Annotated in this window: 92 protein-coding genes and 1 tRNA gene (2 of these 93 cut by a window edge); 42 read left to right on the top strand and 51 right to left on the bottom strand. The window is 70.8% G+C overall.

Features of this window, described 5'->3' with window-relative positions; translation table 11 throughout:
* The 3 genes in view from sdhA to sdhC are tightly spaced (at most 16 nt apart) and all read right to left on the bottom strand, a layout consistent with a single transcriptional unit that may run on beyond the window.
* A protein-coding gene (sdhA, locus tag AB0H54_RS29270) for a succinate dehydrogenase flavoprotein subunit (RefSeq protein ID WP_355271618.1) crosses the window boundary here: on the bottom strand, window positions 1-1,269 show its 5' portion. 501 nt of this gene lie to the left of the window's left edge; the window shows 1,269 of its 1,770 coding nt (coding positions 1-1,269); it begins with the start codon at window positions 1,267-1,269; its stop codon lies off the left edge, out of view.
* Between the two features lie 16 nt (window positions 1,270-1,285).
* Window positions 1,286-1,720: a succinate dehydrogenase hydrophobic membrane anchor subunit gene (locus AB0H54_RS29265; RefSeq protein WP_355271620.1), complete on the bottom strand. Its 435-nt coding sequence runs from the start codon at window positions 1,718-1,720 to the stop codon at window positions 1,286-1,288.
* 1 nt (window position 1,721) lies between these two features.
* Window positions 1,722-2,126 carry a succinate dehydrogenase, cytochrome b556 subunit gene (gene sdhC / locus AB0H54_RS29260; protein ID WP_355271621.1) on the bottom strand — a complete coding sequence of 135 codons (405 nt, stop codon included), beginning with the start codon at window positions 2,124-2,126 and terminating at the stop codon, window positions 1,722-1,724.
* 290 nt (window positions 2,127-2,416) lie between these two features.
* Here sdhC and AB0H54_RS29255 point away from each other — a divergent pair, with 290 nt between their 5' ends.
* From AB0H54_RS29255 to AB0H54_RS29245, 3 genes are all read left to right on the top strand, one after another.
* Window positions 2,417-2,818: a cytidine deaminase gene (locus AB0H54_RS29255; protein WP_355271622.1), complete on the top strand. Its 402-nt coding sequence runs from the start codon at window positions 2,417-2,419 to the stop codon at window positions 2,816-2,818.
* Between the two features lie 45 nt (window positions 2,819-2,863).
* Entirely contained in the window at window positions 2,864-4,150 is a 1,287-nt protein-coding gene (locus AB0H54_RS29250; RefSeq protein WP_357349663.1) for a thymidine phosphorylase, read from the top strand.
* 192 nt (window positions 4,151-4,342) lie between these two features.
* Window positions 4,343-5,440, top strand: coding sequence for an adenosine deaminase (locus AB0H54_RS29245; protein ID WP_355271626.1), 1,098 nt, complete (start codon window positions 4,343-4,345; stop codon window positions 5,438-5,440).
* 51 nt (window positions 5,441-5,491) lie between these two features.
* Here AB0H54_RS29245 and AB0H54_RS29240 read toward each other — a convergent pair whose 3' ends face one another.
* Genes AB0H54_RS29240 through AB0H54_RS29220 form a run of 5 tightly spaced genes read right to left on the bottom strand, consistent with a single transcriptional unit; the run spans window position 5,492 to window position 8,913 of the window.
* Complete coding sequence (locus AB0H54_RS29240) at window positions 5,492-6,739, bottom strand: primosomal protein (RefSeq protein WP_357349661.1); 1,248 nt, start codon at window positions 6,737-6,739, stop codon at window positions 5,492-5,494.
* Between the two features lie 20 nt (window positions 6,740-6,759).
* Complete coding sequence (locus AB0H54_RS29235) at window positions 6,760-7,113, bottom strand: YbaB/EbfC family nucleoid-associated protein (protein WP_357349659.1); 354 nt, start codon at window positions 7,111-7,113, stop codon at window positions 6,760-6,762.
* On the bottom strand, window positions 7,110-7,463 hold the full coding sequence (locus tag AB0H54_RS29230; protein WP_218717692.1) for a hypothetical protein: 354 nt from the start codon (window positions 7,461-7,463) through the stop codon (window positions 7,110-7,112). The genes AB0H54_RS29235 and AB0H54_RS29230 overlap by 4 nt, the downstream gene beginning before the upstream one ends.
* Window positions 7,460-8,590 (bottom strand): C40 family peptidase, encoded by a 1,131-nt coding sequence (locus tag AB0H54_RS29225; RefSeq protein ID WP_355271631.1) that lies wholly within the window; start codon window positions 8,588-8,590, stop codon window positions 7,460-7,462. Before AB0H54_RS29225 ends, AB0H54_RS29230 begins: the two co-directional genes overlap by 4 nt.
* A complete protein-coding gene (locus AB0H54_RS29220; protein WP_357349656.1) occupies window positions 8,587-8,913 on the bottom strand; it encodes a type VII secretion target in 327 nt (108 codons plus the stop codon). The genes AB0H54_RS29225 and AB0H54_RS29220 overlap by 4 nt, the downstream gene beginning before the upstream one ends.
* A gap of 142 nt (window positions 8,914-9,055) precedes the next feature.
* Between AB0H54_RS29220 and upp the strand changes: the two genes are divergently transcribed.
* Window positions 9,056-9,679, top strand: a complete 624-nt coding sequence (upp, locus tag AB0H54_RS29215) for a uracil phosphoribosyltransferase (RefSeq protein WP_355271635.1) — start codon at window positions 9,056-9,058, stop codon at window positions 9,677-9,679.
* A 41-nt stretch (window positions 9,680-9,720) separates the two neighbouring features.
* Entirely contained in the window at window positions 9,721-10,119 is a 399-nt protein-coding gene (locus AB0H54_RS29210) for a DUF4913 domain-containing protein (protein ID WP_357349654.1), read from the top strand.
* Between the two features lie 9 nt (window positions 10,120-10,128).
* On the opposite strand, the gene AB0H54_RS29205 is transcribed toward AB0H54_RS29210, so the two are convergent.
* Window positions 10,129-11,637, bottom strand: coding sequence for a phospho-sugar mutase (locus AB0H54_RS29205; protein WP_357349652.1), 1,509 nt, complete (start codon window positions 11,635-11,637; stop codon window positions 10,129-10,131).
* On the bottom strand, window positions 11,638-12,417 hold the full coding sequence (locus AB0H54_RS29200) for a purine-nucleoside phosphorylase (RefSeq protein ID WP_357349650.1): 780 nt from the start codon (window positions 12,415-12,417) through the stop codon (window positions 11,638-11,640).
* Between the two features lie 104 nt (window positions 12,418-12,521).
* Here AB0H54_RS29200 and AB0H54_RS29195 point away from each other — a divergent pair, with 104 nt between their 5' ends.
* From AB0H54_RS29195 to AB0H54_RS29185, 3 genes are all read left to right on the top strand, one after another.
* Window positions 12,522-13,223: an enoyl-CoA hydratase-related protein gene (locus AB0H54_RS29195; protein WP_357349648.1), complete on the top strand. Its 702-nt coding sequence runs from the start codon at window positions 12,522-12,524 to the stop codon at window positions 13,221-13,223.
* A 48-nt stretch (window positions 13,224-13,271) separates the two neighbouring features.
* On the top strand, window positions 13,272-14,474 hold the full coding sequence (locus tag AB0H54_RS29190) for a M20 family metallopeptidase (protein ID WP_355271644.1): 1,203 nt from the start codon (window positions 13,272-13,274) through the stop codon (window positions 14,472-14,474).
* 125 nt (window positions 14,475-14,599) lie between these two features.
* Window positions 14,600-15,763 carry a M20 family metallopeptidase gene (locus tag AB0H54_RS29185; RefSeq protein ID WP_357349740.1) on the top strand — a complete coding sequence of 388 codons (1,164 nt, stop codon included), beginning with the start codon at window positions 14,600-14,602 and terminating at the stop codon, window positions 15,761-15,763.
* A 112-nt stretch (window positions 15,764-15,875) separates the two neighbouring features.
* Here the strand turns inward: AB0H54_RS29185 and AB0H54_RS29180 are convergent, their stop codons facing one another.
* The gene (locus tag AB0H54_RS29180; protein WP_218717701.1) at window positions 15,876-16,337 is read right to left on the bottom strand and encodes a gamma-glutamylcyclotransferase; all 462 of its coding nucleotides are present in this window, start codon (window positions 16,335-16,337) and stop codon (window positions 15,876-15,878) included.
* A 208-nt stretch (window positions 16,338-16,545) separates the two neighbouring features.
* Between AB0H54_RS29180 and AB0H54_RS29175 the strand changes: the two genes are divergently transcribed.
* The 4 genes from AB0H54_RS29175 (at window position 16,546) to AB0H54_RS29160 (ending at window position 21,927) form a co-directional block, all read left to right on the top strand.
* Window positions 16,546-17,946 (top strand): NAD(P)H-quinone dehydrogenase, encoded by a 1,401-nt coding sequence (locus tag AB0H54_RS29175; protein ID WP_355271646.1) that lies wholly within the window; start codon window positions 16,546-16,548, stop codon window positions 17,944-17,946.
* 289 nt (window positions 17,947-18,235) lie between these two features.
* Window positions 18,236-19,306, top strand: a complete 1,071-nt coding sequence (locus AB0H54_RS29170; protein WP_357349645.1) for a hypothetical protein — start codon at window positions 18,236-18,238, stop codon at window positions 19,304-19,306.
* A 71-nt stretch (window positions 19,307-19,377) separates the two neighbouring features.
* Window positions 19,378-20,661: a hypothetical protein gene (locus tag AB0H54_RS29165; RefSeq protein ID WP_357349643.1), complete on the top strand. Its 1,284-nt coding sequence runs from the start codon at window positions 19,378-19,380 to the stop codon at window positions 20,659-20,661.
* Window positions 20,662-20,754: 93 nt separating this feature from the next.
* The gene (locus tag AB0H54_RS29160) at window positions 20,755-21,927 is read left to right on the top strand and encodes a PLP-dependent aminotransferase family protein (protein ID WP_357349642.1); all 1,173 of its coding nucleotides are present in this window, start codon (window positions 20,755-20,757) and stop codon (window positions 21,925-21,927) included.
* A 4-nt stretch (window positions 21,928-21,931) separates the two neighbouring features.
* Here the strand turns inward: AB0H54_RS29160 and glpK are convergent, their stop codons facing one another.
* The gene (glpK, locus tag AB0H54_RS29155; RefSeq protein ID WP_357349640.1) at window positions 21,932-23,428 is read right to left on the bottom strand and encodes a glycerol kinase GlpK; all 1,497 of its coding nucleotides are present in this window, start codon (window positions 23,426-23,428) and stop codon (window positions 21,932-21,934) included.
* A gap of 235 nt (window positions 23,429-23,663) precedes the next feature.
* On the opposite strand from glpK, the gene glpD reads away from it, so the two are divergent.
* Complete coding sequence (gene glpD, locus AB0H54_RS29150) at window positions 23,664-25,448, top strand: glycerol-3-phosphate dehydrogenase (protein WP_357349638.1); 1,785 nt, start codon at window positions 23,664-23,666, stop codon at window positions 25,446-25,448.
* Window positions 25,449-25,455: 7 nt separating this feature from the next.
* Here glpD and AB0H54_RS29145 read toward each other — a convergent pair whose 3' ends face one another.
* Genes AB0H54_RS29145 through AB0H54_RS29130 form a run of 4 tightly spaced genes read right to left on the bottom strand, consistent with a single transcriptional unit; the run spans window position 25,456 to window position 32,783 of the window.
* On the bottom strand, window positions 25,456-26,289 hold the full coding sequence (locus AB0H54_RS29145; protein WP_357349637.1) for an MBL fold metallo-hydrolase: 834 nt from the start codon (window positions 26,287-26,289) through the stop codon (window positions 25,456-25,458).
* A complete protein-coding gene (locus tag AB0H54_RS29140) occupies window positions 26,289-26,852 on the bottom strand; it encodes a TetR/AcrR family transcriptional regulator (RefSeq protein WP_357349635.1) in 564 nt (187 codons plus the stop codon). Before AB0H54_RS29140 ends, AB0H54_RS29145 begins: the two co-directional genes overlap by 1 nt.
* Window positions 26,853-26,884: 32 nt before the next feature.
* Window positions 26,885-27,664 (bottom strand): DNA-formamidopyrimidine glycosylase family protein, encoded by a 780-nt coding sequence (locus AB0H54_RS29135; RefSeq protein ID WP_357349633.1) that lies wholly within the window; start codon window positions 27,662-27,664, stop codon window positions 26,885-26,887.
* A gap of 4 nt (window positions 27,665-27,668) precedes the next feature.
* Window positions 27,669-32,783, bottom strand: a complete 5,115-nt coding sequence (locus AB0H54_RS29130; RefSeq protein WP_357349631.1) for a DEAD/DEAH box helicase — start codon at window positions 32,781-32,783, stop codon at window positions 27,669-27,671.
* Between the two features lie 123 nt (window positions 32,784-32,906).
* Between AB0H54_RS29130 and AB0H54_RS29125 the strand changes: the two genes are divergently transcribed.
* Entirely contained in the window at window positions 32,907-33,455 is a 549-nt protein-coding gene (locus tag AB0H54_RS29125) for a histidine phosphatase family protein (protein WP_357349629.1), read from the top strand.
* A gap of 45 nt (window positions 33,456-33,500) precedes the next feature.
* Here the strand turns inward: AB0H54_RS29125 and AB0H54_RS29120 are convergent.
* Window positions 33,501-33,574 (bottom strand) — tRNA-Met (locus AB0H54_RS29120).
* 52 nt (window positions 33,575-33,626) lie between these two features.
* On the bottom strand, window positions 33,627-35,150 hold the full coding sequence (locus AB0H54_RS29115; protein WP_357349627.1) for an aldehyde dehydrogenase family protein: 1,524 nt from the start codon (window positions 35,148-35,150) through the stop codon (window positions 33,627-33,629).
* A gap of 114 nt (window positions 35,151-35,264) precedes the next feature.
* Between AB0H54_RS29115 and AB0H54_RS29110 the strand changes: the two genes are divergently transcribed.
* The 3 genes from AB0H54_RS29110 (at window position 35,265) to AB0H54_RS29100 (ending at window position 38,488) form a co-directional block, all read left to right on the top strand.
* The gene (locus tag AB0H54_RS29110; protein ID WP_071926582.1) at window positions 35,265-35,717 is read left to right on the top strand and encodes an Lrp/AsnC family transcriptional regulator; all 453 of its coding nucleotides are present in this window, start codon (window positions 35,265-35,267) and stop codon (window positions 35,715-35,717) included.
* A 65-nt stretch (window positions 35,718-35,782) separates the two neighbouring features.
* Window positions 35,783-37,123, top strand: coding sequence for an L-lysine 6-transaminase (gene lat / locus AB0H54_RS29105; protein WP_357349625.1), 1,341 nt, complete (start codon window positions 35,783-35,785; stop codon window positions 37,121-37,123).
* 162 nt (window positions 37,124-37,285) lie between these two features.
* Entirely contained in the window at window positions 37,286-38,488 is a 1,203-nt protein-coding gene (locus tag AB0H54_RS29100) for a YncE family protein (RefSeq protein ID WP_357349623.1), read from the top strand.
* A gap of 6 nt (window positions 38,489-38,494) precedes the next feature.
* Here the strand turns inward: AB0H54_RS29100 and AB0H54_RS29095 are convergent, their stop codons facing one another.
* The 5 genes from AB0H54_RS29095 to AB0H54_RS29075 all read right to left on the bottom strand — a co-directional run bounded on the left by AB0H54_RS29095 (window position 38,495) and on the right by AB0H54_RS29075 (window position 44,329).
* Window positions 38,495-38,839, bottom strand: a complete 345-nt coding sequence (locus AB0H54_RS29095; RefSeq protein ID WP_357349621.1) for a hypothetical protein — start codon at window positions 38,837-38,839, stop codon at window positions 38,495-38,497.
* A gap of 21 nt (window positions 38,840-38,860) precedes the next feature.
* Window positions 38,861-40,219 (bottom strand): hypothetical protein, encoded by a 1,359-nt coding sequence (locus AB0H54_RS29090; RefSeq protein WP_357349619.1) that lies wholly within the window; start codon window positions 40,217-40,219, stop codon window positions 38,861-38,863.
* Between the two features lie 101 nt (window positions 40,220-40,320).
* Entirely contained in the window at window positions 40,321-41,289 is a 969-nt protein-coding gene (locus tag AB0H54_RS29085) for a patatin family protein (RefSeq protein WP_355271675.1), read from the bottom strand.
* Between the two features lie 155 nt (window positions 41,290-41,444).
* The gene (locus tag AB0H54_RS29080) at window positions 41,445-43,250 is read right to left on the bottom strand and encodes an acetyl/propionyl/methylcrotonyl-CoA carboxylase subunit alpha (protein ID WP_357349617.1); all 1,806 of its coding nucleotides are present in this window, start codon (window positions 43,248-43,250) and stop codon (window positions 41,445-41,447) included.
* 188 nt (window positions 43,251-43,438) lie between these two features.
* Window positions 43,439-44,329, bottom strand: coding sequence for a sulfurtransferase (locus AB0H54_RS29075; RefSeq protein WP_357349615.1), 891 nt, complete (start codon window positions 44,327-44,329; stop codon window positions 43,439-43,441).
* 153 nt (window positions 44,330-44,482) lie between these two features.
* Here AB0H54_RS29075 and AB0H54_RS29070 point away from each other — a divergent pair, with 153 nt between their 5' ends.
* On the top strand, window positions 44,483-45,262 hold the full coding sequence (locus tag AB0H54_RS29070) for a transcriptional regulator (protein WP_357349613.1): 780 nt from the start codon (window positions 44,483-44,485) through the stop codon (window positions 45,260-45,262).
* Here AB0H54_RS29070 and AB0H54_RS29065 read toward each other — a convergent pair.
* From AB0H54_RS29065 to AB0H54_RS29055, 3 genes are all read right to left on the bottom strand, one after another.
* Complete coding sequence (locus AB0H54_RS29065) at window positions 45,188-45,823, bottom strand: nucleoside triphosphate pyrophosphatase (RefSeq protein WP_357349612.1); 636 nt, start codon at window positions 45,821-45,823, stop codon at window positions 45,188-45,190. The genes AB0H54_RS29070 and AB0H54_RS29065 overlap by 75 nt on opposite strands.
* Window positions 45,824-45,830: 7 nt before the next feature.
* Window positions 45,831-46,160 (bottom strand): acyl-CoA carboxylase epsilon subunit, encoded by a 330-nt coding sequence (locus AB0H54_RS29060; RefSeq protein ID WP_355271681.1) that lies wholly within the window; start codon window positions 46,158-46,160, stop codon window positions 45,831-45,833.
* Between the two features lie 167 nt (window positions 46,161-46,327).
* Window positions 46,328-47,968, bottom strand: coding sequence for an acyl-CoA carboxylase subunit beta (locus AB0H54_RS29055; RefSeq protein ID WP_355271683.1), 1,641 nt, complete (start codon window positions 47,966-47,968; stop codon window positions 46,328-46,330).
* 124 nt (window positions 47,969-48,092) lie between these two features.
* On the opposite strand from AB0H54_RS29055, the gene AB0H54_RS29050 reads away from it, so the two are divergent.
* The gene (locus tag AB0H54_RS29050) at window positions 48,093-48,890 is read left to right on the top strand and encodes a biotin--[acetyl-CoA-carboxylase] ligase (RefSeq protein WP_355271685.1); all 798 of its coding nucleotides are present in this window, start codon (window positions 48,093-48,095) and stop codon (window positions 48,888-48,890) included.
* A gap of 39 nt (window positions 48,891-48,929) precedes the next feature.
* On the opposite strand, the gene AB0H54_RS29045 is transcribed toward AB0H54_RS29050, so the two are convergent.
* Window positions 48,930-49,895: an acyl-ACP desaturase gene (locus AB0H54_RS29045; protein ID WP_355271687.1), complete on the bottom strand. Its 966-nt coding sequence runs from the start codon at window positions 49,893-49,895 to the stop codon at window positions 48,930-48,932.
* Window positions 49,896-50,023: 128 nt separating this feature from the next.
* Here AB0H54_RS29045 and AB0H54_RS29040 point away from each other — a divergent pair, with 128 nt between their 5' ends.
* From AB0H54_RS29040 to AB0H54_RS29030, 3 genes are read left to right on the top strand one after another with little or no spacing between them, the layout of a single operon-like run.
* A complete protein-coding gene (locus AB0H54_RS29040) occupies window positions 50,024-50,554 on the top strand; it encodes a PH domain-containing protein (protein ID WP_355271689.1) in 531 nt (176 codons plus the stop codon).
* Window positions 50,555-50,594: 40 nt separating this feature from the next.
* Window positions 50,595-51,296 (top strand): response regulator transcription factor, encoded by a 702-nt coding sequence (locus tag AB0H54_RS29035; protein WP_019045310.1) that lies wholly within the window; start codon window positions 50,595-50,597, stop codon window positions 51,294-51,296.
* Window positions 51,297-51,304: 8 nt separating this feature from the next.
* Complete coding sequence (locus AB0H54_RS29030; protein WP_357349608.1) at window positions 51,305-52,612, top strand: HAMP domain-containing sensor histidine kinase; 1,308 nt, start codon at window positions 51,305-51,307, stop codon at window positions 52,610-52,612.
* Between the two features lies 1 nt (window position 52,613).
* On the opposite strand, the gene AB0H54_RS29025 is transcribed toward AB0H54_RS29030, so the two are convergent.
* Window positions 52,614-53,162, bottom strand: coding sequence for a GtrA family protein (locus AB0H54_RS29025; RefSeq protein WP_357349606.1), 549 nt, complete (start codon window positions 53,160-53,162; stop codon window positions 52,614-52,616).
* 39 nt (window positions 53,163-53,201) lie between these two features.
* Here AB0H54_RS29025 and AB0H54_RS29020 point away from each other — a divergent pair, with 39 nt between their 5' ends.
* Together AB0H54_RS29020 and purE are read left to right on the top strand one after the other, a co-directional pair.
* Entirely contained in the window at window positions 53,202-54,425 is a 1,224-nt protein-coding gene (locus AB0H54_RS29020) for a 5-(carboxyamino)imidazole ribonucleotide synthase (protein ID WP_355271695.1), read from the top strand.
* A 163-nt stretch (window positions 54,426-54,588) separates the two neighbouring features.
* Complete coding sequence (purE, locus tag AB0H54_RS29015) at window positions 54,589-55,095, top strand: 5-(carboxyamino)imidazole ribonucleotide mutase (protein ID WP_357349603.1); 507 nt, start codon at window positions 54,589-54,591, stop codon at window positions 55,093-55,095.
* On the opposite strand, the gene AB0H54_RS29010 is transcribed toward purE, so the two are convergent.
* A complete protein-coding gene (locus AB0H54_RS29010) occupies window positions 55,092-56,723 on the bottom strand; it encodes an acyl-CoA synthetase (RefSeq protein WP_357349601.1) in 1,632 nt (543 codons plus the stop codon). The two genes, purE and AB0H54_RS29010, sit on opposite strands and share 4 nt — an antisense overlap.
* 213 nt (window positions 56,724-56,936) lie before the next feature.
* On the opposite strand from AB0H54_RS29010, the gene AB0H54_RS29005 reads away from it, so the two are divergent.
* The 4 genes from AB0H54_RS29005 to AB0H54_RS28990 all read left to right on the top strand — a co-directional run bounded on the left by AB0H54_RS29005 (window position 56,937) and on the right by AB0H54_RS28990 (window position 73,748).
* On the top strand, window positions 56,937-57,596 hold the full coding sequence (locus AB0H54_RS29005) for a TetR family transcriptional regulator (protein ID WP_355271700.1): 660 nt from the start codon (window positions 56,937-56,939) through the stop codon (window positions 57,594-57,596).
* Between the two features lie 165 nt (window positions 57,597-57,761).
* Window positions 57,762-58,919 (top strand): acyl-CoA dehydrogenase, encoded by a 1,158-nt coding sequence (locus AB0H54_RS29000; protein ID WP_357349599.1) that lies wholly within the window; start codon window positions 57,762-57,764, stop codon window positions 58,917-58,919.
* Between the two features lie 517 nt (window positions 58,920-59,436).
* Entirely contained in the window at window positions 59,437-60,117 is a 681-nt protein-coding gene (locus tag AB0H54_RS28995; protein WP_357349597.1) for a DUF6875 domain-containing protein, read from the top strand.
* Window positions 60,114-73,748, top strand: a complete 13,635-nt coding sequence (locus AB0H54_RS28990; RefSeq protein ID WP_357349595.1) for an amino acid adenylation domain-containing protein — start codon at window positions 60,114-60,116, stop codon at window positions 73,746-73,748. Before AB0H54_RS28995 ends, AB0H54_RS28990 begins: the two co-directional genes overlap by 4 nt.
* Here the strand turns inward: AB0H54_RS28990 and AB0H54_RS28985 are convergent.
* Entirely contained in the window at window positions 73,745-74,029 is a 285-nt protein-coding gene (locus AB0H54_RS28985; RefSeq protein ID WP_355283356.1) for a GNAT family N-acetyltransferase, read from the bottom strand. The genes AB0H54_RS28990 and AB0H54_RS28985 overlap by 4 nt on opposite strands.
* A 37-nt stretch (window positions 74,030-74,066) precedes the next feature.
* Complete coding sequence (locus AB0H54_RS28980; protein ID WP_357349593.1) at window positions 74,067-75,440, bottom strand: FAD-linked oxidase C-terminal domain-containing protein; 1,374 nt, start codon at window positions 75,438-75,440, stop codon at window positions 74,067-74,069.
* 325 nt (window positions 75,441-75,765) lie between these two features.
* Here AB0H54_RS28980 and AB0H54_RS28975 point away from each other — a divergent pair, with 325 nt between their 5' ends.
* Both AB0H54_RS28975 and AB0H54_RS28970 read left to right on the top strand, forming a co-directional pair.
* The gene (locus AB0H54_RS28975) at window positions 75,766-76,098 is read left to right on the top strand and encodes a hypothetical protein (protein ID WP_357349591.1); all 333 of its coding nucleotides are present in this window, start codon (window positions 75,766-75,768) and stop codon (window positions 76,096-76,098) included.
* Window positions 76,099-76,183: 85 nt separating this feature from the next.
* Complete coding sequence (locus AB0H54_RS28970; protein WP_357349738.1) at window positions 76,184-76,657, top strand: GtrA family protein; 474 nt, start codon at window positions 76,184-76,186, stop codon at window positions 76,655-76,657.
* Here the strand turns inward: AB0H54_RS28970 and AB0H54_RS28965 are convergent.
* The 3 genes from AB0H54_RS28965 to AB0H54_RS28955 are packed head-to-tail and all read right to left on the bottom strand — an operon-like array spanning window position 76,628 to window position 78,584.
* A complete protein-coding gene (locus AB0H54_RS28965) occupies window positions 76,628-77,302 on the bottom strand; it encodes a Type 1 glutamine amidotransferase-like domain-containing protein (RefSeq protein ID WP_357349589.1) in 675 nt (224 codons plus the stop codon). The genes AB0H54_RS28970 and AB0H54_RS28965 overlap by 30 nt on opposite strands.
* The gene (locus AB0H54_RS28960) at window positions 77,302-78,144 is read right to left on the bottom strand and encodes a maleylpyruvate isomerase family mycothiol-dependent enzyme (RefSeq protein ID WP_357349587.1); all 843 of its coding nucleotides are present in this window, start codon (window positions 78,142-78,144) and stop codon (window positions 77,302-77,304) included. Before AB0H54_RS28960 ends, AB0H54_RS28965 begins: the two co-directional genes overlap by 1 nt.
* On the bottom strand, window positions 78,141-78,584 hold the full coding sequence (locus AB0H54_RS28955) for an HIT family protein (protein WP_355283371.1): 444 nt from the start codon (window positions 78,582-78,584) through the stop codon (window positions 78,141-78,143). Before AB0H54_RS28955 ends, AB0H54_RS28960 begins: the two co-directional genes overlap by 4 nt.
* A gap of 408 nt (window positions 78,585-78,992) precedes the next feature.
* Here AB0H54_RS28955 and AB0H54_RS28950 point away from each other — a divergent pair, with 408 nt between their 5' ends.
* The 5 genes from AB0H54_RS28950 to AB0H54_RS28930 all read left to right on the top strand — a co-directional run bounded on the left by AB0H54_RS28950 (window position 78,993) and on the right by AB0H54_RS28930 (window position 84,468).
* Window positions 78,993-80,111 (top strand): Re/Si-specific NAD(P)(+) transhydrogenase subunit alpha, encoded by a 1,119-nt coding sequence (locus AB0H54_RS28950; protein WP_357349585.1) that lies wholly within the window; start codon window positions 78,993-78,995, stop codon window positions 80,109-80,111.
* Window positions 80,111-80,413, top strand: coding sequence for an NAD(P) transhydrogenase subunit alpha (locus AB0H54_RS28945; protein WP_019045334.1), 303 nt, complete (start codon window positions 80,111-80,113; stop codon window positions 80,411-80,413). The genes AB0H54_RS28950 and AB0H54_RS28945 overlap by 1 nt, the downstream gene beginning before the upstream one ends.
* Before the next feature lie 17 nt (window positions 80,414-80,430).
* Window positions 80,431-81,849: an NAD(P)(+) transhydrogenase (Re/Si-specific) subunit beta gene (locus AB0H54_RS28940; RefSeq protein WP_355283516.1), complete on the top strand. Its 1,419-nt coding sequence runs from the start codon at window positions 80,431-80,433 to the stop codon at window positions 81,847-81,849.
* 175 nt (window positions 81,850-82,024) lie between these two features.
* Entirely contained in the window at window positions 82,025-83,038 is a 1,014-nt protein-coding gene (locus AB0H54_RS28935) for an alpha/beta hydrolase (RefSeq protein ID WP_357349583.1), read from the top strand.
* 35 nt (window positions 83,039-83,073) lie between these two features.
* Window positions 83,074-84,468, top strand: coding sequence for a serine hydrolase (locus tag AB0H54_RS28930; RefSeq protein WP_357349581.1), 1,395 nt, complete (start codon window positions 83,074-83,076; stop codon window positions 84,466-84,468).
* Between the two features lie 9 nt (window positions 84,469-84,477).
* Here AB0H54_RS28930 and AB0H54_RS28925 read toward each other — a convergent pair whose 3' ends face one another.
* The 4 genes from AB0H54_RS28925 to AB0H54_RS28910 form a co-directional block, all read right to left on the bottom strand.
* Window positions 84,478-85,221: a hypothetical protein gene (locus AB0H54_RS28925; RefSeq protein ID WP_357349579.1), complete on the bottom strand. Its 744-nt coding sequence runs from the start codon at window positions 85,219-85,221 to the stop codon at window positions 84,478-84,480.
* A gap of 69 nt (window positions 85,222-85,290) precedes the next feature.
* Complete coding sequence (locus tag AB0H54_RS28920) at window positions 85,291-85,962, bottom strand: isochorismatase family protein (protein ID WP_357349577.1); 672 nt, start codon at window positions 85,960-85,962, stop codon at window positions 85,291-85,293.
* Window positions 85,963-85,986: 24 nt separating this feature from the next.
* A complete protein-coding gene (locus AB0H54_RS28915) occupies window positions 85,987-87,123 on the bottom strand; it encodes a chorismate-binding protein (protein WP_357349575.1) in 1,137 nt (378 codons plus the stop codon).
* A 10-nt stretch (window positions 87,124-87,133) separates the two neighbouring features.
* A complete protein-coding gene (locus AB0H54_RS28910) occupies window positions 87,134-87,967 on the bottom strand; it encodes an SDR family oxidoreductase (RefSeq protein WP_357349573.1) in 834 nt (277 codons plus the stop codon).
* 87 nt (window positions 87,968-88,054) lie between these two features.
* Here AB0H54_RS28910 and AB0H54_RS28905 point away from each other — a divergent pair, with 87 nt between their 5' ends.
* On the top strand, window positions 88,055-89,713 hold the full coding sequence (locus AB0H54_RS28905) for an AMP-binding protein (RefSeq protein ID WP_357349571.1): 1,659 nt from the start codon (window positions 88,055-88,057) through the stop codon (window positions 89,711-89,713).
* Window positions 89,714-89,756: 43 nt separating this feature from the next.
* Here the strand turns inward: AB0H54_RS28905 and AB0H54_RS28900 are convergent, their stop codons facing one another.
* From AB0H54_RS28900 to AB0H54_RS28860, 9 genes are all read right to left on the bottom strand, one after another.
* Complete coding sequence (locus tag AB0H54_RS28900) at window positions 89,757-89,972, bottom strand: phosphopantetheine-binding protein (protein ID WP_357349569.1); 216 nt, start codon at window positions 89,970-89,972, stop codon at window positions 89,757-89,759.
* Window positions 89,973-89,974: 2 nt separating this feature from the next.
* Window positions 89,975-90,814, bottom strand: a complete 840-nt coding sequence (locus tag AB0H54_RS28895; protein WP_357349567.1) for a siderophore-interacting protein — start codon at window positions 90,812-90,814, stop codon at window positions 89,975-89,977.
* A complete protein-coding gene (gene entS / locus AB0H54_RS28890; RefSeq protein ID WP_357349565.1) occupies window positions 90,811-92,037 on the bottom strand; it encodes an enterobactin transporter EntS in 1,227 nt (408 codons plus the stop codon). The genes AB0H54_RS28895 and entS overlap by 4 nt, the downstream gene beginning before the upstream one ends.
* Window positions 92,034-93,032 carry an ABC transporter substrate-binding protein gene (locus AB0H54_RS28885; protein WP_357349563.1) on the bottom strand — a complete coding sequence of 333 codons (999 nt, stop codon included), beginning with the start codon at window positions 93,030-93,032 and terminating at the stop codon, window positions 92,034-92,036. The genes entS and AB0H54_RS28885 overlap by 4 nt, the downstream gene beginning before the upstream one ends.
* 8 nt (window positions 93,033-93,040) lie before the next feature.
* Window positions 93,041-94,036, bottom strand: coding sequence for an ABC transporter substrate-binding protein (locus AB0H54_RS28880; RefSeq protein WP_357349561.1), 996 nt, complete (start codon window positions 94,034-94,036; stop codon window positions 93,041-93,043).
* Between the two features lie 53 nt (window positions 94,037-94,089).
* On the bottom strand, window positions 94,090-101,853 hold the full coding sequence (locus tag AB0H54_RS28875) for an amino acid adenylation domain-containing protein (RefSeq protein ID WP_357349559.1): 7,764 nt from the start codon (window positions 101,851-101,853) through the stop codon (window positions 94,090-94,092).
* 166 nt (window positions 101,854-102,019) lie between these two features.
* Entirely contained in the window at window positions 102,020-102,832 is an 813-nt protein-coding gene (locus tag AB0H54_RS28870; RefSeq protein WP_357349557.1) for an ABC transporter ATP-binding protein, read from the bottom strand.
* 10 nt (window positions 102,833-102,842) lie between these two features.
* The gene (locus AB0H54_RS28865) at window positions 102,843-103,898 is read right to left on the bottom strand and encodes an iron chelate uptake ABC transporter family permease subunit (RefSeq protein WP_355283418.1); all 1,056 of its coding nucleotides are present in this window, start codon (window positions 103,896-103,898) and stop codon (window positions 102,843-102,845) included.
* The gene (locus AB0H54_RS28860) at window positions 103,895-104,893 is read right to left on the bottom strand and encodes an iron chelate uptake ABC transporter family permease subunit (protein WP_357349555.1); all 999 of its coding nucleotides are present in this window, start codon (window positions 104,891-104,893) and stop codon (window positions 103,895-103,897) included. The genes AB0H54_RS28865 and AB0H54_RS28860 overlap by 4 nt, the downstream gene beginning before the upstream one ends.
* Before the next feature lie 156 nt (window positions 104,894-105,049).
* On the opposite strand from AB0H54_RS28860, the gene AB0H54_RS28855 reads away from it, so the two are divergent.
* Window positions 105,050-105,766, top strand: a complete 717-nt coding sequence (locus AB0H54_RS28855) for a hypothetical protein (protein WP_355283424.1) — start codon at window positions 105,050-105,052, stop codon at window positions 105,764-105,766.
* Between the two features lie 141 nt (window positions 105,767-105,907).
* On the top strand, window positions 105,908-106,435 hold the full coding sequence (locus AB0H54_RS28850; protein WP_357349553.1) for a hypothetical protein: 528 nt from the start codon (window positions 105,908-105,910) through the stop codon (window positions 106,433-106,435).
* A gap of 212 nt (window positions 106,436-106,647) precedes the next feature.
* Here AB0H54_RS28850 and AB0H54_RS28845 read toward each other — a convergent pair whose 3' ends face one another.
* The gene (locus tag AB0H54_RS28845) at window positions 106,648-108,225 is read right to left on the bottom strand and encodes an MFS transporter (RefSeq protein ID WP_357349551.1); all 1,578 of its coding nucleotides are present in this window, start codon (window positions 108,223-108,225) and stop codon (window positions 106,648-106,650) included.
* A gap of 109 nt (window positions 108,226-108,334) precedes the next feature.
* Between AB0H54_RS28845 and AB0H54_RS28840 the strand changes: the two genes are divergently transcribed.
* Entirely contained in the window at window positions 108,335-109,489 is a 1,155-nt protein-coding gene (locus AB0H54_RS28840; RefSeq protein WP_357349549.1) for a DUF5925 domain-containing protein, read from the top strand.
* A gap of 3 nt (window positions 109,490-109,492) precedes the next feature.
* On the opposite strand, the gene AB0H54_RS28835 is transcribed toward AB0H54_RS28840, so the two are convergent.
* Window positions 109,493-110,056, bottom strand: coding sequence for a TetR/AcrR family transcriptional regulator (locus AB0H54_RS28835; RefSeq protein WP_357349547.1), 564 nt, complete (start codon window positions 110,054-110,056; stop codon window positions 109,493-109,495).
* A 106-nt stretch (window positions 110,057-110,162) separates the two neighbouring features.
* Between AB0H54_RS28835 and AB0H54_RS28830 the strand changes: the two genes are divergently transcribed.
* Window positions 110,163-111,863 (top strand): nitroreductase family deazaflavin-dependent oxidoreductase, encoded by a 1,701-nt coding sequence (locus AB0H54_RS28830; protein WP_357349545.1) that lies wholly within the window; start codon window positions 110,163-110,165, stop codon window positions 111,861-111,863.
* Here the strand turns inward: AB0H54_RS28830 and AB0H54_RS28825 are convergent.
* Window positions 111,853-113,328 carry an MFS transporter gene (locus tag AB0H54_RS28825; RefSeq protein WP_357349736.1) on the bottom strand — a complete coding sequence of 492 codons (1,476 nt, stop codon included), beginning with the start codon at window positions 113,326-113,328 and terminating at the stop codon, window positions 111,853-111,855. The two genes, AB0H54_RS28830 and AB0H54_RS28825, sit on opposite strands and share 11 nt — an antisense overlap.
* Window positions 113,270-114,115 carry an NAD(P)H-binding protein gene (locus AB0H54_RS28820; protein WP_357349543.1) on the bottom strand — a complete coding sequence of 282 codons (846 nt, stop codon included), beginning with the start codon at window positions 114,113-114,115 and terminating at the stop codon, window positions 113,270-113,272. The genes AB0H54_RS28825 and AB0H54_RS28820 overlap by 59 nt, the downstream gene beginning before the upstream one ends.
* Before the next feature lie 81 nt (window positions 114,116-114,196).
* On the opposite strand from AB0H54_RS28820, the gene AB0H54_RS28815 reads away from it, so the two are divergent.
* Window positions 114,197-115,147, top strand: coding sequence for an AraC family transcriptional regulator (locus AB0H54_RS28815; protein WP_355283446.1), 951 nt, complete (start codon window positions 114,197-114,199; stop codon window positions 115,145-115,147).
* Window positions 115,148-115,197: 50 nt separating this feature from the next.
* Window positions 115,198-115,343, top strand: partial view of a thioesterase family protein gene (locus AB0H54_RS28810; protein WP_355283519.1) — the 5' portion only. It continues 247 nt past the right edge of the window; the window shows 146 of its 393 coding nt (coding positions 1-146); its start codon is at window positions 115,198-115,200; its stop codon lies off the right edge, out of view.

The following is a 115,343-nucleotide window of genomic DNA, read 5'->3' as shown; positions in this document are numbered from 1 at the left end:
GTACTCGGCGGCGGCGATACCGGCGCGCCTGCCGAACACGTTGATGTCGAGCAGCGAGTTGGTGCCCAGGCGGTTCGCGCCGTGCACGGACACGCAGGCGCACTCACCGGCGGCGTACAGGCCGGGGACCACGTCGGTGTTGTTGCGCAGCACCTCGCCACGGATGCGGGTGGGGATACCGCCCATCACGTAGTGGCAGGTCGGCATGACCGGCACGAGCTCCTTGACCGGGTCGACGCCCAGGTAGGTGCGCGCGAACTCGGTGATGTCGGGGAGCTTCTCCTCGAGCACGTCCTCGCCGAGGTGGGTCACGTCGATGTAGACGTAGTCCTTGTTCGGGCCGGCGCCGCGGCCCTCGGCCACCTCGAGCACCATCGAGCGGGCGACGATGTCGCGCGGCGCGAGGTCCTTGATGGTGGGGGCGTAGCGCTCCATGAAGCGCTCACCGGAGGCGTTGCGCAGGATGCCACCCTCACCACGAACAGCCTCGGAGATGAGGATGCCCAGGCCCGCGAGGCCTGTCGGGTGGAACTGGTGGAACTCCATGTCCTCGAGCGGCAGGCCCTTGCGGAACACGATCGCCATGCCGTCACCGGTCAGCGTGTGCGCGTTCGAGGTGGTCTTGTACATGCGGCCCGAGCCGCCGGTGGCGAACACGATCGACTTCGCGTGGAAGACGTGGATCTCGCCGGTGGCCAGCTCGTAGGCGACGACGCCGGTGGCGACGGGGCCACGCTCGGTGTCGGTCATCACCAGGTCGAGCACGTAGAACTCGTTGTAGAACTCGACGTCGTGCTTGACGCAGTTCTGGTACAGCGTCTGCAGGATCATGTGACCGGTGCGGTCGGCGGCATAACACGCGCGACGCACGGGCGCCTTGCCGTGGTCACGGGTGTGGCCACCGAAACGACGCTGGTCGATCTTGCCCTCGGGCGTGCGGTTGAACGGCAGGCCCATCTTCTCCAGGTCCATCACCGCGTCGATGGCCTCCTTGGCCATGATCTCCGCGGCGTCCTGGTCGACCAGGTAGTCACCACCCTTGACAGTGTCGAAGGTGTGCCATTCCCAGTTGTCTTCTTCGACGTTGGCCAGCGCGGCGCACATGCCGCCCTGGGCCGCGCCGGTGTGGCTGCGCGTCGGGTACAGCTTGGTCAGGACCGCGGTGCGAGCCCGGGGACCGGCCTCGATCGCCGCGCGCATACCCGCGCCACCGGCGCCGACGATGACGACGTCGTAGCGATGCTCCTGAATCGGACGGGATTCACTCATGCGAGGTGGCCTGTTCCTAACCGGTGATGTTGGGGTCGAAGGTGAAGATGACGTACGTGCCGACGCTCATCACCAGGATCATCGAGACCGCGAGAATGGTCTTGAGCCAGAACCGGGTGGAGTCCTTGCGGGAGTAGTCATCGATGACGGTCCGCAGACCGTTGCCGCCGTGCAGCTGGGCCAGCCAGAGCATGGTCAGGTCCCAGAACTGCCAGAACGGGCTGGACCAGCGACCGGCCACGAAGGCGAAGTTCAGCCGGTTCACGCCACCGTCGATCATCAGCATGATGAACATGTGGCCGAGCACCAGCACGATGAGCAGCAGGCCGGAGAAGCGCATGAACAGCCACGCGTACTTCTCGAAGTTGCCGTTCGCCTTGGCCCGGGGGGAGCGGGGAGCGTCGAGGCTGGCCGGGCGGTCGTAGGACTTGCCGAGGACAGGTGCAGACATATCAGTGCTCCGTCAGCAGGTAGAAGAACTGGCGGCCGACGCCGGCGGCGGAGACCAGAACCCAGATGGTCAGCACGATCCACAGCATCTGCTTCTGGAAGCGCGGGCCCTGCGACCAGAAGTCGACCAGGATGACGCGGACGCCGTTGAGAGCGTGGAACAGCACGCAGACGACGAGACCCATCTCCATGAGCGCGACGAGCGGGTTCTTGTACAGCTCGATCGCTTCGTCGTAGGTGACCGGGTTGACCCGGACCAGTGCCGTGTCCAGCACGTGCACGAAGAGGAAGAAGAAGATCGTGACACCGGTGATCCGGTGCAGCGCCCACGACCACATGCCAGGGTCGCCGCGGTACAGCGTCTTCCGCTTCGGCTGGGCCGGAGCCGGAGCTTCTATCGTGGTCATAGAGTGCGGTGCCTCCAACGTCGTTGATGGACCCGGTCACAGATCCGACGCCGGCGTGCGTGGAGAGGCAAATGCCCAGGTGGCTGCGCTGTGTTCGCGAGCGCTGGCCCGCCGCCGGGAACCTGAACCGATCTTCGGCTGACTCTAATCCTCTCTGTTTCGCGGAACTAATTCGGCGTGCCGTGCGTTGCGTGCGAATCGGCCGAGTTAGGTTTACCTTTCTCCTTGCCGGATACTGGTGCGAAGGCCCGTTTGTCGACGCGTTCGGCGGGATCGGCTGGAGGTTCGCGATGCCCGAAATCGACTGGAATACCTTGCATGACATGGCAATTCGCGCTATGGGGTCGGCGTATGCCCCGTACTCGGGTTTCCCGGTCGGTGCGGCGGCTCTCACGGCGGACGGCCGAATTGTGAGCGGTTGCAATGTGGAAAATGTCTCATATGGGCTAACGCTGTGTGCCGAATGTGTACTCGTCGGTAACTTATTCGCCTCGGGTGGCGGCCGTCTTGTGGCCGTCTCGGTGACCGATTCCCGGGGCGAAATCCTGATGCCGTGCGGGCGCTGCCGTCAGCTGTTGTTCGAGCACGGCGGCGCGGAGTTGCTCGTCGACCATGCCGCGGGGCCGAAGCCGCTGAGCGAGCTGCTGCCGTACGCGTTCGGGCCGGACGATCTGGCGGCCGGGCGCCGGTAGCCCTCCCGAGCTGCCCCTGTCCCGCCGCGGTGCCAGACTTGGCGCATGACGGCACTGGATGCGGTATCGGTCATCACTGGTAAGCGCGATGGAGCGGAGCTCTCCGACGCGCAGATCGACTGGGTGGTGGATGGCTTCACCCGGGGGATCGTCGCCGACGAGCAGATGTCGGCGCTGGCCATGGCGATCGTGTGGCGGGGGATGACCCGGCGCGAGACCGCCCGCTGGACGGCGGCGATGATCGGCTCGGGCAGCCGGATGGACTTCACCGACCTGCCCCGGCCCACCGTGGACAAGCATTCGACCGGCGGGGTCGGCGACAAGATCACGCTGCCGCTGGCCCCGCTGGTGGCGGCCTGCGGTGCCGCGGTGCCGCAGCTGTCGGGCCGTGGGCTCGGGCACACGGGCGGCACCCTCGACAAACTCGAGTCGATCCCGGGCTGGCGCGCCGATGTCACGGTGCCGCGGATGCGCGAGATCCTGGCCGACCCCGCGATCGGCGCGGTGGTGTGCGCGGCGGGTGCCGATCTGGCGCCCGCCGACAAACGGCTCTACGCGCTGCGCGATGTCACCGGCACGGTCGAGTCGATCCCGCTGATCGCGAGTTCGATCATGAGCAAGAAGATCGCCGAGGGGACGGCGGCGCTGGTCCTGGACGTGAAGGTCGGCTCCGGCGCCTTCCTCAAGACCGTCGACGGTGCCAGGGAACTGGCGACGGCGATGGTCGAGCTCGGCCGGGACGCGGGCGTGCGGACGGTCGCCCTGCTCACCGCGATGGACACCCCGCTCGGGCGGACCGCGGGCAACGCGCTCGAGGTCGCCGAGTCGGTGGAGGTGCTCGCCGGCGGCGGCCCGGCCGACGTGATCGAGCTGACGCTCACGCTGGCCCGCGAGATGGTCGCCCAGGCCGGACTGCACGTCGACCCGGCCGACGTCCTCGCCGACGGCCGGGCCATGGACCACTGGCGCGCGATGATCCAGGCGCAGGGCGGCGACCCCGACGCGCCGCTGCCGGTCGCCCGGCACACCGAGGTCGTCCGGGCCGAGTCCACCGGCGTCCTCACCCGGCTCGACGCGATGGGCGTCGGCCTCGCCGCCTGGCGCCTCGGCGCCGGTCGCGCCCGGCAGGGCGAGCGGGTCCAGGCGGGCGCCGGGATCGAGATGCACGCCAAACCCGGCGACGCCGTGATCGCAGGCCAGCCACTACTCACCCTGCACACCGACACCCCGGAAGCCTTCGACGGCGCGCTGGCCGCCCTCGTCGACGCGGTGGCCGTCGCGCCGACCGCCGAGACGAAGCCGGGAGACCTGGTCATCGACCGGATCGGCTGAGAACGCCGGGCGCGGGGGGCCGGATTCGGGCGAAGGAGCCGACCGGTCGAGCCGTCGTGTCGTGCCGGAACTGCCCGGCCGATGCCCGCGCGGGTGACCCGCGATAGACCGTCGCAGGGCGGATAATCAACGAGACGGTTGCCACGGGGCGAGTTCGCTGCCGGAAGTCGCGCGCCCCGCTACCGTCGATACATGACTGGACCGGCGCCCCTAGACCTTGCTTCGATCCGACGCGCACCGAAGGCTTTGCTGCACGATCACCTCGATGGTGGTCTGCGGCCCGAGACGGTGCTAGAGCTCGCCGCCGACTGCGGCTATGACGAATTACCCGCCCATGACGCCGAGAGTCTCGGGGCGTGGTTCCGCGATGCCGCCGACAGCGGATCGCTGGAGCGCTACCTGGAGACCTTCGCCCACACCGTCGCCGTGATGCAGACCCCCGAGGGCCTGCGGCGGGTCGCCCGTGAGTGCGCGATCGACCTCGCCGCCGACGGCGTGGTCTACGCCGAGGTGCGGTTCGCGCCCGAACAGCACCTGGAGAAGGGCCTGACCCTCGACGAGGTCGTCGAGCACACCATCGCCGGCTTCCGCGAGGGCGAGGCGATCGCGGCCGAGCGGGGCGACCTCATCCGGGTGACCTGCCTGCTCACCGCGATGCGGCACGCGGCCAGGTCCCGGGAGATCGCCGAGCTCACGGTCCGCTTCCGGGATCGCGGCGTCGGCGGCTTCGACATCGCGGGCGCCGAGGCGGGCTTCCCGCCCACCCGCCACCTCGACGCCTTCGAATACCTGCGAGCCAATCACGCGCACTTCACGATTCACGCGGGTGAGGCGTTCGGGTTGCCGTCGATCCACGAGGCGCTGGCGTTCTGCGGCTGCGATCGACTCGGCCACGGCGTGCGGATCACCGACGACATCACCGTGCCCGGCAATATCGAGGACGCCCAGCTCGGCCTGGTCGCCAACTACGTGCGCGACATGCGCGTCCCGCTGGAGCTGTGTCCGTCGTCGAACGTGCAGACCGGCGCGGTGCCCTCGCTGGACAAGCATCCCTTCGACCTGCTCGCGCGGCTGCGCTTCCGGGTCACCGTCAACACCGACAACCGGCTGATGAGCGACACCACCATGAGCGCGGAGATGCTCAAGCTGGTGGACACCTTCGGCTACGGCTGGAGTGACCTGGAACGCTTCACCATCAATGCGATGAAGTCGGCGTTCATCCCGTTCCCGGACCGGCTCAAGATCATCGACGAGGTGATCAAGCCGGGCTACGCCGTGCTCATCGGCTGAAACGCGAACAGGGCGGTGCCGCCTCGGCACCGCCCTGTTCCGTCGAGCTCGTTACTCCTGCGTGAGCCGCGCTTCGAACGCGCGCTGCAGGTCGCGGAACTGCTGGGCCTCCGCGGCGAACGGCGGGTTCGGCGCCATCCGGTTAGGGTCCGGGTTCAGCAGGTAGGAGACGTACCAGCCGAGCGGATTCGACTGCGCCAGCGCCTGTTCCACGCTGTCGTCGTCGGCGTAGTCGGCGGCGTCGCTGAACAGTTCGACGGCCAGGTCGAGCTGCTCGATGTCGACGGCCTCCGGGCCCTCGGCCAGATCGTCGACCAGACCGGTGAGCACGTAGACGTTCTCGTCGGTCACCTCGACCTCGAGCGAACCGTCCACCGCCGCGGTCTGCACCTCGGCGAAGGTGGAGACCCGGGCCAGCTCGTGCTCGTGATCGTCGGCCAGGTAGCGGGCCAGCGCGCGCTCGGAACCGAACACCGTGATGGTGCGGCCGTCGCCGAGGAAGATCGGCTCGTCGTCGAGGTAGCAGCGCAGGGTGAAGTGCTCGCCGTCGGAGGTGACGATCTTGACCGGGTCGATGCCGACCTCGTGCCAGAAGGAGTCGTCCTCGTCCTCTTCGTCGTCGTCCTCGGCGTCGAGGTCGACGTTCTCGAACTCCTCGTCCTCCTCGGCGGCGTCGTCGGCGTCGACCTCGTTCTCCTCGGCCGCCAGCAGTTCGGCCTCGGCGACGGCGACCGCGGCCGCGTCGACCTCGGGCGTGCTGACGACACTGTCGATCGCGTCGAGCACGTCGTCCCAGCCCTTGACGATGGCCGCGCCGACCTGGTCCCACAGCTCCTCGCCGTCGCGGCCGACGAAGGTGTTCGCCCCGCTGGCCAGCGCGCCGAGCACCGGGTTGGACCCGAAGAACTTGGTCACCACGTCGAGCTCGCACACCTCGCCGATGTTGCGCACCATCGCCAGGGTGTCCTCGAGCTCGCCGACGACATCGACGTCCGGATCGCCCGCGGCCAGCTCGGGCACGGCGACCAGATCGAAGCTGAAGTTCTCCTCCGGCTCCAGCTCGGCGGCCGAGAGACCGGCGATGATCGCCCAGGACGGGTGGTCGACGAGGTCGTTGTCGGAGTTGGTGCGGATGAACGCCGCCAGCTCCGCCACGGACTCGAATCCGTAGAGGTCGTCCTCGTGACCGAGGAACGCCTCCCACTCGTCGTCACCGTCGCGCCAGCGCGGTGCCCACAGGGTGACGAGATCGCCATCGGTCAGACCGAGCTCGATCGGGACGATGTCTCCAGAAGCCATGACGCGAAGCCTATCGACCTTCAGCGCCGGGCACTATCCGGCCCGGGTGCTAATTGCTCCGACCCCTGCGGGGCGGACCCGGTGAGCGATTCGTTCAGTGTCGCAATGATGTTGGAACGTGCCGCACCGGCGGTCTCGGTCGCCTGTTTGCAGGCCGTCAGGATGAGCTGCGCGGCCTCGGTGGGGGCCAGGGCGGTGATCCCCTCGTCCAGGGACAGCGCGACCAGGGCGCCGTCGCTGTTGACCTCGGCGGTGACGAGTCCGTCTTCGGTCGTGAATCGCCCGTTGACCTGCTTCAACCCGTACAGCGCCGCCTCCAGCGCCTCCAGCTTTCCGGTCACCCCGGCGACCAGGGCATCCATTTCCGCGCTCACAGTGGCCTCATCCAACTCGTCTGACCGGTGTCGGCGTCGTCGATGCGATCGAGCTCGTCGACCGCCTGGCGCCGGGTGGGCAGGTTCATCCGGTCCAGCAGGTGGTCCGGGATCTCGGCCTGCTCGCTGTAGATCTCGCGCAGGCGGGCCGCGGCGGCGATGGTCGAACGCCTGGTCAGGCGGAGGATCTCATCGGCGAGCGCCTGGGCACCGTACTGGTACTCGCTGCGTTCGAACTTGATCGCGATCGGCAGGCCCATGCTGGTCGCGCGGACCGAGATGGTGCCGGACCGGTTGGTGCTGACCGCGGACTCCACATTGGGAACCTCGGGGATCGGCGTGCCGGTCATGCGGTAGGCCTGTAGAAGCCGTAGAACTCCATGCCACTGTTCTCCGTTCGGATGGAACTGATCGAGACGGGATCGCCTGCCTCGACGAGCTGCCCGTTGCCGACGACCATGGCGACATGGCCGTCCCACACGGCCAGATCGCCCGGCATCAGGTCACCGGGGGACACCTGAGGATGTCCGATGTGCTGTTCCTGGGCGAGCCGGGGCAGGTCGACCCCCGCCTCGCCGTAGGCGTACTGGGTCAGGCCGCTGCAGTCGATGCCGGAGCCCGGGCTGTTGCCGCCCCACACGTACGGGGTGCCGACGGCGCTGATCGCCGAGCGCACCGCCGTCGCGGCCTCCTCGTTGGGCGCCTCGACGGTGCTGCCGTCGGGCAGGGTGATCTTGACGCCGGTGCCGGTCGACCCGGTCGACGATCCCGACGAGGACCCGGTCGAGGTCTTGCTGCCGTTGTTCGTCGTGCCGGTGGTGGTCGACTTCGAGCTGCTCGAGGTGCTGCTCAGCGCGCTCGACAGACCCGAGGTGACGGCGCTCAGCACCGAGCCGCCGGTGCCCGACAGCAGGCTGGAGGCCGAGGACGCCAGGCTGGAGATGCCCGAGGACGTGCTCGCCAGCGAGGTGCTCGACGGCGCCGGGGTGAGTTCCTGGATCGCCGCGGTCTGGGTGCCCAGCTCCTCCTCGACCCGGCTGACGACGCCGAGCCCCTGACCGATGTGGTCGATCGCCGAGCTGACCACCGCGGCCAGGCCGACGGGCGTGGCCAGGGTGGGGCTCAGCGCCGACACGTCGGCGAGGAAGGAGTTGACGATGGTGTCGAGATCCTTCTGCCCGGTCTCCACGTAGGCCGCGGCCTGGTCGACGACCGTCGCCATCTCGTTGCCGGTGTCGGACAGGGTGGCCGAGGAGGTCTGCACGCGCAGCGCCTTGGAGGTGGCCGCGTCGACCGCCATGCCGTCCCAGGCGGTGTTCACATTGTTGATGCTGTTGCGGCCGAGCTCGTAGATCTGGTCGAGATTGGTCGAGGTGGAGCGCAGGCCGTCGGACGTGCCGTCGGTGCCGAGCACGCCGGTGCCGAAGCTGGACAGCAGATCGAGCAGGGGCTGGGCCAGTCCGCTGAGGTCGATCATGCGTCGGTGCCGATCTCGCTCGCCGAGCCGAGCCCGCCCGCGAAGTCGGCGTCGGTGTCGACCAGAGTGGTGGCCGCGCTCGCGGTGGCCGCGCTCATGCTCGCCATGACCGCGGAGAGCTGGCCGATCGCGGCTACGTGACCGGCGTGCGCCGCCGAGTACGCGGCGACGAAATCGCCGCCGATCAGACCCATGATCGGGCCGAGCAAGCCGGGCGCGGAGGCTACCGATCCGGCGACCGCCGTCGCCAGGTCGGTGGACATGACCCCAGCGGTCGCGCTGTAGGCGACGATGCCCTCCGCATCGGCCGACATCTTCGTCATCGAACTTCCCCCATCCTCGAGTTCCCGGGCAGAGTACGTCACTCCATTGCTTGGACGCACCGAGGCCGCATTCGGTTCCCTCGACCGCGAAAATTTCCCCAGCAGCCGTACCCGGAGCGCCTGGTGACCCTATCGTTTTTTCATGCGCACCGACACCGTCGACCACCCGCTGGCCGCGACCCTGCTGAGCACCATGCGGGACGCCCGTACCGACAACGCCGCCTTCCGCACGGCATTGCGCGACCTCACCGGCATTCTGATGTACGAGGCGCTGCGCGACGCGCCCGTCGTGCGTGCGCCGATCGACACGCCGGTGGCGGTCACCGAGGGTGTCCGGCTGGCCGCGCCGCCGCTGCTGGTTCCGGTGCTGCGCGCCGGCCTCGGCATGGTCTACGCCGCCGCCGATCTCGTGCCGCAGGCCCGGGTCGGTTTCGTCGGCATCGCCCGCGACGAGGAGACCCACCAGCCGGTGCCCTATCTGGAATCGCTGCCCGCCGACCTGACCGGCCTGCCCGTCTTCGTCCTCGACCCGATGCTCGCCACCGGCGGCTCGATGCGCCACACCCTCGAGCTGCTCGTCGCCCGCGGCGCCACCGACATCACCGCCGTCTGCGTCGTCTCCGCTCCCGAAGGCATTGCGGCCCTGGCCGACTCCGGTCTGCCGGTCCGGCTGGTCACCGCCGCCGTCGACGAGAAGCTCAACGAGAACGCCTACATCGTCCCCGGCCTCGGCGACGCGGGTGACCGCCAGTTCGGCCCCCGCTGAAATCCCGTCGCCGACCGGGCGATCTGTGTCATCCTGCCTGTATGGGGAGTGTGGACGAACCGGTCGATCCGGTGTACGCCGACGTGATGGAGTGGGTGTCGGGGTATTTCGTCGCGCTGGCCGGTGACAGCGTGGGATACCGGCCGGGTGAGCAGGTGCACTGGTGCCCCGAATGGTGGCGACATGCCGGTGCCGTGGTCCGGCTCGACGCGCTGTGGAAGGCGTGGGAGGACCTGCGGCGGGGCGGCGGGTTCGGCATCAGCGTGTGGCTCCTCGATCACATGGATCCCCATGTCCGCGTGCTGCTCTCGTCGTCGGGGCCGTTCCGGCACTGCTCGATCGAGCGGGGCCACCGCGCGACCGAGCCGTTGCCGGTGGCCGAGCCGCCCGAGGCAGCGCTGGGATTCTTCGACGGTCCGGCGGTGCGCGGCACCCGGTGACGGGGGTGGCTACCCGGTCGCCGGACCGAGGGACCGGCAGTACGCGGCCAGCTCGGCGAGGCGGTCGGCGGCGGAGGCCCGCGCCCGCGGAAGGGCGGCGGCGTCCCCGACCGGGGCGAAGACCTCCAGGTAGCACTTGAGTTTGGGTTCGGTGCCCGACGGCCGGACGACGATGCGGAAGTCGTCGGCGTCGAAGATCAGGGCATCGGTGCGCATCCGGCCGCGGACCTGGGCCTGGTCGGTGAATTTCACCGGTGTTCCGGCGATCTCGCTGGGCGGGTCCGCGCGCAGGGCGGCGGCGAGCGCGCCCGCCGCGGCCTGATCCGGCAGGCGCAGGGAGACCTGGTCGCCCGCGTGCAGGCCGAATTCGACGGCGTAGGAGTCGAGTTCGTCCTGAAGGGTGCGGTGCCGGGCCTTCAGCAGGGCGACCAGGTCGGCGGCCGAGACGGCGGCGGAGATGCCGTCCTTGTCGCGGACGGTGGCCGGATCGACGCAGTGGCCGATCGCCTCCTCGTAGGCGTAGACGAGTCCCTCGCCCGCTCTGGCCAGCCATTTGAAGCCGGTGAGGGTCTCGGCGTAGCGGGCCGAACGGGCCGGGGCCAGCTTCGACAGCAGGCGCGAGGAGACGATGGTGGTCGCGACGAGGGGGTCGGCGGTGGCGGTGCGCAGCACGTAATCGGCCAGCAGGACACCGGTCTCGTCGCCGCGCAGCATGTGCCAGCCCCGCGCGCCGCGCACGCCGAGGGCGCAGCGATCGGCATCGGGGTCCAGCGCGATCGCCAGGTCGGCGTCGACCCGCTCGGCCAGGGCCAGCAGCAGGTCGGCCGCGCCGGGCTCCTCCGGGTTCGGGAAGGCGACGGTGGGGAAGTCGGGGTCCGGGGCGAACTGCTCGTCGACGACGTGCACATCGGTGAACCCTGCGGCCGCCAGCGCCCGCACCGCGAGCTCGCCGCCGACACCGTGCAGCGCGGTCAGCGCGATCCGCACCGGAGCCCGCTCACCCGCACCGCCGAGCACGCCGGGCAACTCGGCGACCCGTGCGAGGTAGCGGTCGACCAGTTCGGCCCCGGACGGGGAAACGGACTCCCGCGCAACAGGTTCCACGACGTAGTCGATGCACCGTTCGATCTCGGTGTCAGCGGGCGCGATCAGCTGGGACCCGCCGTCGAGGTACACCTTGTAGCCGTTGTCGGCCGGCGGATTGTGCGACGCGGTGATCTGCACCCCGGCCACCGCGCCGAGCTGCCGGACCGCGAACGCCACCACCGGCGTCGGTACCGGTTCGGGCAGCAGTGTCACCGGAAAGCCCGCCGCGGTGAAGATCTCGGCGGTGGCGGTGGCGAACTCGGCCGAGCCGTGCCTGGCATCGCGCCCGACGACGACCGCGCCACCACCGAGGCACCGCTCACGCAGCCAGGCCGCGACACCAGCGCTCGCCCGCGACACCGTGGTCACGTTCATGCCGTCCGGGCCGTCGCGCAGCGGTCCACGCAGGCCCGCGGTCCCGAAGCGCAGCATCTACACGCGCTCCAGGATCCCGCGCAGCAGCTTGCCGAGCCGGGGCGCGGCCGCCTGCCCCTCGGCGAGCACCTCCGCGTGCGACAGATGCTGGCCGGTGACCCCGGCCGCCAGGTTGGTGACCAGCGAGATGCCGAGCACCCGCGCGCCGCGCGAGCGCGCCTCGATCGCCTCGAGCACCGTCGACATACCGACCAGGTCGGCGCCGATCGTGGCCAGCATGCGGATCTCGGCGGGCGTCTCGTACTGCGGTCCGGTGAGCCCGGCGTAGACGCCCTCGGTCAGGCTCGGGTCGATCTCCCTGGCCAGTGCGCGCAGTTCGGGGTCCCAGGCGTCGACCAGATCGACGAAGCGGGCGCCTTCCAGCGGCGTGCGCGCGGTGAGGTTGAGGTGGTCGGCGATGAGCACCGGCTCGCCGACCTGCAGGCCGGGCCTGATGCCACCCGCGGCATTGGTGAGCAGCACGATCTCGGCGCCCGCCGCGATCGCCGCCGTCACCGGGTGGACCACCTGCTGCGGTGTGTAGCCCTCGTACAGGTGCTGACGGCCCATCAGCAGCAGCACGTCGTTGTCGTCGACGGTGACCGAATGCACCATGCCGCCGTGGCCCTGCGCGCTGGGTTTCCCGAAGCCGGGTAACTCGGGCATGGGGATCGAGGCCTGCGGCGCGCCGATCTCGGCGGCGGCCTCCTGCCACCCCGATCCCAGCACCACGGCCACGCGATGACGCGGCACTCCCGTACGTTCGGCGATCGCCTGAGCGGCCTGTTCGGCAAGCATGAGGTGAGTCTATGCGGCGCGGGCGCCGGGTGTTCGCGGCACCGGAGGGCCACGGGGCTACCCGCAAGTAGGTAGCTGCCGAGCTGCGGTTTATCCTTCCCGTCATGCCGTATTTGGAGCGCTCCGGTGATGTGTTCGTCCTGTACCTCGGAAACGAGGGGGAGACCGACAACGAGAACCGTTTCTCGCCGGGCTGGATCGATGCCTTCCACGCCGCCCTCGACGAGGTCGAGGCGTCCGAGGGCGCTGCCGCGCTGGTCACGGTCGCGACCGGCAAGTACTACAGCAACGGTCTCGACACCGACTGGGTGTTCGGCAACCTGGACAAGATCCACGGCTACCTCGACCGCGTGCACACCCTGTACACCCGGCTGCTGACCTTCCCGATGCCCACCGTCGCCGCGATCAACGGCCACGCGTTCGGCGCGGGCGCGATGCTGGCTTCCTCGCACGACTTCCGGGTGATGCGCGGCGACCGCGGCTTCTGGTCGCTGCCCGAGGTGCACCTGGGCATGCCGTTCACCATCGGCATGAACGGCCTGCTCAAGGGCCGGTTGAGCAACCAGGTGTGCGTGCAGGCGATGACGACCGGTCACCGGTTCGCCGCCGACGAGGCGATCGCCGCCGGCATCGTCGACGCGAAGGCCGACGCCGAGCAGGTGCTGCCCGCCGCGCTAGAGCGCGCCGCCGCGCTGACCAGCCTGCGCAAGCCGATCACCCCCGTCATCAAGACCGCGCTGCACGCCGAGACCCTCGCCGCGCTGGCCACCCCGGTCACCGCCGAGAACCTCCCGTTCGGGAACTGAGCCGCTCGCCGGTGCGCCACTGACACCCCCTGATGCGAGACTGGGGGTATGGCACCCTCGCGCACCGGCGAACTCTCGGCCACCGCATCCGATGCCGCGATCACCGCGGCGGCGGATGAACTGATCGGGCTCTCGCACGCGATCCACGCCGAACCCGAGCTCGCCTTCGCCGAGACGCGCAGCGTCGCCAAGATCCTCGCGTCGCTGGCCGAGCGCGGTTTTCTCGTCACCACCGGCGTGGCGGGCCTGCCGACCGCGTTTCGCGCCGTCTACGGCAGCGGCCCGCTCACAGTCGGTATCTGCGCCGAATACGACGCCCTGCCCGAGATCGGGCACGCGTGCGGGCACAACATCATCGCCGCGTCGGCGGTCGGCGCCGCGATCGGGCTGGCCGAGGTCGCCGACGAGCTCGGCCTGACCGTCGTCGTGCTCGGCACGCCCGCCGAGGAGAGCGGCGGCGGCAAGGTGCTCATGCTGGAGGCGGGCGCCTTCGACGACATCGCGATGGCGATGATGGTCCACCCCGGCCCCGCCGACATCGTCGGCGCCCGCTCGCTGGCCCTGGCCGACCTGTCGATCGTCTTCCACGGCCGCGAGGCGCACGCGAGCGCCGCGCCGGAACTCGGCCGCAACGCCGGCGACGCGGTGACCCTGACCCAGGTTGCCGTCGGCTTGCTGCGCCAGCATCTACGCCCTGGCCAGCAACTGCACGGTATAGTCGCTGACGGTGGCGTAGCCCCCAACATCGTGCCCGGACGGGCGGAGTTGCTGTACTACCTCCGCGCGGCCGATTCCGCGTCACTCGACGACCTGATGCGACGAGCGAAGGCGTGTTTCGAGGCGGGCGCCCTGGCAACCGGCTGCACTCACGACATACGGACGCTCGCGCCCACCTATACCGAGCTCACCCCCGATCCGGTTCTTTCGGCTGTCTACCGCGCGCAGATCACCGGATTGGGCAGGGTGCCGATCGCGCCCGAGCTCGAGGTGCTGCGTCCGCTCGGGAGCACCGACATGGGCAACGTCACCAACGTGATCCCCGGTATCCACCCGGTGATCGGCATCGACGCCGGTGGCGCGGTGACCCATCAGCCGGACTTCGCCGCCGCCGCGGTGAACGCCTCGGCCGATCGTGCGGTACTCGACGGTGCCCGCGCACTGGCGCGTACCGCTGTCGCGATAGCGCGCGATGAAGTACACAGGGACAGGTTGTTGCAACGGCTGGTCGAACGACAGGAGGACATTCGGTGAGCATTTCCGGCTATTCGGGCACCGCGCGCGCAGGCGCCGACGCGCTATCGATGGGCGTGGGAGCCCACTCGATGATGCGTGAGAACGCGGTCTGTCCGACCATGCCGGACACCGAACGAACCGATATGCCAGGAGCGGAGATCGTCGACGCGTGGCTGGCCGAGCACACCGCCGACCTCGTGCAATGGCGGCGGCACATCCACGCCAACCCCGAATTGTCGCGCGCGGAGTTCGCCACCACCGAGTTCGTCTCGGGGTGGCTGACCAAGGCCGGGCTGAGCTGGGAAGTGCTGCCCGGCGGCACCGGCCTGACCTGTGATCTCGGGCCGACCGACACCCAGCGGATCGCCCTGCGCGCCGACATGGACGCGCTGCCGATGCAGGAGTTCACCGGCCTGAGCTTCGCCTCGACCGTGCCCGGCGTGTCGCACGCCTGCGGGCACGACGCGCACACCACGGTGCTGCTCGGCACCGCGCTCGCGCTGGCCGAGGCCGAGCACACGCTGCCGGTCGGGGTGCGGCTGGTGTTCCAGCCCGCCGAGGAAGTGATGCCGGGCGGTGCGCTCGACGCCGTCGCCGCGGGGGCGATGCGGGGTGTCGACCGGATCTTCGCGCTGCACTGCGATCCCCGCCTGGAGGTCGGCAAGGTCGGGCTGCGGACCGGGGCGATCACCTCGGCCGCCGACACCGTCGAGCTGGTGCTCGACTCACCCGGCGGGCACACCTCGCGCCCGCACCTGACCAGCGACCTGGTCTACGCGATCGGCACGGTCATCACCGGCCTGCCCGGTCTGCTGAGCCGCCGGGTCGATCCGCGGACCAGCACCGTGATGGTGTGGGGCGCGGTCAGCGCGGGCAAGGCGCCGAACGCGATCCCGCAGACCGGCATGCTCACCGGCACCGTCCGCACCGGCGACCACGCCACCTGGCTGCTGCTGGAGCCGCTGGTCCGCGAGATCGTCGACGGCCTGCTCGCCCCGACCGGGGTGCGCTACCAGCTCAACTACAACTGCGGCGTCCCGCCGGTGGTCAACGACGCGACCTCGGCACTGATGTTCGAGAACGCGGTCCTGGCCATGGGCCCCGACGCCCTGGCCGACACCCCGCAGTCCGGCGGCGGCGAGGACTTCTCCTGGTACCTGGAGGAGGTCCCCGGCGCGATGGCCCGCCTGGGCGTCTGGTCCGGCACCGGCGACCAGCTCGACCTGCACCAGCCCACGTTCGACATCGACGAACGCGCCCTGGCCGTAGGCGTCCGCACCTTGACGAACATCATCCTGCAGGCATAGCGAGAACATGGGTAACTCACCGGGTACGGGCTGACCCGACCCACCCCTGACCGCCGGCCGCCGACGCAACGTCAGCGGCCGGCGAGTCCGGCCAAAATACGCGGAGAGGCGGTCAAGCGCCGGGGCCGACGTTCTTGCTGTTGCGGGTGCGCAGGGCATGGACGTAATCCTCGGGGGCGCCTGCCTTTTCGGCCGCGTCGGCGATGACGCCGATGTACCGCGCCGAAGGCAACCCGCCCTCGTAGGCGTCGAGGACGTAGAGCCACGCCAGCCGCGACTCGCCCTGGGTGCCGGTGACCCGGATCCTGATCTTCTTGTGGATACCGAAGTCCGAGCCTTCCCAGCGGTCGAGGCGTTCCTCGTCCTCGGGGGAGACGTCGTAGAGGACGACGAACACCCGGGAGCCCGGATCTTCGACGACGGTGGCCAACGGCCCTTCCCAGCCGATGTCGTCACCGGCGAAGGTCAGGCGCCAACCTTCCAGCCACCCGGTTCCCGACATGGGCGAATGCGGGCAGCGTTCCAGCATCTGCGTCGAGTCCATGTTGGACCCGTAAGCGGCATAGATCGGCACCTGACGAACTGTAGCCAATAACAGCAGCGGAATTCCTGTCTCCCACCCAGATCGGCTGACGGTCACAGTTGTGGCGGGTCCCGACACGCCGAACATGTTCACCGATCCGACCCCGGACCGTCACAACGCACCTGAAATGATGGAGCGACAGTACGGACGGGTCCCCACAAGGGACGCGGCCGATCAGGCGAATACAGGGAGCGTGGCTGTGGCACGGATTGCGATCATCGGTGGCGGACCGGCGGGATATGAGGCAGCCCTGGTGGCCGCCCAGCACGGGGCCTCGGTGACCCTGGTCGACGCCGACGGCATCGGCGGCGCGTGCGTGCTCTGGGACTGCGTTCCGTCCAAGACCTTCATCGCCTCGACCGGTCTGCGCACCGATCTGCGCCGCGCCCGCGATCTGGGCATCACCCTCGACGCCAGCCAGGCCCAGGTGCACCTGCCCGAGGTGAACGGCCGCGTCAAGGCGCTCGCGCTGGCCCAGTCCGCCGACATCCGCGCCAAGTTGCAGGCCGCCGGGGTGCAGTTGCTGGCGGGCCGGGGCGAATTGGTCGGTCCCGCGACCGGTTTGGCGCATCGGGTCAAGGCGACGCTGGCCGACGGCAGCACCGAGGAGTTCGAGGCCGAGGTCGTGCTCATCGCCACCGGCGCCAGCCCGCGCGTGCTGCCCGGCGCCGAGCCGGACGGCGAGCGCATCCTGAACTGGCGCCAGCTCTACGACCTGCAGGAACTGCCCGAGACTCTGGTGGTGGTCGGGTCCGGTGTCACCGGCGCCGAGTTCGTCTCCGCGTACACCGAGATGGGTGTGCGGGTGAAGCTGGTCTCCAGCCGCGACCGCGTGCTGCCCGGCGAGGACGCCGACGCGGCGCTGGTGCTCGAGGAAGCGCTGGCCGAGCGAGGCGTCGAGCTGGTCAAGCACGCCCGCGCCGACGCGGTGGAGCGCACCGCCGACGGCATCGTGGTGAAGCTGTCCGACGGCCGTACCGTGACGGGTTCGCACGCGCTGATGACCGTCGGCTCGACGCCGAACACCGACAGCCTCGGCCTGGACCGGGTCGGCATCGAACTCGATCGCGGCGGATACCTTCGCGTCGACCGGGTTTCGCGTACCTCGGTGCCCGGCGTCTACGCCGCGGGCGACTGCACCGGCCTGCTCCCGCTGGCCTCGGTGGCCGCCATGCAGGGCCGCATCGCGATGTATCACGCGCTGGGCGAGGGCGTGAGCCCGATCCGCCTGAAGACGGTGGCCTCGGCGGTGTTCACCCGGCCGGAGATCGCGACCGTCGGGGTCAGCCAGACCGCGATCGACAACGGCGAGGTGCCCGCGCGCACGGTGATGCTGCCGCTGAACACCAATCCGCGCGCGAAGATGTCGGGACTGCGGCGCGGTTTCGTCAAGATCTTCTGCCGTCCGGCGACCGGCGTGGTGATCGGCGGCGTTGTCGTCGCGCCGATCGCCTCGGAGCTGATCCTGCCGATCGCGCTGGCGGTGCAGAACAACCTCACCGTCACCGATCTCGCGCAGACGTTCTCGGTGTATCCGTCGCTGACCGGTTCGGTCACCGAAGCCGGGCGTTTGCTGATGCGCCACGACGACCTGGACTGAGCGCCGCGCCGAAAAATGTGAGTCGGATCACTGATCGGCGAGGTTTCGAATTGTCTTGTTCGACAACGGTGGTCGTCGATTCCCGATGGTGGTCCCGGACCGTGTTTCCGCAGGCGGAGCGGCGGCGGTGCGAAACTTACTGCTGCGTTGCCTGTCCCGCGCTCATGTGGTTGACTCACGGCCGAGGCGCGATCAGTTGTGGTCGCGTGGTGGAGCAGTGGGGGATTCCCTCCGGGAAAGGGATAAGCGAAAAGTGAAGCATCGTAAGCCGAGTCGGGCGCAGCGAGCGATGGCCAGCACGTCGTTGCCCCTGGCCGCTGCGGCCGCCGTGGCAACCATTCTCGCGGCTCCGGCCGGCGCGGTCCCCAGCGACCAGCCGACCACTCCCGCGACCCCGGCGCCTGCGCAGCCGGGCACCCAGCAGCCCTCGGAGGAGGCGCCGGAGACCGGCGGCCCCGAGCAGACGCAGCCGGAGACGCCGGAGAACGTGAAGCCGGGCGAGAACAAGCCCGGACAGACCAAGCCGACGCCGGCCCAGCCGGGCGTCACCAGCCCCGCGCCGGGTCAGCCGGGTCAGGCCACGCCTGCCACCCCGACCCCGAGCCAGCCGGGTGTCACCAGCCCGCGTGTCGCGCCGCTGCCGGTGCCGGGTCAGACCGGCCAGGGCAGCCAGGCGCAGCCGGCCGTCCAGCCGGAGCGCGCTGGCACCACCCCGGAGCAGGAGACCACTCCCGGCCAGCAGGGCACCACCCCGGGTCAGCCTGGCACCACGCCCGGTCAGCAGTCGCAGGGTCAGCCCGCGCAGCCGTCGCAGACCCAGCCGAGCGTGCCGTCCGATCAGGGCACGGGCACCGAGGGCGAGGGCTCCGACCAGCTCGTGCAGACGCCCACCTGGACGGCGCCGCACTTCACCGACGCTCCGGCCGCGCCGGTCGTCGAGATGGAGGGCCCGCACCAGGAGGTAGGTGTCTCCATCGACGGCGGCGGCGTGCTGCCCGGTGTGGTCAACACCCACCACTACAACAACGCCTCCGGCTACGTCGGCACCGTCGGCTACCGCACGCCGACCGGTTTCGGTGACGCGGGCGTCTCGGTCGAGTACGTCGGCGAGAACTCGGTGAAGGTCACCACCTACAACGGTGGCGACGGCCGGGCCGACAACACCACCGTGACCGTCCTCGACACCACCCAGGCCAACCTGGCCAAGGCGGCGGTCGAGAACTGGATCAAGGCGCAGCCGGGTGGCGCCGCCGCGATGGAAGCGGCCGCGAAGGCTACACTTCCGGTGCCGGGGGAGCTGCTTCAGACGGTGAACGTCGCAGGTGTCACCACCCAGTGGGGTGGCTCGCTCCAGTACTGACACGCAGTACGTCGTGTGGGGCGGTCGGATGGCGACCGCCCCACACGTGTGTCCTGGGGAAAGGATTGGATTTGGGCACCGACGGTGACGACAACGAGCGCGGCGACAAGCAACCCGCCGCCGGATTCGGTCCTCCCGTAGGCGATTTCGGGCCGCCTGTGGACGACGCGACCACCGGTTTCGGTGGCCCGCTCGCCGCGGCGCCGCCGCCCGCGCCGCCCGGGGGTCACCCGGAAATGGGCTGGCGCCCGGCCGCCGCGCCGTCGTCCGCGCCCGGCCCGTTCGGCGCGCCGATCGCCGGGCAGCCGCCGGTCCCGCCGCCGCCCGGTCCGCCGACCATGCCCCCGCGCCCGCCGGTCCAGCCCGCCGCGCCAACCTCCGTCTTCGGTGACGCCGTGGCCACCCCGCCGCAGTCCTCCTCGCCGTTCGGCGCCCCCGATCCGCGCATGAGCGCGCCGTCGGAGGACCAGACGGTCCGCTTTACCGGCGAGCTGCCGCGCCGGGAGGGTTCGCCGTTCGGCGACTCGGTCCCGGTCAACTCGGGCCGGGAGCACACCGAGGTGATCCGGCGCGAGCGGCCGACACCCCGCGCCCAGGCGCCCGCCGACACCCCCGCGCCCGAGACCGTGCGGGTGCCGGCGCCGGAGACGGTGCGCGCGCCGATCGCCGAGGAGCCCAGGTCCGACGACAAGGCCTGGTGGAACAGCCCTGACGAGGGCGGTGCCGTCCCGAAGCCGCCGTCGGAGCCCGGACTGTCCTGGGCCGACGACCCGATCGCCCGTCGCCTCGCGCCGAAGACCCCGGTGACGCCGGTCAGCGAGAAGCAGGACACCGACAAGCGCCGCCTGCGCTGGATCATCGGCGGCGCGGCGGCCGCGGTGCTGCTCGTCGTCGCCCTGATCCTGACGATCGCCCTGGTCAAGCGCGGTGGCGGCAGCGATCCCGGCGTGACCGCCGCCCCGATCCCGTCGATCGCCTCGCCCACCGAGTGCAAGGCGGTTTCCGAGGCGGCCGTCACCGTCGGCAACGGCCCCGGCGACACCTCGTCGGGCGCGAAGGCCATCCTGGGCTTCCAGTACGCCTTCTACGTCGACCGGTCCGGCGCGAAGGTGCGCGACTACGTGGCGCCCGACGCGGAGAACATCTCCACGGCGGAGACCATCCAGAAGGCGATCGACGAGCTCATCCCCGCCGGTTCCAAGCACTGCGTGAAGATGCGTGAGACCGCCACCGGCCGCTACGACGTGGAACTGCGCGAGTGGCATCCCGACGGTTCGGCGATCGTCTACAAACAGGAGATCGTCACCACCAACACCGACGGGAAATGGCAGGTCAAGTCGATCACGGCCCGATAGAGTCTCACTATCTGAGACCCTTATTTCACATTCTGGCGAACGGTATGTAATCGTGGGATGATTGCGGTTCCGTGGCGTTCCCGGGAGGTTTCCATGTTGTCGACAACTCCAGCATTGGCGAGCAAGCTCGCGAGCCTGCAGAGCTCGGCGATCAGGGACCTGCTCAAGCTCACCGCGCGCGCCGACATCATCAGCCTCGCGGGCGGGCTGCCCGACGCGGCGCTGATGCCCCGCGAGCGGATCGCCGTCGCCGCGCAGCATGCCCTGGCGGACGCGGCGGTGCTGCAGTACACCGAGTCGCCCGGCTGGCCCGCGCTGCGTGCGGTGATTGCGGCGCGGGAGTCCGCGCGGATCGGGCGTGCGGTGCCGCTGGAGGACGTGTTCATCACCCACGGGTCGCAGCAGGCGCTGTCGCTGCTCGCCGAGGTGCTGCTCGATCCCGGCGCGCTGGTGATCGTCGAGGACCCCGCGTATGTCGGTGCGCTGCAGGTGTTCCGGGCCGCGGGCGCGCGGATCGTCGCGGTGCCGCTGGACGGCGACGGCATGCGCGTCGACGCGCTGGAGGAGCTGCTCGCCGCGGGGGAGCGTCCCGCCGTCGTGCACACCGTCTCCAACTTCCACAACCCGGGCGGGGTCACCCTGGCGCCCGAACGCCGTCGCCGCCTCGCCGAACTCGCCGAGGCGCACGGCTTCTGGGTGATCGAGGACGACCCGTACGGCGAGCTCTGGTTCGACCGGCCCGCGCCCGACCCGGTCGCGAGCTACTCGCCCCAGGTGATCCGGCTCTCCAGCACGTCCAAGATCCTGGCGCCCGCCCTGCGGGTCGGCTGGATGGTCGCCCCCGACCACGTCTGTCGCGCCGTCGAACTGCTCAAGCAGGGCGCCGATCTCTGCGGCTCCGCGCTCACCCAGCAGATCGCCACCGAGCTGCTGACCGACACCGATTGGCTTGCCGCCCACGTCGATTCGGTCCGGGCCGCCTACGGCAGCCGGGCCCGCGCGCTGGTCTCGGCGGTCCGTGACACCTTCGGCGAGCGGGTGCGCAGCACCGACGCGACGGGCGGCATGTTCGTCTGGGTCGACTTCACCGACGGCACCGACACCACGGATCTGCTCCCCGCGGCCCTCGAGGCAGGCGCGGCCTACGTCCCCGGCGCGGCCTTCGCGGTCGCCGACGCCTACCGCTCGTCGATGCGGCTGTGCTTCACCACCTCGGACGAGGCGACCCTGGCCGAGGCCGTGGCCCGGCTGGGTCGCGCGCTCTGAGTCGTCAGACCCAGCCGTAGGTGCGTTCGACCGCCTTGTTCCACTCGGTGTAGCGCAGGATGCGCTCGTCGTCGGACATGGTGGGTGTCCAGGTGTGGTCGGCGGTCCAGTTGGCGCGCAGGTCGTCGAGGCCGGACCAGTAGCCGACGGCCAGCCCCGCCGCGTAGGCGGCGCCGAGGGCGGTGGTCTCGCGGACCACCGGGCGGACCACGGGGACGTCGAGGATGTCGGCCTGGAACTGCATGAGCAGGTCGTTGCCGGTCATGCCGCCGTCGACCTTGAGGGTGGTCAGTTCCAGATCGAGCTGCTGGGCGGCGGCGTCGGCGCGCATGGCGTCGACGACCTCGCGGGTCTGGAACGCGGTGGATTCCAGTGCGGCCCTGGCCAGATGGGCCTTGGTGACGAACCGGGTCAGGCCCGCGATGACGCCGCGGGCGTCGGGCCGCCAGCGCGGCGCGAACAGTCCGGAGAACGCCGGGACGAAATAGGCGCCGCCGTTGTCCTCCACGCTGCGGGCCAGCGGCTCCACCTCCTCGGCCGAGGCGATGATGCCGAGGTTGTCGCGCAACCACTGCACCAGCGAACCGGTGACGGCGATGGACCCCTCCAGCGCGTAGACGGCGGGCTGGTCGCCGAGCTGATAGCACGCGGTGGTGAGCAGCCCGTGCTTGCTGATCACCGGCGTGGTCCCGGTGTTGAGGAGCATGAAATTGCCGGTGCCGTAGGTGTTCTTGGCCTCGCCCGGCGACAGGCACGCCTGGCCGAAGGTCGCGGCCTGCTGATCGCCGAGAATGCCCGCCACCGGCGCGCCCGCGAACGGTCCGCGGGTGATCTCGGCGTAGACCTCCGAGGAACTGCGGATCGTCGGGAGCAGCGACATCGGGATGTCGAACTCGGCGCAGATCCGCGGATCCCATTGCAGCGTGCGCAGATCCATCAGCATGGTGCGCGAGGCGTTGGTGACGTCGGTGCGGTGCTCGCCAGTCAGGTTCCACAGCACCCAGCTGTCCATGGTGCCGAAACAGAGGTCACCGGCCTCGGCGCGGGCGCGCACGCCGGGGACGTTGTCGAGGATCCAGCGCAGCTTCGGGCCCGCGAAATAGGTCGACAGCGGCAGCCCGGTGCGCTCGGCGTAGCGCTGCGGGCCCTGATCGCCCGCGAGTTCGGCGCAGAGCTGATCGGTGCGGGTGTCCTGCCAGACGATGGCGTTGTACACCGGTTCGCCGGTGGCGCGATCCCAGACGACGGTGGTCTCGCGCTGATTGGTGATGCCGATGGCGGCCAGGTCGCCCGCCGAGCAGCCGGCGTGGCCCAACGCCGCGCCGAGGGCCCACTCGGTGTTGCGCCACACCTCCGCCGGCGCGTGCTCGACCCAGCCCGGTTTCGGGAAGATCTGGCGATGCTCCCGCTGCGCGGTCCCGACGATCCGGCCCTGCCGGTCGAAGACGATGCAGCGACTCGAGGTCGTGCCCTGATCGATGGCGGCCACATAGCGACGCATTGCTGCAGGCTACCGAACCCCGGACCGGCGCTGCGCCGGCTTCGTCGGATGACACCACCGCGCCGACGCTCGCTGGTTTTCCGCACCGAATTCGCTGCCACGCCCCGCCACGGTCGGCCCGCGCGCCGCGCAGGCACTACGTTGAGTTTGTACGCAGCGGCGCCGGGACCGTGGACGGCGTCGACCCACTGTCGGCTGATTCCGACCGAGCGCGGTCGGCGGCGAGGAGTCGAGCATGTCGCAGACACCGGAGTTTCCGTTCCTGCACCCGGGGGAGCTGGTCGCGGGCGGCCAACGGCTCGGGCCCGGTCAGCTCGGCCCCGACCAGCGGCGCGCCGCCTGGGAGCGGCTCGGCAAGGACCAGTTCGACGTGCTGGTCGTCGGCGGTGGCGTGGTCGGCGCCGGGATCGCGCTGGACGCGGCCACCCGTGGCCTGTCGGTCGCGCTGGTCGAGGCCCGCGACCTGGCCTCGGGGACCTCGAGCCGGTCGTCGAAGATGTTCCACGGTGGCCTGCGCTACCTCGAGCAGCTCGAGTTCGGGCTGGTCCGGGAGGCGCTGAAGGAACGCGAACTGGCGCTGTCGACGCTGGCGCCGCACCTGGTGAAGCCGCTGCGATTCCTGTACCCGCTGACCCACCGGGTGTGGGAGCGTCCGTACGTGGCCGCCGGTCTCACCCTCTACGACACCATGGGTGGCGCGAAATCTGTTCCGGGACAGCATCATCTGACCCGGCACGGCGCGATGCGGCTGGCGCCGGGATTACGCAGGGACGCGCTGATCGGCGGCGTCACCTACTACGACACCGTCGTCGACGACGCCCGCCACACCATGACCGTGGCCCGCACCGCCGCGCACTACGGCGCGGTCATCCGCACCTCCACCCAGGTCGTCGGCTTCCTGCGGGAGGCCGACCGGGTCGTCGGGGTGAAGCTGCGCGACACCGAGGACGGGCGCACCGGGGAGGCGCGCGCGAATGTGGTGATCAACGCGACCGGGGTGTGGACCGACGAGGTGCAGAGCCTGTCGCGGCAGCGTGGCCGGTTCCATGTGCGCGCGTCCAAGGGCGTGCACATCGTGGTGCCGCGCGACCGGATCGTCAGCGATGCCGCGATCATCCTGCGCACCACCAGCTCGGTGCTGTTCATCATCCCGTGGGGCGCGCACTGGATCATCGGCACGACCGACACCGACTGGAACCTCGACCTCGCCCACCCCGCCGCCACCAAGGCCGACATCGACTACCTGCTCGACCGGGTGAACGAGGTGCTGGTCACCCCGCTCACCCCCGCCGACATCGACGGCGTCTACGCGGGCCTGCGGCCGCTGCTGGCCGGGGAGAGCGACGAGACCTCCAAGCTCTCGCGCGAACACGCGGTGGCCCGCGTCGCGCCCGGCCTGGTGAGCATCGCCGGCGGCAAGTACACCACCTACCGGGTGATGGCCGCCGACGCGATGGACGAAGCGGCACAGGACATTCCGGCCCGGGTCTCGCCGTCGATCACCGAGAAGGTCGCGCTGATCGGCGCCGACGGCTACTTCGCCCTGGTGAACCAGACCGTGCAGCTGGCCGAGCACTACGGCGTGCACCCCTACCGGATGACCCACCTGCTCGACCGCTACGGCTCGGTGGTCGACGAGGTGCTGTCGCTGGCGGCGGGCAGACCCGAACTGCTGCAACCGATCACCGACGCCCCCGCCTACCTCCAGGTCGAGGCGGTGTACGCGGCCGCCGCCGAGGGCGCGCTACACCTCGACGACATCCTGGCCCGGCGCACCCGCATCTCGATCGAATACGCCGATCGCGGCGCGCACTGCGCCGAACAGGTCGCGCACCTGGTCGCGCCCGTGCTGGGCTGGGACGCCGACGAGATCGACCGCGAGGTGACCACGTACCAGGCGCGGGTGCGCGCCGAGATCGAATCGCAGACCCAGCCCGACGACATCTCCGCCGACGCGCTGCGGGCGGCGGCGCCGGAGCCACGGCCCCAGCTGCTGGAGCCGGTACCGCAGGACCAGTGAGCGGCCGCTAGACGGTCGCCCGCTGCAACGCGGCCAGTTCGACGGCGTTGTGCGCGCAGAACACCTCGACCTCGTCGCCGTGGCCGCGCAGCAGTTCGCGCAGCCGCTCCTGATTGTCGATCCGGGCAGGCCCGACGGTCTGCATCAGGCGTTCGAACAGCGCGGCGGCGGGTGGCTGGTGCGGGTGCTCGAGATCGAGCTGACCGGGGTGGAAGTAGGCGTCGCCGACGGCGAACTTCCAGCCCGCTCCGGTGTCGATCGCGACGCCGGCGTGGCCCCGGGTGTGCCCGGCCAGCGGGATGATCAGCAGTTCGGCTGGTAGGCCGCGCAATTGGCGCACCGCGCCGAAGCCGAACCACGGCTCGCCGAGCTCGTCGTAGCTCTGCCAGCGGGGCTGATGCGCGAATTGCGCCGCGCGATAACGGAACTTCTCGCGCGGTCCGTAGTGCCCTTCCAGCGCGCGCAGTTCCTCGTGGTAGACGTGCACGGTGGCCTGGGGGAATTCGGCGAGCCCGCCCGCGTGGTCGAGATCGAGGTGGGTGAGCACGATGTCGGTGACGTCCTCGCGGCGGTAACCGAGCGCCTCGATCCGGCGCGCGATGGTGCCCTCGAGCTCGAGCACGGGGCGGGTCATCCGGATGAAGCGGCGGCCCAGCCATTCGTCGGGACGCCGGACCGCGCCCTCGCCGATGCCGGTCTCGATCAGGACCAGCCGGTCGTCGAGTTCGACGAGGACGCAGTGGCAGACCATTTCGGCGCGGCGGGTGAGGCCGCCGACGCCGTCGAGCAGACGGCCGCCGAAGGGACGCATGGTGCCGCCGTCGAGGTGGTGCAGACGCATCAGGAGAGCTCCTGTTCGAGAGTGGCGCGCAGGTGGTCGGCCACCGCGCGCAGGGGGGTGAGGTCACGTCGGGTGCGGGCGAGCAGCAGCCCGCCCTCGAGCATGGCCAGCGCCACGGTGGACAGCTCGTCGGCGCGTTCGTCGGGAATTCCCTTGGCGCGCAGGAATTCGTCGATGGCGGTGCGCCAGGTGTCGAAACCGGTGACGCAGGCTTCGCGGATCGGTTCGCTGTCGCCGCCCGCGTCGAGGGCGATGGTGGCGATCGGGCAGCCGCGCTGGAAGTCCGAGTCGGTGAGCATCGCGCCGAGAGCGGCGAAGACGCCGTCGATATCGCCGGCCTCGAGCGCGGCGGTGAGCAGCGCGCGCAGGCTGTCGGCCGACTGGACGATGGCCTCGGCGGCGAGTTGTTCCTTGCCGCCGGGGAAGTGGAAGTAGAACGAGCCCTTGGGCGCGCCGCCCGCGCTGACCAGCTGGTTGACGCCGGTGGCGTGGTAGCCCTGGGTATGGAACAGGTCGGCGGCGGCGTCGAGGAAACGCTGCCGGGAGTCCGTGCGTGGGGTCACCGGCTCAGCGTAGCTCGAGTATGACGACCGGTCTAGTTAGTTGGTTCGGGTTGGCAGCGGGGACAGAAGTAGATGCCGCGTTCGCGCTGGGTGATGCGATCGGCGGGGTCGTCCTCGCCGAGCAGGCGCGAGACGATCGCGGTCCCGCAGCGTGGGCAGGGGCGGCGGGTGCGGCCGTAGGCCATCGGCCGCCACGGGGGCTGGTGCGCGGCCTTGCCGAGCACCCGATGTGCCTCGTCGACGAGGGCGGGCAGGTCGGCGATGTCACCGACCGGCGTCGCGGGGTGGACGCGGCGCAGGAAGCAGATCTCGCTGCGGTAGATGTTGCCGATGCCCGCCAGATTGCGCTGATCGAGCAGGGCCAGGCCGATGGGGCGGCGCGGGTACTCGTCGAGCCTGCGCAGGGCCTCGACGGCGTCCCAGTTCGGGCCGAGCAGGTCGGGACCGAGGTGATCGATCACCGTGTGTTCCTCGGCGCGGGGCAGCACCTGGACCTTGCCGAGGGCGAAGCCGACCGCCTCGACCTCGTCGTTGGCCAGCACAACGCGCGCGGTGACCCGCGGCTTCGTCCAGCGCTGGCCGCAGTGGAACACCCGCCACTCGCCCTCCATCTTCAGGTGGGTGTGGATGCTCACCCGATCGGTCCGGATGAACAGGTGCTTGCCGTAGCTGCCGACCTCGGTCACCAGATCGCCGACCAGGTCCACCGTCGCGTACCGGGGGACGCGGAAGTCGCTGCGGGTGAGGGTCTTCCCGGCCAGGGCGGTGCGCAGGCGCTCGGCCGTGCGGAAGACGGTGTCGCCCTCGGGCATTCGGCTACACCTGCCTGCGCAGCCGCAGACCGCGCGGGGTCATCGAGAAGCCGGACTCCACCAGGACGTCGGCGAAGGTGTTGCCGTGCACGGTCTCCCCGTTGATCTTGTCGATCACCAGGCCGTCGACCCGGCGGTCGTGCACCAGCCCGGCCAGCGCGGTCGCGGCCAGCCGGCGCAGCCCGGGGTCCTCGGTGAAGCTGAGCAGCGTCTTGCCGCCGCGCTCCACGTACAGCACCAGCTCGCCGCCGACCAGGACCACCAGGGCGCCCGCCTTGCGGCCGGGCCGGTGGCCGCCCTCGGCGTCGCCCTTCGGCCAGGGCAGCGCGGCGCCGTACGGGTTGGCCGGATCGCAGGCGGCCAGGGCCAGTGCGACGCCGGGCTGGGCGGCGGTGCGGTCGGTGTCGAAGGACCGCAGCCGGTCGACGGTGTCGGTGGTGGAGAACTGGGCGCCGCCGAGAGTGTCGACGAAATAGCCACGGCGGCACCGGCCCCGGTCCTCGAACTCGGTCAGGACCCGGTACATCAGCGCGAAACCGCCTGGCACGCCTTCGTTCTGGACCGAGCCGCGGGTCAGCACGCCGTAGCGCTCGATGAGCTGGTCGGCGGTGGCGTGGGCGCGCAGGGTGTTGTCCCGCACCCGTTCCGGCAGGATCGACCAGCGCCCGGCCAGGGTCGGCGGGCCGGAGCGGGTCGGCATCGACGGGCGCGGCAGGTAGGCGCGGCCGCGCGGGGCTCGGCGCGGGGTGCGGTGGGCGGTGGTGCTGCGGGCGGTGCCGGAGAGCAGGGCGCGCACGGGGGCGAAGGTGTCGCCGGAGACGTACCCGGCCCACACCAGTTGCCAGAGCGCGTCGCCGACGGCCTTGTCGTCGAGCAGGCCGGTGGCGTCGGCGAGCTGGCGGAAGAAGTACGCGCCGCCGCCGTGCAGGGTGGGCGGCAGGCGGGGGTTGTCCTGGCCCGCGGTCGCGGCGGCGGCCGAATCGTGGGCGGTGCTGCCGTTTCCGCGGGCCTTGCGGGCGGTGTCACCGTTGGTGGTGAGGGGAGCGGTGGCGCCGTTGGTCGGCGCGGCCTCGGATTCGGCAGGCCCGGACGCCGCCGGCGCGTCGAGGTCGACCGTGGGCGGTTGCGGGGTGCGCGGTGGCCATGGCTCCAGCTGTGCGCCGAGCGCGGCCAGGAGGCCGAGCTGGATGTCGGTGGGGTCGATATCGTCGGGCGGCGGCAGAGTGAAGGGGGCCTGGTCGGCCAGGTGCAGGGCGATCCAGCCGTCGCGGGCGGTGATCGCGCCGTGCCCGGACCAGATCACCTCACCGCTCGCCATCAGCTCGTCGAGCATGGCGGGGGAGTAGTCACGCACCCGCATCGGCAGGATCAGTGATTCCCACGCCGACGCCGGGATCGGCACGCCCGCCAGCTGTTCCACCACGGTGGCGACGCCGTCGATGCCGCGCAGCTCGCCGGAACCGACGTGCTGCCACGCGGGCAGGAAGCGGCCGAGCGCCGCGGTCGACACCGGCTCCACCTCGTGCCGGGCGGCGGCCAGCGACCGGCGGCGCAAGCGGCGCAGGACCTGGGCGTCGCACCATTCGGTGCCCGCCGTCGCGGGCGTGAATTCGCCTTCCACCACGCGCTTCTCGGCCAGCAGCCGATGCAGCGCGGTGGCGGCGACGGCCGCGCCGAGGCCGAACCGGGCAGCGACATCGGCGGTGCCGAACGGCGCGTGGGTGCGCGCGTAGCGGCCGACGAGGTCGCCGAGCGGGTCGGGGACCGGCTCGATGAACGCGGCGGGCACACCGATCGGCAGCGGCACACCCAGGGCGTCGCGCAGGCGCGCGGCATCCTCGATCGCCACCCACCAGGTGCGGCCCGCGAACGAAACCTCCAGTGCGCGATGGGCATCGCGCAGGTCGGTGAACCAGGCGGGCGCGTCGGAGTTGGCGAGCACGTCGGAGTCGGCGGGCGCGTCGGAGTCGGCGAGCACGTCGGACGGGTGCTCGGCGGTGTCGTCGTGGCCGCGCGCGTCCGCGATCGGCGATCGACGATCGGCCGTGTCGCTCTCGGCCGCGGCGGTGCCTGTGCCAGGGGAAGGACCGTCGGCTGCCGGATCGTGCGGGCCGCCGAGCGCGGCGTCGCGGTCCCGAGCTTCGGCGTCGGGCGCGGCGCCATCGCGTCGCACGCAGCGGGCGGCGGCTTCGGCGGGGGTGACGGGGCCGAGCAGGCGCAGCAGGTCGGCCAGGCCCTCGGCGTCGCGAGCCCAGCGTTCGGGGGTGAGGCGCTGGAGTTCGCGTTCGGTGAGGGCGATGACGGCGGGGTCGAGGAGTTCGCGCAGTTCCACGCGGCCGAGGAGTTCGGCGAGCAGGCTCGAGTCCAATGCCAGGGCGGCGGCGCGGCGTTCGGCCAGCGGGCTGTCACCGTCGTAGAGGAACTGGCCGATGTAGGAGAACAGCAGGGCGTTGGCGAACGGGGACGGGCTGGCCGTCTCGACATCGATCAGCCGCACCTCGCGGCGGGCGACCTTGGTGAGCAGATCGCGCAGGGACGGCAGGTCGTAGACGTCGCGCAGGCATTCGCGCACGGTTTCCAGCAGGATCGGGAAGTCCGGGAACTTGCGTGCCACATCCAGCAATTGGGCCGAGCGCTGACGCTGCTGCCACAGCGGTGCGCGCTTGCCCGGATCGCGGCGCGGCAGCAGCAGGGCCCTGGCCGCGCACTCGCGGAACCGGGAGGCGAACAGCGCCGAACCGCCGACCTGCTCGGTGACGATGTCGTCGATCTCGTCGGGTTCGAAGGCGAACAGCTCGGCGCCGGGCGGGTCGTCGGTGGTGTCGGGCAGGCGCACCACGATGCCGTCGTCGGACGCTGTCGGGGCCGCGTCGATGCCGAAGCGTTCCTGGAGCCGCGCGCCGACGGCCAGGGCCCACGGCGCGTGCACCGGGGTGCCGTAGGGGGAGTGCAGGACCAGGCGCCAGTCGCCGAGCTCGTCGCGGAAGCGCTCGACGACCAGGGTGCGGTCGGTGGGCAGCCGGCCGGTGGCGGCGCGCTGTTCCTCGAGCAGCCCGACCATGTTCGCGGTCGCGTTCTGGTCCAGGCCCGCGGTGCGGACCAGCTGTTCCAGCCGGGCCGCGGCGGTGTCCGGGAGCTCGGCGCCTTTCGCCCCACTGGACTTCTTCGCGCTCCCGTTCGGTGCTGGTACGCCGAGCGTCGTCGAATTGTCCTGTGACGCAATCGATCCGGGGCGAACGCCCATGTCCGCGACGATCCGGGACAGCTCGTCGGCCGACACCTGACCCGCCGTCCGCACGAATTCCCCCAGAGCGGTGCCCAATTCGGCCGGGCGGCCCAGGCTGTCGCCGTGCCAGAACGGCAGCCGGCCGGGGAGTCCGAAGGCGGGCGAGACCAGCACCCGGTCGAAGGTGATCTCCTCGATCCGCCAGCTGGTGGCGCCGAGCGCGAACACGTCGCCCACCCGCGACTCGTAGACCATCTCCTCGTCGAGTTCGCCCACCCGGGAAGCCTTCTCGCCCACCATGAACACCGCGAACATGCCGCGATCGGGGATGGCGCCGCCGGAGGTGACGGCGAGGCGTTGCGCGCCGGGGCGGCCGGTGAGGGTGCCCGCGTCGCGGTCCCAGACCACCCGGGGACGCAGTTCGGCGAACTCGTCGGACGGGTAGCGGCCGGCGAGCAGGTCGAGCACGGATTCGTAGGCCGAGCGGGGCAGGTTCGCGTAACTGCCGGTGCCGCGGACGATGTCGAACCAGCCGTCGACATCGATCGGTTCGAGCGCGCACGCCGCCACCGTCTGCTGGGCCAGGATGTCGAGGGGATGCGCGGGGATCTGCAGCAGTTCGATCTCGCCCGCGAGCATGCGCTGGGCGGCGACGGTGCAGTGGATGACATCGGTGCGGTGCTTCGGGAACAGCACGCCGCGCGAGACCTCACCGACCTGGTGCCCGGCCCGGCCCACCCGCTGCAACCCGCTGGCCACCGAGGGCGGCGCCTCCACCTGCACCACCAGGTCGACCGCGCCCATATCGATGCCCAGTTCGAGGCTGCTGGTGGCGACCACACAGCGCAGGCGCCCGCTCTTGAGGTCGTCCTCGATGATCGCGCGCTGTTCCTTGCTGACCGAGCCGTGGTGGGCCCTGGCCAGCAGCTGCTCGGCACCATGTATGACCTCGGTGGACGGGCCCAGCTGGGCGGGCGGCGCGTGCTCGGTGTCCACCGGCTCGCCCAGCCGCGCCGCGTAGGCCTCGTTGAGCCGCGCGGTCAGCCGTTCGGCGAGCCTGCGCGAGTTCGCGAACACGATCGAGGACCGATGTTCGAGCACCAGGTCGACGATGGCCTCGTCGACATGCGGCCAGATCGACCCCGGCTGCTCGGAATCGCCGGGATCGGTCATATCGGCCACCGGGACCCGCACCGAGAGGTCGAAGGTCTTCGGCGCGGGCGGGCGCACGATGGTGATCGGCGCCGCGCCCACCAGGAACCGGCCGACCTCCTCGGGCGGGCGCACCGTCGCCGACAGGCCGATCCGCTGCGCGGGCCGGTCGGTGAGCTGATCCAGCCGGGCCAGCGACAACGCCAGGTGCGCGCCGCGCTTGGTGCCCGCGATGGCGTGCACCTCGTCGACGATCACCGTGCCGACCTGGGCCAGGCTCTCCCTGGCCGCCGAGGTGAGCAGCAGGAACAGCGACTCCGGCGTGGTGATGAGGATGTCCGGCGGCGTCCGCTGCATCGCGCGCCGCTGCGCGGGGGTGGTGTCGCCGGAGCGCACCCCCACCGAGATCGCCGGCGGGTCCAGTCCCAGCCGCTTCGCCGTCTGCGTGACCCCCACCAGCGGCGCCCTGAGGTTGCGCTCGACGTCCACCGCCAGCGCCTTGAGCGGCGAGACATAGAGCACCGACGTCCCGCGCTGCGTCCCCGGCTCCGGCGCGGGCCGGGTGGCCAGCTGATCGATGGCCCACAGGAACGCCGAGAGCGTCTTGCCCGACCCGGTGGGCGCGACGACCAGCGTGTGCTCCCCGTCCGCGATCGCCTGCCACGCCCCGAGCTGGGCCGACGTCGGCCCGGCGAAGGCCCCGTCGAACCACTGCGCGGTAGCGGGCGAGAACCGATCCATAGCGTTCAGTGTGCACCGGCCCACCGACAACCCCCGTCGACGCGCGGCCCGCGCCCCCACCACACCGAGCCCGGTGGCGGGCTGGTGGCAGCGTGAATGTGACGAACGCTACTCTGGGCTCTCGTGCAAACGGTGCTCAGAGTCGACCTCGTCGGCCACAGCCTGACCGAGGCGGTACGTAAGGCGCGATTCCCTGTCGACGAACCACTGGACGAGTCGGGGCGAGACGCGCTGCGCGCGTATTCGGTGCCCGACGGCGCGCAGGTGCGGACCGGGCCGGAACGCCGGGCCCGGGAGACCGCCGAGGCGCTGGGCGTGGTCGGCGAGCTGGATCCGCGATTACGGGATCTCGACGCGGGGTCGTGGCGCGGGACCGAGATGAGCGGGCTGGCACAGGATCAGCTGTTCGCCTGGCTCACCGACCCCGAATTCCGGGGACACGGTGGCGAATCGGTGACCGATCTGGTGGAGCGGGCACGGTTCTGGCTGGCCGAGATCGCCTCGGCGGGCCGTGACACGGTGGCGGTGACCCATCCGGCGGTGGTCAGGGCGGTGCTGCTGGTGGTGCTCGACGCGCCGCCGAAGTCGTTCTGGCGCATGGATGTTCCGCCCGCCAGCGTCACCCGGCTGCACTATCGCGGCAACTGGACCCTGCGCCTGGGCGGTTCGTAGAAACGGCGAAAGCCCCGGAGCCGAAACTCCGGGGCTTTCGTCTAGTAGCGGGAACAGGATTTGAACCTGCGACCTCTGGGTTATGAGCCCAGCGAGCTACCGAGCTGCTCCATCCCGCGTCGTAAACACCACCTTACACGGCGCGGCGTGGATGACGAAATCGGTTTCTGATCAGCCGAAATGTATCCCCTGGGCCAGTGGCAGCTCGGCCGAGTAGTTGATGGTGTTGGTGGCCCTGCGCATGTAGGCCTTCCACGAGTCGGAGCCGGATTCGCGGCCGCCACCGGTCTGCTTCTCGCCGCCGAACGCGCCACCGATCTCCGCGCCCGAGGTGCCGATGTTGACATTGGCTATGCCGCAGTCCGACCCGGCAAGGAAGCGCTCGGCCTCGCGCTGGTCGAGGGTGAAGATCGACGAGGAAAGGCCCTGCGGCACACCGTTGTTGAGGGCGATCGCGTCGTCGATGTCGTCGTAGACGAGGACGTAGAGAATCGGCGCGAAGGTCTCCTCGCGCACCAGCTCGGTCTGCGCGGGCATGCGCACGATCGCGGGGCGCACGTAGTAGGCGTCCGGCCCGACCAGCTCGACCCGCGCACCGCCGCAGACGATCTCGCCACCGGTGTCCTCGGCCTGCAACAGCGCCTTCTGCATCGAGATGAACGCGCGCTCGTTGATCAGCGGGCCGACCAGCACGCCGTCGTCGAGCGGATTGCCGACGCGCAGCTGGGCGTACGCTGCGGTGAGCCGGTCGACCAGCTGATCGACGATGGACCGGTGCGCGATCACCCGGCGCAGGGTGGTGCACCGCTGACCCGCAGTGCCCGCCGCCGAGAAGACGATTCCGCGCACCGCCAGTTCCAGATCCGCGCTCGGCGCGACGATCGCGGCATTGTTGCCGCCCAGTTCCAGCAGGCAGCGGCCGAATCTGGCGGCCACGCGCGGGGCGACGGTGGCGCCCATCCGCACCGAGCCGGTGGCGCTGAGCAGCGCGACCCGCGGGTCGTCGACCAGGGCCTCGCCGACCGCCGCGTCGCCCTGGATCAGCTGGTGCACTTCGGGATCGGCGCCGACGTCGACGGCGGCGCGGCGCAGCAGGGTGTGGCAGGCCAGCGCCGTGAGCGGGGTGGTCTCCGAGGGCTTCCACACCACGGTGTCGCCGCAGACCAGCGCGATCGCGGTGTTCCACGCCCACACCGCGACCGGGAAGTTGAACGCCGAGATCACACCGACGACACCGAGCGGGTGCCAGGTCTCCATCAGCCGGTGGCCCGGCCGCTCCGAGGGCATGGTGGCGCCGTAGAGCTGGCGGGAGAGCCCGATCGCGAACTCGCAGACGTCGATCATCTCCTGCACTTCGCCCAGCGCCTCCGGCCCGATCTTGCCCGCCTCCAGGGTGACCAGTTCGGCCAGCTCGCCCTGGTGGGCGACCAGCAGCTGGGCCAGCCTGCGCACCAGCGCCGCCCGCGCCGGCGCGGGCACCGTGCGCCAGTTCAGGAACGCGGTGGCCGCCCGTTCGATCGCGGCGTCGACGCCGTCGGTGGTGTCGGCGGTGAGCTGCGGCAGGGCGCCGCCGGAGATGGGGGTGCGGGCGCGCAGGTCACCGGACTCGGGTAAGTCGGCGCCGAGTCCGTGCAGCAGCGCCCTGGCCCGCAGTGCCAGCTGCTCGGAGAAGTGCTCGGTCACGGTGTCGGTCATCGCTGCTCACCTTCTGCTGTTTGGTAGGGCTCACGGAAAAGTTCGGTGGAATTCGGTGGGGGAACAGAAAGAAGTTTTCCGCGCGCAACCCCCGTGCTGCGTTAGCCTTCGCTGATGGCGGATACACCGGCTAGACCCCAGCTCGACGACATCGACCGACTATTGATCAAAGAACTGATGAGCGATGGTCGCGCCACGTTGTCGAACCTGGCGGAGAAGGCCAGCCTCTCGGTCTCGGCAGTGCAGTCTCGGGTGCGCAGGCTCGAAGCGCGCGGAGTGATCCGCGGGTACGCGGCGCACGTCGATCCCGAAGCGCTCGGGCACCTGCTGTCGGCGTTCGTCGCGATCACTCCTCTCGACCCGTCCCAGCCCGATGACGCGCCCGCATTGTTGCAGCACATCCCCGGCATCGAGGCGTGCCACTCGGTGGCGGGCGAGGAGAGCTACGTCCTGCTGGTCCGGGTGGCCTCCCCGCGGCACCTGGAACAGCTGCTGCAGGAGATCAGGGCCACCGCGAATGTGCGGACGCGCAGCACCATCATCCTGCAGACATTCTACGACAGGTAACGATTCCTCGTAATTGTTCCGCGATTCCGTAGAGGTTCCGTAAATATTTGCGTACCCTCGGTTTTGTGACCATCGAACTGGAGCGCCCCGGCGCGGCGGTCACCCCCGCCAACCGGGTCCACGAAATCCTGTCCTCGCACATCCTCGCGGACGGCTTCGACCTTGTGCTCGACCTGCACAAGTCGCACGGCCGGACACTGATCGACGAACGAGACGGCACCGCCTACCTCGACATGTTCGGCTTCTTCGCCTCCAACGCGCTCGGGATGAACCATCCCGCGCTCGCGGCGGACGAACGCTTCCGTGTCGAGCTGGCCACCGCCGCGCTGAACAAACCGAGCAACTCCGACATGTACACCGTGGAGATGGCCCGCTTCGTCGAGGCCTTCGTCCGCGTCGTCGGTGACCCCCGCCTGCCGCATCTGTTCTTCGTCGACGGTGGCGCGCTGGCGGTGGAGAACGCGCTCAAGGTCGCGTTCGACTGGAAGAGCAGGCACAACGAGTCGCACGGCCGGTCACCGGAACTCGGCACCAAGGTGCTGCACCTGACCGGCGCCTTCCACGGCCGCAGCGGCTACACGATGTCGCTGACCAACACCGACCCGGTCAAGACCGCGCGGTTCCCGAAGTTCGACTGGCCACGCATCGACACACCGCACACCTTCGCCGGCCCGGACATCGCCGCGCTGGAGGCCACCGCCATCGCGCAGGCCGCCCAGGCCTTCGCCGACCATCCGCACGACATCGCCTGCTTCATCGCCGAGCCCATCCAGGGCGAGGGTGGCGACCGGCACCTGCGGCCGCAGTTCCTCGGCGCCATGCAGCGCCTGTGCCACGACAACGACGCGCTGTTCGTCCTCGACGAGGTGCAGACCGGGGTCGGGATGACCGGAACCACCTGGGCCTACCAGCAATTGGGGGTCGAGCCCGATGTCGTCGCCTTCGGCAAGAAGACCCAGGTGTGCGGCATCATGGCGGGCGGTCGCGTCGACGAGGTGCCCGACAACGTCTTCCGGGTGAGCTCGCGGCTGAACTCCACCTGGGGCGGCAACCTCACCGACATGGTGCGCACCCGGCGCATTCTCGAAGTGCTGGAACGGGATCGGCTGATCGCGAAGTCGGTGCCGCTGGGCGCCTATCTGCTCGACCAGCTCGGTCAGCTCGCCGCCGCGCACCCGGACAAGGTGAGCGAACCGCGCGGGCGCGGCCTGATGTGCGCGATCACGCTGGCCACCCCGGACCTGCGGGACCGGGTGGTGACGGCGCTGCGCGAACGTCAGCACGTGCTGCTGCTCGGCACCGGGACCAGCGGCATCCGGTTCCGGCCGCCGCTGACGGTCACCGAGGAAGAACTGGAGCGGGCCGTCGACGCGCTGGACGCGGTGCTGACGCGAGAGCGGCTGTAGCGCAACGGGTGCCGCCCATGGCCGGTTCACCGCGTGTCGATCGACGACGCACCGAGGCTGTGGGCGGCACGCTGTCCGAATTGCTAGATTTTCGCTGGGCTTGCTTCTAGGCTTCCCTTCCATGTCATTCGGGCTTCATCCCGGCGTGGAACGGTGCAGCGCGTGAACCGCCGAACCGAGCGAATCGGACAAATTGCTGCCGCCTTGCTGCTCGCCGTGACCGCGGGCTGTTCCAACAGCGAGGCCGTGACGGTCGAGACGCCCGTCGCGCCGCCCACCTCGACCACCACGCCGACCGCGATGCCGCCGCACATGACCGACCTGCTGCCCGGCATGCCGCCGCCGCTGTCCCCGGTCGACATCTACGCCGCCAACCGGGAACTGAGCCCGGCGGTCGCCGATCATCGGCCGCTGGTCTACGTGCCCAACAGCAAGTCCAACACCGTGACGGTGATCGACCAGAACACCTTCCAGGTGCTCGACACGTTCTCCTCCGGCGGCGCCGAGCCGCAGCACGTGGTGCCGTCGTACGACATGCAGACGCTCTACGCCACCAACGATCTGCCGATCGGCGGCGGCAGCCTGCTGCCGATCGACCCGCGCACCGGAGCGCCCGCGGGTCCGGCGTTCCCGGTTCGCGATCCCTACAACATGTATTACACGCCCGACGGGCAGTTCGCCCTCGTCGTCGCGGAGGCGGACAAGTCGCTGGACTTCTACGACCCGGTGACCTGGCAGAAGCTGCACGCGCTCGCGGTGCCCGAGTGCGCGGGCGTCGACCACATGGACTTCACCGCCGACGGCCGCTTCGCCGTGGCCAGCTGCGAATTCATCGGGCGGATGGCGGTCTTCGACGTCGCGCAACGCACCCTGATCAAGATGATCGACCTGCCCGGCGGACGCGGCGGCATGCCGCAGGACGTGAAGCTCTCGCCCGACGGGCACGTCTTCTTCGTGGCCGACATGATGGCCGACGGCATCTACACGATCGACGCGCACACCTTCGAGAACACCGGCTTCATCCCCACCGGCAAAGGGACACACGGGCTCTACATCACCCGCGACTCCCGGCAGATGCTGATCACCAACCGGCACGAGGGCAGCATCTCGGTGTGGGACTTCGCCGCCAACGGGCTGGTGCACAAGTGGTTCATCCCCGGCGGCGGCAGCCCCGACATGGGCAACATCTCCGCCGACGGGCGGGTGTTCTGGGTGTCGGGGCGGCACAACAACGAGGTGTACGCGGTCGACATCGCGAACTGGACGCTGTTGGCGCGCATCCCCGTCGACCACGGGCCGCACGGGTTGACGGTGTGGCCGCAGCCGGGGCGCTACTCCACCGGGCACACGGGGGTGATGCGGTAGCGCGCGTCAGGCGGGGACGGCGGTCAGGCCAAGCGCGCCCGCGACGAACCGGTGGACCGAGGCCAGGCCCGCCGCCAGCGCCTCGTCCTCGCCGGGGCGGGCCCAGCCGGTGACGGTGGCGGTGTCGCCGGGACCGGGCGTCACGCCGATCTCGGCGACCAGCTCGGCGGTCGTCGGGACGCAGACGGCCCAGGAGAAGTGGGTTTCGTCGGCCCACTGCGCGGAACGGGTGGCCACGTAGCCGGGATCGGTGATGCCACCGACGGCCAGGGCGGGGCGGTCGTCGATGCGCTCGTCGGCCCGCAGGGCGCGCAGGTACCAGGCGCCCGCGTTGATCTCGATCGGTTCCACTCCGGCAGCGTACTGCGACGGCTACCGGTAGTAGGGCGTGGCCTGCACCCAGTGGAATCCGCGTGCGACGGCCGGGAACCGGTCCAGGTCGACCTGGTCCAGCCGCATCCGGACCGGACGACCGCCGAGCGTGCCCTCCAGGATCAGCCGACCGGGTTCTGTGTGCACGTAACCGAACGTCGCGAGCTTCCACTGGTGCGCGGTGTCGCGCGACAGCGTGATGGTCTGCTGATCGGTGTCGATCCGGGCGGGAAAGGAGACGATCGAATCGTCGAGCCGCTGCGCGGTCATGCCCTGCGGGATATCGAAGATGATGCGGCGGAAGCGTTCGGTGGCGCCGGGTGGCTTGCCCTCGGTGGGTGCGCGGAAGTCGACGAGCGCCGGGACCTGCTCGCCCGCTATCGAGTACTCGGTGACGTCCCAGATGCCGTAGAGCGGGGACTTCGGGCGGGCACTGCCGTAGGTGTGCCAGCCGTCGTAGGCCTCGACGGTCGTGGCGACCAGCAGCCACAACCCCAGCAGCACCTGGGCTCCCACCAGGATCCGGTTGCCGCGCGGTGTGGTCCGCGCGGGGACGTCGTGTCCGAGCAGAGCCCGCACGATCCGGACGATCTCGGGGGCGGCCAGCACCAGCGCGTACAGCAGGATCTGCAGGGCGAACAGCTTCACCGGCACGTCGAAGGTGAGGTTCACCAGCACCACCTGCAGGGCGACGAGCACCGCGAGCACGGACCCGAGGCCCGCGGTCAGCGGCACGATCAGCAGCAGACCGGCGGTGACCTCGGCGGCGCCGAGCGCGATTTCGTAGGGTTCGGACAGCGCGGACTGCGCCCACAGCACCGCCATCGGGCTCATGTGCCCGTACGGTTCGACCAGCCGCTCCAGATTGAACGACATCTGGGTCGGCAGAATCTTGATCATCCCGTACAGCAGCAGCGCGCTGACCAGGGCGAAGCGCAGCAGGAGCCGGAACAGGACGACCAGGCGCACGTAGTGCGTGCGGCGGCGGTCGAGCACCGACCAGACGCCGGTGACCGGCACCGCGACCAGGATCACGGTGAACGCGGCCAGCCATTTGGCGGCGGTGTCGCCGCTACCGGTGACGGTGTAGTCGACCCGGATGTCGAACAGGGTCGTGCCGAGCCACTCGGTGAGCGGGTACAGCGTCGTCCACTTGTCGATCGCGGTCACGGTCCCCAGTGACAGGCCCAGCGTGCGCAGCAGGGCGTGCAGCAGCCACGTCCCCGCCATCCCGAGGCCGACGGACACGAATCCGAACCGGAACAGGATGCGGGTGGCCGGGTGCCATCGCGTCGTTTCCGGCGCGGGGCCGGGACCGGCGACCTCGGACTCCGGTCGAGTCAACACCTCTGTACGCACCCATCACTCCTCCGTCGGCCGTCGTGCCGGTGAAACGCTAGGGGAGCGTGGGGAACTGGGGAATCCGGAAATGTTGGTGCCCCGACAACTCGGGGGCGGGGTCAGGCCAGCCGGGGTTGGGCGCCGAGCAGGGAGTGGACGGCGGTGCGGCCGATGTCGAGGGCGCGGGTGAGCAGGTCGGTGTCGCGGGCCGCGCTGTCGATGGCGGGGGAGTCGGCGGGCGGGTGCACCTGGAGGACCCGGTCGCCGAGGCCGGCGAGGAAGTCGTCCTCGACGGCCTGCTGGCCGGGACGCTGGGACCACGCGCGGAAGGCTCCGGGGGCGATGGCGCGCATGTAGCCGCCGCCGACGATGCGGTGCAGCAGCGGCGCGGGCGGGCGGACCTCGTCGGTACGGCGGGTGCGCAGCACCAGCGCGTGCGTGGTGCCGGCGGCGACGGCGCTGCGGATCGGGACGGTCTCGGACAGGCCGCCGTCGAAGTAGCTGCGGCCGCCGAGGTCGACGGGGGGACCCGCCAGCAGGGGCAGGCCCGCGGAGGCCCGTAGCGCGGTCATCAGGGTGGTTTTGTCGACGATGTGGGGTCCGAGGTCCACCGACTGCCCGGTATGGACGTCGGTGGCGATCGGGTGGAACGTGGTGGGGTTGGCCAGGATGGCCGGGAAGTCCATCGGCTCGATGCCGTCGTAGACCTGGTGCACCAGGTAGCGCAGGTCGAACACCGGGCGGCCGCGGAAGATCCGCACCGGGTCGACCACGCGGCGCATGATCGTCGAATCGGTCCAGGACCGCATGCCCGTCGCCGCGCGCCCGCACAGCAGCCACGCGCCGTTGATCGCGCCCGCCGAGGTGCCGTACACGGCGTCGAACACCGCGGACAGGCCGAGCTCCTCGAGTGCCTGCACCATGCCGCTGGAGTAGACCCCGCGGCTGCCGCCGCCCTCGATCACCAGCGCGAGGCGATGGCCGTCGTCCCTGGTCCCGGCGTGCCTGCGGGACTGGATCACCTCGGCGACCGTGGCCGGACCCGGTGCCGCCGAGGGGTCCTGATCGATACGCGCAGTGCTGGTCACCCGATCCACGATACGACAGGTGCCCGGGGTCCGGCCTGGTCCGATGCTCGATCTTCGCCGCCCGTTCACCCGGATCGCGGTGCTCGTTCCCGCGGTGTCGGAAACGACGACGGGCGCCGGTCGTGATCGACCGGCGCCCGTCTCCGACTACCCGCTTACTTGATCTCCGCCAGGACGGTGCCCTGGGTGATCGCGGCGCCCGCCTCCACGGCGAGGCCGGTGACCACGCCCGCCTTGTGCGCGTTGACCGGGTTCTCCATCTTCATGGCCTCGAGCACCACGATCAGGTCGCCCGCCTCGACGGTCTGGCCCTCTTCGACCGCGACCTTGACGACGGTGCCCTGCATGGGCGCGGTGACCGCGTCACCGGAGGCCGCGCCGGCACCCGCGCCGCCACGCTTGCGCGCCTTCGGCTTCTTGCGGATGACACCGGCACCGTTACCGGCCGAACCGGCGGCGCCACCACCGAGGGTGAACTGACCGGGCAGCGACACCTCGACGCGACGGCCACCGACCTCGACGACGACCTTCTGCCGGGGCAGATCCTCGTCCTCGTCGTCGGCGGGAGCGCCGGCCGTGAACGGCTCGACGGTGTTCTTCCACTCGGTCTCGATCCACTTGGTGTAGACCTCGAACTTCTCGCCGTCACCGACGAAGGCCGGGTCCTCGACGATCGCGCGGTGGAACGGGATGACCGTCGCCAGGCCGTCGACCTGGAACTCGGCCAGGGCGCGACGGGCGCGCTGCAGCGCCTGGTCGCGGTTCTCGCCGGTGACGATCAGCTTGGCCAGCATCGAGTCGAACTGACCGCCGATGACGCTGCCCTCGACGACGCCGGAGTCCACGCGCACACCGGGGCCGGTGGGCTCGCGGTAGACGCTGACCGGGCCGGGGGCGGGCAGGAAGCCGCGACCGGCGTCCTCACCGTTGATCCGGAACTCGAAGGAGTGGCCACGCGGGGTGGGGTCTTCCTTGATCGAGAGCTCTTCGCCGTTGGCGATCGCGAACTGCTGACGCACCAGGTCGATGCCCGCGGTCTCCTCGGTGACCGGGTGCTCGACCTGCAGGCGGGTGTTCACCTCGAGGAAGGACACGGTCTCGCCCTGCACCAGGTACTCCACGGTGCCCGCGCCGTAGTAGCCCGCCTCGCGGCAGATGCGCTTGGCCGAGTCGTGGATCTTGGCGCGGACGTCGTCGGACAGGAACGGCGCGGGCGCCTCCTCGACGAGCTTCTGGAAGCGCCGCTGCAGCGAGCAGTCGCGGGTACCGGCGACGACCACGTTGCCGTGCTGGTCGGCGATGACCTGGGCCTCGACGTGGCGGGCCTTGTCCAGGTACTGCTCGACGAAGCACTCGCCGCGGCCGAAGGCGGCGATGGCCTCACGGGTCGCCGACTCGAACAGCTCGGGGATCTCCTCGATGGTGTGGGCGACCTTCATGCCGCGGCCACCGCCACCGAAGGCGGCCTTGATGGCCACCGGGACGCCGAACTCCTTGGCGAACGCGACGACCTCGTCGGCGTTCTTGACCGGGTCCTTGGTGCCCGCGGCCATCGGCGCGTTGGCGCGCTCGGCGATGTGGCGCGCGGTGACCTTGTCGCCCAGGTCGCGGATGGACTGCGGCGAGGGGCCGATCCAGATCAGCCCGGCGTCGAGGACGGCCTGGGCGAAGTCGGCGTTCTCGGAGAGGAAGCCGTATCCCGGGTGGATCGCGTCGGCACCGGACTTGGCGGCGGCGTCGAGGATCTTGTCGAACACGAGGTACGACTCGGCCGAGGTCTGACCGCCGAGGGCGAACGCCTCGTCGGCGAGCTTCACGAAGGGAGCGTCGGCATCGGGCTCGGCGTACACCGCGACGCTGGTGATCCCCGCGTCCTTGGCAGCCCGGATCACGCGGACCGCGATCTCGCCGCGGTTAGCTACGAGTACCTTCGTGATCCGTGCGCTGGCATGGCTGGGCACTGAGCCTCCTGTGTGCAATCTTTGGTCGCTTCGGGGGACGGGTCGCCGTGTAGGCCCCGTGCCCGGTATCGACAACTTTCGTCTCGGGCGAGTGTAGGCAGTCTGCCAATTGGACCCGAACTCGGCTAGCCCTACTGTCGAGTAGGTCGCAGGTCACAGTACTCGGCGCGCTGTGATGTGAACACGTTTCAATTGATCCGGTTCGCACTGCCCGGTTCGAGGCCCCGGCTGATCGGCAGCCGCACCGAATTGCCCCATTCGATCCAGGAGCCGTCGTAATTGCGCACCGACCTGCGGCCGAGCAGGAAGGTCAGGACGAACCAGGTGTGGCTGGACCGCTCGCCGACCCGGCTGTAGACGACCAGATCCTCGGCGGGCAGCGCGCCGTAGATCTCGTCCAGCTCGGTCCTGGACCGGAACCGGCCGTCGGTGGCGCAGGCGTGCGCCCACGGAATGTTCACCGCGGTCGGCACGTGTCCGCCGCGCAGCGTCGCGTACTCCTGGTCGAGCGGCTTGTCCTCGCCCTCGCCCGAGTACTCCTGGGCCGAGCGCACGTCGACCAGCGGGCTGCCCAGGCGGGTCAGCACCTCCTCGCGGAACGCGCGGGCGGCGGTGTCGTCGCGTTCGACGTCGGGGTAGTCGCTGGGCGCCGGGTAGGGCAGGTCGAAGGTGGTGTCGCGTTCCTCGGAGATCCAGGCGTCGCGGCCGCCGTCGAGCAGGCGGACGTCCTCGTGGCCGAAGAGGGTGAAGATCCAGGCGGTGTGCGCGGCCTGCGCGTTGTCGCGGTCGCCGTAGATCACGATGGTGTCGTCGCGCCGGATGCCCTTGGCGCGCATCAGCTCGGTGAACCGGGCGCCGTCGATGTAATCGCGGGTGACCGGGTCGCTCAGGTCGCCACGCCAATCGATTTTGACCGCGCCGGGCACATGGCCGATGTCATAGAGGAGGATGTCATCGTTCGACTCGATGATCTTCAAACCGGGTACACCGATGTTTGCGGACAGCCATTCTGTGGTTACCAATCGGTGCGGGACTGCGTAGGAACCGAAGGCGGGGTGCGGATCCGGGGCGACGGGCACGGTGTGGTCCTTCACGCGAGAGTATGGGCGGGTGCGACAGTGTGCTGTGGTCGTAGCCGATGGTATGTCTGTGTTGGCACATCACGAATCGACACAATGGTCGAATAAAGCGCAGAGCTGTCCGATAAAGTCTCTGGAGAGGAGGGGTGAGCTATGTCCGATTCTTGGCCGCGACGGCGACTGCTCGCGATCCTACGTGGCGCCACCGAGCCCCTCGACGCCCAGGAACTGGCCAGAATCACCGGACAGCATGTCACCACCGTCCGATTCCATCTCGATGTCCTCACCCGCGAATCCCTCGTCCGGCAGTTCCAGCAGCCGCCCCGCGGCCGTGGCCGTCCCCGCATCGGGTACCGCGCCGTGCAGCGCTCGGTGGGCTATCAGGAGCTCGCGCAGGTCCTCGCCGACCATCTCGGCCCCGATCCCGTCACCCGCTCGGCCGCCGCGGTAGCCGCCGGTCGCGCCTGGGGCGCCCGGATGGACATCGGCACGCACCCGGTGGAGACGCTGGCCGACGCCAGGGACATCACCATGTCGCTGATGTCGGAACTCGGCTTCGCGCCGGAGAAGGACCCGGTCGGCGAGACGGCCGAGCACGTGCAGATCAACCTCACCGCCTGCCCGCTGCGGGAACTGGCCCGCTCGCACGCCGAAGTGGTGTGCGGGGTGCACATGGGGCTCATGCGGGAGGTGCTCGAGCGCAACGGCGCGCGCGGACGGGTCGACGTGCAGCTGCACCCGTTCGTCGAGCCGGAACTGTGCACGGCCCGCCTGGAACTCACCCTCGGTGCGGAGAACTCCGCGCCGGAGCGGGCCGCCGGACCGGTCGCGACCGGGGAGAAGCCGGTGATCGCGCCGTCAGGCCCGCGCGTCCCGCCACAGCTGCGTGACACCGACGCCGACGTCTTCGAGCAGCCTGCGCAACAGCGGTAGGCCGATCCCGATCACGCTGGACGGATCGCCCTCGATCCGGTCGACGAACCAGCCGCCCAGCCCGTCGAGGGTGAACGCCCCCGCGACCTGTAGCGGCTCGCCCGTGGCGATGTAGGCGTCGAGCTCGTCGGGAGCCGGCTTGGCGAAATGCACCGTGGTGCTGCTGCACTCCGCCGACTCGGCGACGACGGCGCCGTCCCGCAGCCGCAGCACGCAGTGCCCGGTGATCAGATCGGCGCTGCGACCCGCCATGCCGGCCCAGCGGGCACGCGCCACCTCGGGCGTGTGCGGTTTGCCCTGCAGCTGCCCGTCGACGAGCAGCATGGAATCGCAGCCGACGACGACACAGTCGGCGGCGAATTCGGGAATCGACGCGGCGACGTCGACCGCCTTGGCGCGAGCCAGGGCGACGACGACATCGTGCGAGGAGGTGTCAGGGGGCAGCGCGGCCGAGACCGCGTCCTCGTCGACGTCCGAGACGCGCACGACGGGATCGATACCCGCCGTGCGCAGGATCCCGAGGCGGGCCGGGGACGCGGAGGCCAGAACCAGCCGGGTCACCGGTGCATCAGCGCAGGTGCGACAGCAGCGGGTACGCGTACGGCGAGAACGGGGACGTGCCCCGGTGCATCAGCGTCGCCCTGCCCCAGTTGTCGGTCGGGCCGGTGGCGCCGCCGGCGGGGGCGTTCGCGGCCGCCGCGCTCAGCACGGCCACCAGCGCCGCGATGTCCTCATCGGTCGGCGAGCCCTTCACGATGCGGAACATCGGCTCACCGAGGCTCTCCGCGGGCTCGACGGCAACCGCGCTTGCGGACAGTTCGACCTCGTCGACGAGTGGTTCGACGGCGAGCTCGAGCTCGGCGGCGGTCAACACGTCTTCTTCTGCCACAGTTGTCACAGTGCCAGATCCTTCCTGCCTCGTCCGGGAGATCTTCCCCGGTGGCGAAGCTGTGGTACTCCGATGTCCTACAGCGCGGTAGACGCGATCATTCCCGGTAGGGACGCGACGATCAATAGTTGCGTCATAGCAACAAGTGTGCGCGGCCTACCGGGGATATCGCGCTTTCAGAGCGGAATGTTGCCGTGTTTCTTCGGCGGCAGGGTCACCATCTTGCGCTCGAGCAGTCGCAGCGCCGACACGATCTGGCCACGGGTGTGCGAGGGCGGGATGACCGCGTCGACGTAGCCGCGCTCGGCCGCCACATACGGGTTCACGAGGGTGTCCTCGTACTCGTTCTGCAGCTCGAGGCGCAGAGCGTCCACGTCGGCGCCGTTCTTGGCGGCCTCGGACAGCTGCTTGCGGTAGACGAAGCCGACGGCGCCGGAGGCACCCATGACGGCGATCTGCGCGGTCGGCCACGCCAGGTTCACATCGGCGCCCATGTGCTTGGAACCCATGACGTCGTAGGCGCCGCCGTAGGCCTTGCGGGTGATGATCGTGATCTTGCCCACAGTGGCCTCGCCGTAGGCATAGAGCAGCTTGGCGCCGCGGCGGATGATGCCGTTGTACTCCTGGCCGGTGCCGGGCAGGAAGCCGGGGACATCGACCAGGGTGATGATCGGGATGTTGAAGGCGTCGCAGGTGCGCACGAAGCGCGCGGCCTTCTCCGAGGCGTCGATGTCGAGGCAGCCGGCGAACTGGGTCGGCTGGTTGGCGACGATGCCGACGCTGCGGCCGTCGACGCGACCGAAGCCGCAGATGATGTTCATCGCGCGCTCGGCCTGGACCTCGAGGAACTCGTCGTCGTCGAGCAGCCGGGTGATGACCTCGTGCATGTCGTACGGCTGGTTCGGCGAGTCCGGGATGATCGTGTCGAGCTCGAGGTCCTCGTCGGTGAGCGAGTCCTCGATCGCGCCGTTGATCGGGTCGCTCGGCGCGTGCCGGGGCGCCTCGGCGCGGTTGTTGCTCGGCAGGTAGCTGAGCAGGTCCTTGACGTAGTCGAGGGCGTCCTGCTCGCCGGAGGCCACGTAGTGGGCGACGCCGGACTTGGTCATGTGGGTGTGCGCGCCACCCAGGTCCTCCATGGTGACCTCTTCACCGGTGACGGTCTTGATCACGTCGGGGCCGGTGACGAACATCTGCGAGGTCTGGTCGACCATCACCACGAAGTCGGTGAGCGCGGGGGAGTACACGTGACCACCGGCGGCGGGGCCCATGATCAGCGAGATCTGCGGGATCACGCCGGAGGCCTGCACGTTGCGGTGGAAGATCTCGCCGTAGAGGCCGAGGGAGACGACGCCCTCCTGGATGCGCGCGCCCGCGCCCTCGTTGATGCCGACCAGCGGGCGGCCGGTCTTGATGGCCAGGTCCATGACCTTGACGATCTTCTCGCCGTACACCTCGCCGAGCGAGCCACCGAACACGGTGACGTCCTGCGAGAACAGGCACACGTCGCGGCCGTCGATGGTGCCGTAACCGGTCACCACGCCGTCGCCGAGCGGGCGGTTGTTCTCCAGGCCGAAGTTCACGCTGCGGTGCTTGGCGAGGGCGTCGAGCTCGACGAAGGAGCCCTCGTCGACCAGGGCGAGGATGCGCTCGCGGGCGGTCATCTTGCCCTTGGCGTGCACCTTGTCGACCGCGGCCTCACCCATCGGGTGTTGCGCTTCTTCCAGCCGATTCCGCAGGTCAGCCAGCTTCCCGGCGGTCGTGTGGATATCGGGGGTGCCCGCCGAATCCGATGCGGGCTGCTGCTGGACACTCGTCATGGGTTGCGAGTGTAACGAGTGACACCACGTCGCACTACGGCAGTCTCGCCTACCGGCCAGTACAGAAACCCCAGCTAGGTACGGTCACAATGTCGCCCCTACGCGGCCGAGTAGCGTTCCCGGAATGAACAGGGCACCGATCGACGCGCCACGTCTGCGCAGCTCTCTCGCCACCCCGGCACCGGCGTTCTACGACCGGATCGACGTGGTCGAATCGACCGGATCGACCAATGCCGACCTGGTGGCCCGTGCCGCGGATCCGGCCGTCGACCGGCAGGCGCTGCTGGCCGAGGAACAGGTGCGGGGCCGCGGCAGGCACGCCCGCACCTGGGTGAGCCCGCCGCGCGCGCAGATCTCGCTGTCGATCCTGGTGCGCCTGCCCGGCATCGACCCCGGCGCGCTGGGCTGGCTGCCCCTGCTGACCGGGATCGCGGTCGTCGACGCGGTGCGCGGCACGGCCGGGGTCGCGCCGGAACTGAAGTGGCCCAACGACGTTCTGCTCGACGGCCGCAAGCTCTCCGGCATCCTGGCCGAGGTGGCCGCGACCGGTGTCGCGCCCGCCGTGGTGGTCGGGATCGGTCTCAATGTCGACCTCGACGAGGCGGAACTGCCTGTCCCGCACGCGACGTCGCTGCGACTGGCCGGTGCCGCGAATCTCGACCGGACCGCGCTGGTCGCGGCGATCCTCACCGAGTTCGCCCGCCGCTTCACCGCGTGGGAGCGGGCCGGGTGGGCGAGCGACGAGCTCGCGGCGGCCTATCGGGAGCGCTGCGCCACCCTCGGCGTCGAAGTACGGGCCGAGCTGCCCGGCGGCAAGACCGTCACCGGGGTCGCGACCGGTATCGACGACACCGGTCGGCTGCTGATCGGCGCCGAGGCGGTCTCCGCGGGCGACGTGAGCCACCTGCGCGGCCAGTACTGAGGTGAGCGGTCCCGGCGGGCCGGGACCGCTCGGCCCCGATCAGCGCGCGGCGACGCTCGCGTTGCGCTCGGCCACCTCGCGCTCGCGCGCAAGCAGCCGGTCGCGCTGCTCCTCGAAGCGCAGCACGTCCTTCTCCAGCTTGTCGATGAACTGCGCCAGATCGTCGCGCGCCGCCTCGCCCGCCGCGCCGAAATCGGTGCGGTCGAAGATGTTCCACTGCTTGAGCACCGGCTGGACGACCTCGTCGAGGTGCTGGCGCAGGTCGTAGATGCCGTGCTTGGCCATCAGCACGCCGTTGCGCCGCCAGTTCGGCATGCCGGCGCCGGGCATCTGGAAGTTGGTGAGCACCTTGGTGATCGCGGGCATCGCCTGATCGGGGACCAGGTCCAGGGCCGCGCCGCAGAGGTTGCGGTAGAAGATCATGTGCAGGTTCTCGTCGGTGGCGACGCGGGCCAGCATGCGGTCGGCGACCGGGTCGTCGCAGACGCGGCCGGTGTTGCGGTGGCTGACCCGGGTGGCCAGCTCCTGGAAGGTCACGTACGCGACGTTGACCAGGAACCCGCCCCAGTTGTCCGGCGCGTGCGCGCCCTGGGTCATGTGGATCATCCTGGCCTCTTCCAGGGCGACCGGGTCGACGCCGCGGGTGACGACCAGATAGTCGCGGATCACGATGCCGTGCCGGTTCTCCTCGGCGGTCCAGCGACCGACCCAGGTGCCCCAGGCGCCGTCCTGGGAGAAGTTCTCGGCGATCTCCCGGTGGTAGGACGGCAGGTTGTCCTCGGTGAGCAGGTTGGTGATCATCGCCGCCTTGGCGACGTCGGAGAGCCTGGATTGTTCCGGCTCCCAATCGATTCCGCCCATCGCGGCGAAATTGCGGCCTTCCTCCCACGGGACGTAATCGTGCGGATTCCAGTCCTTGGCGATCGAGAGGTGCCGGTTGAGATTCTGTTCGGCCACCGGTTCCAGGGCCGTCAGGATTTCGAGCTGAGTCAGAGCTTTGGTCACGCGTGCCTCCACTGTCGGGTGTCGAGCAAGCAGATATGGGCAAAACCTGGCATCTAGCGTGGAAGCCACAGTATCGCCTCGGCCGTGGCATCGGGAAATGCGGCGTCCCAACGGGGTATCGTTCGGCCATGGGGTACCCGGAGGACGTTCTCGCGCCCGACGAACAGCTGATCCTGCACCGCCATCCGCACTGGAAGATGCTGGTGTGGCCGGTCGTCACACTCATCGCCGGAACCGCTGTCGCCGGCTTTCTCGGCGGCCTCGCCTGGCGCAACACCGAGGGGCACGTGCGCACCGTGTTGCTGCTGCTCATCGGGCTGATCTGGCTCGGGCTGATCCTGTGGCGCTGCGTCGGCAAGGTGATCGCCTGGAAGTCCACCCATTTCATCATCACCGACCGCCGGGTGCTGGTCCGCCAAGGCGTGCTCACCCACACTGGCATCGATATCCCGCTCAGCCGCATCTCCAGCGTGCAGTTCCAGCACGGGGTGTTCGACCGGATGCTCGGTACCGGCACGCTGATCATCGGCTCGTCGTCGGAGGAACCGCTCGAATACGACGACATCCCCCAGGTGCAGCAGGTGCACGCGCTGCTCTACCACGAGGTCTTCGAGGCGGGCAGCAGCCGCCGTGACCAGACCTGGGGCGGTTATCGGTGAGCTCCCGGCCCACCGGGACCGGTATCCGTAATCTGAGCACATGACCGCCGTACTGCTCGCCGAAGACGATGAGGCGATCGCCGCGCCGCTGTCCCGCGCCCTCGGCCGCGAGGGCTACACCGTCACCGTCGAACGGTTCGGTCCCGCGGTGCTGCGCCGCGCCCTCGAGGGCGATCACGATCTGCTGATCCTCGACCTCGGCCTGCCCGGCATGGACGGGCTGGAGGTGTGCAGGCAGGTCAGGGCCAGCGGCGCCGACCTGGCGGTGCTCATGCTCACCGCGCGGACCGACGAGGTCGACTTCGTCGTCGGGCTGGACGCGGGCGCCGACGACTACGTCGGCAAGCCGTTCCGGCTGGCCGAGCTGCTGGCCCGGGTGCGCGCCCTGCTGCGGCGCAGCGGCATCGGTGACGACGCGGTGGAGGTCGGCGGGATCCGGCTGGAACCGGCCGCGCGCCGGGTGCTGGTCAACGGCGCCGAGGTGAACCTGGCCAACAAGGAGTACGAGCTGCTCAAGGTGCTCATCGACCGGGCCGGGCAGGTGGTGCCGCGCGAGACCATCCTGCGCGAGGTCTGGGGTGACGCCGACCTGCGCGGGTCCAAGACCCTGGACATGCACATGTCCTGGTTGCGCCGCAAGATCGGCGACGAGGGCCCGATGGCCGAGCGTCGCATCGTCACGGTGCGCGGTGTCGGGTTCCGGCTCAACACCGACGGGCCGTCGAGCGCGGGCCGAGGCTGATCAGGGCCGTGCGCCGCCGCATCCTGCGCTCGATCCTGACCGTGCTGACCATCACCACGGTGGTGCTCGGCGTTCCGCTGATCTACACGGCCTGGCTCTGGGTCGAGGACATCACCCGCAACGACCTGCAGAGCCGCCTGGACCGGGTCGCCGCCGAGGTGATCGCCCAGGAGCGCGGCGACGGCACCGTGCACGACGGCCTGGACGTGCGCGCCATGCGGGCGCTGGTGCCCGAGGGCGGCAAGCTGACGATTGTCTACCCGACGCCGCTCGACAATGCCGCGCGCACCGATATCGGTGTCGACCACGTCGACGATCCGCTCGTCGAGTCGCTGTCGATGGGTACCTCCGGGTCACTGCGGCTCGAGGTCCCCGCCGGGCCCATGCACGCCCGGCAGGAGCAGGCGGTGGCCGCGGTCGCGCTGGCCGTGCTCGCCTCGCTCGGCGCCGCGTTCTCGGTCGCGGTGGTGACCGCGCGCCGGGTCGCCGACCCGCTGCGCGACGTGGCCGCCCGCGCCGCCCGGCTGGCCATGGGCGACTTCCGCCCCGACCCGCGCAGGCACGGCATCGCCGAGCTGGACCGCGTCTCCGACGTGCTCGATTCGGCGACCGTCGAGATCGCGGGCAGGCTGCAGCGCGAGCACGCGCTGGTCGCCGACGTCTCCCATCAGCTGCGCAGCCGCCTGACCGCGGTGCGCCTGCGCCTGGACGAGCTGTCCACCCACGCCGACCCCGAGGTGGTGCACGAGGCCGAGGAGGCGATGGCGCAGGTCGACCGGCTCACCGAGGCCATCGACGACCTGGTCCGGGCCTCCCGCGACGAGGACGCCGCCGACCGCGATCCGGTCCCGGTGATGGCCGAGCTGCGCGGAGTCATGGCCGAATGGGCCCGCCCGTTCACCGAGGAGGGCCGCGAACTGCGCCTGATCGGCGACGAGTCCCTGCGCGCCCCGATCACCGGCTCCCGGCTGCGCGAGGCCGTCGCGGTGCTGGTCGACAACGCCCTGATGCACGGCGGCGGCACCTGCACGGTGTCGGTGCGCACGGTGCCGACGATGAGCTCGCGCGATCCGCTGATCTGCGTGGAGGTGGCCGACGAGGGCGAGGGCGTGCGCGACGAGCTCGCGCCGCACATCTTCGACCGCGGCTTCTCGGCCGGTGGCTCGACCGGTGTCGGCCTGGCGCTGGCGCGGGCACTGGTGGAGGCCGACGGTGGCCGGCTGGAACTCCAGCGACGCCGCCCGGCCCTGTTCGCGGTGTTCCTCGGCTCGAAGGTCAACCGGTCGCCGAACGCGACCCTCACCGAGCCGCGCTGACTCAGCTGCGGCCGAGCGGTTCCTGTTCCTCTTCGATGAGGTCCTCGAGCTCGGCGACGATCTCGTTCATCTCGTCCGGGAAGACCCAGCGGCGCATCGCCCAGAACCGGAACGCCATCTGCAGCAGGTTGCCGATGATGAACGCGCTGACGAAGTCGGCGACGTTCTCGACGAGGAAACTCACATCGGGCTGGCGCAGATCGAGGACGTAACTCGAGATCCACAGGGGAATGTTGCTCAGGATGACGCCGATGCCGCTGACACCGAAGAACAGCAACGCCTCGTGATGCTTCTCTCGGCCGCCGCGATTCTTGAACGACCATTCCCGGTTGAGAACGTAGGACGCGATCACTGCCACGACCCCGGAGATGATCTTGGCGGTGACCGGTTTCTCGGCCAGAACCGTCCATTTCAGGAGGTAGAACAGGCCGCTGTCGATCACGAACGTGGTGGCACCGACGATGGCGAACTTGATCAGCTCTTGATGCCGGAACGCTAGCTCGCGCAGGCGCGGGGGAAGGACGCTGACCACGTCGTCGACGATTGACACGAGTTCCGAGTGTACCGGTAGCAAAGATTCGCTTTCGACATGACAACATTGCACGACGTGAGTGCACGTTCGTTCGATCCGTCCGCCATGCCCACCGTCACGATGGTCGGTGGTGGCCAGCTCGCGCGCATGACGCATCAGGCCGCCGTCGCCCTCGGCCAGCGTCTCCGGGTGCTCGCCGAGCGCCCGGAGGACCCTGCCGCGCAGGTGACCCCCGACGTCGTCCTCGGCAGCCACGACGATCTGTCCGCCCTGCGCAAGGCCGCGGTCGGGTCGCACGCGCTGACCTTCGATCACGAGCACGTGCCGACGGCACACCTCGAGATCCTGGTCGCCGAGGGCGTCAACGTGGCCCCGCCGCCGCAGGCGCTGATCTTCGCCCAGGACAAGCTGGCCATGCGGACCAAGCTGTCCGAACTCGGGCTACCGGTGCCCGCGTTCACCGAGGTCACCGCCCCCGCCGACGCGATCGCCTTCGGTGACGAGCACGGCTGGCCGTTCGTCCTCAAGGCCGTGCGCGGCGGCTACGACGGCCGTGGCGTGTGGATGCCCGCCGACGCGGCCGAGGCCGAGCGGCTGGTCACCGACCAGCTCGCGCACGGCGTGCAGTTGCTCGCCGAGGCGAAGGTCGACCTGAAGCGGGAGCTGTCGGCCATGGTCGCGCGGTCGCCGTTCGGTCAGGCCGCGACCTGGCCGGTGGTGGAGACCGTGCAGCGCAACGGTCAGTGCGCCGTCGTGATCGCGCCCGCCCCCGACCTGCCCGAGGATCTGGGCGCCCAGGCGGAGACGATGGCGCTGGAGCTGGCCGCCGGCCTCGGCGTCGTCGGCGTGATGGCCGTCGAGCTGTTCGAGACCCACGACGGCGCGCTGCTCGTCAACGAGCTCGCGATGCGTCCGCACAACTCCGGCCACTGGGGCATGGACGGCGCCCGCACCGGCCAGTTCGAGCAGCACCTGCGCGCGGTCCTGGACTACCCGCTCGGCGACACCACCCCGCTCGCCCCGGTGACGGTGATGGCCAACATCCTGGGCGCCCCCGAGGCGCCCGAGATGCCGATGGACGAGCGCCTGCACCACCTGTTCGCCCGCCTGCCCGAGGCGAAGGTCCACCTCTACGGCAAGGGCGAACGCCCCGACCGCAAGATCGGCCACATCAACATCCTCGGCGAGGATGTCACCGAGGTCCGCGAGAAGGCCGAACGCGCAGCCCACTGGATGTCACACGCCGTCTGGACCGACGGCTGGGACCCCCACGGCGCCTGAACACCCACCCCAAACCCCGACCCCCCAACGTGACCACCACGTTTTCGGCCGCCTCGCCGCCGAGGGGCGAGACGTAACGCCGAAGGCGCAGTATCGCCCCTCGGCGGCGAGGTCACGAGGCCGAAAACCCGCGGCGCCAGCCGCCATGAACCCAGGAGCGCACGTGAGCAACATCGGTCCCCAGGTCGGCTTGATCATGGGCAGCGATTCCGACTGGCCGACGATGGAGGCCGCCGCCGAGGCGCTGGCCGAGTTCGGCATCCGTTTCGAGGTGGGCGTGGTGTCCGCGCACCGCACCCCGCAGCGCATGCTCGACTACGCGCGTGACGCCGCGGGCCGTGGCCTGCAGGTGATCATCGCGGGCGCGGGCGGCGCCGCCCATCTGCCCGGCATGGTCGCCTCGGCCACCGCGCTGCCGGTGATCGGCGTTCCGGTGCCGCTGAAGTATCTCGACGGCATGGACTCGCTGCTGTCGATCGTGCAGATGCCCGCGGGCGTCCCGGTCGCCACCGTCTCCATCGGCGGTGCCCGCAATGCCGGTCTGCTGGCCGTGCGCATCCTGGCCGCCCATGATCCCGCCCTGCGCGCCCGGATGGAGCAGTTCCAGGCGGGACTCGAGCAGATGGTCCTCGACAAGGACGAGGCGCTGCGCACCAAGCTGCTGGGCTAGCCCTGGCGTGCCGCGGTCAGCGCGGTCGCCGGGTTGGCCGCCGCGTAGCGCTTCGCCCAGGGGTAATCCGCCTTGCCGCTGGGCTGGCGCCGGATCTCGTCCACGATCCAGAAGGTGCGTGGCACTTTGTATCCCGCGATCTTGGTGCGAACGTGGGCGTCCAGGGCCGCCACATCGACCGTCGCGCCGGCGCGCGGCTGCACGAGGGCGGCCACCGCCGCGCCGAACCGCTCGTCCGGCACGCCGATGACCAGCGCGTCGACGATCTCGGGGGCCGACTTCAGCGCGCCCTCGACCTCCTCGGGGAACACCTTCTCCCCGCCGGTATTGACGCATTCCGAACCGCGTCCCAGCAGGGTGACCATGCCGTCGGCCTCGTAACGCGCGTAGTCGCCGGGCACGACATGGCGCACCCCGTCGATCTCCACGAAGATCGTCGCGCTCTTTCCCGGGTCCTTGTAGTAACCCAGCGGCACCGGCCCGCTGCGGGCCATCCGGCCGACGGCTCCGGGCACCGGGGCGACCGGGGCGCCGTCGTCGTCGATCAGCACGGCCTGCGTGCTGAAGCGCACGCGCGGCCCCACCGAATGATCGGTGTCCGCGCTGAGCTGGCCGATCCCGGTCAGCCCGCTCTCCGAGGCGCCAACGGTGTCGGTGATGATCAGGGTCGGGAACGCCTCGACGTAGCGGGCCTTGAGCGACTGGGAGAACAGCGCCGCGCTGCTGTTCATGGTGAGCAGCGACGACACGTCGTAGTCGCCCGCCAGGTAGGCCTCCAGCAGCGGACGGGCCATCGCGTCGCCCGCGATCTGGAGCATGTGGACCCGGTGCCGCTCGACGGCGCGCCAGATGTCGTCGGGGTCGAACCGCGGCGCGAGCACGAGGGTGCCGCCGGAGTTCAGGGCGATGAACGCCGTCCACTGCGCCGCACCGTGGATCAGCGGCGCGACCGGCAGCCAGGTCATCACGTAGTCGGTGGCCGCGGCCTGGTTCGCGAATTGGTATTCGTCGGCGATGTACTCGCCGGTGAGGTGCTGGATGCCGCCGCCCTGTGCCCGCCAGACGTCCTCGTGGCGCCACATCACGCCCTTCGGATATCCGGTGGTGCCGCCCGTGTAGAGGACGTAGCGGTCCTCGGCGCCGCGTTCGCCGAAATCGCGGGCGGGCGAGTGGGCCGCCAGCGCGGCCTCGTATTCGACACCGCCGTAGCGGGCGTAGTCCGCGTCCGATCCGTCCTCGACGACGATCGCGTGCGCGAGCTTCGGGAGCCGGGGCGCGACCTCGGCGACGATGTCGGCGTATCCGCGCTCGTGGATCAGCGCGACCAGGTCGGCGTTGTCGGCGAGATACCGGACTTCGTCGGCCACATAGCGATAGTTCACGTTCACCGGCACCGCGCGCAGTTTGAAGGCCGCGTACATGGCCTCCACCGCCTCGATCGAGTTCCGTGCGTACACGCCGACGTGGTCGTCCTTGCCGACGCCGCGGGCCGCCAGGTGATGCGCCAAGCGGTTGGCTCGATCGTCGAGCTCCCGATAGGTGACCCGGCGTTCGCCGCAGATGATCGCGGTGCGGTCGGGCACGGCGTCGACGGCGTGTTCGAAGAGGTCGGCGAGATTGAAAGCCATGCAGCACAAGGTAGAACGAGTATCAGTTGTCGGCAATAGACCGCGCTGGGAGCTGGGTTCCCTCACTTGCGTTGCGCCGGAACGTGTTCTACTGAGGTGCGCCGACCGCACCGGGGCGGGCACGGGCGCACCTGGTGACCACGGATCCGGCGGTTCCCTCCGCCGGAACAACCGGCGTCATCGGCCGTCGTGGCCGGTGACTACGGTGGTCGGGTGGCACACGACGATGCGGCGCAGTTCCGGCTCACGGTGGTGGATCAGGCGTTGCGGTTGTTCGCCGAGCGGGGGTACGAGGCGACGACGGTGGACGAGATCGCGGTGGCGGCGGGCATCTCCCGCCGGACCTTCTTCCGGCAGTTCCGGTCCAAGGAGGACGTGATCTTCGCCGATCACGAGTTCCAGCTGGCCCTGGCCGAGGAGTCGTTGCGGCGGGCCGAGGGCGACCCGTGGGAGGCGGTGTGCGAGGCCGTGATCGGGGTGTTCGAGCGGTTCACCCAGTGGCGCGATATCGCCGCGCGCCGGTATCAGGTGGTGCGGCGGGTGCCCGCGCTGCGCGAGCGCGAGATCGTGACGGTGTTCCGGTACGAGCGCCTGTTCACCGATTACCTGCGCGAGCAGCTGCCCGATGTGCCGGACCTGGTCCGGGTGCAGTTCACCGCCGCGGTGACCGCGACGCACAACTATCTGCTGCGCCGGATGGTGCGCGGCGAGTCCGCGGCCGCGGTCGCCGATCTGCGCACCGAACTGGCCATGATCCCGCGCGGCAGGCGCGAGCAGTCGCCGCGCGAGGAGCTGGTCGTCGCGGTCTTCCCGCGGGACATGCCGCCGCGCAAGGTGGCGGACCTGATCACCGCCCAGCTCGGTAACCTGTGAGCGCCGCTCCGGCGGCTACAGCTTGAGGTGACACTGAGTGCCACCGGTATATCCCCATGTGGGGGTAGAGTGCCGGGCGTATAATCAAGTCCGATTGGCACTCGGTGCCGATGCAGGACGCGCTGTCGACCGCAGCGATCACCACCACGACCAGGAGAGTGCCCGATGGCGGGAAACCCGGATTTCAACCTGTTCCAGCTCGAGGACTTCCACGATGAGCTCCGTGGCGCCATCCGTGGCCTCGCCGAGAAGGAGATCGCGCCCTACGCCAAGGACGTCGACGGCAACGCCCGCTTCCCCGAGGAGGCGCTGACCGCCCTCAACGCCGCCGGCTTCAACGCCGTGCACGTGCCCGAGGCCTACGGCGGCCAGGGCGCCGACTCGGTCGCCACCTGCATCGTGATCGAGGAAGTCGCCCGCGTCTGCGGTTCGTCCTCGCTGATCCCCGCCGTCAACAAGCTCGGCACCATGGGCCTGATCCTCAACGGCTCCGAGGAGCTGAAGCAGAAGGTCCTCGCCGACCTGGTGAACGGCAAGATGGCCTCCTACGCGCTGTCCGAGCGGGAGGCCGGCTCCGACGCCGCCTCGATGCGCACCCGCGCCAAGGCCGACGGTGACGACTGGATCATCAACGGCTCCAAGTGCTGGATCACCAACGGTGGCAAGTCCGAGTGGTACACCGTGATGGCGGTGACCGACGCCGAGAAGGGTGCCAACGGCATCTCCTCGTTCATGGTCCACAAGGACGACGAGGGCTTCGTCGTCGGCCCGCTCGAGCACAAGCTGGGCATCAAGGGTTCGCCCACCGCCGAGCTGTACTTCGAGAACTGCCGCGTCCCCGGCGACCGCATCATCGGCGAGCCCGGCACCGGCTTCAAGACCGCGCTGCAGACCCTCGACCACACCCGCCCGACCATCGGCGCGCAGGCCGTCGGCCTGGCCCAGGGCGCGCTCGACGCCGCGATCGCCTACACCAAGGATCGCAAGCAGTTCGGCAAGACCATCGCCAGCTTCCAGAACACCGAGTTCATGCTGGCCGACATGGCGATGAAGATCGAGGCCGCCCGCCTGATGGTCTACACCTCGGCCGCCCGCGCCGAGCGTGGCGAGAAGAACCTCGGCTTCATCTCCGCCGCCGCCAAGTGCTTCGCCTCCGACGTGGCCATGGAGGTCACCACCAACGCCGTCCAGCTCTTCGGTGGCGCCGGCTACACCACCGACTTCCCGGTCGAGCGCATGATGCGCGACGCCAAGATCACCCAGATCTACGAGGGCACCAACCAGATCCAGCGTCTTGTGATGGCGCGCCAGATCCTGCGCTGATCGCGGCGCACCAGCGCGACACCCCCGTGGCCCCCGGCGAATCCCGCCGGGGGCCACGGCTGTTCCCGGGTGCGGGTGATTTCGCGGGCGTTATCTCGATAGTCGCTGCGTAGCGGCCGATTGACGATCGAATTGTGCCTTTTGATTAAGAGGAGAACGGGCCGAGAAATTCAACCGACATCAGAGGGTTATTTATTCGTGCCCTGAGAGCGAATCGTTTCGCTGTCTCCGTGCAATATACCAGGACAGGTGGGATCCAACTGAGCCGTCGGGGTCGTTGTATGTGGCCGATGTCGAATCCTCCTGAGTAGATAAGGGCTGTGAGCTGGCTCTTTGTCCGTCTATAGCAGGAGTCGGCAACATGGTGCATAACGCTGAAACCTTAAGTGGTCCGGGCCGCCGCAGATATTCGAGTGGTCCGCTACTCACGTGTGCGGCCGTGCTTCGGGGGAATACTCGACCTCGTGATGTGGCGAGGTGAAATATGACCGAGGTAATTTTCGGATCCCGCTCTGGAATGAGCTGGTACCCGCTGTCGACCGCCACCGAGACCTCGCGTTTCACACAGGCCACACTGGACGGGATTCGCACCTGGGCCCGCGAGCATCTGACCCAGCCGCTGGGTGAGATCGGGCGCGACGGTCCGGTCTGTCCCTACGTCGGCCCGGCGATGCGGCGCGATCTGATCTGGGTCGGCCGGGTCGCCGGCGCGCAGCCCTGGCCCGCGTACGTGCGGCTGGTGCTCTCCGACGCGCTGGAATTGTTCCCGAAGCTGCCGCCGGACGGTGGCGGCGCCGCGGTGCTGCGCTGCCTGGTGACCGCGATGCCCGAGCTGCACGACTACACCGTCATCGACGACCTGCACGATCAGCTCAAATCGGAGTTCGTCGAACGCGGCCTCATGCTCGGCCAGTTCTACCCCGGCTGCACCCAGCCCGGCCTGTGGAACCGGGAATACCACCCGCTCGACTCCCCGATCCCGATGCTGGTGGTGCGCACGATGATGGCCACCGACTTCCCGTTCCTGATCTCCCGGCCGGAGTGGATGTCGGCCTACGTCAAGAAGTTCGCGCCCGGTCTGCCCGCGCACGTGCGGCGGGTCGTGGTCGGCAGGCTCATCGCGAACGCGAACGCCGAGGTCCCCGCGTACTACGACGAGGAACTGCACGGGGCGATCGCCGGGAGCAGCGGGCGATGACCCGCGAACTGTCCACCGCGCCGACGACCGACCCGGCAGCGGTCGAGGAGTTTCCGCTCTCGCCCGCCCAGCTGGGCATGTGGTACGCCCAGCAGCTCGACCCGGCGGTGCCGCTCTACGAGGCGCAGTACATCGACATGCGCGGTCCCCTCGACGTCGACCTGCTCGTCGCGGTGTCGAAGCAGGTCAGCCGGGAGTTCGAGTCCGGGCTGCTGCGGCTGGTCGACACCGGCGACGGGCCGCACCAGGTCGTCGACCGGCGAATCGAACTGACGATGGCCGTCCTGGACTTCAGCGACGCCACCGATCCCGAGGACGAGGCCATCCGGTGGATGCGCGCCGATGTCGCGGCGCCGATCGATCTGCTCGGCGACCGGCTGGTCATGACGGCGCTGCTGCGGATCGCGCCCGATCGGGTGCTCTGGTACTCGCGCGCCCACCACATCGTCATCGACGGATTCGCGTCGGCGACGGCGCTGTACCGGGTCGCCGAGCTCTACAACGCGGCCCTGGCCGGGCAGTCGCCGAAGCCGAGCGTGGCGGCCGGGTTGCGCACGGTGCACGAGGCGGAGACGCGCTATCGCGACAGCACCCGCTACACCGCCGACGCCGAGTACTGGACGCAGCGGATCGCCGACATGCCGCGCCGGTGCAGCCTCGTCGACGCCCCGGCGCCCGCCCACGCGCTCGGCCGCCAGCACCGCGCCGAGCTCGCGCCCGCGGCGAAGTCGCGCCTGGACGCGGCGGCGGCCCGCTACGGCGTCGGCACGGCCGGGCTGGTGATGACCGCGCTGGCCGTCTACTACGCGCAGGCCACCGGCACCGAGGACGTCGTGCTGAGCCTGCCGGTGTCCGGCCGCACCACCGCCATGCTGCGCCGATCCGGCGGCATGCTCGCCAATGTGGTGCCGCTGCGGGTGCCGGTCCGCGCCGACAGCACGGTCGCCGAGCTGGTCGATGTCATCCGGGTCGAGGTCTCGGGCGCGCTGCGGCATCAGCAGTTCCGGCACGAGGAGATCCGGCACGGCGACGGGGCGGCCGAGGCGGGCGGGCGCGGGTTCGTCGGCCCGGTGGTCAACATCATGCTGTTCCCCACCGAGGTCGATTTCACCGATGTCGAGACCAGCCTGCACGTGCTGACCTCGGGCCCGATCGAGGACCTGTTCGTCAACTTCTACCAGCACGGCGCGCACAGCCCTGTCCACGTGGACTTCACCGCCAACCCCGACCGCTACGACGCGGAAACCCTGGCCCGTCACCATGAGCGCTTCCTGGCGCTGTTCGACGCGATCATCGACGCCGAGCCGGAGACCGAGGTGCGTGCGCTCGACTACTTCCTGCCCGACGAACGACCGCTGCGCGCCGGACTGCGCGGTGCGCCCGCACCGGCGCCCCGGCTGCTCGTGGACGTGCTCGAGGCGGGGATGGCGACGGCGGGCCCGGCGGCCACGGCGGTCGTCCACGGCGACCGCGTCCTCGATTACGCTGCGCTGGATCAGCTTTCGGATCGGCTGGCGCGGCGGCTGGTCGCGGCAGGCGCGGGTCCGGAGACCGCCGTCCTGGTGGCGTTGCCGCGCTCGGTGGAGTCGGTGGTGGCGTTCTGGGGTGTCGTGCGCTCCGGGGCGGCCTACGTGCCGGTCGGCGTGCAGAACCCCGCACCGCGCCTGGCCGCCATGGCGGCGGAATGTGGTGCGCGGCTGGGGATCACGACCGCGGACCGGCGCGCGGAGCTGCCCGACACGGTGACCTGGATCGCGCTCGACGAACCCGGCGCGGACGACCTCGGCACCGCGTCGTTGCCGCGCGCCCGGATCGACAACCCCGCCTATCTCGTGTTCACCTCGGGTTCCACCGGCACCCCCAAAGGTGTCGTGGTCACCCACGCGGGCATCGCCGGGCTGGCGTCCGCCGTGCGCGACGCCTACGGCGCCGACCGCGACTCCCGCGTAGCGCACTGTCTCAACCCGAGTTTCGATGCCTCCCTGCTCGAACTCCTGGTCGCCTTCACCGCGGGTGCCACCCTGGTGATCACCGACGCGGCCGCGGGCGCCGAACTGGCCGCCGCGATGCGCGATGCGGCGATCACCCACCTGTGCTCGACGCCCGCGGTGCTGTCGTCCCTGCCGCCGGACGCGCTCGACGGCGTGCGCGCGGTCTCCACGGGCGGGGAGGCGTGCCCGCCCGAGGTGGTGGCGCGGTTCGGCACCGGTCGCGCCCTGATCAATTCCTACGGGCCGTCCGAAACGACGGTGGCGGCGACCTTCACCGAACCGCTGGCCGCTGGCCACCACACCGGCATCGGGTCGCCGGTGCCCGGTGTCACCCTGCGGGTCCTCGACCATCGGCTGCGTCCCGTGCCCGCCGGAACGCCGGGTGAGTTGTTCATCGCCGGTCCGGGACTGGCGCGGGGCTATGCCGGGCGCGCCGCCGCGACCGCACAGCGGATGGTCGCCGATCCCTTCGGCGCGCCGGGCGCGCGCATGTACCGCTCCGGCGACCGGGTCCGGTGGCGCGCCGTCGACGGCACGTTCGTCCTCGACTACCTGGGCCGCACCGACTTCCAGGTGAAATTGCGCGGGATGCGGGTGGAACCGGGCGAGATCGACGCCGTCCTGGCGACCTGCCCCGGCGTCGACTTCGCGGTGACGGTGGTGCGGACCGGGGCGTCGGGGCGCGACGTACTCGCGTCGTACGTGGTGCCGGTGCACGGGACCGGCGAACTCGACGGCGCGGCGCTGCGCGAATACTGCCTGCACCGGCTGCCCGCGCACATGGTGCCGAGTTCGGTCACCGTGCTCGCCTCGCTGCCGCTGACCGGCAACGGCAAGGTCGACCGGCGGGCGCTGCCCGAGCCGGCGGTGGCGCCGTCGGCACCCGCCGCGGCAGGCCCGGAGCGGGCCCTGTGCGCGCTGTTCGCCGAGGTGCTCGGGGTGCCCGAGGTGGGGCCGGGGGCATCGTTCTTCGCGCTCGGTGGTGATTCGATCCTGTCGATTCAGCTGGTGTCGCGCGGCCGGTCCGCCGACCTGGTCTTCTCGGCGCGCGATGTGTTCGAGCATCCGACCCCGGCCGAGCTGGCCGCCGTCGTCGCGGTGCCGGGGGAGCGGGCGGTGCTGCGCGAATTGCCCGGTGGCGGTGTGGGTTCGGTGCGGCGGACGCCGATCGTGGACTGGTTGCTGACCCAGCCGGGGTGGGGGCGGTTCGCGCAGACGATGGTGCTGGCGCTGCCGCCCGACATCGATCGCGCGCGGCTGACCCGCACACTGCAAGCCGTGGTCGACCAGCACGACATGCTGCGGGTCCGGATCGTCGACGGTGACCGGCTCGAGGTCGCCTCGCCGCGGACGACCGACGTGGCCACCTCGGTGGAGCACCGGCCCTGCGCGCGGATCGAGCCCGGCGACATCGCCGCGGCGACCGCGACGGCCGTGGATCGGCTCGACCCCGCGGCAGGCAGCGTGCTCGCCGCCGTCTGGCTCGATCCGGGCGCAGGCGGGCGGCTGGTGCTCGCGGTACATCACCTGGCCGTCGACGCGGTCTCCTGGCGCATCCTCATCGCCGATCTGGTGGCGGCCTGGACCGCCGTCGCGGCGGGCGCCCCGGTGCGGCTGCCGCCGGTCGGCACCTCTGTGCGGACCTGGGCGGAGGCGCTCGACACCGCGGCCGACGCCGCGGCATGGACCGAGCAGCTGGACTATTGGTGCGACGTGCTCGGCACCTCCGAGCCGCGCCTCGGCGCGCGTCCCCTCGACCCGGCGCGTGACGTCGGCGCCGGACTCGACCGCGTCGAGGTCGTCCTCCCACCCGCGATCGCGGCACCGCTGGTCCAGCACCTGCCGACCGCCCTGCGCTGTGGCGTGGAAGAGGCGCTGCTCGCGGCACTGGTGTCCGCGGTGCGTGCGCATCGTGGTGAACCGGGGCCCGCGCTGCTGATGCTGGAGCGGCACGGCCGTGACGAGACCGTCGTGCCGGGGGCCGACCTGTCGCGCACGGTCGGCTGGTTCACCAGTCAGTTCCCGATCGCGCTCGATCCGGGTGCCGATCCGGGGCCGCTGGCGGCGGTGGCCGCGGTGAAGGAGCAGCTGCGCGCGGTGCCGCGCGGCGGGTTCGGGTTCGGGCTGCTGCGGCACCTCCGCCCCGCGTCTGCGGCCCGTCTCGGCGCGGCGGGGAGCCCGCAGATCGGGTTCAACTACCTCGGCCAGATCGCCGACGCGGACGCCGAAGTTCCGTGGCTGCCGGTCGATATGGCGGAGCAACTCGGCGGTGCCGGTGGCGGCGAGCTACCGGTGTCGACCGTGCTCGCCGTCGACGCCGCGACCCTGGACGGGCCGGACGGGCCGACGGTACGCGCGGTGTGGCGGTTCCCGGCCGATGTCATCGCCCGCGACGCGGTGCAGCGGATGGCCCGGCACTGGGTGTCGACGCTGGCGTCGATCGCGCGCGCCGTCGCCGAGCCGGGCGCGGGCGGGCTGACCCCGTCGGACCTGCCGCTGGTGCGGGTCACCGGCGAGGAACTGGACCGCTGGCAGCGCCGCTACGACGGTGTCGCGGACGTCTGGCCGCTGTCACCGTTGCAGCAGGGACTGCTGTTCCACACCCGGCTGGCCGCCGGGCACACCGACAAGTACATCGTGCAGTCGGAATTCGCGCTGGCGGGCCCGGTGGATCTGGATCGGCTGCAAACCGCGGCGACGGCACTCGTGCGCAGGCACGCCGCCCTGCGCACCGCGTTCGTCACGACGGCGAACGCCGCGGTGCAGGTGGTGCTCGACGAGGTCGAGGTGCCGTGGCGGGTGCTCGACGCCGACCCGGCCGACTGCGCGGCGCTCGCGGCGGCCGAACTCGCCTGCCCCTTCGATCCCGAACAGCCCCCGCTGCTGCGATTCCTCTGTCTGCGTCGCGGTCCCGACGACGTGCGCCTGATCGTCACCAATCACCATCTCGTCCTCGACGGCTGGTCGATGCCCCTGCTGCTGGGCGACCTGCTCGCGCTCTACGACGGCACCGCGCCCCTCGGCGAACCGGAGCCCTATCGGCACTACCTGGAGTGGCTGGTCCGCCAGGACCTGGCCGCCGCCAGGGCCGCGTGGACGGACGCGCTCGCCGGACTGTCCGGCCCGACCCTCGTCACGGCCGCCCGCGTCCAGCGAACGCACGGGGCCGAACCCGTCGACCTGCGGGTGGCGGTTCCGCTCGCGCCGGACACCACCGCCGCGCTCGACCGGCACCGCGCGGCCGGTATCACCACGAATACCGTCGTCCAGGCGGCCTGGGCGCTGCTGCTGGCGGAGCTGACCGGGCACACCGACGTGGTCTTCGGTGCCACGGTATCCGGCCGCCCCGCCGAGCTGCCCGGCGCCGATCGCATCGTCGGCATGCTGGTGAACACCCTGCCCGTGCGCGTCGCCCTGATCCCGGACGAGCCGGTCGGCGCGCTGCTGGCACGCGTCCAGCGCGAACAGGGCGCGCTCGTCGACCGGCACATGGTGGGACTCAACGAGATCCAATCCGCCGCCGGGCTCGGCCCGCTGTTCGACACCGGCATGGTCTTCGAGTCCTATCCGATGGACGCCGAGTCCCTGCGCGCCGCCTCGGACCAGGCGCGCCTGCGCGTCACCGACTTCCACGGCCGCGACGGCACCCACTACCCCCTGTGCCTGGCCGCCCACGACCGCGGCGACCTGCGCCTCACCCTCACCTGCTCGGACCGCTACTTCGACGACACCGAGGCCACCGCCCTCGCACACCGGCTGGCCCGCATCGTCGCCCGGCTCGCCGACCCCGCGACCCCGGTCGCCGCGGTGCGCGGAATCGAGGGCGCCGAGGTCGTCCGCACCCGGCCGCGACCGATCCAGCTGCTACCGGAGCTGCTGGCCGCAGGCGCAGGCGCAGGAGGAGTCGCCGTCATAGGATCTGCTGTCGCGCACGAGATACCGGTGAGTCGTCGGGAATCCGGGCAGGACAGTGGGCAATTCGAGACCGGCACACGCGATGGGTCAGGCCAGGGCAGGGCGGTCGTCGGGCACGGACTCAGTGCTGGGCGTGGCGCCGTCGAGAGCGCTGCTGTGGCGACCCGTCCAGGGTCCAGCTTCGGGAGCGGGGTGGCCGAGCTCGAGTACGTCGAACTCGATGATCGGTCGAATCGATTGGCGCGCACGCTGATCGACGCCGGTGCCGGGCCGGAGTCGGCGGTGTTGATCGCCCTGCCGCGATCGCCGGAGTGGTTGGTGGCGGTCTGGGCGGTCGCCAAGGCGGGTGCCGCGTTCGTGCCCGTCGATGTCGAGCATCCGGCCGAGCGGATCGCCGCGGTCGCCGAGGGCAGTGCCGCCCGCCTCGGGCTCACCCTGGACGCGCATCGGAATGCCTTGCCGGACACCATGTCCTGGCTGGTGCTCGACGACGCGGCGACCGTGGACCGGGTGGCCGCCCACTCGGCCGACCCGGTGACCGACGCCGACCGGGTGCGCCCGCTGCACGCCGGGCATCCCGCCTACCTGATCTACACCTCCGGCTCGACCGGCACGCCCAAGGGCGTCACCGTCACCCACGCCGGGCTCAGCGGACTGGTCGAAGGCGTCGCCGCCCGGCTGCGGCCGAGCCCGCGCGACCGGTTCCTGCTGTGCATGAACCCCGCCTTCGACGCCTCGATCCTGGTGTGGCTGACCTGCTGTCACTCCGGGTCGACCCTCGTCCTCGCCCCGCCGGCGGCAACGGCGGGCGACGATCTCGCCCGGGTGATCACCGACCAGCGGGTGACCCGTCTGGTCGCACCGCCCGCCGTCCTCACCACGCTGCCGACCACGGCCGTCGCCGGTGTCCGCACCATCGTGACCGGTGGCGAAGCCTGCCCGCCGGAACTGGTCGCGCGCCTCGGCACGGGCCGGACGATGCTGAACTCCTACGGCCCCGCCGAGTCGACGGTGGCGGTGACCCTGAGCGCCCCGCTGACCCCGGACGACGCGGCCGACCTCGGCGCCCCGCTGCCCGGCTGCGCGCTGGCGGTTCTCGACAGCTGGCTGCGCCCGGTGCCCCAGGGCGCGGTCGGTGAGCTGTACCTGATCGGCCCCGGCCTCGCGCGCGGCTATGCCGGTGCCGCCGCGCGCACCGCGGAACGCTTCGTGGCCAACCCGTTCGGTGTGCCCGGCGAGCGGATGTACCGAACCGGCGACCTGGTGCGCCGCACCTCGGCCACCCGGCTGAACTATGTGGGCCGCAACGACTCCCAGGTGAAGCTGCGCGGAATCCGGGTGGAGCCGGGCGAAGTGGACGCCGCGCTGCTCGCCGCGCCCGGCGTCGCGCTCGCCGTCACCGTTCCCCGGCCCGGCCCGATCGGTGACCAGATCCTGGCGGCGTATGTCGCCCCGATCGCCGGCGCCGAGCTGACCCCGACGGCGCTGCGCGAGTTCCTGGTGCGGCGGCTGCCCCGGCACCTGGTCCCCGCGACGGTCACGGTGCTGGACGCGCTGCCCGTCACCGGCAACGGCAAGGTCGACCTGCGCGCGCTCCCCGAACCCCAGCTCACCCGCGCGCCGTACCTCGCCCCGATCGGCGCCGAACGACTGGTCGCGCAGGCCTACGCCGTGGTCCTCGAGCACCCGGAGGTCGGCGCCGACGACGACTTCTTCGCCCTCGGCGGCGATTCGCTGTCGGCCGCGCGGGTGGCGGCGCGCCTCGGCGCGGAACTGGGTGTTCAGGTGCCGGTGCGGCTGCTCTTCGAGGCCCCGACCGTGCACGGGCTCGCGGCCCGGCTCGGTGGCGAGGCCGTGCTGCCCGCCGGGGTGCTCGGCGGGCCGAGCGCGGGGCCGCGTCCCGACCGGATCCCGCTCGCGCCCGCGCAGCGGCGGATGTGGTTCGTCAACCAGTACGACCCGGCCTCCGGCGCCTACAACATCCCGGTGGTCCTGCGGCTGACCGGACGACTCGACCTCGCCGCGCTGCGGGCGGCGCTGTCCGACGTGGTCGAACGGCACGAGGCGCTGCGCACCGTGTACCCCGGCCACGACGGCGTCGGCTACCAGGTGATCGAGGCGCCGGACCGGCTCGCCGACCGGTTCGAGGTCACCGACATCGACCCGTCCCGGCTGCCCGCCGCCGTCCTCGCCTGCGTCACCGAGGGTTTCGATGTCGCGGCCGCGGTTCCGGTGCGGCTGCGGCTGTTCCGCGTCGGCCCCGAGGAACACGTGCTGGCCGTGGTGGTGCATCACATCAGCGCCGACGGCTCCTCGATGGGGACGCTCGCCCGCGACGTAATGACCGCCTACACCGCGCGCGCGGCCGGGTCGTCGCCCGTGTGGCCGAAGACCGCGGTGCAGTTCGCGGATTACACCCTGTGGCAACGGGATCGGCTCGGCGGCGCCGACGATCCCGAGTCGCTGTCGGCGCGCCAGCTCGCGTACTGGACCGACACCCTGGCCGGGCTCCCGGACCGGCTGGAACTGCCCGCCGATCGTCCCCGCCCACCGGTCGCCTCCCTGCGCGCGGGCACCGTCGCCCGCACCGTGGACCCGGAGCTGCGGGCGGGTCTGGAACGCCTCGCCGCGACCCGCCGGTGCTCGCTGTTCATGGTCCTGCACAGCGCGCTGGCCGTGCTGTTCGCCCGCCTCGGGGACACCACCGACATCGCGGTCGGCACGCCCGTCGCCGGTCGCGGGGTGGCTGAACTCGACGATGTCGTCGGCATGTTCGTCAATACCGTGGTGCTGCGCACCGAGGTGCCCGCCGCGCTGTCGTTCACCGACCTGCTCGACCGGGTCCGCCGCACCGACCTGGACGCCTTCGCGCACGCCGACGTGCCCTTCGAGAACCTCGTCGACCTGCTCGAACCCACCCGTTCGGCGGCCCGTCACCCGCTGATCCAGGCCATGCTGATCTTCCAGAACCTGGGTCGCGCCGAGTTCGCGCTGCCCGGCCTCGGCGTCGAGGCGGTCGAGCTGGACCAGCAGAGCCTGCGCTTCGATCTCAGCGTCACCGTCGGCGACGACAGCGCCGACGGGCTGGCGGTGCGCCTCGGCTACGCCACCGACCTGTTCGACGCGGCCACCGCCGCCCGCTTCGCCGACCGCTGGCTCCGTATCCTGAGGGCCGTCGTCGCGAATCCCGCGGTGCCGGTGGGTGATATCGATCTGCTCAACGCCCGCGAGCGCACGATCCTGCCCGGGACGCCACTGCCCGCCGTCGTGGCCCCGGCCGTCCTGCCCGACCTGCTCGCCACCGCCGTCACCACCAACCCCGACGGCATCGCGATCATCGACGGCCCGGCCCACCTCACCTACCACGAGCTCGACGAACACTCGAACCGCCTGGCCCGCACCCTGATCCGCGCCGGGGCGGGCCCGGAGACCCCCGTGGTGATCGCGGTGCCCCGCAGCGCCGCCTCGGTCACCGCCGTCTGGGCCGTCGCCAAGACCGGCGCCCCCTTCGTCCCCGTCGACCCCGCCTACCCCACCGACCGGATCGCTCAGATCATCACCGACTCCGGCGCCCACCTGGGCATCACCACCCGCGACGCCACTTCGATCCGCCCCTGGCTCGACGCGCGGGGCGCGCTCGGCCTCGGGACTATTGATCACGCGGTTACCGGCGACGGTGACTCCGGAGGACGGATCGTGAGCAGCGGAACGGCGAACAGCGTGCGCGTCGGAAACGCGGCGACCGACGGTGTGGTCGGCGATGGAGACGGGCACCCCGTCGGCTCCACGATCCCCGGTGTGCAATGGCTGGTCCTCGACGACCAGGCCGCACACGCCGTCTCGTCAGCGCTGATCGAACCCGCCGAACGCCTGGCGCCTCCTAACCTCGCGCACGCCGCCTACATCATCTTCACCTCCGGCTCGACCGGCAGGCCGAAGGGCGTCGTGGTCACCCATGCCGGGCTGGCGAATCTGGTTGCCGCGCAGCGGGAACGGATGAGTATCACCCCTGACTCCCGGGTGCTGCACGTGGCCTCGCCCGGTTTCGACGCCGCCGTGCTGGAACTGCTGCTGGCCGCGGGCGCCGGCGCCGCGCTGGTGGTCGCCGGGCCGACCGCGTACGGCGGGGCGGAACTCGGTGAGCTGCTCGCCGGGGAGCGGGTCACCCATATCGCGCTCACACCGTCGGCGCTGAGCTCGGTGGACACCGTCGACCACGAGCACCTGCGGGCGATCGTCACCGGCGGCGAGCCGTGCCCGCCGGAGCTGGTGCAGCGGTGGGCGGCGCCGGGACGGGTGCACTTCAACGACTACGGGCCGACCGAGGCCACCATCTGGGCGACCGGCGCGGGCCCGCTGCTGCCCGGCTGCGAGATCACCATCGGCACCCCTATTCCCGGCCTGGCCGCGCTGGTCCTCGACGACCGGCTGCACCCGGTGCCCGACGGCGTCACCGGCGAGCTGTACCTGGCCGGGCCCGCGCTGGCCCGCGGCTACCAGGGGCGCCCCGATCTCACCGCCGCCCGTTTCGTCGCCGACCCGTTCGGCAGGCCGGGCGAACGGATGTATCGCACCGGCGATCTCGTGCGCCGACGCGCGGGCGCGCTGGACTATCGCGGTCGCGGCGACCTCCAGGTGAAGCTGCGCGGGCTGCGGATCGAGCTCGGCGAGATCGAGTCGGCGCTGGCCGCCGAGCCCGCCGTGCACCAAGCCGCTGTGACGGTCTACACCGACGCCGCGGTCGGTGAGCTGCTGGTGGCCTACCTGGTACCGGAACAGGCCGGTCAGCTGACGGTGGAGTCGGTGAAAGCCTCACTGGCGCTGCGCCTTCCGTCGTACATGGTGCCGGCGTCGTTCGTCGTCCTGGACGCGCTGCCGCGCACCGGCAACGGCAAACTCGACCGGCGCGCGCTGCCGGCCCCCGACATCAGGTCCGGCCGGTTCCGGGCACCGGTCACGGCGGCCGAGCGAGCGGTGGCCGACACCTTCGCCGACCTGCTCGGCGTGCCGAAGGTCGGCCTGGACGACGACTTCTTCGCCCTCGGCGGCAACTCCCTGATCGCCACCAGGATCGCCGCCCGCCTCGGCGCCGCCCTGGACGCCCGCGTGCCGGTGCGCACGGTCTTCGACGCGCCGACCGTCGCCGAACTGGCCGCCGCTCTCCGCGCCGACGCCATCCCGCCCGGCCCGCGCCCTGGGCCACGGCCGCGCCCCGACCGGATTCCGCTCTCGGCCGCCCAGCGGCGGATGTGGTTCCTCAACCGGTACGACCCGGACTCGCCCGCCCAGAACGTGCCGATCGCGGTCGAGGTGAACGGCGAGATCGACCCGGTGGTGCTGCGCGCGGCGATCGCCGACGTGCTGGCCCGCCACGAATCGCTGCGCACCGTGTACCCGATCGACGCCGACGGCGACCCGTACCAGGATGTGCGTGGCCCGGAAGCCGAAGTGACACTGCATGTCTCGACGATCACCCCCGATCGGATCAGGACCGCGGTGGCGGCCGAGATCGCGCGGGGCTTCGACCTCACCCGCGACGTGCCCGTGCGGGTCAGCCTGTTCCGTATCGCCGACCACCGCTCGGTCCTGGCGGTGACCATGCACCACATCGCCTCCGACGGCTGGTCACTGGCCCCGCTCACCCGCGACGTGGCGATCGCCTACGCGGCCCGTCGTGCGGGCGCCGCGCCGATGTGGTCGCCGCTGCCGCTGCAATACCCCGACTACGCGCTGTGGCAGCACGAATTGCTCGGCGACGCCGACGATCCCGGCAGCGTGGCGTACCAGCAGCTGGCGTACTGGCGCGACCGGCTCGCCGGCCTGCCCGAGGTCTCGGCGCTGCCCAGCGACCATCCGCGACCCCCGGTGCTCACCCACCGGGCCGGACTGGTCGAGTTCGAGATCGACGCCGCGATCCAGATCCGGCTGCGCGAACTGGCGCGCTGGCACGGCGTCAGCGTGTTCATGGTGGCGCACGCGGCGCTGGCGGTGCTGCTGGCGCGGCTGTCCGGGACCGAGGAGGTGGCGATCGGTTCGGTCATCGCGGGCCGTGGTGCCGGCGAACTCGACGATCTCATCGGCATGTTCGTCAACACCCTGGTCCTGCGCAGCCGGGTGCGGTCCGAGGACACCTTCGAGACCCTGCTCGCCGCGACCAAGGACGGCGACCTGGACGCCTTCGGTAACGCCGATGTCCCCTTCGAACAGCTCGTCGAGGTGCTGGCCCCCACCAGGTCGACCGCGCACCACCCGCTGTTCCAGGTGCTGCTGGTCTTCCAGAACTTCGACCGGGAGTCGTTCGACCTGCCCGATCTGCACGTGCGGCCGATCGAGATGCCGCCGGTCGGCGCGAAGTTCGACCTCGAGTGGATGCTGGCCGAGGAGTTCGGCCCCGACGGCGCGCCCGCGGGCATGTCGGGCACCCTGACCTTCGCCCGCGACCTGTTCGAGGAGTCGACCGCGACGACCCTGGCGCACCGGTTCGCCGACGTGCTCGACGCGGTCACCACCGATCCCCGCCTGCTGGTCGGCGCGCTCGATGTCACCGCGCCACCCGGCACCGTCGTGCACGCGCTCGCCCCCGCGCCGGTGCATCGCACCGACCTGCACTATCGGCCGCCGGTGACGCCGACCGAGCAGGCCGTCGTCGCCGCGTTCGAGACCGTGCTCGACGTCGACCGGGTCGGCTTGGACGACAACTTCTTCGAACTCGGCGGCACCTCGATGGTCGCCGTCCGGCTGGTCGCCCAGGTGCGCGAGCTGCTCGGCTTCCCGATGCCGGTGCAGTGGATGTTCGGCGATCCGACGCCGGGCGCGCTCGCCGCGCGCATCGCCGCGTCGGGGGACGACCCGGTCGATCCGGCCCTGCGGACCCTGCTGCCGCTGCGCACCGGTGGCACCGGTCCGGCGCTGTTCTGCGTGCATCCGGCGATCGGCGTGGCCTGGTGCTACGCGGGCCTGGCCGCGCACCTCGATTCCGGCTTCCCGGTCTACGGCCTGCAATCACCGGGGATCGCGGCCGAGCAGCCCGACCGTCCGCTGCGCGACCGCGTGGCCCACTACGCCGACGAGATCCAGGCGACCCAGCCCGAGGGGCCGTACCGGCTGCTCGGCTACTCCGCGGGCGGGCCGATCGCGCACGCGGTCGCGGTCGAGCTCCAGCGCCGCGGCGCCGTGGTCGACGCGCTGACCATCCTGGACGGCCGCGCCGATGTCGACCCGGCCAGCGCCGCGGAGATGCCGCCGATGGAGGCGCTGCTCGCCGAGTTCGGTGGGGCCGACCAGGCCGACCAGGCCGCCCAACTGCTTCGCGCCGGCGCTCCCGCCGACGCCGTCGATCGAACCGGTCCGCCAGTGTCGTCGGCCGATTCCGCGGGGTATCGGGGTACTGCCGCACCGCTGCCCGGCGCCGACAACGAGGTCGGCGCCGGCCCCGGCAGCCTGCTCGACACGATCACCGACGCCGACCTGCGACGGCTCTACGCCGACTACCAGCAGATCGTCCGGGAGGCCGCCGACTACGCGCCGGGCGTGTTCGACGGTGGCCTGCTGTTCTTCAGCAGCACCAGCGCCCGCCCCGGCTACGAGCCCAACGCGCATACCTGGCGGCCCTACGTCAGCGGCGAGATCATCGACCACCAGACGGGCCACGAGCACAACCACCTCACGAGCCCCGAGGCGCTCGCCGTGATCGGCCCGATCCTGGCCGGGTACCTGCGCCGCTAGGCGACCAGATCCGCGTACTCGCGGTGCTCGGCGATGTACTTCTCCACGTACCAGCAGGTGGGCACGACCTGGTAGCCGGCGGCGCGGGAATCGTCGAGGCCGAACTTCACCACGTCGGCGGCCACCCCGCGGCCCCGGTACTCGGGGAAGGTCATGGTGTGGTGGAAGTCGCGGACCTTCGGGTCGTCCCGTTCGGCGTAGTCGGCGTATCCCGCGAGAACGTCGTCGTGGTAGATCTCGTATCGGGTGTCGGCGACGTTGTGCTCGAGCCTGGTGGTCATACCGGATGCTAACCCGGGGCCGGGACGGGTTGTTCCGCTAGAGCACCGCGCCGGGGTTGAGGATGCCCGCGGGATCGAGCGCGTCCTTGATCCGCTTGGTCAGCGCCATCACCTCGGGTCCGACCTGATCCGGCAGCCACGCCTTCTTCAGCCTGCCGACCCCGTGCTCACCGGTGATGGTGCCGCCCAGCGCGATGGCGAGGTCCATGATCTCGCCGAACGCGCGATGCGCGCGAGCGGTGTTGTCGGGGTCGGTGGGGTCGTGCACGATCAGCGGGTGGGTGTTGCCGTCGCCCGCGTGCGCGATCACCGACACCAGCACGTCGTTGCGCTCCCCGATGGCGGCGACCCCGGTGATCAGCTCGCCCAGCCGGGGCAGCGGCACCCCGACGTCCTCGAGCAGCAGCGGCCCGATCCGCTCCACCGCGGGAATCGCGAATCGCCGTGCGGCGGTGAAGGCTTCGCCCTCCTCGGGGTCTCCGGTGTCGAAAACCTCTGTCGCTCCAGCTTTCTCGCACAGCGACACCATGAGCTGCGCTTCGTGCGCGGCGAACTCGCCGGGCGCGTCGGACCGGGCGACCAGCAGGGCGGCGGCGGTGCGGTCCAGCCCCATCCGCATCTCGTCCTCGACGGCGTTGATCGCGACGGTGTCCATGAACTCGAGCATCGCCGGGCGCAGGGTCGAGGTGATGGCCAGGATCGCGTCGGTGGCGGCGGTGAGCGTGCCGAAACTCGCGACCACGGTCGCCTGCGGCGGCTGGGCGGGCAGCAGGCGCAGGGTGAGCTCGGTGATCACGCCGAGCGTGCCCTCGCTGCCGACGAACAGCTTGGTCAGCGACAGCCCGGCCGAGTCCTTCAACCGCGGCCCGCCGAGGCGCACCACCGTCCCGTCGGCCAGCACTACCTCCATCCCCAGGATGTAGTCGGTGGTGACGCCGTACTTCACGCAGCACAGCCCGCCCGCGTTTGTCGCCGCGTTGCCGCCGATCGAGCACATCTCGAACGAGGACGGATCGGGCGGGTACCACAGGCCCTCCGCCGCGACGGCCCGCTTCACCTCCGCGTTGATCAGCCCCGGCCCGACGACGGCGGTCCGGGTGACCGCGTCGACACTGATCGCGCGCATCAGTTCGGTGCTCAGCACGATCCCGCCGTCCACCGCGGTCGCCCCGCCGGACAAGCCCGACCCGGCCCCGCGTGGCACGACCGGCACCCGCCCCGCGTGCGCCCACCGCAGGGTGGCCGCCACGTCGGCGGTGTCGCGGGCCCGCACCACCGCGATCGGGGTGCCCGCGTCGGGATCGCGCGCCCAGTCCTGCCGATAGCCCGCCAGCAGATCGGGATCGATGACCACAGCCCCCTCGGACACCGCGGAAATCAACGCATCGAGGTCAACCCTGCTCTCGTCCACCCACTCAAACTAACCCGCGGCGACCACCCCGCGCCGGTACTCGGGCCGGACTCGTGAACAGCACGAAGACGCACCGGAGGTGATGGTCGGTTGACCAATGTGATGTGCGGCCGACCAAGTGAATTCGCGCATGATTGTGATCCGGCGCGCCCGGTTGGTGTATACGGCGTCCAACCCGTCACAATGCCCATAGCGGGTGTGTTCGACGGCGATTCGCCGCCGCGCACCCGGCGTGTTTCGCATTCCGCTCTACGGTGCGCCCGCTCGCGCATCGCACACATCGACGCGCCGCGTCGCACCGTAACTCGCCGGGAGGGGCCGGAAGATGAAGGAACCGCAGGACCGCAACGAGCTGGTCGGCGCCCTGCTCGCCGCCGAGTACGCCGATGCCGGGATCGACTCCGACGCCATGCGCCGGGTGCGCGACGGCGAGCACGAGGAGTGGCTGTCCGCGCTGGAGGCGACCGGCATGTTCGGCATCCGCGCGCTGGCCGAGATCGCCGGCGAATGGACCGCCGACCCGCGCCTGCTGCGCGACGCGCTGCTCGCCGAGGCCGACGAGTTCACCCGCCGCCGCTGCCTGGCCACCTGGACCGCGCTCGGTCGTCCGGCCGCCGAGCCGCCGGCGCGCGCGGTGGCCGTCGCCGTGCCGCACTGAGGCCGTTTGCCGACTGCTCATCTCGACGTCATCTCGCGCTGGCACGCTGACGGTCGTGGAGCAGCACACGGGTGTCACCGATTCGATGGCCGACCGGTTCACCCGCTGGTGCGAGGCCGTCGTCGCCCGCCTGCCGTTCGGGCTGGACCGGATCGTGCCCGCGACACTGCTCGGCTTCGGCCTGATCAACAGCTTCACCTTCGGGGTCGACCTGCTGCTGCTCACGCTGCTGCACTCCGGGCTCGGGCTGCCGGTGCCGGTGTCGATCACGCTGGCCTACATCGCCGCGTTCGGCCTGGCCTTCCTGCTCAACCGCACCTTCAACTTCCACTCGCACGCGCCGATGGGCAAGCAGGCGGTGGTGTACGCGGTCGTGGTGCTGGTGAACTACCTGGCCTTCATCCTCGGGGTCGGCTCCGGGCTGGTGGCGCTCGGCGTGGAGTACCACGTCGCGCGGCTGGCCGCCGGGGCCTGCGAGGCCGTCTACATGTATTCCGCGATGCGCTGGATCGTGTTCCGGCGCAAGCGCTCAGCCGAGCCGGTCGTCGCCGATCGGTGAGCGGCCGCGCAGCACCTCGGTGTGTTCGCCGTCGACCAGGACGACGTCGTCGTCGGTGAGCGCCCAGTGCGCGGTGCCGTCGGCGCGATAGCGGGCCAGCAGCCGCGCGGACTCGCCGTCCGGGTCGGTGGGGGAGTCCAGATGGACGACAAGCGGGCGATCCACCAGACCCAGTCCGTCCCACCGCGCTTCGACGCCGGTGGCCGGCCGCACTTCGGCGGGGTCGTCCATCGTCTCCAGGCCGTGCAGGTCGGGGGCGAGCAGGCAGGCGCCCGCGCTGTAGCCCGCGTAGACGAGGGCGTCCTCGGCGAGCAACGCGGGAAGCACGGAATCGGCTCCGCTGCGGGCGAATTGGGCGCGCAGGACGAAGGTGTTCCCGCCGCGCACCCACAGCATGGCGAACGCGCGCAGGTGCCGTTCCAGCTCGCCCGGCTTGCCGACGTAGTCGCGCAGGTCGACCACCTCCGGCGCGTACCCGTGCTGCCGGAGCGGGGTCAGGTCACTGGCCACCGCCGACGCCCACGCGGCGGGCCACGCGTCGCAGGCGTTGGGGATCACCGCGACCCGGCCGCCCGGCGCGCCGACCAGCCCGGCGAGCCGGTCGGCGAAGGCGCCGAACCGGTAGGACGCCAGGAACAGCCGCATCAGATGGTGAAGGCCAGATTCTGCACGAGGCGCTCGCCGAGGGCCTTGTCCCCGGTGACGATGACCTCGTCGCGATGCGCGTCGGCGGTGGTCCGGCCGCCGCGCAGGCGCGCGAAGAGCCCGGAGTCCATGCTGATCACGGCATTCGGCTCGGCGTCGGCGGCGTCGAGGACCGCGCCGCGGCCGTCGGCCACCGCGAGGTGGATCTGCCGGGTGACCGGCCCGGTGAGGTCGAAGGTCAGGCGGGTGCCGTCGGGGGCCTTGGCGCCCTTGACCACCGCCCGGCCCAGCCCGATGGTGAGTTCGGCGAAGGCGGTCTCGGCGCGCGCGCCGCCCTCGGACACGGTGCGGCCGATGCCGTCGGCGAGGTCGAGCTCGTGCATCCAGCAGTCGAACAGGCGGACCCGCATGAACCGGCCGTAGGGCACCTGCCCGACCGGCGACACCGTCGGCGTCTGCCAGGCCTGCTCGTCCATCGCGACCAGCGCGGCCCGCCGTCGATCGGTCACCTCGTCGAACAGCGCGAGCAGGCGCTTGCCGGACAGCGGGCGTAGTCGGTCGACCCAGATCTCGTTGAGCACCGCGACCTCGTTGCGCACGTGCGGCAGGGTCCGCACGTCGGTCTTGGGCCGCAGCGGGTCGTGCGGCGGCGGGGTCTCGCCGAGCAGCCACGACTCGGTGCCGATCACGTGCGCGACCACGTCGAACAGCGTCCAGCCGGGCAGCGGCGACGGCTTGCGCCACGCCTTCTCGTCGAGGTCGGCCACCAGGTTCCCGATGGCCTCCCACTGCTGGGCGAGCAGGTCGGTGAGCTGTTCGCGGTCGGGCGTGCCCTCGGTCATCCCTGTGCTCCTTCAGAGTCCAGCGCCGTCAGGCCGGCGCGGATCGCGGCCGCGGTCGAGTTCGGTTCGTGGGGACGGCGCAGCAGGAAGCCCTTGGCGAAGCTGAGCTTGTCACCGTGTCGGCGCGGCACCACGTGCAGGTGCACGTGGCCGACGGTCTGGAAGGCCGCGGTGCCGTCGTTGAGGATGAGATTGGCGCCGTCGCTGCTCAGGCCGCTGCGGCGCAGGGCGCGCGCGAGCCGGTGCCCGGTGCGGAAGAGCGTCGCGCCGAGATCGGGATCGAGATCGTCGAGCTCGGTGGCGTGCTGTTTGGGAACGACCAGGGTGTGTCCGCGGGTGATCGGCCTGATGTCGAGGAACGCGCACACCGCGTCGTCCTCGTAGACCTTGGTCGCCGGTGCGGCACCCGCCACGATCCGACAGAAGACGCAGTCGTTCACAGCGACGACCCTACGGTGTGGTGTGGGTCGCGCAACAGTCCGAACCACCTGCGGGCATGACGCGCGTCACGTGCGCCCAGCAAGCCGGTCGTCTGACCAGTATTCGTACCCGGAGGTAGGTAGCTCACCGGCAGGTGCGGTCTTGTCCGGCCCTACCTGCGGCGACGAATCTGAGGACGGGCGCGGGGTCGCGTCCGAGGCGCGGAAACGTCGTCAACTTGGCGAAACGGGTCGGCTCTGTCCGATTTCCCAGTGGATGGTCCAGCCCGCCGATGTGACCGGCATCTCGGCTAGGCTCACCGCGAGCCGAGTACAGTAGCGAGGATTTCAGCCGAACCTACTCGCAAGTAACGTCGGCTGACCCGTTGTTCCCCGGCTCGAAGCCAGCACAAGAAGGAAGTCTGACTAGTGGAGACAACGCAAAACGTGGGCGAGGGTTCGCCGCGCGGCGCGCGTGTCGGAGTCGTTCGCGAATCCGGTGCGGGTGAGCGGCGGGTCGCATTGGTGCCCAAGATCATCCCCGCCCTGTCCAAGCAGGGTGTCGAGGTGGTCGTGGAAGCCGGTGCAGGCCTCGGCGCCCTCATCCCCGACGAAGCCTTTGTCGAGGCGGGCGCCACCATCGGTGACCCGTGGTCGGCCGAGGTCGTCGTCAAGGTCGCCCCGCCCAGCGATGCCGAGGTGGCCAAGCTGTCGTCCGGGCAGACCCTGATCGGGTTCCTCGCGCCCCGCAACGCCGAGAACCAGATCGGCGCGCTGAAGTCCGCCGGGGTGCAGGCGTTCGCCGTCGAGGCGATCCCGCGTATCTCGCGCGCCCAGGTGATGGACGCGCTGTCCTCGCAGGCCAACGTCGCCGGCTACAAGGCCGTGCTGCTCGCCGCCTCCGAGTCCACCCGCTTCTTCCCGATGCTGACCACCGCCGCGGGCACCGTGAAGCCGGCCACCGTGCTGGTGCTCGGTGTCGGTGTCGCCGGCCTGCAGGCGCTGGCCACGGCCAAGCGCCTCGGCGGCCGCACCACCGGCTACGACGTGCGCCCCGAGGTCGCCGATCAGGTGCGCTCGGTCGGCGCCCAGTGGCTCGACCTCGGCATCGACGCCGCCGGTGAGGGCGGCTACGCCCGCGAACTCACCGACGACGAGAAGGCCCAGCAGCAGAAGGCGCTCGAGGACGCCATCAAGGGCTTCGACGTGGTCATCACCACCGCGCTGGTGCCGGGTCGTCCCGCGCCGCGCCTGGTCACCGCCGCCGCTGTCGAGGGCATGAAGCCCGGCAGCGTGATCGTCGACCTGGCCGGTGAGACCGGCGGCAACTGCGAGCTCACCGAGCCCGGCGAGATCGTCGTCAAGCACGAGGTGACCATCGCCTCGCCGCTGAACCTGCCCGCCACCATGCCCGAGCACGCCAGCGAGCTGTACTCCAAGAACATCGCGGCGCTGCTGGAGCTGATGCTGGTCGACGGCAAGCTCGCGCCCGATTTCGACGATCAGGTGCTCGCCGATTCCTGCGTCACCCGTGAGGTGGAAGCCTGATGTACACCGAACTTCTCGCGAACATCGCGATCCTGGTTCTGTCCGGATTCGTCGGCTTCGCCGTCATCTCCAAGGTCCCCAACACCCTGCACACCCCGCTGATGTCGGGCACCAACGCCATCCACGGCATCGTCGTGCTCGGCGCGCTGGTGACGCTGGGCAACGTCAAGGACCCGTCCCTGCTGGTCCAGATCATCCTGTTCGTCGCCGTGGTGTTCGGAACGCTGAACGTCATCGGTGGCTTCGTGGTCACCGACCGCATGCTCGGCATGTTCAAGGGTAAGAAGAAGGCGGCCGAGTGATGCACGCAGTCGACAACATGACCTACCTGGTCAACGGCCTCTACATCGTGGCCTTCTCCATGTTCATCTACGGTCTGATGGGCCTGACCGGCCCGAAGACCGCGGTGCGCGGCAACCAGATCGCCGCCGTCGGTATGGCGATCGCCGTCATCGCGACGCTGATCTCCATCCGGCACACCGAGCTGCTGAACTGGATCCTGATCGCCGGCGGCCTGGTCGTCGGTGTGGCACTGGGTGTTCCGCCCGCCGTGCGCACCAAGATGACCGAGATGCCGCAGCTGGTCGCCGCGTTCAACGGTGTCGGTGGTGGCACGGTCGCGCTCATCGCGTGGGCCGAGTTCATCGACAGCTCGGGCTTCTCCCAGCTGCACGACGAGCCGAACATCCACATCATCATCGGCTCGCTGTTCGCCGCGGTGATCGGTTCGGTGTCGTTCTGGGGCTCGATCATCGCCTTCGCCAAGCTGCAGGAGATCCTGTCCGGCAAGCCGATCGGCATCGGCAAGCTGCAGCAGCCGCTGAACCTGCTGCTGCTCGTCGGCGCGGTGGTCTGCGCCGTGGTGATCGGCCTCGGCGCCGACAACGGCGGCGTCTCGCAGCTGTGGATGATCGCGCTGCTGGTGCTCGCGGGCATCCTCGGCCTGATGGTCGTGCTGCCGATCGGCGGCGCGGACATGCCCGTCGTCATCTCGCTGCTCAACGCCCTGACCGGGCTGTCGGCCGCGGCCGCTGGTCTGGCACTGAACAACACCGCGATGATCGTCGCGGGCATGATCGTCGGCGCGTCCGGCACCATCCTCACCAACCTGATGGCCAAGGCCATGAACCGCTCCATCCCGGCCATCGTCGCCGGTGGTTTCGGTGGTGGCGGCGGTGCGGCCGCGAGCGGTGGCGGCGAGGCCAAGTCGGCCAAGGCCACCTCGGCCGCCGACGCCGCGATCCAGATGGCCTACGCCAACCAGGTCATCGTGGTGCCCGGCTACGGTATGGCCGTCGCCCAGGCCCAGCACGCGGTCAAGGAGATGGCGTCCCTGCTCGAGGGCAAGGGTGTCGAGGTCAAGTACGCGATCCACCCGGTCGCCGGTCGTATGCCCGGGCACATGAACGTGCTGCTGGCCGAGGCCGAGGTCTCCTACGACGCCATGAAGGAAATGGACGACATCAACGGCGAGTTCAACCGGACCGACGTGGTCCTGGTGATCGGCGCCAACGACGTCACCAACCCGGCAGCGCGCGAGGACAAGTCCAGCCCGATCTACGGCATGCCGGTCCTCAATGTCGACCAGGCCAAGAGCGTCATCGTGCTGAAGCGCTCGATGAACTCCGGCTTCGCCGGCATCGACAACCCGCTGTTCTACGCCGACCACACCTCCATGCTGTTCGGCGACGCCAAGAAGTCCGTCGGTGCGGTGACCGAGGAACTGAAGGCGCTGTAACCCACGCGGCTACGCACACGGGCCCCGCTGTTCTCCGAGAACAGCGGGGCCCGCTGCTGTTGGTGACCGCGACAATCGATGGTTGTGTCGCACACCACATTCCCACTACTCTCTTGTTTGAGACGATGGCGTCTCAAAGGAGGCCGGGGAACCGGTGTGCAGAACGGAGTCCTCGATGACGAGGTCGCTCACCCGCCGACCACGCTCGCTGTTCACCGCTGTGCTGGCGGCGGTACTCGCCGTCGGCCTTCCCGGCCTCGCGCACGCGCAGGACATCACGCCCGGTGTCACCGCGCAGAGCGTCTTCGATCGGCCGGGACCGCACCCGGTGGCCACGCCGACGGTCACCAACCCCTGTCAGGAATCCGTCGCCGGGATGATCGCGCACCTCACCGTGCACCTGTTCGGCAACCGGGACGACGCGCGATGCACCCAGGCGTTCCCCTACGGCTTGCAGTCGCCGGTCGGCGTGAACACCTACTACCCGGCCGATCTCGCGGGTGCGGACAAGGCCCCGCTGATCCTGTTCGAGGGCGGCATCACGTCCAATCCCGGCATGTACGACACCCTGGCCCGGCAGTGGGCGGGCCACGGCTTCGTCGTGGTGATCACCTACGACTTCGTCAACTCGCTGGCCTACCTGCCCGCGATCGGCCTGGCCTCGGCGATCGACCAGCACCGCGATCCCGGTTCGCCGCTGTTCGGGCGGATCGATCTCGGGCGCACCGTGCTCGCCGGGCATTCCGCGGGCGGGGGCGCCTCCCTGCAGGCCGCGGCGCTGTTCCCGCCGATCGCCGGGGCGATCGATCCGGACTTCGCGGTGATCGGCGTGCTGGCGATCGAACCGGGACCGGTGGGCGTCGGTGCCCTCATCGGGGTGCCGACGCTGTTCCTCACCGGCTACAACGATTTCGTCGTTCCCGATTTCGCCTGGGTGCGCTGGTGGCAGTACAACCTCACCTTCCACGCCCCGGCCTGGATCGCCAATGCCCGTGGCGTGAGCCATTTCTCGCCGGTCGACGGCCCCGGCGCGTACCTGTCCGCCGGGACGGCGGTGGCCTGGCTGAAGTACGTCGCCTTCGACGACGACACCGCCCGCCGGTTCTTCGTCGGCCCCGACTGGCTGCTGCGGGCGGATCGCACCTACTACAGCGTCGAGCGCAACGCACGGGCCGACAGCCTGCGATGAGCTACCGCACCCCGACGATCGGAAAGAGATCCACCATGTCCCGCCGCCTGTTCCGGCCAGCTGTCCTCGCGGCCGCCGCGCTCACCGCCCTCGTGGCGGCGGCGCCGGTCGTGTCCGCCGACCCGAGCGGCGAACACCGCTGCGCCGAGCCGGTACCCGGGCACGCGGCGCCCCGCGCGACCCCCGAGGACGTGGGCATGGACGCCGCCGTGCTGACGGACGCGCTCGACTTCGGCACGCGCGCGGGCGGAATCGCGGTCCAGGTCTATCGGCACGGCTGCCTCGTCGGCGACCGCACCCCGACCGCGAACGTGCCACTGCCGCTGGCCAGCGCCACCAAAGGCGTCACCTCGGCGGTGGTCGGCAGGGCCGTGACCCTGGGGCGCCTCGGCGTCGACGACCCGCTCGGGAAATTCTTCCCCCTGGCCGACCCGGCGCACGCGAATCTCACGGTGCGCCAGGTCTTGACCCAGACGACCGGCCTGCATTTCAGCTGGCCCGCCGACCTCGCCGGACTCCAGACCGACGCGGTCGGGCAAACGCTCGCCGCGCCCGCCGACCACGCCCCCGACAGCACGTTCCAATACGCCCAGAACACCCCGATGCTGCTGGCGGAGATCGTCGAGATCGCCACCGGCGTCGACTTCCAGGACTTCGCCCAGCGAGAACTCTTCGCGCCCTTGGGCATCGACCGCGCCAACTGGGTGTGGCTGCGCGACCGCAGCGGCAACACCGCCGTCAACGGTGGGCTGGCCATGCGCCCCGACGACCTCGCCCGCCTCGGCAGGCTCCTGCTCCAGGAGGGCCGCTGGGGTGGCGCGCAGCTCATCGCCGCCGACTACCTGCGTCAGGCGACCACCGGTACCACCGCCAATCCGGGCTACGGATTCCTGACCTGGCTCAACTCCGGCGATACCTACCGGGGCACCGAGGTGCCGACCGCGGTCTCCTACGATCGTCCGCAATTCCCCGGCTCCCCGCGCGACATGTACTCCTACGAGGGCGCGCTCGGCCAGTTCCTGACCGTCATCCCGAGCCGCGACCTGGTCGTGGTGCGCCTCGGCGTCCCGCTGCGGGTCGACCTGGACAACCCGGTCGCCATGCTCACCGGCAGCGGCAACCCCGACAACAAGGAGCTGTTCCAGCGCGTCACCCGGGCGGTGACCGGAATCCCCGCCGAGCCCTACGTCGACCCGCTCGGTCTCGACCATCCGCCGCTGTCGATCCGCACCCCGGACGACCTCGCCCGGCTGGCGGACCCTGGCACCGCCGCGGCCATCCTGCTCGGGGTCGGGCCGTACGCCTCGACCGGCTGCAACATCCTGTGGTGCGACGGCTCGTTCGTCGCCGTCGACGTGTTCCGCCTCGTCCTCGATGTCGGCGGGCAGGTGGCGGCCGCGGTGCTCGCACTCGGCAACACGCCGCGCTGAGGCGTCGGCTCAGTACGGCCGGTTGTGCTTGCGCGTGCCGGGGAGGTCCAGGTAGGGGCAGTCGGCGGAGCCGGTGCGCAGGGTGGCGGTGGGGTCGTCGGGGGCGATCCACAGGAGTGTGCCGTTGTCGAGCCAGGGCCGCAGATCGAAGTCGGGGCGGTTCGAGCCCCAGTTGTCGTCCCAGGCCGCGTATCTGCCCGGGGCCTGATCGACCTCGTAATGATCACTGCCCCAGACCGGTTCGAGCGCGATGCCGCGTGGCCGGTAGGTGGCGCAGTGATAGGTGATCGGCCAGCCGGTGTGCGGGCCGATCCGCACCTGGGTGATCACGGCCCGCATGTCGGGATGAGCGAGGACCCCGGGGAAGACGTAGGGCACATCGGGGCCGAGCACACGAAGGAACGGCGCGGGCGCCATCGGACCGTCGAGCCGCATCGCGCCGACCATCAGCAACCAGCTGCGCGGCACCGGGTCCAAGCGGCGCACCGTATGGAACGAGCTCCAGAACCAGCCGTCGACGTCGACGATGTCGAGCGGCCAGTACACCAGTTCATCCCGGAACGGGCACCGCGAGACCACGATGTCGGGCAGCAGCTCGCGGTAGCGGTCGTGCAGCGCACTGGCACCGTAGAAGGCGGCCCACCCCTCCTCGCACGCGCCCAGCTCCTTGTAGACCGCGCTGAGGCGGTTGCCCTCTTCGAGCAGCGCCGCCCGCTCGGTGATGAACGGCTCCAGGCCGACGATCTTGCGCACCGATGTCCCCCACTCCCACACGACAATCGCGGGTCCGACTGTGCCACAGCCGAACCCGCGTGCCAATCGTCAGGCGGTGCGCCGCTGTGCCTTCTCGGCGGCGGGCGCGGTGCCGAGCTGCTGGATCAGCTCCTCGGTCCCGGTGACCGCGCCGCAGCGCCGCGCGACGTAGTTCAGCGCCATCAGGTGCTCGTCGCGGCTGAAATCGGCGGTCGCGTCGAAGACCAGGAACGGCCGCACATCGCTCATGAACGCCTCGGCGGCACTGAGCATGCAGCCCATGTGGGTGTACACGCCCGTGATCAGCAGCTGGTCGCGGCCGTAGTAGCCGAGCAGTTCGCGCAGGTCGGTGCGCTGGAAGGCGGAGTACCGCCACTTGGTGACCTGGATGTCCTGCGGCTCGGGGGCGATGGCGTTGATCACCTCGGTGTCGGCGCCCTCGGCCATGCCCGTACCCCAGAAGTCGGCGAGGATGCCGCGCCGTGAGGGGTGCTGGTTGCCCGGCTGCATCGTGTAGATCACCGGGATGTCGAGTTCGTGGCAGCGGTCGCGCAGCCGCGCGATGTTCGCGATGAGGGTCCGGGCGGGGTCGCGGTAGATGTCGTAGGCGTCGAGGAAGTACTGCTGCATGTCGTGGATCAGCAGGGCGCTGCGGCCGGGTTCGACGGTCCAGGCCACCTGGTCGGCGGTGAACTCGTCGGCGCCGGGCATCGGATACGGCGCGATCTTGGGAATCGGCATGACGGCCTTTCGGTGGGGTCGGCGTCAGCCGACGGAAACGGGCAGGTCGGCGATCCCGAGCGGGGCGAGGATGCGCTGGAATTTGCCGGTGGTCTCGGCCAGTTCGGCCGCGGGATCGGACGCGGCGACGATGCCGCCGCCCGCGTGCGCGAGCAGGGTGGTGCCGTCGGCGGACAGTTCGGCGCAGCGGATGCTCACCATCCACTCGCCGTTGCCGTCGGCGTCGCACCAGCCGACCGCGCCCGCGTAGAACCCACGTTCACCTTCGAGTTCGGCGATGAGCCGGGCGGCGGCGCCGGTGGGCGTGCCGCAGACCGCCGGGGTGGGGTGCAGGGCCACCGCGAGTTCGAGCGCGGAGGGACCGGCGAGCGGGACGGTCGCCGAGATCGGCGTGCCGAGGTGCCACATGGCCGGCGTCGCGGTGAGTTCCGGTGCGGACGTGTCGACTTCGGCGCAGCGGTCACTGAGCACGGCGGCCACCTGATCGACGACATAGCGGTGCTCGGCGTGGTCCTTCGTGGAGGTGAGCAGCGCGTCGGCGGCGGCGCGATCGGCGGCCGGATCGTCGGTGATACGCCGGGCCGAGCCCGCCAGCGGGTGGCTCAGGATCTCGGTTCCGGTGCGGCGCACCAGGATCTCGGGACTGGAGCCGACGAGGTGACGGCCGAGATATCGGCCACCGGCGGCGGAGAGGTCTACCAGGAAACCGTTCGACAGCGGGTCCGAGGCCACCATCAGATCCAGGATGTCGGTCGCCCGCACCGGCTGCGGCGACACCGCGCGAATAGCCCTGGCCAGCACCACTTTACGCAGGGGATGGCCGGGATCGGCGAGCAGTTCGACGGCACCGGCCACCCGCCGCTGGTGCTCGTCGGGAGCGGGCACCGCCGCGTCGATGGCGAAGTGGGGGAGTCGGGTGCCCGGTGCCCGGCGGTGGGGCGCCTCGGTGACGCGCACCGAGTCCGGTGCCCACAGTGCCGTCGGCGCACCGGGGGTGAAGGGCAGCGCGCCGACGATGTGGCTGATCCGGCCGCTGCGCAGCGCGGTCACCGCGTCGTGCGCCGATCGGAAGATCGTCCCGCCCGCGGACGCGGACACGGTCCGCTGCGGACGGGACAGGACGAAAGCGGGGTCTGAACTGTCGGTACTGATGGTGCTCACCCTTTCGGTTTCACATGTCGAGCGTCGCGCCACCGTCGACCCGCAGGTCGTGCATGGTGATGTGGCGGGCGCCGTCGGACGCCAGGAAGTGGACGGCCGCCGCGATGTCGGCGGGAGCGGCGATGCGGCGCAACGGGATACCGAGCCGGTAGACCGCGGGGTCGCCGTCGAGGAGCGCGGTCTCGGCGTCGTCGTCGAGCGGCGTGCCGCCGAACATGTCGCGCAGCATGGCGGTATCGGTGGACCCGGGGGACACGAGATTGACCCGCACCCCGAGCGGCGCGACCTGCAGGGCCAGCGACCTGGTGAAGGCGGTCGCGGCCGCCTTGGCGGCGCCGTAGGCGGCCATGCCGACGCGCGGTGCGGCCGCGGCGTTGGAGGAGACCACGACGATCGACCCCCGGCCCGCGGCGGCCATGTCGGCGGCCGCGCGCTGGGTGACCAGCATGGTCCCGGTGGCGTTCACGCTCAGGCACCTCGCCCAGTCTGCGGCGTCGAGTTCGAGGGCGCTCCCGCCGACCATGACGCCCGCGGCGTGTACCAGCACATCGGCCGGTCCGTGCGCGGCGGTCAGCTGGTCGAAGGCACGTCGCACGGAGTCGGCGTCGCTGACGTCCACCTCCTGGCTGTGCACAGAAGCCGTTGGGGAACAGTCGATGTCATCGCTATCGGCGCCGTCCCGCGGAGCGGCGAGTGCGGCGGCGGTCGCGTGCACCCGGGGATCGAGGTCCCACAGGGAGACGACCCGGTCCTCGGCGGCGAACCGGGCGGCGATCGCGGCGCCGATACCCCCGGCCGCGCCGGTCACGACAACGTTCCGTCCGGTGAGATCACCATTTGACATGAGGTTAGCCTAACCTGAATTCATCGTCGGATGGTTACCTTCCCTCACAACATCCGACGGGAACGCCCGCAGGTCCGTTGGAAAGAGGTGCTCGACTTGACCGATCCCGTGCTCCCCGGCTTCACCCCGTGGCCCACTGAGCTGGCGCAACGCTATCGAGAGCAGAACTGTTGGACCGGTGAGACTTTCGCCGATGTGCTCGCCGCGCGCGCGGCCGCCGCACCCGACCGGATCGCCGTGCTCGACCCGGCGAACAGCTGGACCTACGCCGAGCTCGACCACCGGTCGAGTGCGCTCGCCACCGGCCTGGAGCGGCTCGGCCTCGGCGCGGGCGACCGGGTGCTGGTCCAGCTGCCCAACCGCGCCGAATTCGTGGAGGTGATCTTCGCGCTGTTCAAGCTGGGCGCGCTGCCGGTGTTCTGCCTGCCCGCGCACCGCGGTGCCGAGCTGGTCCCGATCGCCACCGCCGCCGCGGCGACCGCGATGATCACCTGCGGCACGCACCAGCGCTTCGACTACGCGGCGCTGGCCGAGTCGGTCCGCGCCGAGGTGCCGAGCCTGCGGCACCTGCTGCTGGTGCTCGACGAACCGGGGCGCGAGCTGTCCGCCGATGTGCACGACATCGCCGAATTCCGCGACACCCCGGGCGAACTGGCGGGACCGTCGGCGAGTGCCGTCGCGTTCCTGCAGCTCTCCGGTGGTAGTACGGGCATCCCGAAGCTCATCGCCCGCACCCACGACGACTACCTCTACAGCGTGCGGCGCAGCGCCGAGATCTGCGAACTCGACAGCGACACCGTGTATCTCGCGACGCTGCCGGTGGCGCACAACTTCCCGATGAGTTCGCCGGGCATCCTCGGCGCGCTGTGGGCGGGCGGCGCCGTCGCGCTGACCCCCGATCCGACGCCGGCGACGGCGTTCCCGCTGATCGAGCGGTTCGGCGTCACCATCACCGGCCTGGTGCCACCGCTGGCCCGGTTGTGGACCGAGCGGGCCGAAGCGGGTGACACCCCCGATCTGTCCAGCCTGCGGGTGGTCCAGGTGGGCGGGGCGCGCTGCCAGGAGGAGCTGGCCCGCCGGGTCGGCCCCGCCCTCGGCGTGACCCTGCAGCAGGTGTTCGGCATGGCCGAGGGGCTGGTCTGCTACACCCGGCTCGACGATCCGATCGACGTGGTGGTCGGCACCCAGGGCCGTCCGATGTCCGAGCACGACCGGATCGCGGTGGTCGACGACCACGGCGCCGAGGTGGCACCGGGCGCGACCGGCAACCTGATCACGCAGGGGCCGTACACGATTCGTGGCTACTACGACAATCCCGAGGCCGACGCCCGCAGCTTCACCGCCGAGGGCTGGTACCGCACCGGCGACATCGTCGCCGTGCGCCCGGACGGCAACCTGGTGGTCGCGGGCCGGGCCGGTGACTGGGTCAACCGGGGCGGGGAGAAAGTATCGGCCGAGGAGCTCGAGGCGCATCTGCTCGAGCACCCGGACGTGCGGGACGCGGTGATCGTCGGCACCCCGGATCCGGTGCTGGGACAGCGCATCTGCGCGTTCGTCCAGCCCGCCGATCCGGCCGTGCGACCGTCCCTGATCACGGTGCGTTCGTTCGTCCGCGCGCGCGGTGTCGCGGCGTGGAAGATGCCCGACACCGTCGTCGTCGTCGACGAGTTCCCGGCGACCGGCGTCGGCAAGACCAGCCGCAAGGAGCTGCGGCAGCTGCTCGCCGACGGCGCGCTCGGGCAGTGACCGCGCCGGGGGCGGCGCGCTCATCGCGCCGCCCCCGGGCCGGTCAGGCCAGTTGCTCGATCCATGATCCGAGCACGGGATCGCCCGCCAGCGTGGGGAAGTCGATGTGGGCGTAACCGTCCGACCGCCATTTCTCCACCAGCGACATGATGCGCACCGAATCGAGTCCGGCGTCGAGCAGATCGGTGTCCGCGGTGAGTTCGGCCGGGTCCACACCCAGCGCCGTGGCGACATCGCCGATCACCTGATCGTCGGTCATGGTCATTCCTCTCGATCGAAGTCGGCGACGCCGCGCTTCCAGTAGCCGGCGATGAGCGAGTCCTTGGGGCCGATGCCCAGGTCGGTGCGGACCACCTTGCGGATGCCGCGCAGGCAGCCCGCCTCGCCCGCTACCCAGGCGTAGACCCGCTGTCCGGCGGCCACTTCCACGGTGCGCACGGCCTGCTCCAGGATGTCGCTGGTGCCCGCCTCGGCCGCGCCGCGATGCAGCCAGCGCACCTCGACGCCGTCGGGGGCGTCGATCGCGATCTGCTCGGCCGCGTCGGCCACCTCGATGAAGGCCCAGCCCGCCGCGGTGCGCGGCATCCGCTCCAGCCAGCGGGCGATGGCGGGCAGCGCGGTGATGTCACCGGCGAGCAGGTACCGGTCGTAGGAATCCGGGACGACGACGCCGCCGGGCGGACCGGCGATGTGCACCCTGGTGCCCGGGGTCACCGCGCTCGCCCAGTCGGAGGCGAGGCCGCCGGGGTGGAGGGCGAAGTCGATGTCGAGTTCGCCGTCGGGAATGCTGTGGCGGCGCACCGTGTACTCGCGCGAGACCGGACGCGGCGTGCCCCATTCCAGCGAGGTGCCGTCGCGTTCGGGCAGCCGCAGCACGCCGTCCTCGCACGGGAAGATCAGGCGCACATGCTCATCCGGGACATAGCTGTGGAACGTCGCCAGCTCGGGCCCGCCGAAGGTGATCCGCAACAGCGCGGAGCCGATCCGCGCGGTGCGGATCACCTCCACTTCCTGCAGGCCGATCGGATAGGGGACCTTCGCGCCGTGCGCACCGCCGAGCACCTCGGCGATGTTCGCGGCGTAGGCACTGCGATCCTTCACCTCTGTTCCTTTCTGTGCAGCGGCCCGGCGGCGAGCGCCATCAGGCCGGTGAGTACCAGGACGACGACGCCGTAGAGCACGAGCGCGGTTCCCGGAGCGAAGAATTGGCCGACGGTTCCGGCCACCATGGAGCCGACCGCGGTACCGGTGACCGACTGCACCATCAGCAGTCCCGACATCCGGCCGCGCATGTGGTCCGGTGCGGCGCGCTGCAACATCGCGTAGCGCAGCACCATGTTCACGGCCCTGGCCAGGCCGAACCCGGCGAGCCCGAGGAACACCAGCGCCGCGTGCGACCACAGCCCCGCCGCGATCACGCCGAGCGGCATGAGCGCGAGCGAAACCAGCAGCGCCAGTCCGGTATTGGCGCGACTCATCCAGCCGCTGGTGAGCGAACCGAGTACCGCGCCCGCACCGGGCGCCGCGTAGAGCAGGCCCAAAGTGCCGGGGCCCGCGTGGAGTTCGACATCGGCGAAGGCGGGCAGCAGCACCAGCGGTCCGCTGACCAGCATCGCGATCAGGCCGGTCAGCAGGATCAGCCGGATGGATTCGTGGCGCACCGCGAAGGAGATGCCCGCGACGAGCTCGCGCAGGGGGTTCTGTAGATCCCGCTCCGGCGGCGGCGACGGGCCGATCGCGGTGATCAGCCCGACGGTCGCGGTGGTCGCGAGCGCGCAGAGGAAATAGGCCGAGGCCACGCCGGTTTTCGCGACGAGCAGCCCGGCGATCGCCGGGGTGATCATGGTGCCGAGGTCGGTGGTCAGCGACACCAGCGCCCCTGCGGCCGCGACCTTCTCGCGGCCGACGAGCGCCGGAACCATCGCCATCAGCGCCGATCCGCTGACCCCGCCCGCGAGGCCGTCGATCACGGCGGCGAGGTAGATCACCGGCAGCAGCGGGTCCGGCAGCACGGCATTCACGCCGAGCAACAGGAAGCCGATGCCCGCCGCACTGCGCGACCACTGGATCACCGTGCGCCGGTCGTACCGGTCCGCGACCACACCGCCGGCGAGACTGCCCGCGAACAGGGCCGCCGCGGTCGTGGTGGCGACCCCGGCGACCTGCAGGCTCGACCCGGTCAGCTGATAGACCTGCAACGGCAGGGCCACCATGAGCAGCCCGATGCCGAGCACCGACACCAGCCGCGCCGCGAACGCGCACCGGAACGGGCGCGACGCCCGCAGCGGGCTGAGGTCGAGGAGCAGGCCGCCGGTCGCCGTCACTTGAAACGATCCTTCAGCAGCTCGAGGGTGCTCATGACCGTGCGATAGTCCGGTCGCGAGCTGATCGCGGGCAGCTCGTACACCGTGTTCGCGGTGAACGACGGCAGCTTCGCGTAGAGCGGGTCGGTCCGCAGCTGCTCGAGGGAGCGTCCGCCGTTGATGGTGACCACGAAGGTCACCGGCGCGTCGACCACGGTGTTGAGCAGCTCCGGGCTCATCGAGAAGTAGTCGGCGGCCTCGGGCATCTCCGGGTTGCCGGCCTTGGCCTTCACCTGCGTGTCGAGGGCGAAACCGACCTCGGCCAGCAGTTTCGGCAGCGAGGCGGACGGCACGAAGACGACCGGCTTGTCGCCCTTGGCCGACTGCACCAGCGTGGTGTTGCCCGCCGGGATCTTGATGGCGGACTTCACCTCGGCCAGCTTGGTGCGGTAGTTGCCGAGCAGGCCGTCGACCTGGTCGCCGCGACCGACGAGGTCGGCCAGATAGCGCAGCTGCTCCTGCCAGTCGGTGGTGCCGGCCGGCATCAGCGCGGTCGGGGCGATGGCGCTGAGCTGGTCGTAGGCGTTGAGCGTCTGCTGGGCCGGGTAGCCCTGACCGCCGCCGATGATCAGATCGGGCCGCTGGGCGGCGACGAACTCGAGATTGATGTCCTCGCCGGTCGGGACGACCTGGGTGCCCTGCTCTTTCGCGTCGGCGGCCCACACCTGCGGGAACTCGCCCTTGGGGGTGGCGACACCGAGCAGTCGCGGATCGGCCGCGACGACCGGGGCGTCCAGGTCGTAGAGGTAGCCGGCCAGCGCGCCATTGAGTACGACGATGCGCTTGGGGTCGGACGGCACCGAGACGGTGCCGCGCGCGGTGGCCACCTCACGGGTGCCCGAGGCGGTGTCCTTCGCCTCGTCGGCGGACGTGCCGCAGCCGGTGAGCGCGGCGATCGAGGCGACGGCCAGGACGGCCAGGGCCGCGCGGACGCGGCCGGTGGATCGGGTCAACACGGCCGGCCTCACTTGAAGCGCTCGACGAGCAGGTCGAGGGTGCTCATGACGGTGCGGTAGTCGGGCCGCGAGCTGGTCGCGGGCAGCTCGAAGACCTTGTTCGCCTTGAACGAGGGCAGCGTCGCGTACATCGGGTCGGCGCGCAGTTCCTCGAGCGACCGGCCGCCGCTGAGCGGGATGGTGAACAGCACGGGCGCGTCGATCACGGTGTTCAGCAGTTCGGGGCTGAAGCTGATGAAGTCGGCGCTCTGCTCCTTGGCCGGGTTACCGGCCTTGGCCTCCACCTGGGTGTCCAGGGTGAAACCGACCTCCGAGAGCAGGGTCGGCAGCGCGGCGGTCGGCACGAAGACCGTCGGCTTCTGGCTCTTGATCGACTGCATGACGACGGTCGCGCCGGCGGGCGCCTTGATCTTGCTCTTGGCCTCGGCCAGCTTGGCCTGGTAGTTCGCGATCAGGGTGTCGACCTTGGCCGGCTTGTTCACCGTCGTGGCGATGAAGCGCAGCTGGTCCTGCCAGTAGGTGGTCTCGGTCGGTAGCAGCACCGTCGGGGCGATGGCGGTGAGCTGGTCGTAGGCGTTCACCGACTGCTGGCCCGGGTAGCCCTGGCCGCCGCCGATGATCAGGTCGGGGCGCTGGGCGGCGATGAACTCGAGGTTGATGTTGTCCCCGGACGGCACGGCCTGCGTGCCCTGCTTCTTCGCGTCCTCGGCCCAGCCAGCGGGGAACTCGCCCGGCTTGTTGGGCACGCCCAGCAGGCGCGGGTCGGCCGCGACGACGGTGGCCTCGAGGTCGTAGAGGTAGCCGGCCAGATTGCCGTTGAGCACCACGATGCGCTGCGGGTCGGCGGGCACCTTGACCGGGCCCTTCGCGGAGGGCACCTCACGCGGGCCGGTGTCGGCGGACCCGGAATCCGAGCTACCGCAGGCGGTGAGCACCGCGACGAGCGCGAGAACCAGGAAGGCGAGGGCGGCGCGGAGGCGGCCCGATGAGCGGTTGGTGAACATGGACGGGGATTTCCTCATTTCTTCCGAACGGCGAACAGCGCTGGGCGGGAGGCTCATGCGCTGAGCGCCGGGTCTGTGTCGAGCAGTGCCGCGACCTCGGCCCAACCGGCGGGCGACACGATCTCGAAGTGGGAGTAGGGCAGCCTGCGCACCACCAGCCGGGCGCCCGCCGCCTGCCACCCGGCGATCTGGGCGTCGGTGCGGCCCGGCGTGGTTCCGGTGTCGCCGGCGTACAGGGCCATCGGCGCGTCGTAGGCGGCCGGGGCGGACGCGGTGACCAGGCCGAGCAGGGTGGTCGCCGCGCCGCGCAGGATCGTCGCCAGTTCCGGTGCGTCCTCGGGGATTTCGGGCAGCAGCCGGTCCAGCTCGGCGGGGTCGGCGGCGGCCCTGGCGGCCTGCCCGGCGAGATCGGCGAGCGCGAAGGCATCGATCAGCCCGGTGAAGGCGACCCGCTCGCCCGCGGCGGTCAGCGCGGCCGCGATGGCGTGCGCGATGGTGCCGCCGAGGGAGTAGCCGAGCAGGTGGTACGGGCCGTGCGGCTGGATCCGGCGGATCGTGGCCAGGTAGTGGGCGGCCAGGTCGTCGATGGTCTCGGCCTGGAAAGTGCTGTCGCTCAAGGTCGGTAGTTGCAGGCCGATGATCGGGCGGTCGGCGCGCAGGAGTCCGGCGAGCGGACCGAACTGCCAGGCGGTGCCGCCGACCGGATGGATACAGAACAGCGGCTCGCCCGCGCCGCCCCGGAGTTCGAGCACGTGATCGAGGCGGGTGCCCCAAGCGCTCGCAGTCCGGCCGGGCTCGGTGCCGTTGTCCTCGCGGTTGATTCGCGCCGCCAGCGCGACAGCGGTCGGCGCTTCGAAGATGTCGTCGAGGACGACGTCGAAACCCGCGCGGCGCAATCGGCCGACGACCCTGACCGCGGTCAGCGAATGACCACCCGCGGCGAAGAAGTCGTCGCCGTCGCCGAGGTCGGGGGCGGACAACACCACCGCCATCGCCGCCCGGATGTCGGCGACCAGGTCGGCCGCCTCCGCACCGTTCGCCCTTGCGGCGGCGTCCTGCTGCCGGGATGGGTGGGCATCGTCGAAGACGACGGCTCCGCCTGTGCCGGACCTCGCGGCGCGATCGGCGGTCTCGCCCTGCGCTGTCGCGGGTGTTGGCACGTGACCGTTCGGCCCTGCGGTCGAGTCGTAGACCGGGACCGGCAGGGCCTTGCGGTCGATCTTCTCGCTGGCCGTCCGGGGGATACGGTCGAGCACGACGAAGGCCGCCGGGACCATGTAGGCGGGCAGGGCGGTGCGCAGTGCGGCGCGCACGGCCGCGATGTCGATCGCGATGCCGGCCTTGGCGACGAGGTAGGCGGCCAGGCGCTGGTCGCCGGGGGTGTCCTCGCGCAGGAGCACCGCCGAGTGCGCGACGCCGGGGGTGGTCAGCAGGGCGGCTTCGATCTCGCCCAGCTCGATGCGCTGGCCGCGCAGCTTCACCTGGCTGTCGGCGCGGCCGACGTAGTCGAGTTCCCCGTGCGGACCCCAGCTGACCAGATCGCCGGTGCGGTACATGCGGTCGCCGGTGCCGCCGGGATCGGCGACGAACGACCCGGCCGTGCGGCCGGGACGGGACAGGTAGCCGCGCGCCAATTGCGCTCCGGTGAGGTACAACTCGCCGATCTCGCCCGGCGGCACCGGGCGCAGATCGGTACCGAGCACGCGGACGTCCGAGCCCGCCGCTGGCACCCCGATGGGCACGGTGCCGCCGTCGGCGTCGGAGGTCTCGTGGTGGGTGATGCAGACCGCGGCCTCGGTGGGGCCGTACAGGTTGTGCACGCTCGCGCCGGTGGCCGTCCGGATCCGCCGCGCGGTGCCCGGCGGCAGCGGTTCGCCGCCGGTGACCGCGAAACGCAGTGCGGTGCAACCACTCAGGTCGGCTTCCTCGGCGAGCACCGTCAGCATCGACGAGGTCATCTGCAGCATGCTCACTCGCTCGCGGGCCATGAGCTCGGCGATCTGGTGCGGATCGCGGTCCAGCCGTCCCTCGACGGGCGCGGCCAGCACCCGCGCGCCCACCAGCAGCGGCCAGAACAGCTCCAGCATCGAGGCGTCGAAGGTGGCCGCGGTGCGGTACAGGACGGTGTCGCCCGGCGCGAGCCGGTGCCGCCGCTGCATCCAGGCGAAGGTGCTGATGATCGCCGCGTGCGACACGCTCACGCCCTTGGGCTCACCGGTGGAACCCGAGGTGAACAGCAGATACGCCGCACCGGCCGGTCGCAGCGGCGCGAGCCGGTCGCGGTCGGTGACCGGGGTGGCAGGGAAGGCGGTGAGATCGAGGTCGTCGACCGTGACGACCGGCGCGCGCTCGGTGCCGAAACTGTCGGCGGTGGTGGTGAGGACCAGCGCCGCCTCGGCCGTGCGCAGGATGCGGTCGGCGCGCTGGGCCGGGCTCTGCGGGTCGATCGGCAGGTAGACGCCGCCCGCCCGGCAGATCGCGTGCGCGGCGACGATCGCGTCGATCCCGCGCGTCATCGTCACCGCCACCACGGTTTCCGGCCCGACGCCTTCGTCGATCAGCCAGTGCCCCAGCCGGGCGACCCGCGCGTCGAACTCGCGGTAGGTCAGGGTCACGCCGTTCGCGGTCAGCGCGGGCGCGTCGGGGTCGATCGGGGTGGTCGAGGTCCAGTCGGCCAGGGTGGTGCCGACCGTCTCCGGCGGCATCGCCACCGCGGTCACCTCGGCGACCGTGCGCCCGAGGTCGGTGGCCAGGGCGGCCAGGACCGCGCCGAGCCGATCGGCCAGGCGCGCGGCGACCGGCGCGGGCACGGCGACCGGATCGTGGTGCAGCATCAGGGTGAACTCGTCACCGGGCAGCGCGGTGACGGTGACAGGGAAGTCCGTCAGCCCGTCCACCTCGACGTCGACCACCTGCACGCCCCGGGGGTCCGGTTGCAGCAGACCGGCTTTCGGGAAGTTCTGGAACACCACGAGGGAGTCGAACAGCCGCCCGAGGCCCACCGCCCGCTCGACGGTCGCCAATCCCAGATAGCCCCGGGCCTGCGCCTCGAACGAGGCGTCCTGCACGGCCGCGAACTGCTCGGCCACCGGCCGCCCGTCGGCGAGCGTGACGCGCATCGGCACGGTATTGCTGAACAACCCGACCATCGCGCCGACACCGGGCAGATCGGCGGGCCGCCCCGACACCACGGTCCCGAACACCACATCGGTGCGCCCGAAGTGCTCGGCCAGCACCATCGCCCACGCGCCGTGGAGCACGGTGCTCATGGTCAGGCCGTGGGCTCTCGCGGTGGCGGTCAGCGTTTCCGCGACGGCGGAGACGTGGGGGACCCGCAGCCCGATCGGGCGCAGACGTGAGCTGGCACCGTGCTCGGACGACGTGCCCGCCGGTGTCCCGGACTCGTGCGTCGACTCGACGACGCGGTGCTGGAGCGGGGTCGCGAGCACGCTGGGGCAGGAGAGGCCGGTGAGCCGGTCGGTCCACCAGCGCAGGGTCGCGGTGGTGTCGCGGGCGGCCAGCCAGTCGAGATAGTCACCGAAAGACGGTGCCGGCGGCAGTGCTTCGTCGCGGTAGACGGCGAGGGTTTCGCGCACCATCGTCGGCACCGACCAGCCGTCGGCGAGCAGGTGATGGGCCACCAGGACCAGCCACTGGGTGGTGTCGGTGAGCCGGATCAGGCGGGCGCGGATCAGCGGCGGGCGGTCGATGTCGAGTGGTTCTGCGCCTGCGCGCCGAACCGCGAGGTCCGCTTGCGCTCGGGGATCGGCACTGTCGCGCAGGTCCTCGACCGCCCAGTCGACGGCCGGAGTGCGCGGCACCACCTGGACCGGCTGGTCGAAGCGCTCGTAGCTGAAGGCAGCGCCGAGATTCGGATGCCGCCGCAGCACGGCCTCGAACGCCGCGCCGAGCCGCGCCGGCTCGATCACGCCGTCGAGGGTGAAGCGCGCCGTCATCGTGTAGATGTCGTCGGCGCCGTCGCGAAGGGCGTGGAAGACCAAGCCCTCTTGCAGCGGTGACAACGGCAGCACGTCGGCGATCGGGCCGTAGGTCTGCGCCAGCGCGTCGAGATCGGCCGCGGTGAGCGACGGGATCAGGGCACCGGGAGTCCGACGCGCCGTCTCGGCGGCCCGCGCGGAACGGGAGTCGAGCGTCGCCGCCGGGGCCGGGTCACCCGGCAGGGGTGCCGAGCCGCCGCGCGGGTCACCGCCGGGTGCCGCCGCGGTGTCCGGCGTGGTCTGGGCGGCGGCCTCGGCCGCCAGGGTGGCGAGGCTGCGGCGGGTCAGGAGTTGCTGGGGCAACAGGGGCAGGCCGTCGGCGCGCAGGGCGCTGCTGACGGTGATGGCGGTGATGCTGTCGCCACCGACGGCGAAGAAGTCGTCGTCCATGCTGAGCGTGTCGAGGCCGAGCGTCGTCGAGATCGCCTCGTGGACAGCGTGTTCGGCACGGGTCTCGGGAAGCCTGCCGACCGTGTCGGCGGCCGGGTCCGGCAGGGCGGCGCGGTCGAGCTTGCCGTTGACCGTGCTCGGCAGTTGGTCCAGGACGACGAGGCGGGCGGGCACCATGTGCTCGGGCACCAGGTCGGCCAAGCGGGTGCGGATCGCCGCGGTGTCGAGACCGGGTGCCGCGACCACGTAGCCGATCAGGGCGGGGCGACCGCCGATCTCACGGATATCGGCGGCAGCGGACCGGATCTCGGGCAGACCGGCCAGGGCCGCCGCCACGTCACCGAGTTCGACCCGGTGTCCACGGATCTTCACCTGATTGTCGACGCGACCCAGGTACTCGTAGCCGCGGCCGGGCACCCAGCGTGCCCGGTCACCGGTGCGGTACATCCGCGCGCCGGGCGGCCCGTAGGGATCGGCGACGAAAGCGCCCGCGGTGGTGGCGAATCTGCCCAGGTATCCCCGGGCCAGCTGCGGTCCGGCCAGATACAACTCGCCGACCTGACCATCCGCGACGATCTGTAAACCGTTGTCCAGCAGGTGTACCCGCGAGCCCGCCAGCGGCAGCCCGATGCGGGGGCCGTCGCCGTCGATCGGCGCGCCGAGTACATCGACGGTGGCTTCCGTCGGCCCGTACATATTGACCGCCGCGACCCCGGCCCGGTCCAGCGCGCTCCACAGCTCTGCCGAGCAGGCGTCGCCGCCGACGACGATCAGTGTGGGCCGCCGCGCCGAACCGGCCTGGTCGAGCACCGGCGCCACGGCGTGCGTCACTGTCGCGTCGGGTCGCCGCGCTGCGGCGCGGAAAGCCGGCGTCGATCCTCCGGCGGGCTCGCTGACGCCGATCGCCGCCGGTCGCTCGGTCGCGGTGAGGTCGTCGGAGATCATCGGAGTGCCGGGCGTTCGCGAGCCGTCGGGGGCGGGTGGAGTCGGGGCGAGCCCGTGCTCGAGCAGGGCCGCTACCAGCGTCGGGGTGCCGTCGACGACATCGATGCCGTCGCGCGCGAACGCTGCGACCAGCGCGGCGGGGTCGCGCCGGGTTTCGCTGTCGTAGAGGTGGATTCGATGACCGTCGAGCAGCCACAGCAGCGGGTCGAGGGACGCGTCGAACGCGAACGAGGTGGTGTGGGCGACGGTGAGCCGCCGACCACCCGCCCGCCGCGCGGCCGCGCTGTAGATGCCGGCGCGGTGGGCCGCGACCAGCCCGGCGAGCGCGCCGTGCGACACGACAACGCCTTTCGGCCGACCGGTCGACCCGGAGGTGTAGATCACGTAGGCCGCGTGGTCGGGGCGCAACGCGACTTCGGCCGCGAGGCCCGGGTGCCGATCGAGCTGGTCGTCGAGATCGTCGAGCGCGACGACATCGTCGCCGAGCTCGGCCGCCAGTCCAGCCGAACCGAGGACCAGGACGGGTGCGGCATCGTCGATCGTCGCGCGCAGGCGCGCCACCGGATGCTCCGGATCCAAGGGCAGATACGCGCCACCCGCCCGCCACACCGCGAGCAGGGCGACCACGAACTCCACGTCGCGGGGGAGCGCGAGCCCGACGATCGTGTCCGGGCCGACGCCCGCGTCGTGCAGGTACCCGGCGAGCCGGTCGATCCGGTCCGCCAGTTCGGCCCCGGTGTAGCGGCGGGTCGCCGAGCTGAGCACGACGGCGGAGGAGTGTTCGGCGAGTGCCCGATCGAGCAGGTCCGTGACGAGTTCGGCCTGGACCGTGGCACACGCGCCGTCGGCAACGTCCGGGCGCGACGGCTGGGCGCCGTCGACGATGTTCGGACGCGACGGCTGGGCGTCGTCGGCGATGTCCGAGCACGGCGGCTGGGTGTCGTCGGCGATGTTCGGGCGTGATGGCTGGGTGTCGTCGGCGATGTTCGGGCGCGATGACTGGGCGACGTCGGCGCGGGTCGCGGCCGCCGCGCCGCCGACGGCCGGGTCGGCCACCAGTGCCGCGAGATCCGGTCCGCTGCGCAGCGAATCATCCTGCGACGGCGCCGGATCGAGCCGCAGGGAGACCGCCCGATCCAGCAGCAACCGCTCCCGCTCCTCGGCATCGAGCAACTCCAGCGCGCCCACCGCGGTCTTGTCCGACCCGATGAAGCCCGTGATCGCCCGGGTCAAGCCGGCGATCCGCCGCCGCACCATCGCCGCGTCGTTGGACCGCGCGTCGGACTCGAAGCCGAGCAGCACCGTGCCGTCGGGCAGCGGGGTGACGGTCAGGCTCAGATCCTCCGGCGGGCCACCGGCCACATTGCGCAGCACGCCGCGCGCGCCGTCGAAGTCGAGGGTGAAGTCGAAGACCTTGAGATTGATGCCGATGCCGTGCAGCAGCTCGCCCGCGCCGTGACCGTGGAAATCCCGGGCCAGGTCGTCGCCGCTGTAGCGCTGGTGGGCGCGGATCTCGCGCAGGGTGTCGGCGATGCGCGGGCCGAGCTCGCCGAGCCGGTCACCGGCGGTGACCCGGACCCGCAGCGGCAGCACGTTGACCGCCATCGACGGCGTGCGCAGGGCGGCCCGGCCGACCCGGCCCATCAGCAGCATGGAGATCACCACGTCACCGGTGCCGAGCAGGCGATGCAGGAAGGCGGCGTAGCAGGCGACGAGCGCGTCGGCCCAGGTGATGCCGTGCCGGTCGGCGGCCTCCCGCAGCTGGGTCAGTGTCTCGGCGGAGAGCGCCGTCTCGGCGCGGATGGTCCGCTCCACCACGCCGCCGAGGTGACGGCCGCGCCCGTCGAGATCGGGCCACGGGGTGAGCTGATCGCGCCAGTAGTCGCGGTCGGCGGTGAATTCGGGGCCGTCCCGATAGGTCCGCTCCTCCGCGACCAGCTCGGCGATCGTGCCGAAAGTGCGCTTCGGGGCGGGCTTTCCGCGCCGCAGCGCGGTGTAGTGCGCGGCGACCCGGCGCGACAGCAGCGCGGCGCTGTAGCCGTCGACGATGAGGTGGTGGTACAGCTGCACGCACCAGACGACCGAATCGGTGACCCGGATCAGCGTGTAGTTGTAGAGCTGCCGGTCGACCATGCCGCGGCACCGCTCGGCGGCATCGTGCCGTTCCAGCGCGACGGCCTCGTAGGCCAGCGCCATCGGCTCGGCGGCCGCCCGCAGATCGACGGTCGGCCGCAGTTCCGCCGCGGCCTCGGTGACGAATTGCCGTGGGCCCTCGGGGGTTTCCCGGAACCGCAGCCGCATGTTCTCCGCCTCGGCGACGGTGCGCCGGATCGCCTCGGCGAGCAGCTCGACATCGATCGGGGTGTCGCCGGTGATCTCGAGTACCTCGCCGACCAGGTACCGGCCGGAGTCGGGGTCGAAGCGCTGGGCGTTCCAGATGCCGAGCTGTGGTCCGGTCAGTGGCAACCCGAGACCGTCGGTCATCGTGTCTCCCCGCTTCGCCGTTGGCACGGCAACTCCCTTCGCCCGCACTGACATTCGCCCGTGAACCACCGGATGATCCGGCGAATCCAGGCACAAAGAGATAGGTTAGCCTAAACTAACTTATTGTGGAATAGCTACGTCTGCGAACGATCTCGCCGCGCGGCGCTCAGCGCACCTGGGCGGCGTCCTCGGCCAGCGGAACCACCAGCGGTGTCCCGGTTTCCGGGTCGTCGACGATCCGGCAGCGCAGCGAGAACACCTCGTGCACGAGGTCGGCCGTGACGATCTCCGTTGGTACGCCGGTCGCCACGATCCGGCCGTCGCGCATGGCGATCAGGTGATCGGCGTAGCGGAAGGCGTGATTGAGGTCGTGCAGCACCGCCACGACCGTGCGCCCCGACTCGCGGTTCAACGTCCGGCACAGGTCGAGCAGCTGGATCTGATAGGCGATGTCGAGGTAGGTCGTCGGCTCGTCGAGCAGCACGATCGGGGTGTCCTGGGCGAGCACCATCGCGATCCACACCCGCTGGCGCTGACCGCCGGACAGCTCCTCGACCGGTCGCGCCGACAATTCGGCGACACCGGTGGCCGCCATCGCCGCCGCCACCGCCTCCTCGTCGGCCGTGGACCACTGCCGCAGCAGCGTCTGGTGCGGATAGCGGCCACGGGCGACGAGATCGGCGACCCGGATGCCGTCCGGCGCGGTCGAGGTCTGCGGCAACAGGCCGACCTGCCTGGCGAATTCCTTGGCCGGATAGCCGGTGATCGGATTGCCGTCGAGCAGCACGGTGCCGGACTCGGGGGTGAGCAGCCGGGCCAGCGCGCGCAGCAGGGTCGACTTGCCGCAGGCGTTCGGGCCGATGATCACGGTGAACGCGCCGTCGGGGATGTCGACCGAGAGCTGATCGCTGATCGTGGTGCCCTTGTAGCCGAGGCGGACCCGGTCGGCGCGCAGTCGCGAGGCGTGAGAGTCGTTCATGTCGCTTTCCCTAGTTCCGTCGCGCTTCGGCGACCAGCAGATACGCCAGGTAGAGGCCGCCGACCGAGGCGGTGACGATGCCGACCGGCACGGTGGTCGGCGCGAACGCGTGCTGGGCGATCCAGTCGCAGGTGATCAGCAGGGTCGCGCCCATCACCGCCGCGGGCACCAGCGCGATCGACGGGGTGCGGGTGAGCTTGCGCGCCAGGTGCGGCGCGGCGAGGGCGACGAAGGCGATCGGCCCGGCCACCGCCGTCGCCACCGAGGTGAACGCGACGCTGAGCGCGATCAGCCAGCCGGTCGCCTTGCTCACGTTCAGGCCGAACGCGCGCGCGGTGTCGTCGCCGAGTTCGAGGATCTGCAACCGGGGCGCGGCGGGAATCAGCGCGAACGCCAGCACGGCCAGGATCAGCATCGTCGGCGCGACCTGCGGCCAGGACAATCCGTTGAGCGAGCCAGCGCCCCAGGCCGCCGCCGCGATGGCCGCGTCCAGGTCCGCGCGCATGATCAGCCAGGTGTTGACCGAGGCGAGCATGGCGCTCACGCCGATGCCGACGATGATCATCCGGAAGCCGGTCACATTGTGCCGGAAGGCGAGCAGGTGGATCACCAGCGCGGCGCCGAGTCCGCCGATGGTCGCGCCTGCCGCGGTCTGGAAGTTCCCGCCGCCGAGGGTCAGGATGACGATCAGCGCGCCGGTGTAGGCGCCGGTGTTGAAGCCGATGATGTCGGGACTGCCCAGCGGGTTCCTGGTCACCGATTGCAGGATCGCGCCGCTCACGCCGAGCGCCGCGCCCAGTGCCAGGGCCAGCAGGATGCGCGGCAGCCGCCAGTCCCACACGACCAGCCGGTCGAACCGCTCGTCGCCGATGAACAGCGCGCGCAGCACCCGCAGCGGCGGGATCGGGTAGTCGCCGCTGCCAAGGGCCAGCACCGCGGTCGCGAACGAGATCACCAGCAGCACGGCGCACACCACGATCGTGCGCACCCCGATCCGGGCGGTGATGCCCAGCTTGGGCGGGCGCACGACCAGCATGGTGCGGCCGAAATCGATTCCGGCGCTCATGCGGCGGCACCTACCTTCGCGCGGCGGGCCAGCCAGATCAGCACCGGCGCGCCGAGGAACGCGGTGATCAGGCCGGCGGGGACTTCGTCGGGACGGATGATGAGGCGGCCCAGCACATCCGCGGTGAGCACCAGGATCGGCGCCAGCACCAGCGAATACGCGAAGATCCAGCGCTGATCCGGGCCGACCAGCCAGCGGGCGATGTGCGGAACGGCCAGGCCGACGAAGGCGACCGGGCCCACCGCGGCGGTCGCGGTGCCGCACAGCAGCACCAGGGCGAGCGCGGTCCACAGCCGGGTCCGGGAGACGTGCACGCCCAGCGACTGCGCCAGATCGTCACCGAGCGCGACCGCGTTGAGCGAACGCGCGCACAGCGCGGCGATCACCAGCCCCACCAGGATGAACGGCGTCGCGCCCGCGACGATCTCGTAGCCGCGACCGGCCAGCGAACCGGAGTCCCAGCGGCGCATCTCGTCGAAGGCCTTGGGGTCCACCAGGATCAGGCCCCGGGTGAGTCCGCTGAGCACGGCGGTGGCGGCGACGCCCGCCAGGGTCAGGCGGACCGGGTCGGTGCCGGTGCGCCCCGCGGTGCCGAGCCGATAGACGACGATGGAAACCAGTGCCGCACCGGCGAATCCGAACCAGACATACGATGTGAGATCGCTCACGCCGAGCAGGCCGACCGCGATGGTGATGGCGAAAGCGGCGCCCGCGTTGACGCCGAGCAGGCCGGGATCGGCCAGTGGATTCCGGGTCAGACCCTGCATCAAGCAGCCAGCGACGCCCAGTGCCAGACCCGCGAGCAGGCCCAGCAGGGTGCGGGGGACGCGGTACTCGATCACCGTCACGTGGTCGGGTGTGGTGGAGGTCCCGGTCAACGCCAGCCAGACCTCGCCGACCGGAATCGATTTCGTGCCGATGAGCAGGCTGAGCAAACATGCCGCGACCAGCACGAATACCGCCAGCAACCACCCGCACAACCGCGGACTCTTCATCAGGGGTTTCTCTCTCGCGTCCAACTCTGTCTCACAGGAGGTTAGCCTAAGCAAGGTCTTGATAGGTGAGGCTTACCTAGCTATGGTCTCGGTTCGTTCGGTCCGCAGCTTCTGCGCCGCGCAGCTCACCACGAGGAACACGAAAGGCTCACCCCCGTGAAAATCACCAAGTTCGCCCTGTTGGCTTCCACCGTCAGCGTTGCCCTCGGCATCGCGGCCGGCACCAGCCACGCGGCACCGGCCGCGGATCCGAACGCGCCGATCAACTACACCGCGACCACGACCGAGACCGCCACGATCATCGGGACCGACGCGGGCTCGATGGTGGTCGAGGACGGCGTGTTCAAGATCAAGGCGGCGAACGGCGACACGGTCGCGGGCAGCGAACTGTCCTTCCGTGTCGACGATTTCGTCTTCCCGATCGCCGCCGACATCTCCGGCCGCACCGCCACCCTGACCCCGCAGTTCGACCTGGCGCACGCCACCTACAAGCCGGTCGCGCTGCCCTTCGAGGACAAGGCGCCGTGGAAGAGCGAGTACGACCGTGAGCAGGCCGCCTGGAGCCGCATGACCGGCACCATCTCCCTGGGCGCCAGCATCGCGACCCTGGTCGGCGGCCTCGGCGGCGGCGCCGTCGGCTGCGTGCTCGGCGGTATCGCGGGCGCCACCATCGCCTCGGCCACCATCGTCGGCATGTTCGGCCCGTTCATCCCGGCCGCGGCCGTCGGTTGCATCGCGGGCATCATGGCCATCGGCGCCCTGGGCACCCTCGCCGGCCAGATCTTCATCACCGCCCCCGTCGCGATCATGGCCGCGGTCCAGTACTTCACCACCATCAACTCCCCGATGCCGAACCAGGCGCCCGCCAAGTAGGCGCACCGAGAACGCTCGTGGAGGGGACAACTCGACGAGACGACGAATCCCGCCCGATCTGCATCGGGCGGGATCCCGTCGTCTCCGGGACCGGCCGAAATCCGCTGGCCGCGAGCCGAACCAGTTGGGCATCATGGCGGCATGCGTGACCGGTCCACCTCCGATCCCGGCGAGATCCCCGCCCCGGGACTGGTCGCCGCGTGGGTAGCGCTCGGCACGGTCCCGTCCGAGCGGATCCCGCTCTGGGCCGCGTACTGGCTGGTGGACGGCCACGACGGTGAATCCCTCCGTGACCTGGCCGGTCTGGGCGGCACCGAGCACCACGAGATCCTCGACATCCTGCCCGCGGCGCTGGCTGACTGCGCCACGACCGTCCCCGACTCGGCCACGGCCGCGGCCCAGGTGGCCTTCACCGACCTGGCCCGCATGCTCGCCGCCGACCGGGCCACCGAATTCTGGGTGCTGGACAAGGTCTACGAGATCGTGCACCGATCCGACTACGACGCGAGCATCCTGAACCTGCCGCTCGGCTGGATATACGAGCTAGCGGACGAGTGGGAAGCGGGTTGGGGGCGACCGCGCGACCAGCTCGAACGTGAGATCCAGGAGGCATGCCGTGCGCAACTCGCCTCGACGAACGTGCGCCGGACTTCCGGCGGCTCGTACTGAAACCGACGGCGGCCCAGCAGAATCGTGCGATGACAGCCGTCAGGAGTAAACGCCACGGGAGACTCGCCGCATTTCTGGCTTCCCGCAACGACTTCGAGCTCGCTGAGCTCGTGGATGCGGGCCGGGTCGTCGTGGGTGGGAGACACCGCGGCGACGATGAACGCCTTCTACTGGAAACTGTTCGGTGGTGACGTCCACGCGGTATATCCGGCCTAGGCGGGCTCGGTGTCCGGGGTGGACTTCGCTTCGTTCGGGGCGGGGAGGTGGCGGAGCAGGGCCAGGACCAGGGTGGCGGCGATGGCGGTGAGGCCGATGCCGACGAGTGAATTCACCTGGAGGGCATGGGTGTAGGCCTGGCGGGCCACGGTGGTGAGTTCGGCGCCGAGGGCGGCGGGGAGGCCTGCGGCGACCTGGAGGGCGCCGGCCAGGGTGTCCTCGGCGGCGTGGGTGACCTCCGTCGGCAGGCCGGTGGGCAGGTTGCCGGCCATCTGGCCGCGGTAGACGGCGGTGCCGATACTGCCGATCACGGCGACGCCGAGGGCGGCCGAGAGTTCCTGGCCGGTCTCGGAGATCGCGGACGCGGCACCGGCGCGGGCCGGGTCCACCGCACCGACGATCAGGTCGAGGCCGAGGACGAACATCGGGCTCAGGCCGAGCGAGAACACCACCATGCCGGTGACGATCAGCGCGAGATCGTCGGCACCGGAGAGCTGGGTGAACAGCGCGTATCCGGCCATCGCGAGCACCAGACCGCCCGCCATCAGATAGGCGGGCCGCACCCGCGGCGCGAGGGCGCTCACCACCCCGGCGGCCACGACCATCGCCGCGGCCTGCGGCACGGTCCACAGCCCGGCTTCGAAGGCGGACAGCCCGAGCACCAGCTGGAGATACTGCGACAGCAGCAGGAACAGCCCGCCCATGGCGAGCATCGCCACCATCAGCGCGACCAGCGAGCCACTGAACCGCACATTGCCGAACAGCGCCAGGTCGATCAGCGGATCGGTGAGCCGGCGCTGGCGCAGCACGAACACCGCGCCCAGCACCAGTCCGGCCGCCAGCACGGCGAGCGCGTCGACCGCCCAGCCGTCCTTGGCCAGCTCCTTGATGCCGTAGATGACGGCCATCACCGACAGCAGCGACAGCAGCGCGCTGAGCACATCGAGCTTGCCGGGGTTCGGGTCCTTGTACTCGGGCAGCAGGATCGGCCCGGTCGCCAGCAGCAGCACCATCGCGGGCACCGCGACCAGGAACACCGAGCCCCACCAGAAGTTCTCCAGCATCGCCCCGCCGACCAGCGGACCGATCACCATGCCGATCATGAAGCTGGTCATCCACACGCTGATCGCGGTGGTGCGCTGGCGGTCGTCGTGGAACATGTTGCGGATCAGCGCCAGGGTCGACGGCATCAGCGTCGCGCCCGCGATACCGAGCAGCGCCCGGGTGCCGATCAGCATGTTCGCGCTGGTGGAGTAGGCGGCGACGATCGAGGCGACGCCGAACGCGAGCGCGCCGATCATCAGCAGCTTGCGCCTGCCGATCCGGTCGCCGACGGTGCCCATGGTGATGAGGAAGCCGGCGACCAGGAAGCCGTAGATGTCGAGGATCCACAGCAGCTGGGAGCTGCTCGGTTGCAGCGCCTCGCTGATCTGCGGGATGGCGAGATAGAGGACGCTCAGGTCCATCGAGATCAGCAGCGTCGGCAGGGCGAGCACCGCCAGCCCGATCCACTCCTTGAGCCCGGCCGTCGTGGTGGGTTCGGTTGCGGCCTGCTCGCGCTGCGTGGACGTCACGGCACCGACGTTACCGAGGAATCGACCGCATGTGCCAGGCGTTTTTCGGTGTCGCGGCCGATCCGCGGGCCCAGAAGTCATTGGACATTGCCGGGCCGGTGCCGCGAGGATGGGCGCGGTGTCCACACGTAACGAACAGCTCAGGCTCGTCGATCCGCCGCGTCAGCCGGACGATCCGGGCGAGCGGTTTCCGTGGTCGGCGGCCATCGACTCCACCTACTCCACCCGCGACGCGATCGACGCGCTGGCGCTCGCGCCGTTCCTGCGCGGCGACCAGTCCTTCGCCCGCCAGGCGCACCTGGACCGGGTGCGGCCCGACGCGCCACTGCGCCCGGCGGACTCGCGGATCGTGCGCTCGGTCGCCGACGACGACAGCAGCGCCCTGCTGGTCGAAGGCGACGGCTGGTCGCTGCGGGCGGTGCGCTGGGCGGGCGGGTCGGCCACGGTCGAGGTGACCGCGGTCAGCGACGAACTCGCCGTCGAGGTGCTGGCCGCCGCCACGGCCGACGCCGTGCAGCCCCCTGGCGCGGGCGCCACCGTGGAGATGGGCTTCTGGCACATGGATGTCCGCAGGCCGTTGCGCAGGCGGCGCCAGATCAGCGCGCCCGCCTGGGCGGAGATCCGCGGCAACTACGCCGCGCCGGTCGCGGCGAGCATGGATCGGCTGATGGCGCTCGAGGTCGCCGAGATCCGGGGCAGGCTCGTGCTGCTGCACGGCGAACCGGGCACCGGCAAGACCACCGCGTTGCGCGCGCTCGCGCGGGCGTGGTCGTCGTGGTGTCAGGTGGACTGCGTCGTCGATCCCGAAGAACTGTTCAGCAATCCCGGCTATCTCATGGAGGTGGCCGCGGGCGCCGACGGTGACGACGGCAGCCGCTGGCGCCTGCTCGTGCTGGAGGACTGCGACGAACTCATCCGCGGCGAGGCGAAAGAGGCCGCGGGACAGAAGCTGTCGCGCCTGCTCAACCTCACCGACGGCATGCTCGGGCAGGGCCGCAATGTGCTGATCGCGGTCACCACCAACGAGGACCTGTCCCGCCTGCACCCGGCGGTCGTGCGCCCCGGCCGCTGCCTGGCCCAGATCGAGGTGGGCCGCCTCTCACCCGCCGAGGCCAGGGACTGGCTCGCCGCCCAGGACTGTCCGCCGGGCGACCCGATCGGTCGTGCGGGGGCGACGCTGGCGGAGCTGGTCGCCCGTCGCGACGGCGAGATCCAGATCCAGTCGGTCACCCAGGATTCGGCCGAGGTCGGCATGTACCTGTGACGGTCACGCCGGGGTATGCGCCCTGATCAGTTCGGTGAGATGGGCGCCGACGCGGTCGAGTGGCTCGGTGCTGTGCTTGGCCAGTGACATCACCACCGCGCCCTCGATCGTGGCGATGACGGTCGTCGCCAGCGATCGGGCGGTGTCGGGGGCGATGTTCTCCGCGCGCAGCCTGGTCGCCAGGGCCTGCTCCCAGTCCGCGAAGGCCTCGCCCGCGGCGTCGGCCGCCGACGGGGATTCCGAGCGGCCCAGCGCCGCGGCGACGACCGGGCAGCCGGCCAGGAAGTCGCTGGACTCCACGACGTGTTTCCACGCGTCGGCGAAGGAGGCGATGGTCGTCTCCGGTTTCGCGTTCGCGCTGAACGTCTCGATGAGCGTGGTCATCGCCCGCCCGGCGACCCGGGTGGCCTCGGTGATCAGCTCGGATTTGCCGCCGGGGAAGTTCAGGTAGATCGTCCGGCGGGAGAGCCCGCTGTGGTCGAGCAGCTGCGCGACGCCGGTCCCGGTCACGCCGTTGCGGCGGACCAGATCGATCGCGCTCTGCACGAGTCCGTCGCGTGCGGCCATTCGACGTCCTTTCGGTCGGTTCGATTGAAGTATACCGATCGGTGTACTACCGTTCGAGCAAGTACACCGATCGGTGTAGTGGGCGCGATCCGTGGAGGAACCGACGATGACAGCCCTGAGCGACCCGCTCGCCCTGCCCTGCGGCCAGGTACTCGGCAACCGGCTGATGAAGGCCGCGCTGAGCGAGGGCCTCGGCAATCCGGAGGCCGGGCCGGACGAACGTCTCGACCGGCTCTACCGCCGGTGGGGCACCGGCGGCTTCGGCCTGGTGGTCACCGGCAATGTCATGGTCGACCGACGGCACCTCGGCGAACCGGGCAATGTCGTCGTCGAGGACGAGCGTCACCTCGACGACCTGCGCCGCTGGTCGGCCCATACGACCGGGGCGGGCGCCCGGGTCTGGATGCAGATCAATCACCCCGGCCGCCAGGCGAATCCGCTGATGACCGCGGCGCAGCCGGTGGCGCCGTCGGCGATCGGCCTCGGCCTGCCCGGTATTCCCGCGCCGCGCGCGCTCACCGACGCCGAGATCGTCGATATCGTCCACCGCTTCGCCACCACCGCGCGGATCGCCGAGCGGGCCGGCTTCGACGGCGTGCAGATCCACGGCGCGCACGGCTATCTCGTCTCACAGTTCCTCTCGCCGCTGGCCAATCAGCGCGACGATCGCTGGGGCGGCGATCCCGAGCGGCGCTCGCGGTTCGTGCTGGAGGTGGTCCGCGCGATCAGGGCCGAGGTGTCGCCGACCTTCGCGGTCGCGATCAAGCTCAACTCCGCCGACTTCCAGCGCGGTGGCTTCACCGAGGACGAGTCGCGCGCGGTGGTGCGGCGCCTCGCGGCCGAACGGCTCGACCTGATCGAGATCAGCGGCGGCAGTTACGAATCGCCCGCCATGATGGGCAGGCCGGTGGCCCGCTCGGCGAGCACCGTGGCGCGCGAGGCGTACTTCCTCGAGTACGCGCGGTCGGTGCGGGCGGCCGCGGGCTCGGTGCCGCTGGCCGTCACCGGCGGGTTCCGGTCCCGCCTCGCCATGCTCGACGCGGTCGAGTCGGGGGAGTGCGATGTGGTCGGCCTCGGGCGGCCCAGCGCGGTCCATCCCGGCGCGGCCGCCGAGATCCTGCACCAGCGCACCGAGCGCCTGCACTCGCCGAGCATCTCGCTCGGCCTGCCGGCGCGGGTGGCGACGCTGCCCAATGTCAAGAGTCTCGAAGGCGCCCTCGACCTGCAGTGGCACACCGACCAGCTGCATCGCCTCGGCGCGGGCGCCGACCCCGATCCCGACCGCGCGCCGTGGCTCACGGCGGCGGCCATGCTGAAACACCACGGTGTCGACGCGTTCCGGAGCAGAAGGAGTTCGACCGTGACCCAGCCATCGAAAGACCCGGCCCTGCGCAAGTTCCGGTTCGAACGCGCGGTCGGGCGCTATCTCGCCAATCCGACGGTCCGCGCGCTGGGCCGGATCGGTATCCGCACCTCGTTCGCGACCGACCTGGAGACGACCGGCCGCAAGTCCGGCCAGGCCAGGGTGGTCCCGGTGTCGGTGTCGTTCGACGACACCGGCGCGTGGGTGATCAGCCAGCACGGCACCAGGTCGGGCTGGGCGGCCAATATCGGTGCCGAACCGAAAGTCCGCGTACGGCAGGGCAATCGGTGGCGCACCGGGATCGCGGAGTTGCGTCCGGCCGACGATGTCGTCGCGCGGGCGCGCAGCTTCGCGCCGAACCCGGTCTTCGCCGGGCTGACCGCGGCGACCTTCCGCGCGTTGCAGAGCACGCCGATGTCGGTCCGGATCACCTTCACCGACTGACGACCTCGGCCCGCGCGGCGCAGGCCAGGGTCAGCACGAGCGGCACCGCCAGCGCCGCGGTGAGCGGGACGAGCGCCGTCAGCCAGCCGATCACGGCGGGCCCGGCGAGCAGTCCGAGGTAACCGATGGTGAAGACCCGTGACATGTCGGTGGCGGCGGTGGTGCCGCCGAGATTGCCTGCGGCGGTGAAGATCTGGGGCACGCCACCGGCGAGTCCGAGCCCGCACATCGCCCAGCCCACCAGGGTCAGCGGCAACCACGGCGAGGCGATGACCACCGCGAAACCGGCCCCGGCCAGCAGGCTGCCGTAGCGCAGGATGGCGACCGGGCCGATCGCCCCGCTCACCCGGTCGGCCAGGAAGCGGCCCAGGGTCATGGTCGCGGAGAAGGCGCCGAACGCGAGCGCGGCGTCGGACTCGGACACGTCCAGGTGCTCGCGGGCCTGGAGGGCACTCCAGTCGGCCGCGACGCCCTCGGCGAGCAGCAGCACGAAGGCGATCACACCGAGGGAGAGCACTTTTCGGGTGCGCGCGGTGGCATGCCGCGCTCGCTTCGGCTCGGTGGCCGGGCCCGACGGCGTGATCGTCGATCGGGTGGCGTCGGTGCCTGCCGGTTCGGCGCGCACGGGCGGGGCGATATCCGGGCGTCCGTCGCGGGTCACCGGTTCGGCCGGGTGCGCCCGGTCGGGGTCGTCGACCGGGGCGTCGTAGTGCTCCGGCCGCGAGCCGGGATCGGACCGGTGGTGCGGAATCAAGTGCGGCACAAGCACCGCGGTGACGGCGAGGCCGGCGATCCCCGCGATGGTCAGTGTCAGCTGCGGTGACCAGCCGAGGCGCTGGGTGGCGGCCCCGACCAGCGCGCCCGCGAACCCGCCGCCGGAGAACATGGCGTGGAACGCCGACATGATCGGCCGGTGATAGGCCCGTTCGACGTGCACCGCCTGGGTGTTCATCGAGACGTCGAGCGCGCCGTTGCCGAGTCCGAAACAGGCCAGCGCGATCGCCAGGCTCACCGGGCCGGTCGCCAGCGCGGGACCGAGCACCGTCACCGAGATGGCGGTCGCGGCGACCGCGACCAGGGTGCGGCTGCCGAACCGGTCGGCCGCCGGGCCCGCGAGCCGCATCCCCACGATCGCGGCCCCCGCCAGCAGCAGCACGAACATCCCGAGCAGCGAGGACGACACTCCGGTCCGGTCGGTGATCGCCGGAATGTGGACCACCCACATGGCCAGCAGGAAACCGTTGAGCGTGAAAACGCCGAACACCGCGGCCCTGGCCAGCCGGAGTTCGCGGTCGATCGTCGCTGGAGTCACCGATTCGACGGTACCCGCGCCCGATGCCGGCCGCGGGCGGACCGAGATCACCACGCGCCAGCCGCGGTCGGCGCGTGGTGATCGGGCGCCCGGCTCACTCCTGGGGCGTCCAGATCCCGGTGGCGGCGGTTTCCTTGGCGTACTCGCTGAAATCGCGGGGCGCCCGGCCCAGCGCGCGCTGCACGCCGTCGGCGGTCGGGGTGTTGCGGCCGTCGAGAATGGTGCCGAAGAGGTAGTCGAGCAGGCTGATCACGTCGTCGGGGACCTGGTACTCGCTCAGGGCCGCAACGAATTCCGCGCGGGTGGCCGGGATGAACGCGATCTCGCGGCCACTGGCGGCGGCGATCTCGCCCACGGCCTCGGCGAAGGTCAGCGCCCGCGCGCCGGTGATCTCGTAGATCTCGCCCGCGTGCCGGGGATCGGTGAGCGCGGCCACGGCGACCTCGGCGATGTCGTCGGCGTGCGCGAACGGTTCGGGCACATCGCCGTTGGGCAGCGCGACCGCGCCGGCGAGGACGTCGGGGAGGAACGCGCCCTCGCTGAAGTTCTCCGCGAAGAAGGCGCAGCGCACCACGGTCCAGGCCAGGCCCGAATTCTCCACGATCTCTTCGCATTCGCGCGCCTCGGGCTCGCCGCGGCCTGACAGCAGGACCACCGTTTTCACGCCCGCCGCCTTGGCGGCCGCGGTGAACGCGCGGATGACATCCGGCGCGCCGGGGACGGCGAGATCCGGCTGGTAGGACAGGTAGACGGAATCGACACCGGCGAGGGCGGGGGCCCAGGTGGCCCGATCGGTCCAGTCGAACGGGATATCGGCGGTCCGCGAGCCGAGCCGGACCGGGTGGCCCGCGGCCTCGAGGAGCGCCGCGACGCGGCTGCCGGTCTTGCCGGTGCCGCCGGTGACGAGGAAAAGCTGCTGGTGGGAAGCGGTGTTTGTCATGAGATAAGTACATCGTCCGACGGCCCCGGGCAACATCGTCGTGCCGCTCGCGAACATGCGCGGTCGTCTACTGTGGACGATGTGGATGCGTTGGCCGGACTGCTCGAAGGGCCGCGGGCGCGCGGCGCGTTCCTGATGTGCTCGCTGCTGAACCCGCCGTGGTCACTGCGGATCCAGGACGAGGCGCCGTTGACGGTGCTCGCGATGATCCGTGGAAAGGCCTGGGTCAGTACCGATTCCCAGCCGCCACGCCAGCTCGGCGCGGGTGATGTCGCGATATTCCGTGGGCCGCAGCCGTATACGGTGGCCGACGATCCGGCGACCGACCCGCAGATCATCATCCAGCCTGGCCAGGTCACCACCACCCCCGATGGTGAGATCCTGTGCGAGACACTGAGTCTCGGTGTCCGGCAGTGGGGCACCGATTCCGACGGCGAGACGCTGATGGTCACCGGCACCTACGAATCCGCCGGCGCGGTGAGCAGGCGGCTGCTGCGGGCACTGCCACAGGTCGCGGTGCTGCCGCGCGGTGATCTCGACACCCGCCTGCTCGATCTGCTCGTCGACGAGGCCACCAAGGACCTGCCCGCGCAGACCGCGGTGCTGGACCGCCTGCTCGACCTGGTCCTGATCGCCGCCCTGCGCGCCTGGTTCGCCCGCGACGACGCCCCCGCCTGGTATCACGCCTACAGCGATCCGCTGGTCGGCAAGGCCCTGCGCCTGCTCCAGCACAATCCGGCCCACCCGTGGACGGTGGTCGCCCTGGCCGAGGCGGTCGGCATGTCCAGGGCCGCGCTGGCCCGGCGGTTCACCGAACTGGTCGGCGAGCCACCCATGACGTTCCTGACCGAATGGCGGCTGTCGCTGGCCGCCGACCTGCTGGCCGAGTCCGACGCGACGGTCGAGGCCATCGCCCACCAGGTCGGCTACGGCAGCGCCTTCGCGCTCAGCACCGCGTTCAAACGGCACTTCGGGGTGAGCCCGCGCGACCATCGGCAGGGGAACGTCGCCGCGCTGTCGTCTTCGGCCTGAGCGGGCCCATGCTGCATGATGACAGCGTGAGCTATCCCGTCCTGTGGCCGATGCCGACCCGGTGGGCCGACAACGACCAGTACGGCCACGTGAACAACGTGACCTACTACTCCTACTTCGACACCGCGGTGAACGCCTGGCTGATGCGTGCCACCGGCATGGACATCACCGAACTGCCCGCGCTCGGCGTCGTCGC

The organism is Nocardia sp. NPDC050718 (genome assembly GCF_040654235.1).
GTDB lineage: Bacteria > Actinomycetota > Actinomycetes > Mycobacteriales > Mycobacteriaceae > Nocardia.
This window is presented reverse-complemented; position numbering and strand designations above follow the sequence as displayed.

What these genes read in the sequence shown, in the direction of transcription:
- AB0H54_RS29265 (WP_355271620.1), bottom strand. Translation starts at nt 1,720, where the DNA reads ATGTCTGCACCTGTCCTCGGCAAGTCCTACGACCGCCCGGCCAGCCTC.
- sdhC (WP_355271621.1), bottom strand. Translation starts at nt 2,126, where the DNA reads ATGACCACGATAGAAGCTCCGGCTCCGGCCCAGCCGAAGCGGAAGACG.
- AB0H54_RS29255 (WP_355271622.1), top strand. Translation starts at nt 2,417, where the DNA reads ATGCCCGAAATCGACTGGAATACCTTGCATGACATGGCAATTCGCGCT.
- AB0H54_RS29250 (WP_357349663.1), top strand. Translation starts at nt 2,864, where the DNA reads ATGACGGCACTGGATGCGGTATCGGTCATCACTGGTAAGCGCGATGGA.
- AB0H54_RS29245 (WP_355271626.1), top strand. Translation starts at nt 4,343, where the DNA reads ATGACTGGACCGGCGCCCCTAGACCTTGCTTCGATCCGACGCGCACCG.
- AB0H54_RS29240 (WP_357349661.1), bottom strand. Translation starts at nt 6,739, where the DNA reads ATGGCTTCTGGAGACATCGTCCCGATCGAGCTCGGTCTGACCGATGGC.
- AB0H54_RS29230 (WP_218717692.1), bottom strand. Translation starts at nt 7,463, where the DNA reads ATGACCGGCACGCCGATCCCCGAGGTTCCCAATGTGGAGTCCGCGGTC.
- AB0H54_RS29225 (WP_355271631.1), bottom strand. Translation starts at nt 8,590, where the DNA reads ATGATCGACCTCAGCGGACTGGCCCAGCCCCTGCTCGATCTGCTGTCC.
- AB0H54_RS29220 (WP_357349656.1), bottom strand. Translation starts at nt 8,913, where the DNA reads ATGACGAAGATGTCGGCCGATGCGGAGGGCATCGTCGCCTACAGCGCG.
- upp (WP_355271635.1), top strand. Translation starts at nt 9,056, where the DNA reads ATGCGCACCGACACCGTCGACCACCCGCTGGCCGCGACCCTGCTGAGC.
- AB0H54_RS29210 (WP_357349654.1), top strand. Translation starts at nt 9,721, where the DNA reads ATGGGGAGTGTGGACGAACCGGTCGATCCGGTGTACGCCGACGTGATG.
- AB0H54_RS29205 (WP_357349652.1), bottom strand. Translation starts at nt 11,637, where the DNA reads ATGCTGCGCTTCGGGACCGCGGGCCTGCGTGGACCGCTGCGCGACGGC.
- AB0H54_RS29200 (WP_357349650.1), bottom strand. Translation starts at nt 12,417, where the DNA reads ATGCTTGCCGAACAGGCCGCTCAGGCGATCGCCGAACGTACGGGAGTG.
- AB0H54_RS29195 (WP_357349648.1), top strand. Translation starts at nt 12,522, where the DNA reads ATGCCGTATTTGGAGCGCTCCGGTGATGTGTTCGTCCTGTACCTCGGA.
- AB0H54_RS29190 (WP_355271644.1), top strand. Translation starts at nt 13,272, where the DNA reads ATGGCACCCTCGCGCACCGGCGAACTCTCGGCCACCGCATCCGATGCC.
- AB0H54_RS29185 (WP_357349740.1), top strand. Translation starts at nt 14,600, where the DNA reads ATGCCAGGAGCGGAGATCGTCGACGCGTGGCTGGCCGAGCACACCGCC.
- AB0H54_RS29170 (WP_357349645.1), top strand. Translation starts at nt 18,236, where the DNA reads ATGGCCAGCACGTCGTTGCCCCTGGCCGCTGCGGCCGCCGTGGCAACC.
- AB0H54_RS29160 (WP_357349642.1), top strand. Translation starts at nt 20,755, where the DNA reads ATGTTGTCGACAACTCCAGCATTGGCGAGCAAGCTCGCGAGCCTGCAG.
- glpK (WP_357349640.1), bottom strand. Translation starts at nt 23,428, where the DNA reads ATGCGTCGCTATGTGGCCGCCATCGATCAGGGCACGACCTCGAGTCGC.
- glpD (WP_357349638.1), top strand. Translation starts at nt 23,664, where the DNA reads ATGTCGCAGACACCGGAGTTTCCGTTCCTGCACCCGGGGGAGCTGGTC.
- AB0H54_RS29145 (WP_357349637.1), bottom strand. Translation starts at nt 26,289, where the DNA reads ATGCGTCTGCACCACCTCGACGGCGGCACCATGCGTCCCTTCGGCGGC.
- AB0H54_RS29135 (WP_357349633.1), bottom strand. Translation starts at nt 27,664, where the DNA reads ATGCCCGAGGGCGACACCGTCTTCCGCACGGCCGAGCGCCTGCGCACC.
- AB0H54_RS29130 (WP_357349631.1), bottom strand. Translation starts at nt 32,783, where the DNA reads ATGGATCGGTTCTCGCCCGCTACCGCGCAGTGGTTCGACGGGGCCTTC.
- AB0H54_RS29115 (WP_357349627.1), bottom strand. Translation starts at nt 35,150, where the DNA reads ATGACCGACACCGTGACCGAGCACTTCTCCGAGCAGCTGGCACTGCGG.
- AB0H54_RS29110 (WP_071926582.1), top strand. Translation starts at nt 35,265, where the DNA reads ATGGCGGATACACCGGCTAGACCCCAGCTCGACGACATCGACCGACTA.
- AB0H54_RS29070 (WP_357349613.1), top strand. Translation starts at nt 44,483, where the DNA reads ATGTCCGATTCTTGGCCGCGACGGCGACTGCTCGCGATCCTACGTGGC.
- AB0H54_RS29055 (WP_355271683.1), bottom strand. Translation starts at nt 47,968, where the DNA reads ATGACGAGTGTCCAGCAGCAGCCCGCATCGGATTCGGCGGGCACCCCC.
- AB0H54_RS29050 (WP_355271685.1), top strand. Translation starts at nt 48,093, where the DNA reads ATGAACAGGGCACCGATCGACGCGCCACGTCTGCGCAGCTCTCTCGCC.
- AB0H54_RS29040 (WP_355271689.1), top strand. Translation starts at nt 50,024, where the DNA reads ATGGGGTACCCGGAGGACGTTCTCGCGCCCGACGAACAGCTGATCCTG.
- AB0H54_RS29035 (WP_019045310.1), top strand. Translation starts at nt 50,595, where the DNA reads ATGACCGCCGTACTGCTCGCCGAAGACGATGAGGCGATCGCCGCGCCG.
- AB0H54_RS29020 (WP_355271695.1), top strand. Translation starts at nt 53,202, where the DNA reads ATGACAACATTGCACGACGTGAGTGCACGTTCGTTCGATCCGTCCGCC.
- AB0H54_RS29010 (WP_357349601.1), bottom strand. Translation starts at nt 56,723, where the DNA reads ATGGCTTTCAATCTCGCCGACCTCTTCGAACACGCCGTCGACGCCGTG.
- AB0H54_RS29000 (WP_357349599.1), top strand. Translation starts at nt 57,762, where the DNA reads ATGGCGGGAAACCCGGATTTCAACCTGTTCCAGCTCGAGGACTTCCAC.
- AB0H54_RS28995 (WP_357349597.1), top strand. Translation starts at nt 59,437, where the DNA reads ATGAGCTGGTACCCGCTGTCGACCGCCACCGAGACCTCGCGTTTCACA.
- AB0H54_RS28990 (WP_357349595.1), top strand. Translation starts at nt 60,114, where the DNA reads ATGACCCGCGAACTGTCCACCGCGCCGACGACCGACCCGGCAGCGGTC.
- AB0H54_RS28985 (WP_355283356.1), bottom strand. Translation starts at nt 74,029, where the DNA reads ATGACCACCAGGCTCGAGCACAACGTCGCCGACACCCGATACGAGATC.
- AB0H54_RS28975 (WP_357349591.1), top strand. Translation starts at nt 75,766, where the DNA reads ATGAAGGAACCGCAGGACCGCAACGAGCTGGTCGGCGCCCTGCTCGCC.
- AB0H54_RS28970 (WP_357349738.1), top strand. Translation starts at nt 76,184, where the DNA reads ATGGCCGACCGGTTCACCCGCTGGTGCGAGGCCGTCGTCGCCCGCCTG.
- AB0H54_RS28965 (WP_357349589.1), bottom strand. Translation starts at nt 77,302, where the DNA reads ATGCGGCTGTTCCTGGCGTCCTACCGGTTCGGCGCCTTCGCCGACCGG.
- AB0H54_RS28960 (WP_357349587.1), bottom strand. Translation starts at nt 78,144, where the DNA reads ATGACCGAGGGCACGCCCGACCGCGAACAGCTCACCGACCTGCTCGCC.
- AB0H54_RS28945 (WP_019045334.1), top strand. Translation starts at nt 80,111, where the DNA reads ATGTACACCGAACTTCTCGCGAACATCGCGATCCTGGTTCTGTCCGGA.
- AB0H54_RS28940 (WP_355283516.1), top strand. Translation starts at nt 80,431, where the DNA reads ATGACCTACCTGGTCAACGGCCTCTACATCGTGGCCTTCTCCATGTTC.
- AB0H54_RS28935 (WP_357349583.1), top strand. Translation starts at nt 82,025, where the DNA reads ATGACGAGGTCGCTCACCCGCCGACCACGCTCGCTGTTCACCGCTGTG.
- AB0H54_RS28930 (WP_357349581.1), top strand. Translation starts at nt 83,074, where the DNA reads ATGTCCCGCCGCCTGTTCCGGCCAGCTGTCCTCGCGGCCGCCGCGCTC.
- AB0H54_RS28920 (WP_357349577.1), bottom strand. Translation starts at nt 85,962, where the DNA reads ATGCCGATTCCCAAGATCGCGCCGTATCCGATGCCCGGCGCCGACGAG.
- AB0H54_RS28910 (WP_357349573.1), bottom strand. Translation starts at nt 87,967, where the DNA reads ATGTCAAATGGTGATCTCACCGGACGGAACGTTGTCGTGACCGGCGCG.
- AB0H54_RS28900 (WP_357349569.1), bottom strand. Translation starts at nt 89,972, where the DNA reads ATGACCGACGATCAGGTGATCGGCGATGTCGCCACGGCGCTGGGTGTG.
- AB0H54_RS28880 (WP_357349561.1), bottom strand. Translation starts at nt 94,036, where the DNA reads ATGTTCACCAACCGCTCATCGGGCCGCCTCCGCGCCGCCCTCGCCTTC.
- AB0H54_RS28875 (WP_357349559.1), bottom strand. Translation starts at nt 101,853, where the DNA reads ATGACCGACGGTCTCGGGTTGCCACTGACCGGACCACAGCTCGGCATC.
- AB0H54_RS28870 (WP_357349557.1), bottom strand. Translation starts at nt 102,832, where the DNA reads ATGAACGACTCTCACGCCTCGCGACTGCGCGCCGACCGGGTCCGCCTC.
- AB0H54_RS28865 (WP_355283418.1), bottom strand. Translation starts at nt 103,898, where the DNA reads ATGAGCGCCGGAATCGATTTCGGCCGCACCATGCTGGTCGTGCGCCCG.
- AB0H54_RS28860 (WP_357349555.1), bottom strand. Translation starts at nt 104,893, where the DNA reads ATGAAGAGTCCGCGGTTGTGCGGGTGGTTGCTGGCGGTATTCGTGCTG.
- AB0H54_RS28850 (WP_357349553.1), top strand. Translation starts at nt 105,908, where the DNA reads ATGCGTGACCGGTCCACCTCCGATCCCGGCGAGATCCCCGCCCCGGGA.
- AB0H54_RS28840 (WP_357349549.1), top strand. Translation starts at nt 108,335, where the DNA reads ATGGGCGCGGTGTCCACACGTAACGAACAGCTCAGGCTCGTCGATCCG.
- AB0H54_RS28835 (WP_357349547.1), bottom strand. Translation starts at nt 110,056, where the DNA reads ATGGCCGCACGCGACGGACTCGTGCAGAGCGCGATCGATCTGGTCCGC.
- AB0H54_RS28830 (WP_357349545.1), top strand. Translation starts at nt 110,163, where the DNA reads ATGACAGCCCTGAGCGACCCGCTCGCCCTGCCCTGCGGCCAGGTACTC.
- AB0H54_RS28820 (WP_357349543.1), bottom strand. Translation starts at nt 114,115, where the DNA reads ATGACAAACACCGCTTCCCACCAGCAGCTTTTCCTCGTCACCGGCGGC.